The organism is Magnetococcales bacterium (assembly GCA_015228935.1).
Classification (GTDB): Bacteria; Pseudomonadota; Magnetococcia; order Magnetococcales; family DC0425bin3; genus HA3dbin3.
Genome location: JADGCO010000001.1, coordinates 69,317 through 184,659, shown reverse-complemented (window position 1 = coordinate 184,659; position 115,343 = coordinate 69,317). Strand labels below are relative to the sequence as shown.

General features: G+C 54.2%; 108 protein-coding genes, 7 tRNA genes and 3 pseudogenes (1 of these 118 cut by a window edge). 76 read left to right on the top strand and 42 right to left on the bottom strand.

Annotated features, from left to right (window positions below):
* A protein-coding gene (locus tag HQL65_00905; GenBank protein MBF0134769.1) for a hypothetical protein crosses the window boundary here: on the top strand, nucleotides 1–154 show its final stretch. 785 nt of this gene lie to the left of the window's left edge; only the last 154 of its 939 coding nucleotides appear in the window; the start codon falls outside the window, past its left edge; its stop codon occupies nucleotides 152–154.
* A 70-nt stretch (nucleotides 155–224) separates the two neighbouring features.
* Here HQL65_00905 and HQL65_00900 read toward each other — a convergent pair whose 3' ends face one another.
* Nucleotides 225–1,142 carry a sulfite exporter TauE/SafE family protein gene (locus tag HQL65_00900; protein ID MBF0134768.1) on the bottom strand — a complete coding sequence of 306 codons (918 nt, stop codon included), beginning with the start codon at nucleotides 1,140–1,142 and terminating at the stop codon, nucleotides 225–227.
* 24 nt (nucleotides 1,143–1,166) lie between these two features.
* Nucleotides 1,167–1,805, bottom strand: a complete 639-nt coding sequence (locus HQL65_00895) for a hypothetical protein (GenBank protein ID MBF0134767.1) — start codon at nucleotides 1,803–1,805, stop codon at nucleotides 1,167–1,169.
* A 206-nt stretch (nucleotides 1,806–2,011) separates the two neighbouring features.
* Between HQL65_00895 and HQL65_00890 the strand changes: the two genes are divergently transcribed.
* Nucleotides 2,012–3,886 carry a bifunctional (p)ppGpp synthetase/guanosine-3',5'-bis(diphosphate) 3'-pyrophosphohydrolase gene (locus HQL65_00890; protein MBF0134766.1) on the top strand — a complete coding sequence of 625 codons (1,875 nt, stop codon included), beginning with the start codon at nucleotides 2,012–2,014 and terminating at the stop codon, nucleotides 3,884–3,886.
* Nucleotides 3,887–4,056: 170 nt separating this feature from the next.
* Here the strand turns inward: HQL65_00890 and HQL65_00885 are convergent, their stop codons facing one another.
* From HQL65_00885 to HQL65_00870, 4 genes are all read right to left on the bottom strand, one after another.
* Nucleotides 4,057–4,575, bottom strand: a complete 519-nt coding sequence (locus tag HQL65_00885) for a hypothetical protein (protein MBF0134765.1) — start codon at nucleotides 4,573–4,575, stop codon at nucleotides 4,057–4,059.
* Between the two features lie 16 nt (nucleotides 4,576–4,591).
* Nucleotides 4,592–5,131: a cob(I)yrinic acid a,c-diamide adenosyltransferase gene (gene cobO / locus HQL65_00880; protein ID MBF0134764.1), complete on the bottom strand. Its 540-nt coding sequence runs from the start codon at nucleotides 5,129–5,131 to the stop codon at nucleotides 4,592–4,594.
* A gap of 39 nt (nucleotides 5,132–5,170) precedes the next feature.
* On the bottom strand, nucleotides 5,171–5,758 hold the full coding sequence (locus tag HQL65_00875) for an alpha/beta hydrolase (protein ID MBF0134763.1): 588 nt from the start codon (nucleotides 5,756–5,758) through the stop codon (nucleotides 5,171–5,173).
* Nucleotides 5,759–5,859: 101 nt separating this feature from the next.
* Nucleotides 5,860–7,086 carry an aminopeptidase gene (locus HQL65_00870; protein MBF0134762.1) on the bottom strand — a complete coding sequence of 409 codons (1,227 nt, stop codon included), beginning with the start codon at nucleotides 7,084–7,086 and terminating at the stop codon, nucleotides 5,860–5,862.
* On the opposite strand from HQL65_00870, the gene HQL65_00865 reads away from it, so the two are divergent.
* Nucleotides 7,064–7,474, top strand: coding sequence for a hypothetical protein (locus HQL65_00865; protein ID MBF0134761.1), 411 nt, complete (start codon nucleotides 7,064–7,066; stop codon nucleotides 7,472–7,474). The genes HQL65_00870 and HQL65_00865 overlap by 23 nt on opposite strands.
* Nucleotides 7,475–7,571: 97 nt before the next feature.
* Here the strand turns inward: HQL65_00865 and HQL65_00860 are convergent, their stop codons facing one another.
* Both HQL65_00860 and HQL65_00855 read right to left on the bottom strand, forming a co-directional pair.
* Complete coding sequence (locus tag HQL65_00860) at nucleotides 7,572–9,272, bottom strand: EAL domain-containing protein (protein MBF0134760.1); 1,701 nt, start codon at nucleotides 9,270–9,272, stop codon at nucleotides 7,572–7,574.
* 57 nt (nucleotides 9,273–9,329) lie between these two features.
* Nucleotides 9,330–10,940, bottom strand: a complete 1,611-nt coding sequence (locus tag HQL65_00855; protein ID MBF0134759.1) for a diguanylate cyclase — start codon at nucleotides 10,938–10,940, stop codon at nucleotides 9,330–9,332.
* Nucleotides 10,941–11,478: 538 nt separating this feature from the next.
* On the opposite strand from HQL65_00855, the gene HQL65_00850 reads away from it, so the two are divergent.
* From HQL65_00850 to HQL65_00840, 3 genes are read left to right on the top strand one after another with little or no spacing between them, the layout of a single operon-like run.
* Nucleotides 11,479–12,321 (top strand): hypothetical protein, encoded by an 843-nt coding sequence (locus HQL65_00850; GenBank protein MBF0134758.1) that lies wholly within the window; start codon nucleotides 11,479–11,481, stop codon nucleotides 12,319–12,321.
* A gap of 38 nt (nucleotides 12,322–12,359) precedes the next feature.
* Nucleotides 12,360–12,911, top strand: coding sequence for a hypothetical protein (locus HQL65_00845; GenBank protein ID MBF0134757.1), 552 nt, complete (start codon nucleotides 12,360–12,362; stop codon nucleotides 12,909–12,911).
* Between the two features lie 17 nt (nucleotides 12,912–12,928).
* The gene (locus HQL65_00840; GenBank protein ID MBF0134756.1) at nucleotides 12,929–17,374 is read left to right on the top strand and encodes an SUMF1/EgtB/PvdO family nonheme iron enzyme; all 4,446 of its coding nucleotides are present in this window, start codon (nucleotides 12,929–12,931) and stop codon (nucleotides 17,372–17,374) included.
* A 226-nt stretch (nucleotides 17,375–17,600) separates the two neighbouring features.
* Here HQL65_00840 and HQL65_00835 read toward each other — a convergent pair whose 3' ends face one another.
* The gene (locus HQL65_00835) at nucleotides 17,601–18,179 is read right to left on the bottom strand and encodes a superoxide dismutase [Fe] (protein ID MBF0134755.1); all 579 of its coding nucleotides are present in this window, start codon (nucleotides 18,177–18,179) and stop codon (nucleotides 17,601–17,603) included.
* 37 nt (nucleotides 18,180–18,216) lie between these two features.
* Complete coding sequence (locus HQL65_00830) at nucleotides 18,217–18,813, bottom strand: peroxiredoxin (GenBank protein MBF0134754.1); 597 nt, start codon at nucleotides 18,811–18,813, stop codon at nucleotides 18,217–18,219.
* 478 nt (nucleotides 18,814–19,291) lie between these two features.
* On the opposite strand from HQL65_00830, the gene HQL65_00825 reads away from it, so the two are divergent.
* The 48 genes from HQL65_00825 to HQL65_00590 all read left to right on the top strand — a co-directional run bounded on the left by HQL65_00825 (nucleotide 19,292) and on the right by HQL65_00590 (nucleotide 52,062).
* The gene (locus HQL65_00825; protein MBF0134753.1) at nucleotides 19,292–19,861 is read left to right on the top strand and encodes a helix-turn-helix transcriptional regulator; all 570 of its coding nucleotides are present in this window, start codon (nucleotides 19,292–19,294) and stop codon (nucleotides 19,859–19,861) included.
* Between the two features lie 41 nt (nucleotides 19,862–19,902).
* Nucleotides 19,903–19,987 (top strand) — tRNA-Tyr (locus HQL65_00820).
* A gap of 59 nt (nucleotides 19,988–20,046) precedes the next feature.
* Nucleotides 20,047–20,120: transfer RNA gene (locus tag HQL65_00815), tRNA-Gly, on the top strand.
* 45 nt (nucleotides 20,121–20,165) lie between these two features.
* Nucleotides 20,166–20,240 (top strand) — tRNA-Thr (locus HQL65_00810).
* A 71-nt stretch (nucleotides 20,241–20,311) separates the two neighbouring features.
* Nucleotides 20,312–21,502: an elongation factor Tu gene (gene tuf, locus HQL65_00805; protein MBF0134752.1), complete on the top strand. Its 1,191-nt coding sequence runs from the start codon at nucleotides 20,312–20,314 to the stop codon at nucleotides 21,500–21,502.
* A 124-nt stretch (nucleotides 21,503–21,626) separates the two neighbouring features.
* Nucleotides 21,627–21,782, top strand: coding sequence for a 50S ribosomal protein L33 (gene rpmG, locus HQL65_00800; protein MBF0134751.1), 156 nt, complete (start codon nucleotides 21,627–21,629; stop codon nucleotides 21,780–21,782).
* A gap of 47 nt (nucleotides 21,783–21,829) precedes the next feature.
* Nucleotides 21,830–21,905 (top strand) — tRNA-Trp (locus HQL65_00795).
* Between the two features lie 83 nt (nucleotides 21,906–21,988).
* Nucleotides 21,989–22,180, top strand: a complete 192-nt coding sequence (gene secE, locus HQL65_00790) for a preprotein translocase subunit SecE (GenBank protein ID MBF0134750.1) — start codon at nucleotides 21,989–21,991, stop codon at nucleotides 22,178–22,180.
* Nucleotides 22,181–22,222: 42 nt separating this feature from the next.
* The gene (nusG, locus tag HQL65_00785) at nucleotides 22,223–22,753 is read left to right on the top strand and encodes a transcription termination/antitermination protein NusG (GenBank protein MBF0134749.1); all 531 of its coding nucleotides are present in this window, start codon (nucleotides 22,223–22,225) and stop codon (nucleotides 22,751–22,753) included.
* 9 nt (nucleotides 22,754–22,762) lie between these two features.
* A complete protein-coding gene (gene rplK, locus HQL65_00780) occupies nucleotides 22,763–23,194 on the top strand; it encodes a 50S ribosomal protein L11 (GenBank protein ID MBF0134748.1) in 432 nt (143 codons plus the stop codon).
* 10 nt (nucleotides 23,195–23,204) lie between these two features.
* Entirely contained in the window at nucleotides 23,205–23,900 is a 696-nt protein-coding gene (locus tag HQL65_00775; protein ID MBF0134747.1) for a 50S ribosomal protein L1, read from the top strand.
* Between the two features lie 160 nt (nucleotides 23,901–24,060).
* Nucleotides 24,061–24,582, top strand: coding sequence for a 50S ribosomal protein L10 (locus HQL65_00770; protein MBF0134746.1), 522 nt, complete (start codon nucleotides 24,061–24,063; stop codon nucleotides 24,580–24,582).
* Between the two features lie 67 nt (nucleotides 24,583–24,649).
* Nucleotides 24,650–25,033 carry a 50S ribosomal protein L7/L12 gene (gene rplL / locus HQL65_00765; GenBank protein ID MBF0134745.1) on the top strand — a complete coding sequence of 128 codons (384 nt, stop codon included), beginning with the start codon at nucleotides 24,650–24,652 and terminating at the stop codon, nucleotides 25,031–25,033.
* 221 nt (nucleotides 25,034–25,254) lie between these two features.
* Nucleotides 25,255–29,343, top strand: a complete 4,089-nt coding sequence (gene rpoB, locus HQL65_00760) for a DNA-directed RNA polymerase subunit beta (GenBank protein ID MBF0134744.1) — start codon at nucleotides 25,255–25,257, stop codon at nucleotides 29,341–29,343.
* Between the two features lie 91 nt (nucleotides 29,344–29,434).
* Nucleotides 29,435–33,580 carry a DNA-directed RNA polymerase subunit beta' gene (rpoC, locus tag HQL65_00755; protein ID MBF0134743.1) on the top strand — a complete coding sequence of 1,382 codons (4,146 nt, stop codon included), beginning with the start codon at nucleotides 29,435–29,437 and terminating at the stop codon, nucleotides 33,578–33,580.
* Nucleotides 33,581–33,703: 123 nt separating this feature from the next.
* The gene (locus HQL65_00750; protein ID MBF0134742.1) at nucleotides 33,704–34,075 is read left to right on the top strand and encodes a 30S ribosomal protein S12; all 372 of its coding nucleotides are present in this window, start codon (nucleotides 33,704–33,706) and stop codon (nucleotides 34,073–34,075) included.
* 164 nt (nucleotides 34,076–34,239) lie between these two features.
* On the top strand, nucleotides 34,240–34,710 hold the full coding sequence (gene rpsG / locus HQL65_00745) for a 30S ribosomal protein S7 (GenBank protein ID MBF0134741.1): 471 nt from the start codon (nucleotides 34,240–34,242) through the stop codon (nucleotides 34,708–34,710).
* 66 nt (nucleotides 34,711–34,776) lie between these two features.
* Nucleotides 34,777–36,855, top strand: coding sequence for an elongation factor G (fusA, locus tag HQL65_00740; GenBank protein MBF0134740.1), 2,079 nt, complete (start codon nucleotides 34,777–34,779; stop codon nucleotides 36,853–36,855).
* A gap of 244 nt (nucleotides 36,856–37,099) precedes the next feature.
* Nucleotides 37,100–37,408 (top strand): 30S ribosomal protein S10, encoded by a 309-nt coding sequence (gene rpsJ / locus HQL65_00735; protein ID MBF0134739.1) that lies wholly within the window; start codon nucleotides 37,100–37,102, stop codon nucleotides 37,406–37,408.
* A 73-nt stretch (nucleotides 37,409–37,481) separates the two neighbouring features.
* Nucleotides 37,482–38,126 carry a 50S ribosomal protein L3 gene (gene rplC / locus HQL65_00730; GenBank protein MBF0134738.1) on the top strand — a complete coding sequence of 215 codons (645 nt, stop codon included), beginning with the start codon at nucleotides 37,482–37,484 and terminating at the stop codon, nucleotides 38,124–38,126.
* Between the two features lie 11 nt (nucleotides 38,127–38,137).
* Nucleotides 38,138–38,761: a 50S ribosomal protein L4 gene (rplD, locus tag HQL65_00725; protein ID MBF0134737.1), complete on the top strand. Its 624-nt coding sequence runs from the start codon at nucleotides 38,138–38,140 to the stop codon at nucleotides 38,759–38,761.
* Nucleotides 38,758–39,057 (top strand): 50S ribosomal protein L23, encoded by a 300-nt coding sequence (gene rplW, locus HQL65_00720; protein ID MBF0134736.1) that lies wholly within the window; start codon nucleotides 38,758–38,760, stop codon nucleotides 39,055–39,057. Before rplD ends, rplW begins: the two co-directional genes overlap by 4 nt.
* Before the next feature lie 21 nt (nucleotides 39,058–39,078).
* The gene (gene rplB, locus HQL65_00715) at nucleotides 39,079–39,909 is read left to right on the top strand and encodes a 50S ribosomal protein L2 (protein ID MBF0134735.1); all 831 of its coding nucleotides are present in this window, start codon (nucleotides 39,079–39,081) and stop codon (nucleotides 39,907–39,909) included.
* Nucleotides 39,910–39,941: 32 nt separating this feature from the next.
* Entirely contained in the window at nucleotides 39,942–40,217 is a 276-nt protein-coding gene (gene rpsS, locus HQL65_00710) for a 30S ribosomal protein S19 (protein ID MBF0134734.1), read from the top strand.
* 15 nt (nucleotides 40,218–40,232) lie between these two features.
* Nucleotides 40,233–40,574: a 50S ribosomal protein L22 gene (gene rplV / locus HQL65_00705; GenBank protein ID MBF0134733.1), complete on the top strand. Its 342-nt coding sequence runs from the start codon at nucleotides 40,233–40,235 to the stop codon at nucleotides 40,572–40,574.
* 42 nt (nucleotides 40,575–40,616) lie between these two features.
* A complete protein-coding gene (rpsC, locus tag HQL65_00700) occupies nucleotides 40,617–41,255 on the top strand; it encodes a 30S ribosomal protein S3 (GenBank protein MBF0134732.1) in 639 nt (212 codons plus the stop codon).
* A gap of 22 nt (nucleotides 41,256–41,277) precedes the next feature.
* The gene (gene rplP / locus HQL65_00695) at nucleotides 41,278–41,694 is read left to right on the top strand and encodes a 50S ribosomal protein L16 (protein ID MBF0134731.1); all 417 of its coding nucleotides are present in this window, start codon (nucleotides 41,278–41,280) and stop codon (nucleotides 41,692–41,694) included.
* On the top strand, nucleotides 41,694–41,906 hold the full coding sequence (gene rpmC, locus HQL65_00690; GenBank protein MBF0134730.1) for a 50S ribosomal protein L29: 213 nt from the start codon (nucleotides 41,694–41,696) through the stop codon (nucleotides 41,904–41,906). Before rplP ends, rpmC begins: the two co-directional genes overlap by 1 nt.
* A 4-nt stretch (nucleotides 41,907–41,910) precedes the next feature.
* A complete protein-coding gene (gene rpsQ, locus HQL65_00685; GenBank protein MBF0134729.1) occupies nucleotides 41,911–42,186 on the top strand; it encodes a 30S ribosomal protein S17 in 276 nt (91 codons plus the stop codon).
* A complete protein-coding gene (gene rplN, locus HQL65_00680) occupies nucleotides 42,183–42,551 on the top strand; it encodes a 50S ribosomal protein L14 (protein ID MBF0134728.1) in 369 nt (122 codons plus the stop codon). Before rpsQ ends, rplN begins: the two co-directional genes overlap by 4 nt.
* Nucleotides 42,552–42,560: 9 nt before the next feature.
* The gene (rplX, locus tag HQL65_00675; protein ID MBF0134727.1) at nucleotides 42,561–42,893 is read left to right on the top strand and encodes a 50S ribosomal protein L24; all 333 of its coding nucleotides are present in this window, start codon (nucleotides 42,561–42,563) and stop codon (nucleotides 42,891–42,893) included.
* Nucleotides 42,894–42,913: 20 nt separating this feature from the next.
* Nucleotides 42,914–43,456: a 50S ribosomal protein L5 gene (gene rplE, locus HQL65_00670; GenBank protein ID MBF0134726.1), complete on the top strand. Its 543-nt coding sequence runs from the start codon at nucleotides 42,914–42,916 to the stop codon at nucleotides 43,454–43,456.
* A gap of 18 nt (nucleotides 43,457–43,474) precedes the next feature.
* Complete coding sequence (locus HQL65_00665; GenBank protein MBF0134725.1) at nucleotides 43,475–43,660, top strand: type Z 30S ribosomal protein S14; 186 nt, start codon at nucleotides 43,475–43,477, stop codon at nucleotides 43,658–43,660.
* 32 nt (nucleotides 43,661–43,692) lie between these two features.
* Complete coding sequence (gene rpsH, locus HQL65_00660) at nucleotides 43,693–44,085, top strand: 30S ribosomal protein S8 (GenBank protein MBF0134724.1); 393 nt, start codon at nucleotides 43,693–43,695, stop codon at nucleotides 44,083–44,085.
* A 12-nt stretch (nucleotides 44,086–44,097) separates the two neighbouring features.
* Complete coding sequence (gene rplF, locus HQL65_00655) at nucleotides 44,098–44,631, top strand: 50S ribosomal protein L6 (GenBank protein MBF0134723.1); 534 nt, start codon at nucleotides 44,098–44,100, stop codon at nucleotides 44,629–44,631.
* A 14-nt stretch (nucleotides 44,632–44,645) separates the two neighbouring features.
* Entirely contained in the window at nucleotides 44,646–45,011 is a 366-nt protein-coding gene (gene rplR / locus HQL65_00650; GenBank protein MBF0134722.1) for a 50S ribosomal protein L18, read from the top strand.
* A gap of 56 nt (nucleotides 45,012–45,067) precedes the next feature.
* Nucleotides 45,068–45,586, top strand: coding sequence for a 30S ribosomal protein S5 (rpsE, locus tag HQL65_00645; GenBank protein MBF0134721.1), 519 nt, complete (start codon nucleotides 45,068–45,070; stop codon nucleotides 45,584–45,586).
* Between the two features lie 191 nt (nucleotides 45,587–45,777).
* Complete coding sequence (rpmD, locus tag HQL65_00640) at nucleotides 45,778–45,957, top strand: 50S ribosomal protein L30 (protein MBF0134720.1); 180 nt, start codon at nucleotides 45,778–45,780, stop codon at nucleotides 45,955–45,957.
* An 11-nt stretch (nucleotides 45,958–45,968) separates the two neighbouring features.
* On the top strand, nucleotides 45,969–46,463 hold the full coding sequence (rplO, locus tag HQL65_00635; protein MBF0134719.1) for a 50S ribosomal protein L15: 495 nt from the start codon (nucleotides 45,969–45,971) through the stop codon (nucleotides 46,461–46,463).
* Nucleotides 46,464–46,466: 3 nt separating this feature from the next.
* Entirely contained in the window at nucleotides 46,467–47,798 is a 1,332-nt protein-coding gene (gene secY, locus HQL65_00630; protein MBF0134718.1) for a preprotein translocase subunit SecY, read from the top strand.
* A 181-nt stretch (nucleotides 47,799–47,979) separates the two neighbouring features.
* The gene (rpmJ, locus tag HQL65_00625) at nucleotides 47,980–48,096 is read left to right on the top strand and encodes a 50S ribosomal protein L36 (GenBank protein ID MBF0134717.1); all 117 of its coding nucleotides are present in this window, start codon (nucleotides 47,980–47,982) and stop codon (nucleotides 48,094–48,096) included.
* A gap of 32 nt (nucleotides 48,097–48,128) precedes the next feature.
* Nucleotides 48,129–48,500, top strand: coding sequence for a 30S ribosomal protein S13 (gene rpsM / locus HQL65_00620; GenBank protein MBF0134716.1), 372 nt, complete (start codon nucleotides 48,129–48,131; stop codon nucleotides 48,498–48,500).
* Between the two features lie 2 nt (nucleotides 48,501–48,502).
* Entirely contained in the window at nucleotides 48,503–48,898 is a 396-nt protein-coding gene (gene rpsK / locus HQL65_00615) for a 30S ribosomal protein S11 (protein MBF0134715.1), read from the top strand.
* A gap of 32 nt (nucleotides 48,899–48,930) precedes the next feature.
* Nucleotides 48,931–49,557 (top strand): 30S ribosomal protein S4, encoded by a 627-nt coding sequence (rpsD, locus tag HQL65_00610; protein ID MBF0134714.1) that lies wholly within the window; start codon nucleotides 48,931–48,933, stop codon nucleotides 49,555–49,557.
* Nucleotides 49,558–49,582: 25 nt separating this feature from the next.
* Nucleotides 49,583–50,602 carry a DNA-directed RNA polymerase subunit alpha gene (locus tag HQL65_00605; GenBank protein ID MBF0134713.1) on the top strand — a complete coding sequence of 340 codons (1,020 nt, stop codon included), beginning with the start codon at nucleotides 49,583–49,585 and terminating at the stop codon, nucleotides 50,600–50,602.
* 13 nt (nucleotides 50,603–50,615) lie between these two features.
* Entirely contained in the window at nucleotides 50,616–51,017 is a 402-nt protein-coding gene (gene rplQ, locus HQL65_00600) for a 50S ribosomal protein L17 (GenBank protein MBF0134712.1), read from the top strand.
* Between the two features lie 84 nt (nucleotides 51,018–51,101).
* On the top strand, nucleotides 51,102–51,884 hold the full coding sequence (locus HQL65_00595) for an SAM-dependent chlorinase/fluorinase (GenBank protein ID MBF0134711.1): 783 nt from the start codon (nucleotides 51,102–51,104) through the stop codon (nucleotides 51,882–51,884).
* A gap of 102 nt (nucleotides 51,885–51,986) precedes the next feature.
* Nucleotides 51,987–52,062 (top strand) — tRNA-Asn (locus HQL65_00590).
* A gap of 145 nt (nucleotides 52,063–52,207) precedes the next feature.
* Here the strand turns inward: HQL65_00590 and HQL65_00585 are convergent.
* Nucleotides 52,208–53,148: pseudogene (locus tag HQL65_00585) on the bottom strand (IS1595 family transposase).
* Between the two features lie 140 nt (nucleotides 53,149–53,288).
* Here HQL65_00585 and HQL65_00580 point away from each other — a divergent pair.
* Nucleotides 53,289–53,723: pseudogene (locus tag HQL65_00580) on the top strand (site-specific DNA-methyltransferase).
* Nucleotides 53,724–53,785: 62 nt separating this feature from the next.
* Here the strand turns inward: HQL65_00580 and HQL65_00575 are convergent.
* The 11 genes from HQL65_00575 to HQL65_00525 all read right to left on the bottom strand — a co-directional run bounded on the left by HQL65_00575 (nucleotide 53,786) and on the right by HQL65_00525 (nucleotide 66,570).
* Nucleotides 53,786–54,292, bottom strand: a complete 507-nt coding sequence (locus tag HQL65_00575) for an Abi family protein (protein ID MBF0134710.1) — start codon at nucleotides 54,290–54,292, stop codon at nucleotides 53,786–53,788.
* Between the two features lie 304 nt (nucleotides 54,293–54,596).
* Nucleotides 54,597–55,169, bottom strand: a complete 573-nt coding sequence (gene ampD / locus HQL65_00570) for a 1,6-anhydro-N-acetylmuramyl-L-alanine amidase AmpD (protein MBF0134709.1) — start codon at nucleotides 55,167–55,169, stop codon at nucleotides 54,597–54,599.
* Nucleotides 55,170–55,306: 137 nt separating this feature from the next.
* Nucleotides 55,307–55,531 (bottom strand): NifU family protein, encoded by a 225-nt coding sequence (locus HQL65_00565; protein MBF0134708.1) that lies wholly within the window; start codon nucleotides 55,529–55,531, stop codon nucleotides 55,307–55,309.
* A 180-nt stretch (nucleotides 55,532–55,711) separates the two neighbouring features.
* Nucleotides 55,712–57,013, bottom strand: coding sequence for a TolC family outer membrane protein (locus HQL65_00560; GenBank protein MBF0134707.1), 1,302 nt, complete (start codon nucleotides 57,011–57,013; stop codon nucleotides 55,712–55,714).
* A gap of 180 nt (nucleotides 57,014–57,193) precedes the next feature.
* On the bottom strand, nucleotides 57,194–59,122 hold the full coding sequence (gene parE, locus HQL65_00555) for a DNA topoisomerase IV subunit B (protein MBF0134706.1): 1,929 nt from the start codon (nucleotides 59,120–59,122) through the stop codon (nucleotides 57,194–57,196).
* A gap of 26 nt (nucleotides 59,123–59,148) precedes the next feature.
* Entirely contained in the window at nucleotides 59,149–59,367 is a 219-nt protein-coding gene (gene infA, locus HQL65_00550) for a translation initiation factor IF-1 (GenBank protein MBF0134705.1), read from the bottom strand.
* A 230-nt stretch (nucleotides 59,368–59,597) separates the two neighbouring features.
* Nucleotides 59,598–60,623, bottom strand: coding sequence for a radical SAM protein (locus tag HQL65_00545; GenBank protein ID MBF0134704.1), 1,026 nt, complete (start codon nucleotides 60,621–60,623; stop codon nucleotides 59,598–59,600).
* Between the two features lie 18 nt (nucleotides 60,624–60,641).
* Nucleotides 60,642–62,228, bottom strand: a complete 1,587-nt coding sequence (locus tag HQL65_00540) for a hypothetical protein (GenBank protein MBF0134703.1) — start codon at nucleotides 62,226–62,228, stop codon at nucleotides 60,642–60,644.
* Nucleotides 62,225–64,195, bottom strand: a complete 1,971-nt coding sequence (locus HQL65_00535) for an SDR family oxidoreductase (GenBank protein MBF0134702.1) — start codon at nucleotides 64,193–64,195, stop codon at nucleotides 62,225–62,227. The genes HQL65_00540 and HQL65_00535 overlap by 4 nt, the downstream gene beginning before the upstream one ends.
* Before the next feature lie 19 nt (nucleotides 64,196–64,214).
* Nucleotides 64,215–65,318 carry a radical SAM protein gene (locus tag HQL65_00530; GenBank protein MBF0134701.1) on the bottom strand — a complete coding sequence of 368 codons (1,104 nt, stop codon included), beginning with the start codon at nucleotides 65,316–65,318 and terminating at the stop codon, nucleotides 64,215–64,217.
* Between the two features lie 166 nt (nucleotides 65,319–65,484).
* Nucleotides 65,485–66,570: a radical SAM protein gene (locus HQL65_00525; GenBank protein ID MBF0134700.1), complete on the bottom strand. Its 1,086-nt coding sequence runs from the start codon at nucleotides 66,568–66,570 to the stop codon at nucleotides 65,485–65,487.
* 330 nt (nucleotides 66,571–66,900) lie between these two features.
* On the opposite strand from HQL65_00525, the gene HQL65_00520 reads away from it, so the two are divergent.
* Entirely contained in the window at nucleotides 66,901–69,051 is a 2,151-nt protein-coding gene (locus HQL65_00520; GenBank protein MBF0134699.1) for a YfhO family protein, read from the top strand.
* A gap of 94 nt (nucleotides 69,052–69,145) precedes the next feature.
* Here HQL65_00520 and HQL65_00515 read toward each other — a convergent pair whose 3' ends face one another.
* From HQL65_00515 to HQL65_00475, 9 genes are all read right to left on the bottom strand, one after another.
* Nucleotides 69,146–70,099: a class I SAM-dependent methyltransferase gene (locus HQL65_00515; protein ID MBF0134698.1), complete on the bottom strand. Its 954-nt coding sequence runs from the start codon at nucleotides 70,097–70,099 to the stop codon at nucleotides 69,146–69,148.
* Nucleotides 70,096–71,010 (bottom strand): class I SAM-dependent methyltransferase, encoded by a 915-nt coding sequence (locus HQL65_00510; protein ID MBF0134697.1) that lies wholly within the window; start codon nucleotides 71,008–71,010, stop codon nucleotides 70,096–70,098. The genes HQL65_00515 and HQL65_00510 overlap by 4 nt, the downstream gene beginning before the upstream one ends.
* On the bottom strand, nucleotides 70,983–72,212 hold the full coding sequence (locus HQL65_00505; protein MBF0134696.1) for a glycosyltransferase family 9 protein: 1,230 nt from the start codon (nucleotides 72,210–72,212) through the stop codon (nucleotides 70,983–70,985). The genes HQL65_00510 and HQL65_00505 overlap by 28 nt, the downstream gene beginning before the upstream one ends.
* Before the next feature lie 183 nt (nucleotides 72,213–72,395).
* Nucleotides 72,396–73,517: a radical SAM protein gene (locus HQL65_00500; protein ID MBF0134695.1), complete on the bottom strand. Its 1,122-nt coding sequence runs from the start codon at nucleotides 73,515–73,517 to the stop codon at nucleotides 72,396–72,398.
* A gap of 50 nt (nucleotides 73,518–73,567) precedes the next feature.
* Complete coding sequence (locus tag HQL65_00495; protein MBF0134694.1) at nucleotides 73,568–75,085, bottom strand: B12-binding domain-containing radical SAM protein; 1,518 nt, start codon at nucleotides 75,083–75,085, stop codon at nucleotides 73,568–73,570.
* A gap of 4 nt (nucleotides 75,086–75,089) precedes the next feature.
* Nucleotides 75,090–76,166, bottom strand: a complete 1,077-nt coding sequence (locus tag HQL65_00490) for a radical SAM protein (protein ID MBF0134693.1) — start codon at nucleotides 76,164–76,166, stop codon at nucleotides 75,090–75,092.
* 413 nt (nucleotides 76,167–76,579) lie between these two features.
* Nucleotides 76,580–80,803: a translocation/assembly module TamB domain-containing protein gene (locus HQL65_00485; protein MBF0134692.1), complete on the bottom strand. Its 4,224-nt coding sequence runs from the start codon at nucleotides 80,801–80,803 to the stop codon at nucleotides 76,580–76,582.
* Complete coding sequence (locus HQL65_00480) at nucleotides 80,800–82,665, bottom strand: outer membrane protein assembly factor (GenBank protein MBF0134691.1); 1,866 nt, start codon at nucleotides 82,663–82,665, stop codon at nucleotides 80,800–80,802. Before HQL65_00480 ends, HQL65_00485 begins: the two co-directional genes overlap by 4 nt.
* A 73-nt stretch (nucleotides 82,666–82,738) precedes the next feature.
* Nucleotides 82,739–84,391, bottom strand: coding sequence for a response regulator (locus HQL65_00475; GenBank protein ID MBF0134690.1), 1,653 nt, complete (start codon nucleotides 84,389–84,391; stop codon nucleotides 82,739–82,741).
* A gap of 95 nt (nucleotides 84,392–84,486) precedes the next feature.
* On the opposite strand from HQL65_00475, the gene HQL65_00470 reads away from it, so the two are divergent.
* The 4 genes from HQL65_00470 (at nucleotide 84,487) to HQL65_00455 (ending at nucleotide 87,194) form a co-directional block, all read left to right on the top strand.
* Nucleotides 84,487–85,734 (top strand): DUF4147 domain-containing protein, encoded by a 1,248-nt coding sequence (locus tag HQL65_00470; protein ID MBF0134689.1) that lies wholly within the window; start codon nucleotides 84,487–84,489, stop codon nucleotides 85,732–85,734.
* 317 nt (nucleotides 85,735–86,051) lie between these two features.
* Entirely contained in the window at nucleotides 86,052–86,654 is a 603-nt protein-coding gene (locus HQL65_00465) for a hypothetical protein (protein MBF0134688.1), read from the top strand.
* Nucleotides 86,596–87,072, top strand: coding sequence for a nucleoside deaminase (locus HQL65_00460; GenBank protein ID MBF0134687.1), 477 nt, complete (start codon nucleotides 86,596–86,598; stop codon nucleotides 87,070–87,072). The genes HQL65_00465 and HQL65_00460 overlap by 59 nt, the downstream gene beginning before the upstream one ends.
* 31 nt (nucleotides 87,073–87,103) lie before the next feature.
* Nucleotides 87,104–87,194: transfer RNA gene (locus tag HQL65_00455), tRNA-Ser, on the top strand.
* 1,115 nt (nucleotides 87,195–88,309) lie between these two features.
* Here HQL65_00455 and HQL65_00450 read toward each other — a convergent pair.
* The 5 genes and pseudogenes from HQL65_00450 to HQL65_00430 all read right to left on the bottom strand — a co-directional run bounded on the left by HQL65_00450 (nucleotide 88,310) and on the right by HQL65_00430 (nucleotide 92,985).
* Nucleotides 88,310–89,006 (bottom strand): annotated as a pseudogene (locus tag HQL65_00450) (IS6 family transposase).
* Between the two features lie 129 nt (nucleotides 89,007–89,135).
* Nucleotides 89,136–89,222, bottom strand: a tRNA-Leu gene (locus HQL65_00445).
* 205 nt (nucleotides 89,223–89,427) lie between these two features.
* Nucleotides 89,428–90,603, bottom strand: coding sequence for an acyltransferase (locus tag HQL65_00440; GenBank protein MBF0134686.1), 1,176 nt, complete (start codon nucleotides 90,601–90,603; stop codon nucleotides 89,428–89,430).
* A complete protein-coding gene (locus HQL65_00435; protein MBF0134685.1) occupies nucleotides 90,596–92,038 on the bottom strand; it encodes a cobyrinate a,c-diamide synthase in 1,443 nt (480 codons plus the stop codon). Before HQL65_00435 ends, HQL65_00440 begins: the two co-directional genes overlap by 8 nt.
* On the bottom strand, nucleotides 91,978–92,985 hold the full coding sequence (locus HQL65_00430) for a cytosolic protein (GenBank protein ID MBF0134684.1): 1,008 nt from the start codon (nucleotides 92,983–92,985) through the stop codon (nucleotides 91,978–91,980). The genes HQL65_00435 and HQL65_00430 overlap by 61 nt, the downstream gene beginning before the upstream one ends.
* Nucleotides 92,986–93,259: 274 nt before the next feature.
* On the opposite strand from HQL65_00430, the gene HQL65_00425 reads away from it, so the two are divergent.
* The 8 genes from HQL65_00425 to HQL65_00390 all read left to right on the top strand — a co-directional run bounded on the left by HQL65_00425 (nucleotide 93,260) and on the right by HQL65_00390 (nucleotide 103,692).
* Complete coding sequence (locus tag HQL65_00425) at nucleotides 93,260–94,186, top strand: cobalamin biosynthesis protein (protein MBF0134683.1); 927 nt, start codon at nucleotides 93,260–93,262, stop codon at nucleotides 94,184–94,186.
* Complete coding sequence (locus HQL65_00420) at nucleotides 94,179–95,180, top strand: threonine-phosphate decarboxylase (protein MBF0134682.1); 1,002 nt, start codon at nucleotides 94,179–94,181, stop codon at nucleotides 95,178–95,180. The genes HQL65_00425 and HQL65_00420 overlap by 8 nt, the downstream gene beginning before the upstream one ends.
* 258 nt (nucleotides 95,181–95,438) lie before the next feature.
* On the top strand, nucleotides 95,439–97,286 hold the full coding sequence (locus HQL65_00415) for a HAMP domain-containing protein (GenBank protein ID MBF0134681.1): 1,848 nt from the start codon (nucleotides 95,439–95,441) through the stop codon (nucleotides 97,284–97,286).
* Between the two features lie 305 nt (nucleotides 97,287–97,591).
* Nucleotides 97,592–98,380, top strand: a complete 789-nt coding sequence (locus HQL65_00410) for a hypothetical protein (GenBank protein ID MBF0134680.1) — start codon at nucleotides 97,592–97,594, stop codon at nucleotides 98,378–98,380.
* A 596-nt stretch (nucleotides 98,381–98,976) separates the two neighbouring features.
* Nucleotides 98,977–100,164: an LbtU family siderophore porin gene (locus HQL65_00405; GenBank protein ID MBF0134679.1), complete on the top strand. Its 1,188-nt coding sequence runs from the start codon at nucleotides 98,977–98,979 to the stop codon at nucleotides 100,162–100,164.
* Between the two features lie 335 nt (nucleotides 100,165–100,499).
* Nucleotides 100,500–101,648, top strand: a complete 1,149-nt coding sequence (locus HQL65_00400) for a DUF262 domain-containing protein (protein ID MBF0134678.1) — start codon at nucleotides 100,500–100,502, stop codon at nucleotides 101,646–101,648.
* Between the two features lie 500 nt (nucleotides 101,649–102,148).
* Nucleotides 102,149–102,769: a DUF3696 domain-containing protein gene (locus tag HQL65_00395; GenBank protein MBF0134677.1), complete on the top strand. Its 621-nt coding sequence runs from the start codon at nucleotides 102,149–102,151 to the stop codon at nucleotides 102,767–102,769.
* A complete protein-coding gene (locus tag HQL65_00390) occupies nucleotides 102,766–103,692 on the top strand; it encodes a hypothetical protein (GenBank protein ID MBF0134676.1) in 927 nt (308 codons plus the stop codon). The genes HQL65_00395 and HQL65_00390 overlap by 4 nt, the downstream gene beginning before the upstream one ends.
* Before the next feature lie 69 nt (nucleotides 103,693–103,761).
* Here the strand turns inward: HQL65_00390 and HQL65_00385 are convergent, their stop codons facing one another.
* From HQL65_00385 to tsaE, 4 genes are all read right to left on the bottom strand, one after another.
* Entirely contained in the window at nucleotides 103,762–104,661 is a 900-nt protein-coding gene (locus tag HQL65_00385) for a serine/threonine protein kinase (protein ID MBF0134675.1), read from the bottom strand.
* Nucleotides 104,662–104,690: 29 nt separating this feature from the next.
* On the bottom strand, nucleotides 104,691–105,362 hold the full coding sequence (locus HQL65_00380; GenBank protein MBF0134674.1) for a nucleotidyltransferase family protein: 672 nt from the start codon (nucleotides 105,360–105,362) through the stop codon (nucleotides 104,691–104,693).
* 64 nt (nucleotides 105,363–105,426) lie between these two features.
* On the bottom strand, nucleotides 105,427–106,452 hold the full coding sequence (locus HQL65_00375) for a phosphotransferase (GenBank protein MBF0134673.1): 1,026 nt from the start codon (nucleotides 106,450–106,452) through the stop codon (nucleotides 105,427–105,429).
* Nucleotides 106,397–106,957: a tRNA (adenosine(37)-N6)-threonylcarbamoyltransferase complex ATPase subunit type 1 TsaE gene (tsaE, locus tag HQL65_00370; protein ID MBF0134672.1), complete on the bottom strand. Its 561-nt coding sequence runs from the start codon at nucleotides 106,955–106,957 to the stop codon at nucleotides 106,397–106,399. Before tsaE ends, HQL65_00375 begins: the two co-directional genes overlap by 56 nt.
* A 43-nt stretch (nucleotides 106,958–107,000) precedes the next feature.
* Between tsaE and HQL65_00365 the strand changes: the two genes are divergently transcribed.
* The 8 genes from HQL65_00365 to HQL65_00330 all read left to right on the top strand — a co-directional run bounded on the left by HQL65_00365 (nucleotide 107,001) and on the right by HQL65_00330 (nucleotide 111,764).
* The gene (locus tag HQL65_00365) at nucleotides 107,001–107,402 is read left to right on the top strand and encodes a hypothetical protein (protein ID MBF0134671.1); all 402 of its coding nucleotides are present in this window, start codon (nucleotides 107,001–107,003) and stop codon (nucleotides 107,400–107,402) included.
* Nucleotides 107,399–108,223, top strand: coding sequence for a hypothetical protein (locus HQL65_00360; GenBank protein ID MBF0134670.1), 825 nt, complete (start codon nucleotides 107,399–107,401; stop codon nucleotides 108,221–108,223). Before HQL65_00365 ends, HQL65_00360 begins: the two co-directional genes overlap by 4 nt.
* Nucleotides 108,224–108,250: 27 nt before the next feature.
* Entirely contained in the window at nucleotides 108,251–108,850 is a 600-nt protein-coding gene (locus HQL65_00355; protein ID MBF0134669.1) for an H-type lectin domain-containing protein, read from the top strand.
* A 175-nt stretch (nucleotides 108,851–109,025) separates the two neighbouring features.
* Nucleotides 109,026–109,268 carry a hypothetical protein gene (locus HQL65_00350; GenBank protein ID MBF0134668.1) on the top strand — a complete coding sequence of 81 codons (243 nt, stop codon included), beginning with the start codon at nucleotides 109,026–109,028 and terminating at the stop codon, nucleotides 109,266–109,268.
* Nucleotides 109,246–109,698 (top strand): PIN domain-containing protein, encoded by a 453-nt coding sequence (locus tag HQL65_00345; protein MBF0134667.1) that lies wholly within the window; start codon nucleotides 109,246–109,248, stop codon nucleotides 109,696–109,698. The genes HQL65_00350 and HQL65_00345 overlap by 23 nt, the downstream gene beginning before the upstream one ends.
* Nucleotides 109,699–109,703: 5 nt before the next feature.
* Complete coding sequence (locus HQL65_00340; protein MBF0134666.1) at nucleotides 109,704–110,021, top strand: H-type lectin domain-containing protein; 318 nt, start codon at nucleotides 109,704–109,706, stop codon at nucleotides 110,019–110,021.
* A gap of 26 nt (nucleotides 110,022–110,047) precedes the next feature.
* Nucleotides 110,048–110,983: a HipA domain-containing protein gene (locus tag HQL65_00335; GenBank protein ID MBF0134665.1), complete on the top strand. Its 936-nt coding sequence runs from the start codon at nucleotides 110,048–110,050 to the stop codon at nucleotides 110,981–110,983.
* A 4-nt stretch (nucleotides 110,984–110,987) separates the two neighbouring features.
* Complete coding sequence (locus HQL65_00330; protein MBF0134664.1) at nucleotides 110,988–111,764, top strand: HIRAN domain-containing protein; 777 nt, start codon at nucleotides 110,988–110,990, stop codon at nucleotides 111,762–111,764.
* Nucleotides 111,765–111,836: 72 nt separating this feature from the next.
* Here the strand turns inward: HQL65_00330 and HQL65_00325 are convergent, their stop codons facing one another.
* Together HQL65_00325 and HQL65_00320 are read right to left on the bottom strand one after the other, a co-directional pair.
* Complete coding sequence (locus HQL65_00325; GenBank protein MBF0134663.1) at nucleotides 111,837–113,426, bottom strand: toll/interleukin-1 receptor domain-containing protein; 1,590 nt, start codon at nucleotides 113,424–113,426, stop codon at nucleotides 111,837–111,839.
* A 293-nt stretch (nucleotides 113,427–113,719) separates the two neighbouring features.
* Nucleotides 113,720–115,216, bottom strand: coding sequence for a c-type cytochrome (locus tag HQL65_00320; GenBank protein MBF0134662.1), 1,497 nt, complete (start codon nucleotides 115,214–115,216; stop codon nucleotides 113,720–113,722).
* Nucleotides 115,217–115,343: the final 127 nt, after the last annotated feature.

Sequence of the window (115,343 nt, the reverse complement as noted above, 5' to 3'; positions counted from 1 at the left end):
GGAACTTTCCCGCAAATTGAACACTGGTCATGGCGACGATGTAAATCTGACCGCGCTCCGGGAGATTCGGGGAGCCATCGCCGTCTTCAATAAAGGGTTTGCCGAACACAAGAGTGTCTCCGGTACCCTGCTGTTCCGCTTTCCCTCGCGTTGAGGTCAGGATCCATACGGCCTGCCCCTGTTGAGGTCAGGATCCATACGGCCTGCCCCACAGGTACCGCATTTCACCAAAACCCTTGCAACCAGTAAAATCCCGCCAAAAACAGCAGAGAAACACCCAGAATATTTTGCAGCATGTTCTGGGAAAAATATTTTTGGGCGGAAGCTCCGGCATACATGCCGATGGCCCCACCCAGTCCGAACAGGATGCCCAGGAGCCAATCGGGACGAACTGATGCGGTGGATCCGGTTGGCATCAAACTGTAAAATGCCACGCCAAAACAGGAGGTCGCCAAGGTTCCGGCCAGGGCGGCTCCGGCCACCAGACGGATGGGCAGGCGAAACCAGGTGACACAAAAAGGGGCGATGATGGCCCCGCCGCCAATGCCATAGGTGCCGCCCAATGTTCCGACGACCAAAGCCAGAAAAAACAAGGCCGGCGTAGAGACCTGGTATCCGGTTCCCTGACTGGTGAACGCCAGGTGACGCCAGGTGAATACGCTGTGGATGACCGACGTGCCGGGTTGAGATGTTCCCGGTTTATTTTCAGCCGGAAGCCGACTGTTGCCAGAGTTTTTGTTCTCACCGAGCAGACGCCAGGCAAGATAGAACAACACCCCTCCGGCAAAAAGTTTGAAACGGGCGGGATCGGGCAGATAATGGACCCGCAGGAGATATCCCAAAAATATTCCCGGCAAGGTACCAGCCGTGATCACGCCGACCAGAGGCAACAACAGTCGCCCCTCCCGGGCATAACGCCAGATGCCGCTGGGGGTGGCGATCAGGTTGAAAACCAGATTGGTGGCGCTCACGCCCGGGGTCGTGTAGTGCAAAACGCTCATCTGAAAGGGAAGCAACAACACCGCCCCGGAAATTCCCACCATGGACGTGAAAAACGAAATGCCAAAAGCCACCAGTGGAGGCAACCACAATCCGACCTGTACCCCGGAAACCGGGAAACAATAATTTGCAAAACCCTCCATGGAGATGGATCCCTCCGATGTTGATCAGGGAGGTGTGTCACACATGTTGCTTTGATACTGCCTGGCCAGGGAGCGGTAGTAGGAACGACAGGCGCGTCCATTGCCGGAGCGGGTGCAATGGTTTATTCCCTGTTCGATCATTTGATAGGTCTGTTGCAAACGTTCCAGACACCCCGCCTGCCATTTACAGGCAAAATAGTGATCCGTAGCCGGACCAACGCGCAAGGGGGCCGGACCGCAGTTCGGAATATGGATGACCGGCAGGGGAGTGCTTTCCTGGTCTGCATCCTCTGCCCCGGAGGGTGGTGAGACAGGGAGATCTGCGGGAGCCATTTCCGCCGGAATGCCCTGCTCCTCGTTCTTCCTTGGCTCCGTGGTCAATGCTGGAGTATGGTCAGTGGGAGTGTGGGGTGTTTTGGAAACCGGCAAGGGAACCGGCAATGATCCGGCATACAGCAACGAGCTGCCGGGGAGCATCTCCGCCTGAGTTGCACGCAAGGAAAAAAAGTTCGCGGGAGGCCATTCCCAGACACTTGGCAAAAAAGGAGCCGTCATGGTTTCCATGGCATTGGGTACCAGAAGGAGAGCAAATATCACTCCCAACACGATACCCAGCCCGTAAGGTACCAGCATGCCCGCGATGCGTTTGAGCCATCTGCCCATATCTGGCCCCGATTTTTTATGTGGGATTCCGATACGTATACCGGGTCGATTCTCTCCGGTAAAATGCTTTATACCTGTAATTGAGTCTTTTTGGAACAAATTATGGTCTTGAAAATGCAACGGCTGTGGCACAAGGATATCCGGCAACGGATGTGCCGGGGTAATTGTCAGGGATTTTGACAGAAAGATTGTTGAAAAGAAAGCCGATGCGCCAGGTTGAAGAACAGATTGCGGAATTGGTTGCACAGTGCCGGGAACGGATTGGTGATCCGGGAAGCCAACGGGTGGCCATGGCAGCCACGATGGCCTGTGAGTTTCATGCTGGTCAAATTCGCAAGCTGGATGGCATCCCTTACGTGACCCATGTCATCAGTGTGGCAAATCATTGTCTGGAATGGGGCTTGACGGATGTGACGGCCATTTGTGCCGCCCTGTTGCACGATGCCATCGAAGATGCCCCCCCCGTCATGGAAGCCGAAACCCGCATTGCCGGTTTTTGCGAAGACGTGGCGACCATGGTGCGCTCCCTCTCCAAGATTCGCAATCTGCAAACCGGGGCCGGCGATATGGCCGCCACCTATCGGCGCATCATGGCGGCCGCCTCCAAGGATTTGCGGGTCCTGGTGGTCAAGACCTTCGACTGGCTGCACAATTCGGAAACCTTGCATGTTCACGGTCCTGCCAAGGCCAAAATCAAGGCCAGCCTGGGACTGATTTATGTGGGGGTGGCCCGGCGCCTGGGCATGATTGCCTTGGCAGATCTTTTGATCGAACGGCTGTTGCCCCATCTGATGCCCATCCAGACCCAACGGGCCAAACGTACCCTGCTCACCCTCCAGAAAAGAGGGGCCGAGAGCATGGAACGCCTGAAACGTCAATTGCCTGCCGTCATGGGCGATGACTTGGCCATGGATTTCATCCTGGAACAAAAAAAAATCGGTGACTACTTTCACCTGGCCGAAAAGCCCGGAACGGGTCAGTTGGTCCGTGTTGGCTGGCCGGTGTATCGTCTGAAACTCCTGGTTCCCGACGATGATACGGCCTGGCGGGTTCTGGGACGGGTCCACAGTTTTTTTGGTCCTCTGCCGCGACACATTCGCGATTATCTCAATGCCCCGCGCATCAATGGTTTCCGTGCCCTGACCACCCGGGTGGTCTGGGAAGGGCATCCCCTCAAGGTCCATATCGTCAATCCCCGTGACGAAGAGTCCAACCGGATGGGAATTTTGGCCAATTGGGGAAAAAGCGGGCCGGACACCACCCGCTATATGAATCTTCTCGCCACCCTGGGAGACAGCGATCTGCGCATGTCCGAGGTGCATGCCCATGTGCTGCCGGACTTGTTGGACGTCTACTCTCCCAAGGGAGATCGACTGACCTTTCCGGTGGGATCGGTGGTGATTGATTTTGCTTATCTGGTCCACACGGAACTGGGCCAACATTGTATCGGTGCCCGGGTCAACGGCATCCAGTGTCCACCTGAACATCCCCTGGCCGATGGGGATGTGGTCCATGTTTTGACAGCCAAGGGGGCACGTCCCCAACGTGCCTGGATTGATGTCGTCAAAACCGCCCGTGCCCGCACCATGATCAAGCAGGCCCTGAAAGACCAGAAAATTCCGGTCAGGGGCGTGGAGCGGAGTCCGGATGGACGATTTTTGTTGACCTCCCTGAGTGGTCCGGATTTGCGATGGTCGGCCTGTTGTATTGCGGTGCCCGGTAATGACGTTGTGGGACGCATCTCGGCGGATGGGCAATGGATCGTGCATCGCGCCGATTGCCCCAAGGCCCAGGGTCCCTTGTGGGAAAAGGGGGGGTGGAATCTGGTTCCGGCCTCCGAAACCCTCAATGTGACCTTTACCCTGGACCATCAGACAGGAGCCTTGCTGCCGGTTCTCGAACTCATGGTGAGTTACGGCATCAACGGCCACTCCATTCAAAGCAAGGGGCGGTCAGGATCCGTCTATACCATCGCCATCGAGATGGGCGGCAAGGATCCCTACACCCTCGGGCGGGTCTTGAACGCCCTGACGCGCATCCCCTCCGTGAAAGAGATTCGGAGCTACTACTGGAAAAGTTGATCCAGCCAAAGGTCGGGCATCCCTGCATCCGTGGGTCGTCGATTTTTATTGCCATCCATCCGGAAATTGGGTAGCTTCGTCAACAGAAGGTGGGAGCGCGAAGCCGGCTGGGTCTGGACCCGATAGCCGGTGGGGGACGCCGGGACAGTATCCAGATGCTGTTGACTGGCCTAACCTCCCACCTTTTCTTTTGTGTAAATCAATGTTCCAACACGCCGGCTGTCCATGTATCTGGATCTTGCACGGATCAAGTTCCAAAACAAGTTCTTTTCCTGGGTCACCTGGACGATAGCCAGCATGTCGCGGTGTCCTTGGAACAGACCAATATACTGAGTGCGGTATCCATCTTGATACCGTGTCAGCCATACCTCATAGGGATCGGTCAACGTCGGAAGCAAAAAATTACCAAATTGCTCCCGGGCATCTGTTCTTTTTACTGCCACATGTTCCAATAGTTTTCGTTGCAGGATTACTTTCTCGACCGGAGTTTCCACGATGCGCATCAAATTTGTCGGGGAAATTCCGACTGCGTTTGTCAAAATTTGCAAAGCCTCGTCCAATGATCTACCGGCAATAAGTATTGCAGGTTGTCGAATCCGAAAATGATCGGGAACTTCCGCAAGGTTTGGCCTGCCGTATTCTTGCCAGCTTTTTTGTCCTGGCAAGATACGAATGCTGTTTTTCTTCATTTTTCATTGACCTGCATCAAAACTCGATGCCGCGAGTGGCTTTGATACCGGCCTTGAAGGCGTGTTTGATTTCGCGCATTTCAGTCACCGTATCGGCAACCTCGATGAGTTCCGGAGCCGCATTGCGTCCGGTCAGGATCAGATGCAGATGGGGAGGTTTTTCGGCACGGATGAAATCAGCCACCTCCGTGCCGGTCAGCCAACCCATGCCCACGGCAAAGTTGATTTCATCCCACACCACCATGTCAAACGCATTGGAACGAACCTGCTCCTGACAAAAATTCCAGATATGGCGCGTGGTGGCACGGTCCTGAGATGGGTCATTGGTGTTCCAGGTAAAACCATCCCCCATGGCATGCCAGGTAATATCCTTGAGGGTGGAGGCTGCGCGTTCCTCGCCGGTTTTCCACTTTCCTTTGACGAATTGGATGACGCACACCCGCATGCCCCAACCCGCAGCCCGCAACACCATGCCAAAGGCACTGGAAGATTTTCCCTTGCCATCACCGGTCAATACCACCACCAATCCCCGTTTTTCCGCTGCGGATGTCGTCATGTTCGCGTTCTCCAGTGGTTGTTTTTCTGCTTTTGTTGTTTAAAACTTTCCGGTTTTCAAAAAGCGGATCACATCATCGGCCACCGTCCGGGAAAATACCAATCCCAGATGATTGCAGTACCGTTGGATCCGGGCATGAACTCCATCCAAACGGGTTTCCGCCACTTCCACCACCCCATCATGAGGGAGGTGCAGTAGCACGATCCGCATGGCCAAGCCGGCGGCACGATCCCCCACCACGCTGGCAAATATTTTTTGTGGTGGGACATCATGGACACCCTGTCCATCCAGGCCTTCGAACATGCTGCGACCGAGGAGCCATCGGGTTGGGGCGAACCGGTATAATTGCCGGGCGGCCTGACTGCCCCGGAAGGGTGACCCCAATGCCAGACATCGTTGCACGGGCCACTCTGGATAATCGTGCAGAAAACGCAGAATGACCAGGCCACCCAGACTGTGCCCCACCAGATGGACGCGACCATCGGCCACATGATGCAACAGAAACTCTTTCAATCTTGAAGCATTTTCGGCCACCGTGGCCCGCCGGGACGGGTAACTGAAGCGCAAGGTTCGAAAACCGGCCTCGTGCAATCGAAAACGTAATACCCCCATTTCCCATCCGTTCATCCACAATCCATGCACCAGGATCACCCACGGTCGCTGCCGGGGATTGGGGTTCGGTTCATGGGTGGAGTTGGGCAATGCGTGAGGCAGGCTGTCGTCGCTGTTCATGGCGTTGGTTGGGGGGGAGATTTCCCGGCAAGTTGCTGTAACTGGTCAAGGCGTTCGTTCGGTGGCAGGTTGCCCAGCTTGCGGGCAGCCTGGTGAAATTGCGGCATGGACCCACCTTCCCGGGCCAAGAGGGAGAGGAAGGCAGGAACCCAGCGATTGTAGGTGGTCAGGGCAACCAATTGGGCATTGTTCAACTCTGGCGTGAACCATGCCGCACACTCCCCGGAACCACCCCATGCAGCAGCGAGACGCTGCCAGGATGCCCGGGATGCAGCCAAAATCCGGGATTTGACAGCCTGCATCTCGGATGGGGTGCGTTGCGAAGCATAGACCACCCCCAGCAAGGTGCGGGTTTTTTGAATCAAATGCAGACACTGGGACCGGCGTTGCAAATGGCGGTGATATTTTTCCAAAACGGAATGTTTTCCGGCCTGCTGCAACCAACGCTCGATTCCAATCTGACCGACAGCCTCGGCATAGGACTCATTAAAGGTGGTATCGTCGGAAATGTACAGGGTGGCATGGGCCATTTCGTGAAAAATCAGCCCGACCAGCCAAGGTTCCGGCCAATCGAGAAAGGTGTTGAGCAGGGGGTCATCAAACCATCCCAGCGTGGAGTAGGCCGGGGCACCGGTGATATACACGTCTTTTTCCTGTTCGGCCAACTCCTGGCCGGAACGCCGGGCATCGGTTTCGGAAAAAAATCCCCGGTAGGTCATGCATCCTACGATGGGAAAGCACCAGGTGACCGGTTGCAGGGAAAAAACCGGCGTGGCATAAACGCCCCAGACCACATAGGGTCGGCCCAAATCCGCATAGGATCGAAAAGATCCGGTCGGTTGCAGGGCAAGGTCGTTGACCGCAAAATCGGTGGCCTTTTTGGCCAGAAGCAACCGTTCTCGCAGATGGGCAGGCGTGTTCGGATCTTCCAGCAATTCCGCCACGGATTGGCGGCGGGCCAGAAGATCGATTTCGCCGCCTATCGCCTGTAGATAATAATGCACCGTGCTGCAACCGGACATCAGCAGACCCACCACAGCCATCAGCACAATGCGCCGGGCGGTTCGGCAACCAGACTGGAAAATCACCCACCGACCAGAAATTTTTTCAGGCCACCTGGCAACGATTGACGCCACCCCCCGGGACAGGGTGTAATCACCCAGGCAGACTCTTTCCGCCACGCTCACGAAAGGCGATGACATGTCGAACCAGATTTTTTCCATGTTCCTGCGTCTCTCCCAGGCAGCCGGTGCCCGGCTGCCTGCCAAACTGCGTCCGATCCTGTTTCCCCGAGACCAGCACAGGGAAAATTCGGAACCCTTGCCTCAACGCTCACCCGAAGAGATTTTGCAGGACATCCTGGCCTGGAACAAGCAGGATGCGGAGCAGTTGTGTCAATGGCTCAATGCGTATGACCATCTCGTGCTTTCCGGTGCCTCGGCTCCTGCCCTGGATTTGCGGCGGGTGCCCAGTGAGGATCCAAAAGCCCATTTTCGTTTTGGACCACCGGTGCAGTTTGTGGCGTTGGATCAGCGGGCGCGATGCGTGGTTCGTTCCGGTAAACCCGGACGATTTCGTTATGCCGTGCAGGGGGTGACAGAGCTTGTTTGATGGATTGCCGGGCAATCAACAAATAACCTCGATTGCTTCGTCGCGGAGTGGATATTTTGGGTTGGCTTGGTTGTGGCCAGGTCCGACAATCGGAATTTCAATCTTTTTCGGAAACCTGACGCAGGCGGGTCACCAGTGCGGCGAACTCTTCCGGTGGCAATGGTCGGCTGAAATAATATCCTTGGTATTCATCACAACCCAGTTCGGTCAGGATCTGGAGCTGTTCCACAGTTTCCACCCCTTCGGCGACACTGGCCAGATTGAGGCTCTGGGCCATGGAGAGGATGGCGCGGACAATCGGTGTATCGCCAGATTCCGAGGTCAGGGTGGAGACGAAGGAGCGGTCGATCTTGATGGTGTTGATCGGAAACTGGCGCAGATAGGAAAGGGAAGAGTAGCCGGTACCAAAATCGTCCACGGCAATACTCAGTCCCATGTCACTCAATTCCCGCAAGGTGATGATGGATTCCTTGATGTCGGCCATCATGAGGCTTTCGGTAATTTCGAGTTCCAGGTCAGTTGGGGAAAGACCTGTCGTATCCAGGACTTTTTTGATCGTATTGTTCAGTTTTCCAACCTGAAACTGACGAGCGGAAAGGTTGATTGCCACCCGGAGCGGGCCCAACCCGGCATCGATCCAGGATTTGCTCTGGCGGCAGGATGTTTCCAGAACCCATTGTCCCATGGGCACGATCAGCCCACTTTCTTCGGCTATGGCGATAAAATCCCCCGGTGGCACCATCCCCATGCCGGGTTGGTTCCAGCGAATCAAGGCCTCCATGCCGGTCACCAGACCGGTAGCGACATGGACCTTGGGTTGATAATAAACAATAAATTCACCGTTATCCAAGGCTTTGCGCAGACTGTTTTCCAGGATCATTCTCTTGGTGGCCTGGGCTGCCATGGAGGAGGTGAAAAACATGAAGGTATTTCTGCCAGCCTGTTTGGCCCGGGCCAACGCCAGATTGGCATGACGAATCAACGTCTCGGCATCTTCGCCATCCATGGGAAAAACGGCCAATCCCACACTGGCGGTTACCGCAAGCTCATGGTTTGACACCATGAGGGGTTCGGCCAGCGATGCCTGCACCTTCTGGGCAATGGTGATGGCACTCTCCGTGTGGCGGGCATTGCGAAAAATGATGGCAAATTCATCTCCACTCAAACGTCCCAGGGTGTCTTCCCTGCGAATGATCTGGCGCAGGCGACCCGCCACCTGTTTCAGAACCAGATCCCCTGTCTGGTGCCCCAGGCTTTCATTGATTTTTTTGAAAGAGTCCAGGGCAAAAAACAACAAAACCACATTTTCCCGGGAACGTTGTGCATGAACCAGGATTTGTTCCAGACGGTCGGTGAAGAGCAGCCTGTTGGGCAGGTCGGTAAGATGGTCATGGTTGGAGCGCAGACGCAACTCGGCAGCGTTCAGTCCGGTCAGGGACATGTCCAGGCAGACGGCAACAAAATGTGTTGTTTCACCTTTGGAATCGTGGATGGCCGTGACAACCATGGACTCCTGATAAGACTCGCCATTGCCACGCCGATTCCAGATGACGCCATGCCAGTGTCCCCTTTCCCGGGCCTCATCCAGGATGGATTGGGGTGAACGATCCAGTTTGTCCGGGTCCCGAAACAAAATGGCCGGATTGCCCAACAAGGCCTCACGTGACTCTCCGGTAATGTTTGTATAGCCGGAATTCACGGACACAACCTTGCCACTCGCGTCCATGACCAGCATTCCTTCCACGGTATGCTCGAAAAGCTGGATGGCAATGGCAAGAGGGGTATGGGATTGATTCATGCGTTATGCCCGGAAAATTGACTTTTACGTATTGAACCTTTTACCGTGTTTACAGTCTCATCTGTCCGCAATTTCCATGCTGGTATCGAAAATCTTGAAATTGTTTCTTCCCTCCCGCTTGACGGCATACATGGCGGTATCGGCCTTATGGAGCAGAGATTCCGGGGTATCATCGGGCCAATCGTTGTAGCTGACGCCGATGCTGGAGCCAATATGACACTCTTTATCTGGAAAATAAAAAGGTTTTTCAAGGGCAGCAATGATTTTTTTGGCGACGATGACAGCTCCCTCCGGTTTGGGAAGGACAGTCAGAATGACGGTAAATTCGTCGCCGCCCAGACGGGCAATGGTGTCGGATTCGCGCAGGCAGCTTTTCAGACGCCTGGCCACTTCGATGAGAAGTTGATCGCCCACTTCGTGTCCCATGGTGTCGTTCACTTCCTTGAACTTATCCAGATCCAGAAACATGACTGCCAGGAGCGATTCCATGCGTTTGGCACGGGCCATGTCATGATCAAGCCGTTCGAGAAAGAGCTTGCGATTTGGTAGGCCGGTCAAGGTATCGTGATGGGCCAGGTGTGACAGAAGGTTTTCGGCTTTCTTGCGCTCAATGACACCGGCCAAGGTATTGGCAATGGCCCAGAGAAAGTCGGTCTCTTCCGGATCCTGGATGTGATTATGGGTCAGGTACATGTTGACCACACCCAACAGACGATTCTGGGAAAGGATTGGAACACAGTAATGACCATGGGGTCGAATCCCGTCAAAGGTGACATCGTGCCGATGGTCCAGATCATTGGAGTATACGATTTCCCTGCTCTGGGCGGCCCGACCGCAAAGACAATATCCCAGAGGCAAACGGGCGCAGGCGGTCAGCAATGGTTTTGAAAGATTGTGTTCGACGATCAACTCCAGTTCCTGGCTCTCTTCATCAAACAGAAAAATGGATCCCTTGGACTCGATGGTCAGCCATGGAACGGAGAGAATGACGTTCATGGCTTGTTGCAGTTGTTCTTTCAAGGTAATGGGTTCGAGGGCGATGCGCAGAAGTTCGCTGATGGCCACCCGGGATTGCTGGATGCGCTCGGAAGAGGCTTCGTGATGTTTGCGTTGGGATATATCCCGGATGACGGCGACAAAAAATTGTTCTCCCTCGGTGCGCCAGCCGGCGAGGGACATTTCAATGTCAATTTCCTGGCCATCTTTGCGCAAAGCCGTCAGATCGAGAATCTTCCCCCCGGTCATGGAATTTGGGTTGGTTTTGACTTGCTTGAATTTTTGCCGGTACGTTTCCCGAGACCGTTCCGGCATCAGGATTTCCACGGAGCGTCCCATGGCCTCCGGCTCGGCGTGGTGAAACAGGGCGGTCGCTCCTTGATTCCAAAAATTAATCATGCCACGCTCATCGCAGGCGACGATGGCATCCCGAACGCTCAGGGTGAGTGACCGGGTTGCCTGCAATCGCGCCTCCAGACGCATATAGGCCGCAGTCAGATCATCACAAAACCTGTTGATTTCCTGGTGGGACAGAGTGTTCTTTTCCTGGAGAAACAAGCCAATCAGAAGGAAAATGGCCCCCCCTGTCAGTCCGATGATGTCCAGGTAGTGAAGATAAGAGAACGCCGGAAAATTGTTGCTGACCATGGCCAGAGCAACCAGTAAGGCCATCGCCAGCAGACCAAAACCGCACCATATCCAGATTTTTGCGTATCTATTCATCTAGGTTTGAGTGTCTATTCATGATCTGAAATATCCTGACCAAGCCAGCCAGGGCTGATGGATATTCCCCCCTGATCATAATATTCACTCACTCTCCACACTGGTGGCTACACAGTTCGTAAAATGAACTCTCTTCACTATCTTAGATGAGACCCAGCAAACATTCAACCCGATCAGACCCGATGCCATGGTTCAAGCAAGTAATATGCCATTTAATTGGAGCGAGTGCTGTCTGCCTTTTGGAGATTCCACCCAACTTCCCCACACCAGGACACTGCATAAAGTTTAATCAGCGGGCTGGCATTCAAATATGCTTCCGTCGCGATTGGATTCTGGAAATAGGACACAAACGAAAATTAAAATCTTGACGGACGATCAATTCATGATAAAATAACCGCCGTCCGCATGAGTGAAATCAAAATTTCAGACAGGCTGACCATGGATTTCATCCCTTCGGAATCGTGACTCCAATCAGGGATGCAAGCAGGTGTCCCTCTCCTCAAAACTCGATATTTTTGCCTTGGCGCAACAAAATGACCCAGACCTGGAAAGTCGTTATCAGACCCTTCTGACCACTCCCGGAGTCGATGCGACACTCTTGAGTCGTTTCCGGAATCATGTCCAGAATACAGCCCGGGTTTCCATCAATATGCATCTCTATGTGCTGAATGATTTTTTGTTCAGCAAGAAGTATAAAAATATTCATGATTGGGCAAACCAGATCGCAATCCGTGGCAGAAGAACTCCGGAAAGATTGATGGAGGAAAAGCTGCGTGAGTGGTATCTTCCAAGAAAGAATTTTGAGTCAATTTTTGTCGATGGGGAAAAATTTTATTATGGTTTATTGAATATCGGAGGTGAGGGAACCAGAAAATACGGAGATTACTGCGTCGTGGTGCAGGAAAAATATTGGGAAAAAATATTGTCAATCTATCTTGCCGAAGACAGTTTGGTTGGGTATATGGATGCGAAGTCTACTCTGATATTTGATAAATTTAAACAGGAACTGGCCAGCATGGAACAGCGACACACTCTTGCTGCCCTTAAACATCACGAAGAAATTGCAAAAATTGATCAAAAAGATTGGCCGGAACTGGTTTGTAAAGAAACGAAATATATAGAGGTGATATTTGTTGGTTCCCTGACTCCTGAGCAAATTGAAGAGGTTCGCATTGAGAAAAATCTGCTTGAAAGTCTTTTAAACTCAGCGTTTGATGACATAAACGCGAATACGATGGGTGATAAAAGCAGAAGAATGGAAGTTGCACTGTTCACTACTGTTGTTGAGCAGTTGGACATTCATAATATTCCCTGGGGCAAAACACTATGATTGAATTATTGGCATGTTCAGTGGAAGATGGGTGGGCCGTGGTGCGTATGGAACAAAAATTACGGCTCCTGCGACCACCATACAGTAAGGAACGATGCCCCTGGATCAGTGACTCAGACATGAATCAATTGCTTGCCAACGGCAATTTTCAACCAGTGTCTGCCATGCCTCCCTTCCCGGATTGGCAAGCTTTGATCGTCTATTTGCGAAACGCTTTCGTGGAGGCGGCAAAAAAGTTTTTGCAGGACCAACCCGAACAAAATCAAGATGCATCCATCCGGCTTTTGCAACGTGCGCCTGCCGACAAGATTGAGGATTTTCTTCAGCGCATTCAAAATGAATTGTTGCCCAAGAAACGTTTTCTTCAAGCCCAGGCGATCATGATCGCTATGCTGCACTCTCCGGCGATGGGAAAAAATCGTCAAATGTATCTGGAAACGTTAAAAATTTTAACATTATGCAATGAAGAACTCCAGAAGCAAAAAAATGAACGGCAGAATGTGTTGCCGGGAATGAAGCATAGGACATCTCAGGAAAAAGATGTTCTTCATTCCAAAGCCGGCAAGGGTCAGGTGTTTTCTCCCGCTTGAAAGTGTCCAGGTGAACCATGCACACCATCGTTTTTTATTCATATAAAGGGGGAGTGGGGCGCAGTATGGCCCTTGCCAATCTGGCCCGATACCTGGCCCGGGAAGGAAAAAAAGTCTTTATCATGGACTTTGACCTGGAAGCCCCAGGATTGTACTACAAATTTAAAAATCAGCTTCAGCAGCCATTGACCGGGGGCGTGGTGGACCTGCTGCATGGGTTTTTAATCAATCAGGAACTTCTGTGGGAAAAAATTCCAGCCCTGGTCCTGGAACCTCGCCTGGCCGATGCAACGATTGGGACAGAAACCCATGCCGGTCGCATCCACATGCTGGCCGCCGGAAATTCTGAAAAAACAGATTATTGGAAACATTTGGCCATGTTGAGTTGGCACGACATGTTTTATGGGGAAGATCCCTGGGGTATCGGTTTCTTCCTCGAACTGAAAGAAAAAATTGCCGAACAATTTCAACCGGATTATTTGTTGATTGATGCCCGCACCGGGATTACCGAAGTGGGAGGTGTGGCCATTTCCATTTTGGCTGACACGGTGGTGTGCCTGTTTGCCCACAATAATGAAAATTTGCTGGGCACACGGGCGGTCATGCGTGGGATCAAGATGGTAGAACGTCCTGTTGATACACTACCCATTGCCATGATTCCCGTGGTGACTCGTATTCCGCAAAAGGCCATTTTAGAGGAGGATAGATGGACTGAAAATATGCGGGAATTTTTCAATGAACCAGCCGACATGTTGGAGGCCACCCTGAATGTGCAACAGGTGCATGTTCTTCACTCCCTGCCCGCGTTGGAGGTGGATGAATCCCTTTTGGTCAGTAGCAAAGGGATGGATGACACCGCCCTGTTTGCCGACTATCAAACCTTGTTCAAAACCTTGCTGAAAATCAGCAGCAAAACGGTTCTCCGGGTGGAGAGTTCTGCCGGTCATGCGCCATTGCGCTGGTTGCACCTTTCGGATTTGCACCTGGGGGCACCCGAGCGTTCCTTGTGGTGGCAGGTTCATCAGGAATTCAAGTCCAGCCTGTTGGAGAGAGTCAGGATTGCGGGTGTACCGGATTTGATCCTCCTGACGGGTGACCTGACCTGGCGTGGGCAACCGGAAGAGTTTCAGTTTGTGGACGGCTTTCTGAAAGAGCTTTTGGGTTGGTTGCGGGGGAGTGGCCGGATGGACCAGGATCCACTGGTAATTCCAGTTCCCGGCAACCATGACCTGGTTCGTCCCCAGGGCTTGGCCGCTTTTCCCTACGCCATCTTGAACAATTTTGGCAAGGGACGGGATGATTCCTATATTGCGCAACTCCTTGATACCCTTTGGGAAAAACGCGATGCCGCGTTTTTTAATCCGCTTTTTGTCAATTATCAAAACTGGTTGGAACGTTCCATCCTGCCCGGATTGGCACAACGGAAGGGGTGTGTTTATTGGCGTTCGCATTTTCCTGGTGACTTGCTGGTCAAGATTGTCCTGCCGGGTCGTATGCCGCTGGTCGTTGTCGGGCTGAATTCGGCCTGGATGGCGTGTCTGGAGGGGGATTCCCATGGGCGTTTGGAAGTGGCTGCCGAGCAGTTGCAGGCCTTGCTGTTGGCTGGAACGACCGGTCGCTCCACATCCTTGCGGATTCTGGAAGAACATCCTGCCTTGTTGATGATGCACCATCCACTGGATTGGCTCTCCAGGGATGCCCAGAGTCGTTTCAAGGAATCCGTCTATACCCCGGAACGCTTCCTGGCGCTCCTGTGTGGTCATCGGCACGCCCACCACACCTGGAGTATTGCAGAATCTGGCGGCAAACCCCGTTTTTACCTTCAGGCCAGTTCGTTGTTCGGATTGGAACATTTTGGCACAGCCAGAGAGTCGCGCAGCATGGGGTATACCTGGGGCGAGGTGCATCCCGATGGTCAAATACGCATCTGGCCCTTGCAGAGGGTTGTCACCGGAGGGGGGAATGCCTTTTTTATGCACGATACCTCCTTTGGCCCGGAGCAGGCAGAAGGGATTCGGATTCGTTCCCCTGAAAAAGTGTCGGAAAGCAATAATGGCGCAACAAGAGCGACTGTGGATCTTCGACCGTGGCTGCAATCCTTGCTGGAGCGCACGAGCAGGATTGAAATTCGTGGCATTGGTTCCGGGGCTGGGCGGAGTCAGGATGCGGGATGGTACAATGTTGAGCAATTGTACACCCCGTTGCGCAGTCGGGGTGAAGTGAGGGAAGGTCAATTCCTGGAGCAGGGAGACTCGGCTTCCCTGGCGTCACTACTGCCGCAATCCAGGCGACTGCTCATTGAAGGACAACCAGGTGCCGGCAAGACCACTTTTTTGCGTCTGGTGGCCGCCATGCTGGCCAAGGATTTGCTTGGAATTTCCCATCCGGCGGGAGGGAGTTGGCGGGGTCGATATTTGGGAATGGACGAGAAAGAGGAACCGCGTTATCCCCTGTTTCTTAGACTCTCGGAACTGGCCGTACTCCTGACCAAGGATGACACGGTCAGTCAATTAAGGCATGGATGCGACCGGTTGTTGGATTTGTTGGATCTGACGTTCACTGCCAAAAAGGATGCGGATTGGCGTCACCATTGGACAACCCTGCTGGAAGAAGGAAAAGTTTTTCTGCTCCTGGATGGCCTGGATGAAGTGGCCGATGAAGAGATTCGAAAACGGGTGATCGCCATTGTTCAGGATGCTGTTCAACAATGGAAAGAGTGTCCCATGGTTGTCTCCAGTCGTCCCTTTGGGGTGAAGCAGATGCGGGGATTGGGATTTTCGCATGCTGTGATTGAACCTTTCAGTCAGACGGAGATCCGTGAATTCATTACTCGCTGGTCGGCAGCATTGCATGAACGGTCTGCTGGCAGACCAGAACAATCAGTGGCCCAGGATCATCACACAATCCTGCTCCAGACCATTCTGGAAAAACCAGCCATTCGACGCTTGGCAGCCAATCCGGTCATGTTGACCTGTTTGTGCGTGGTTCATTGGAACGAAGGAAAGTTGCCGGAAGGCCGGGCACGGGTTTACCAGGCCGTCATGCGCTGGTTGATTGCTGCCCGAACAATCATGCGCAAGAATGCAGGTTACCAGGATCGTTTTGCCCTGGAAGCATTTTCCGATCTGGCTCTGGCCATGATGAAGGGTGGCAAGGGTGGCAAACAGGCGGTGTTTGATTTCCAGGAAGGAGCCGAGGTAGTGGAACCTCGGGTGCAGAGGCATTTTCCGCAATTAACAAGCAAGTCAGAGCGTTTACAATTTGGTCGGTCATGGTTGGGGTTTGAGTGCCTGGGGAGCGGTATTGTCGAAGAGGTGGGACCGCAAAAGCTGAAATTCTGGCATTTGACCTTCCAGGAATACCTGGCAGCCCAGGCCCTGGCATGGATGGGAGATGGTGAAAACTCTCCAGATGACTATTGGCCGATCATCAAAGACCGCCTGGACAATCCCCAATGGCGGGAAACGGTCGAATTGTTTTCCGGTGCCCTTTTCGATGAGGGGGGGGCAAGACGAGTGGATCAGTTGTTACAAAGGGTGTTGTTGTCTCGGAGCAAAGACAGCACGTTGGCAGAAAATGCCCGCATGGCCGGAATCATGGGCCGGCTTCTGCAACCCATGACTGCCTACGAGTACAAAACACCGGTGGAGATTGAAGACGTTTATCGCAAGGTGCTTGAGCGTTCCATGGAAATTTTTACCTTGGAAGGAGCAAAAAAAGTTTCCATCGAAGCTCGTATGGAAGCAGCAAAAGCTTTAGGGCAAGGAGGAGACCCCCGTCTGAAGCAAGACAATCTGCTGCCGGTTCCCGGGACAGGATGGAAATTGGGAAAATATCCGGTGACCGTGGCTGAGTATCAGCTTTTTATGGAACAGGGAGAGGGGTATCGGCAAGAAAAATGGTGGGACAAAAAGGGCTGGAAGCTGCGCCTGGAATATATGTGGGAAGAACCAGGTGCGTGGGAACATCATGTTCAGTATCCCAATCGCCCGGTCATTGATGTTACCTGGTTTGAAGCCATGGCCTACTGCCGGTGGTTAAGTGATTTGACAGAAAAAAATATCTGTTTACCCGATGAGAAGGTTTGGGAAATAGCGGCGACACGACGTGATGGGGGAATTTATCCTTGGGGAGATGCTAAACCAACTCCAGAACATGCTAATTTTGGTGGGAATATCAATGTACCAACGCCGGTGGGCCTTTATCCATTGGGAGAGGGACCATACGGTCACAGTGATTTGGTAGGAAATGTTTGGGAATGGAGTCGGAGTTTTTATTATCATGAAAGAAATGTATACGGATTACTGCTCGATCCAATTGTCCACGAGGGAGATAAAATGGTTTTGCGGGGAGGCTCCTGGGTTGATCCATCTGATTGCCTGCGGTCTGACTTTCGTGGCTGTGACCCTGCGACAAAAAGAATCGGCAATGTCGGTTTCCGTATTGCTGCCAAAGAGAGCTGAGTCTTGATTATTGGTGGATCCGGGACAAAGCCAAGGTCACAGCCAGGTTCATTTACCCCGGCCAGTAAACCTGACCAAGACCCCGGTGATGAAGTGGTGTGACCGGATGCCGGGGGGGCAGTTCCATAAAACCTGGCCAAGATCCAGGGTGATGAAGTGGGTATGACCAAATGCCGGGGGGTGCAGCACCATGGCTGTCACCCCCGGTATTGTTACAGGCGGAAGCTCAGGCAAAATTTCCGGCCACAAAATCCCAATTGACCAGATTCCAGAACGCTTCCACATATTTGGGACGCGCATTGCGATAGTCGATGTAGTAGGCATGTTCCCAGACATCGCAGGTGAGGAGGGCTTTCTTGTTCTGGGTCATGGGGGTGGCGGCATTGCTCGTGCTGAGAAGGTCGAGTGAGCCATCCGGATTTTTGACCAGCCAGGCCCAGCCGGAACCAAAAGTGGTGACGGCACACTTGGCAAAGGCTTCCTTGAATGCGGCAAAGGATCCCCATTTGGCGTTGATGGCCTTGGCCAACTCTCCCTTTGGTTCACCGCCACCCTTGGGCGACAGGCAATTCCAATAGAAGGTATGGTTCCAAACCTGGGCGGCGTTGTTGAAGATGCCGCCCGAAGAGCGCATGACAATCTCTTCCAGGGATTTGCCGGCAAACTCAGTGCCTGGCAGCAGGTTGTTCAGGTTGGTGACGTAGGTCTGGTGGTGCTTGCCGTGGTGGAATTCCAGGGTCTCCCTGGAAATATGGGGTGCCAGGGCATTGAGATCATAGGGGAGGGGGGGAAGGGTAATCGACATGGGGAGACTCCTTGAATTCAGGGAATGAAGCAGCGACTCAAAGCTTGCTGGCATGCTGGGCCAGATATTCGGCCACGCCGGCGGTGGAGCCTTTCATGCCGGGTTTACCTTTCTGCCAGCCAGCCGGGCAGACCTCGCCATGTTCCTCGAAAAATTGCAGGGCATCGACCATGCGCAGCATTTCGTCGATGTTACGGCCCAGGGGGAGGTCGTTGACCACCTGATGCCGGACCACACCGGCCTTGTCGATCAGGAAGGAGCCGCGCAGGGAGATGCCGGGACCGGTTTCCAGATCATAGGCGCGGGTAATGGCCTTGCTGATGTCGGCCACCAATGGATATTGCACATTGCCAATGCCGCCTTTGTTGACCTCGGTGTTTTTCCAGGCCAGGTGGACAAAGTGGGAGTCGATGGAGACCCCCAGCACCTGGACCTTGCGTTGTTTGAATTCGTTCAGCCGATGATCGAAGGCGATGATTTCCGAGGGGCAGACAAAGGTGAAATCCAGGGGGTAAAAGTACAGAACGACATATTGCCCCTTGTAATCGGACAGGGAAATTTCCTGGAAACTGTTGTCGGGCATGACAGCGGTGGCCTTGAAATCCGGGGCCGGTTTGGTAACCAATACACTCATGGGATTCTCTCCTTGACAGTCTTGATTTTAGAGGTGTTGTCAGCAGGTGGTCCCTGGCAGTTGGACCGGTTCTCTCCTGAACGTATCGTCGATGCGTCAGGCATTCTATTCATGTTGATGTGTCGAAGTGACGCAAAAAATACTCAGTCATCGCAATGAAATCGAATCTTGACTCTGGTGATGTGTCACGCTCGTGCCGGGGTTGCGACGGTGATCGTGACCTGGGCACCACCAATGAGAAAGGATTGTGGTGCATTTGCCAACTGTACGTCAAGAAAAAAAAATGGTATACCATCAAAAATGTCGTAATTTTGTCAATGATGCGCCTGGAACAGGCTGATATGGTGAGGTCCATGGTGACCAATCTGGAGAAGTAAAGGGAACCGGGTGATGAACAGACCGGGAGGATGTGGCCCATGGTGACCAATCAGGTGGAGAAAGGGAACCGGGTGATGAACAGACCGGGAGGAGGTGGCCCATGGTGACCAATCTGGTAGGGACGCGGATCCGTGCCATTCGGAGTCTGCGGAAATGGACTCAGCAGCATTTGGCGGATTTGGCGGGAATTCCGCGGGCAACATTGGCAACCGCCGAGCGGGATGACGGCAACCCATCCCTGGCGGTGGTATTCCGGATTGCTGCGGCGCTGGGGACATCGATTGATGATCTGGTGGAGTCGGACTGCAAGCGGATCCAGGTGTATCGCCAGGACCAGATGCGGCGGGTGATTTCCGGTGATGAGGTCTACCAGGCCGTGAATGTCTCCCCCCCCAATGTATTCCATTTTTTTCAACAGGCCTTTCACTTGCGTCCCGAGTCGGTATATGATGGTAAACCTCATGCGCCGGGGAGCGAGGAGTACCTCTATGTTCTGCGCGGCGAAGTTGTTCTGGATGTGGCGGGAGAGGTGGTTACCTTGAGTGCCGGAGACAGTGCCCGGTTCCGGGGTAATGTTGTTCACTCCTACCGCAACCCCATCCAGGAAGAGGCCTGGGGGATTGTCACCATCCTGGAAGGTGTTGCAGAAAAAAATGAGATATCCCCTTGACCCTGTTGTGACGTTCTGTTATTTCTTTTTGGCTATTCTTTGGAGGGGTTCCCGAGTGGCCAAAGGGAGCAGACTGTAAATCTGCCGGCTCCGCCTTCGAAGGTTCGAATCCTTCCCCCTCCACCACCGTCTGTCTGATCGTGCGAGCCGTTGAAATCAGCAGAGGGTGAAGGGGAACTGAACAGGCGGGTGTAGTTCAATGGTAGAACGTCAGCCTTCCAAGCTGATCACGGGGGTTCGATTCCCCCCACCCGCTCCAGCTTGGAAAGACCCTGGTTGGCAGGACCCCACGGCATTCAGGTGTGCCCATGTAGCTCAGTGGTAGAGCACTTCCTTGGTAAGGAAGAGGTCATCGGTTCAATCCCGATCATGGGCTCCAGTATCAAGCTTCGCGGGACCGGACACCTGTAGAACATATCACCGCCTTACTTCAAGCTGGGAGAAATTGGCATGTCCAAAGCGAAATTCGAGCGAACAAAGCCGCATGTGAACATCGGTACCATCGGCCACGTGGACCATGGCAAGACGACGCTGACGGCGGCCATCACCAAGGTCCTGGCGGAAAAAGGCATGGCCGAGTTCATGGCTTACGACAAGATCGATGCCGCTCCGGAAGAGCGTGAACGCGGCATCACCATCTCGACGGCCCACGTGGAATACCAGACGGTCAAACGCCACTATGCACACGTGGACTGCCCTGGCCATGCCGACTACATCAAGAACATGATCACAGGTGCCGCCCAGATGGATGGTGCCATCCTCGTCGTCTCCGCTGCCGACGGTCCCATGCCGCAAACCCGGGAACACATTCTGCTGGCCCGCCAGGTCGGCGTGCCGGCCCTGGTGGTGTTCATGAACAAGGCCGACCAGGTGGACGATCCGGAACTGCTGGAACTCGTCGAGCTGGAAGTCCGGGAACTCCTCTCCCAGTACGAATTCCCCGGCGATGACATTCCCATCGTGGTAGGCTCCGCCCTGAAAGCCATGGAAGGGGATGCCGGAGAGATGGGCAAGGGAGCCATCGAAAAGTTGATGGATGCCGTCGATGCCTATATTCCCCTTCCGGAACGCCCCCTCGATGGGGCCTTCCTGATGCCCATCGAAGACGTGTTCACCATCTCCGGGCGCGGAACCGTGGTGACCGGGCGCGTGGAGCGGGGTATCGTCAAAGTGGGTGAAACCGTCGAGATCGTCGGCTTCCAGCCCACAACCTCGACCATCTGCACCGGCGTCGAAATGTTCCGGAAACTCCTGGATCAAGGTCAGGCCGGCGACAACATCGGCGTTCTGCTGCGGGGCACCAAACGCGATGAAGTGGAACGCGGCCAGGTCCTCGCCAAACCCGGTTCCATCACCCCCCACAAAAAATTCAAGGCCGAGTGCTACATCCTGACCAAGGAAGAAGGCGGACGCCACACCCCGTTCTTCTCCAACTATCGGCCCCAGTTCTACTTCCGGACCACCGACGTGACCGGCATTCTGAAACTGCCCGATGGCGTCGAAATGGTGATGCCCGGTGACAATATTGCGCTGGAAGTGGAGCTGATCTCTCCCATCGCCATGGAGCAAGGCCTCCGTTTCGCCATCCGTGAAGGTGGCCGGACGGTGGGTGCCGGAGTCGTCTCCACGGTCATCGAATAAAGCTGCCATCCAAGTCAGGCCGAACCGGCGGGATCTTTGAACAGGATCCCGCTGGTTTCGTCTTTGCAACCCCACACGAGGGTAACGGGACAAAATAGTTCCAGATGGTCCCGGAGGAATCTGTATGCGTGATCTGATCAGCCTGAGTTGCGAAGAGTGCAAACGGCGCAACTATACAACGGACAAAAACAAGCGCACCAAACCGGAAAAATTGGCTCTGCGCAAATATTGTCCGTTTTGCCGCAAGCATACCCTTCACAAGGAAGGAAAAATCAAGTAGGCTGTCCTGTTCCAGAGGCGCAACCGGGGAATGGTGATTGTTTGCGAAGGACAGTAGCTCAAGTGGTAGAGCATCGGTCTCCAAAACCGGCGGTTGGGGGTTCGAGTCCCTCCTGTCCTGCCAGCAATACGTTCCCTGCATCACCCTGACAGGGTGTGGAGACCGGCGGAGCCCTGCCAGATTTCCAAAGGAAAAGTCGATCCGACATGATTCAGGTATCCGAGGTCAAACAATATCTTACCGATGTCCGCAGCGAGCTGCGCAAGGTGGTCTGGCCCACCCGGAAAGATACGAGCAATACGACCATTCTTGTGTTGGCCATGGTCTTCCTGGTGTCGCTGTTTTTGTGGCTGATAGACAGCATATTGGCATTTTTTGTCTCGCTGGTCGTTGGTTGATTGATCCAGAGTCATCGATTTCAGAATAGTCAAGAGTCATCCATGGCCAAGAAGTGGTACGTCATCCATGCCTATTCCGGGTTTGAAAAGAAGGTGAAACAGGCCCTGGAAGAGCGCATTCGTCTGACCGGACGGGCACACATGTTCGAAGAGATCCTGGTGCCCTCCGAGGATGTGGTTGAACTGCGCAAAGGGAAGAAGGTGACTTCCGAGCGGAAGTTCTATCCGGGCTATGTCCTGGTGCGCATGGAGCTGAATGACGAGACGTGGCACATGGTCAACGAAATTCCGAAAGTGACGGGATTTCTGGGTGGAGGGGGCCGTCCGCAACCCTTGAGCGACCGCGAGGTTGATAAAATCCTGCGCCAGGTCGAAGACGGCATGGAAAAACCCAAACCGAAAGTGCAGTTTTCGGTGGGCGAAAGTGTGCGTGTGGTGGATGGTCCGTTTGTCTCCTTCAACGGGGTCGTCGAAGAAGTGGATGAAGACAAAACCCGCTTGAAGGTTTCTGTCAGCATCTTCGGTCGCGCCACCCCGGTGGAATTGGAATTTGTCCAGGTCGAGAAACTGTAGGGAAATATCATGGGAAAAAAAATCACGGCCTACATCAAATTGGAGGTTCCCGCCGGGGCCGCCAAGCCGAGTCCGCCAGTAGGTCCGGCCCTGGGCCAACACGGGCTGAACATCATGGAGTTTTGCAAGGCCTTCAATGCCAAGACTCAAGGGATGGAACCGAACACCCCGATTCCGGTGGTGATTACGGTTTTCCAGGATCGGACGTTCATCTTTGACCTGCGGACCCCGCCGGCTTCCTATTTTCTCAAAAAGGCTGCCGGAATGGAAAAAGGTTCGGCCACTCCAGGCCGTCCCCCCCTGGCCGGCAAGGTGACCTGGAAGCAGATCGAGGAGATTGCCAAGTCCAAAATGCCGGATATGAACGCCAAGGATCTGGAAGGTGCCAAGCGAACCATCGCCGGCTCCGCCCGTTCCATGGGTCTCCAGATCGTTGAATGAGGAAACAGCAATGGCGCGACGTGGCAAACGATTGCAGAAAATTCATGAAAAACTGGATCGGTCCAGAGCCTATCCCCTGTCCGAAGTCGTGGGACTCCTGAAAGAGGGTGCCACAGCCAAGTTTGACGAGACCGTGGAGATTGCCCTCAATCTGGGCGTGGACCCCCGCCATGCCGATCAAATGATCCGTGGCACGGCCATCCTCCCCAACGGTACCGGCAAAACGGTGCGCGTCCTGGTCTTCGCCAAGGGGGACAAGGTGGCTGAAGCCCTGGCCGCCGGCGCGGATTATGCCGGCTCCGACGATCTGGTGGAAAAAATCCAGGGTGGCTGGACAGACTTTGACCGGACTGTCGCCTGTCCCGATGTGATGGGTGTGGTTGGTCGCCTCGGCAAGGTGCTGGGTCCCCGCGGCCTGATGCCCAACCCCAAACTGGGCACCGTCACCTTCGATGTGGCCAAGGTGATCCGTGAAATCAAGGGAGGCCAAGTGGCCTTCCGGGTCGAAAAAGCCGGTATCCTCCATGCAGGCATCGGCAAGGCCTCTTTTACCCCGGATCAGTTGTCGGCCAACATCAAGAACATGGTGGAAACCATCCAAAAGTTGCGTCCCTCCTCCATCAAGGGGACCTTCATCAAGAAAATTTCCGTCAGTACGACCATGGGTGTGGGCATCAAGGTCGATCCCCACTCCCTCGCGTCATGAAATTCGTTTGATTTTCAGTCCATGACAGCAGGTGAGGCCTCCACCGTGGAGCCTGTAACCGGGTGATCGACCTGCCGAGACAAAAGGGACCTTAAGGCCCCGGGCGACTTTTGCGTTGGACAGATGCAACCCGTAGGGGAGCCAAAAGGAGGAACCCAGCGTGAAGCGGGAGGAAAAAAGTCAGGTCATCGATGAGGTGCGCGCCAGTCTGGAACGTTCCAGAGTGGCCGTCGTCGCCCACTATCGAGGAATGACCGTCAGTGAGATGACAGCCCTGCGCCGGAAATTTCGGGAGTCGGGCAGTGAATTCAGGGTGGTCAAAAACACCCTGGCCAAACGGGCCGCCCAAGGGACCCCGTTCGAGCCGATCGGCCCCCTGCTGAAAGGCCCCACCAGTCTGGCCACATCCATGGACCCGGTGGCCCCGGCCAAGGTTCTGGATGATTTCACCAAGGAACATCCCAATCTGCAAATCGTCGGTGGCATCCTGGATGGCAAGATGGTCGATGCCAAAGGGATTATTGCTCTGGCCAAACTGCCGTCGCGGGAAGTCCTGCTGGCCCGGATGCTCGGTTCCTTGAATTCGCCCATCCAGGGTTTTGTCGGGGTGCTGGCCGCCGTTCCCGGCAGCCTGGTGCGCGTCCTGGCCCAAATCCAGAAACAGAAAGAACAGGCGGCTTGAGGGTGCCTTGGCACCGCCTCGACCCCTCCAATGACATAGACATTCAAGATCAAATCAGGAGTAGATCATGGCCCTGTCCCGTGAAGAATTGATTGCAGAAATTGAAAAAATGACGGTCCTCGAACTGGCCGAGCTGGTCAAGGCCATGGAGACCAAATTTGGCGTCTCCGCAGCCCCAGCCGCCGTGGCCGTCGCCGCCGTGGGTGGCGGAGCCGCTGCCGCAGCCCCGGCTGAAGAAAAAACCGCCTTCGATGTGATCCTGACCGATGCCGGTGACAAGAAGATCCATGTCATCAAAGCCGTGCGGGCCATCACCGGCCTGGGCCTCAAGGAGGCCAAGGACCTCGTGGAAGGTGCCCCCAAGGTGGTGAAGGAAGGGGTCAGCAAGGAAGATGCTGAAAAACATAAGAAGGAACTCGAAGAGTCCGGTGCCAAGGTTGAACTCAAGTAGGTTCCCGGGCTTACCTTGTTCGGTCGATCCGGCGTCCGGGCAGGGGCTTCGTGCCCCTGCCCGGTGTGCAGGGTTGCCACGCTTCGACAAGGGCGGCTTACGCAGCAAGCGGCTATGACGCATGGATCATGAGCGGCGACCGACCGGAGCAACATGAGGCATCCGGTTCCACGCTGTGTTGCGGGCCTGGCCATTTTTTTTAAGGCGGCAGAGGAAATCCGATGTCACTGAGCTTTACCGAAAAACAGCGTCTGCGCAAAAATTTCGGACGGATTCCAACCATTATCGAAATTCCTGACCTGATCGCGATCCAAAAGGAATCCTTTGCACGTTTTCTGCAGGCAAGTGCCTCCCCGGATACCCGGGAAGATGCGGGACTCCACGCAGTTTTTCAGTCGGTTTTTCCCATTCACGATTATGCAGGTGCCGTGACCCTGGAGTACGTCACCTTTTCCCTCGGTGAACCCAAATATGACGAGGATGAGTGTCTGGCCCGCGGGATGACCTTCTCGGCACCCCTGAAAGTGGTCCTGCGCCTGGTCCTGTGGGAGGAAAACGAGGATACCGGTGCCAAGTCGATCAAGGAAATCAAGGAACAGGATGTTTACCTGGGCGAAATTCCCCTGATGACGGATACCGGTACCTTCATCGTCAACGGCACGGAACGGGTCATCGTGTCGCAGATGCACCGCTCGCCGGGGGTGTTTTTCGACCACGACCGGGGCAAGACGCACAGCTCGGGTAAACTGCTCTTTTCCTCCCGCATCATTCCCTATCGGGGGTCCTGGCTCGATTTTGAGTTTGATCCCAAGGATTTGCTGTACGCAAGAATCGACCGCCGCCGCAAGATGCCGGTCACCACCCTGCTGCGCGCCCTGGGCATGAACCCGGAAGAAATGTTGAGCCGGTTCTACGATACGGAGCCGTTCCGGAAAAAAGGGGTCTTGTGGGAAAAACGCCTCAACCCAGACCAACTGCTGGGCAGCCGTCTCAATTATGCCATCGTCCACCCCCAGACCGGGGAAGAGATCGTCCGGGCGAAACGGAAAATATCAGCCCGGGCCATCAAAAAGCTCCAATCCGAAGGGTTGGACTGGATTCAGGTCCCGGCTGAGGATCTGGTGGGCCGGTTCCTGGCCCACAACATGCCCAACGTCGGCGGAGAACTCATCGCCGAAGCCGGGGCCGAAATCACGGAAGCCATGCTCAGCATTTTCGAGGATAATGGCATCGAAGAGATTGAAACCCTCTTCATCGACTATGTGAACGTTGGTCCCTACCTGCGCAATACCCTTGATCTCGACAAAAATCAAAGCCAGGACGAGGCCCTGATCGACATCTACCGCATGATGCGCCCCGGGGAACCCCCCACCATCGATGCGGCCAAAAATTTGTTCAGCAACCTGTTTTTCAAGGCCGACCGCTACGATCTTTCCACGGTTGGGCGGCTGAAGATGAACAAACGCCTCAATCTGGAGTGCGACTTGAATGTCCGCATTCTCCGCAAGGAAGATATCCTGGGTGTGGTGGACATTCTTCTGAAGCTGAAGGATGGCCACGGCAAGGTGGATGACATTGACCACCTGGGCAATCGCCGCGTCCGTTCGGTGGGCGAACTGCTGGAAAATCAGGTGCGCATTGGCTTGGTCCGCATGGAGCGGGCCATCCGGGAACGGCTCTCTTCAACGGAGCCGGAAACCCTCATGCCGCACGATGTCCTCAATTCCAAACCTTTTTCGGCGGTCATTCGGGAATTTTTCGGTTCCAGTCAGCTCTCCCAGTTCATGGACCAGACCAATCCCTTGTCGGAAATTACCCACAAGCGCCGGTTGTCGGCCCTGGGACCGGGAGGCATGACGCGGGAACGGGCCGGTTTCGAGGTCCGGGACGTGCATCCGACCCATTATGGACGCATCTGCCCCATCGAAACCCCGGAAGGTCCGAACATCGGTCTGATCAACAGTCTTTCGACCTTCGCCCGGATCAACGCTTTCGGATTCATCGAAAGCCCCTATCGGCGGGTCGTGGAGGGCCGGGTTACGGATGAAGTCGATTATCTGTCGGCCATCGAGGAAGAAAACTACGTCATCGCCCAGGCCAACGCCGTTCTCGATCACGAAAAGCGCTACGTCAGCGATGTCGTACAGTGCCGCCATAAACTGGAATTTACCATCGCCACCCCGGATCGCATCCAGTACATGGACGTGTCGCCCAAGCAGATCGTTTCGGTGGCGGCAGCCCTGATTCCCTTTCTGGAAAACGACGACGCCAACCGCGCCTTGATGGGGTCGAACATGCAGCGGCAGGCCGTGCCGCTCATCAAGACCGATGCCCCCCTGGTGGGGACCGGCATGGAACCGGTCGTGGCCCGGGATTCGGGGGTGACCATCGTCAGCCGCCGCCATGGCGTGGTGGAAGAGGTGGATGCCTCGCGGATTGTCATCAAGGCCGACGAAGAACCCGGTTCCAGCGAACCCGGCGTCGATATCTACAATCTGACCAAGTTTGAACGCTCCAACCAGAATACCTGCATCAATCAGGTGCCCCTGGTGCGGGCCGGCGACCGGGTCAGAAGCGGGGATATCGTGGCGGATGGACCCAGCACCCAATGGGGTGAACTTGCTTTGGGGCGCAACGTCCTGGTCGCCTTCATGCCCTGGAATGGCTACAACTTCGAAGACTCGATCCTCATCTCCGAACGTCTTGTCCAGGATGATGTCTTCACCTCGATCCATATCGACGAGTTCGAGGTGATGGCCCGGGATACCAAACTCGGGCCGGAAGAGATCACCCGGGACATGCCCAACGTCGGCGAAGAGGCCCTGAGCAATCTGGACGACTCCGGCATCATCTATGTCGGGGCCGACGTCAAGGCCGGCGACATTCTGGTCGGCAAGGTGACCCCCAAAGGGGAGACCCAGTTGACGCCAGAAGAAAAACTTTTGCGGGCCATCTTCGGAGAAAAAGCCTCCGATGTCCGGGATACTTCCCTGCGCCTGCCGCCGGGCATTTCGGGAACGGTCGTCAATGTGCGGGTCTTTTCCCGGCGCGGCCTGGAAAAGGATGATCGGGCCAAGTTGATCGATCAGGAAGAGATTGCCGCCCTGCGCAAGGATATGGTCGCTGAACGCCGCATCATTGAAAATGATGCCGATGACCGCATCCGGCGCCTGATGCTGCATCGCGTGGTCCGTTCTGCGCCACGCCTGGGTTCCGGCGACAAGATTGAAGAGCATTGGGTGCGCACCGCCACCAATCGCGATCTTCAGGACGTGGTTCTCGATGACGATGTAGTGACGCAGCAGATCGAGGGCATCCGGGCACAGGTGTTGAAAACCGGCCAGCGACTGCAAAAACGCTTTGAAAGCAAGGTGGAAAAGCTGGAACGGGGCGATGATCTGCCCCCCGGCGTGCTGAAAATGGTCAAGGTGTATATTGCCGTCAAGCGCAAGCTGCAACCAGGCGATAAAATGGCCGGACGGCACGGCAACAAGGGTGTCATCTCCAAGATCAATCCCGTGGAGGATATGCCCTACCTGGAAGATGGTCAGCCGGTGGATATCGTTCTCAATCCCCTCGGTGTGCCGTCGCGCATGAATGTCGGGCAGATTCTGGAGACCCATCTGGGCTGGGCCGCCAAGGGGCTGGGAAAGAAAATCGGCAAGCTCCTGGAACAGTGCCAAAAAGGGGAACCTGTCGCCAATCTGCGGAATTTTCTCCTGGAGGTCTATGATCACCAGGATCAGGCCGATGACCTGCGGGAGTTGACCGACGCCGAAACCCTGAATCTGGCCGGCAACCTCAAGGATGGTGTCCCGGCAGCCACGCCCGTGTTTGACGGGGCGCGGGAAGAGGAAATCGTCGGCTGGCTGGAACAGGCCGGTCTGCCCAAATCGGGTCAGGTGCGTCTCATCGACGGTCGCACGGGTGACTATTTCGACCGGGCGGTGACCGTCGGCTACATTTACATTCTCAAACTCCACCATCTGGTGGACGACAAGATTCACGCCCGTTCCATTGGTCCCTACTCTCTGGTGACCCAGCAGCCGTTGGGTGGCAAGGCCCAGTTTGGCGGGCAGCGGTTTGGCGAAATGGAGGTCTGGGCCTTGGAGGCCTATGGTGCGTCCTATACGTTGCAGGAAATGTTGACGGTCAAGTCCGATGACGTGGCCGGACGAACCAAGATCTACGAATCCATCGTCAAGGGCGACGATACGTTTGAGGCGGGAATCCCCGAATCCTTCAACGTCCTGGTCAAGGAGCTGCAATCCCTGGCCCTGGATGTATCGCTGGTAAGGACCCCGGAATGACCATGGCCCGGAGCCGGATCCGAAATAAAGCGACCCGGCCCCCCATGGCAACCTCGCACAGATCGACCGGAGGCGTCAGTTGAATCAAAACCTGTTCAAACTTTTTTCCCGACCGGTGTTGGGCCAGAGTTTCGATGGCATCAAGATATCCATCGCTTCCCCGGAAAAAATCCGCTCCTGGTCGTTCGGTGAGGTCAAAAAACCCGAAACGATCAACTACCGGACCTTCAAACCGGAACGGGACGGCCTTTTCTGTGCCAAAATATTTGGTCCGGTCAAGGACTACGAATGTCTCTGCGGCAAATACAAGCGCCTCAAACACCGGGGCGTGGTGTGCGAAAAGTGCGGCGTCGAGGTGATTCAATCCAAGGTGCGTCGCGAGCGGATGGGCCATATCGAGCTGGCCTCGCCGGTGGCGCACATCTGGTTTTTGAAATCCCTGCCCAGTCGAATCGGTCTGCTTCTGGACATGACCCTGAAAGATCTGGAACGGGTCCTCTATTTTGAAAATTTTGTGGTCCTGGAACCCGGCATGACCCCCCTGAAAAAGGGAGATCTGCTGACCGAGGACCGTTTCAACCAGATGCAGGATGAATACGGCGACGAATTTACCGCCGGCATCGGGGCCGAAGCCATCCGCGACATGCTCTCCCGACTGAAGATTGAGGAAGACATCGTCCGCCTGCGGGATGAGCTGGTGGCCACGAATTCCGAGGCCCGCCGGAAAAAAATCGTCAAACGTCTGCACACCCTGGAGTCTTTCCAGGAGTCCGGCAACCGCCCGGAGTGGATGATCCTGGAAACCATCCCGGTGATTCCACCGGAATTGCGGCCCCTGGTCCCCCTGGACGGAGGCCGGTTTGCCACATCCGATCTGAACGATCTCTATCGCCGGGTGATCAACCGCAACAACCGTCTCAAGCGCCTGTTTGAACTGAAGGCCCCCGACATCATCATCCGCAACGAAAAACGCATGTTGCAGGAGTCGGTGGATGCCCTGTTCGACAATGGCCGGCGGGGCCGGGTGATCACGGGGACGAACAAACGCCCCCTGAAATCCCTCTCGGAAATGTTGAAAGGCAAACAGGGCCGTTTCCGGCTCAATCTGCTCGGCAAGCGGGTGGACTATTCGGGTCGGTCGGTGATCGTGGTGGGACCGGATCTCAAGCTGCACGAGTGCGGCCTGCCCAAAAAAATGGCCCTGGAACTGTTCAAACCCTTCATCTACAACCGCCTGGAAGAGCGCGGTCTGGCCACCACCATCAAGGCGGCCAAACGGATGGTGGAGAAGGAAAAGAGCGAGGTGTGGGACATCCTGGAGGAGGTGATCCGGGAACACCCGGTCATGCTCAACCGGGCACCCACCCTGCATCGTCTGGGTATCCAGGCCTTCGAGCCGAAGTTGATCGAAGGCAAGGCCATCCAGTTGCATCCCCTGGTCTGTACGGCGTTCAATGCCGACTTTGACGGCGACCAGATGGCCGTCCATGTGCCGCTCTCCATCGAGGCCCAGATTGAGGCGCGGGTGTTGATGATGTCCACCAACAACATTCTCTCGCCCGCCAACGGCAAGCCCATCATCGTGCCGACCCAGGATATCATTCTGGGCCTGTACTACATGACCTCGGAGCGCCTGAACGTGCTGGGAGAGGGGATGATCTTCTCCTCGCCCCTGGAGGTCCGCCAAGCCTATGATTCCAGCGCAATCGGACTGCATGCCTCCATCATGTGTCGGTATCGCGGCGTGCGACAGAAGACCACGGTCGGACGCATCCTGTTGACCGAAATTCTGCCCGATCAGATTCCCTTCGACCTGGTCAACCGTCTGCTCACCAAAAAAGAGGTGGCCAAGCTCATCGACGTGGTCTACCGCAACTGCGGTACCAAGGAGACCGTCATTTTTGCCGACCGGATCATGACCGTTGGTTTCGGTTTTGCGGCCCGGGCCGGCATTTCGTTCGGCAAGGATGACATGGTGATCCCGAAGAGCAAACGGGCGCTCGTGGAAGATTCACAGGAAAAAGTCAAGGAGATCGAGCGCCAGTATATTGAAGGTCTCATCACCGAGGGTGAAAAATACAACAAGGTGATCGACATCTGGTCGCACTGCACGGAACGGGTGGCCGACGAAATGATGAAGGGAATTTCGTCGGAGACTATCGACGTGGGCCGTGAACAGCTTTCGTTCAACTCCATTTTCATGATGGCCAACTCCGGGGCCAGAGGTTCGGCGGCGCAGATTCGCCAGTTGGCGGGCATGCGCGGCTTGATGGCCAAACCATCCGGTGAAATCATCGAAGCCCCCATCACGGCCAACTTTCGTGAAGGGCTGACAGTGTTGCAATACTTCATCTCCACCCATGGTGCCCGGAAAGGATTGGCGGATACGGCCCTGAAGACGGCCAACTCCGGATACCTGACCCGGCGTCTGGTGGACGTGGCCCAGGATTGTATCGTCCGGGAAGAGGATTGCGGCACGTCCGAAGGGCTGACCGCCACGGCCCTTCTGGAAGGGAATGATGTGGTCGAATCCCTGGCGGATCGCGTGCTGGGACGTACCCCCCTGGAAGATATCGTGGATCCCATCACGGATGAAAGAATTGCCGAGTGCGGCAAAATTCTTGACGAAGACGATGTGGAGCGGATTGAAAATTCCAATGTGGAGAGCATCAAGATCCGCTCTCCCCTGACCTGTGCGACCGAGCGCGGGGTGTGCGTCAAGTGTTATGGGCGCGATCTGGCCCGCGGGACCAAGGTGACGATTGGCGAGGCGGTCGGCGTAATTGCCGCACAGAGCATCGGTGAACCGGGTACCCAGTTGACCATGCGGACCTTCCATATCGGTGGAACGGCATCCCGGAAAGTGGAACAATCCTCCCTCGATTCCCTGCATGGTGGCATCGCCCGTTTCCATAACCTCACCACGGTGCAGGATCGCAATGGACGTTATGTGGTCCTGTCCCGGAACGGCGAGGTTTCCATTCACGAAGTGCGTGCCGTGGAAGGGTCCGAAAACAGCGGTGACGTGATTCCCGAGCTGGAACTGGGACGCGAACGGGAACGCCACAGGGTTCCCTATGGTTGCCGCCTGATGGTGGGCGATGGCCAGCGGGTGGAGAAGGGGCAGACTTTTGCCGAATGGGATCCCTTCTCCTCGCCGATCATTACGGAAATGGAAGGTATCATCAAATACGGTGATCTGGTTGAAAACCACACCCTGCGCGAAACCATCGACGAAACCACAGGCCTGAGTTCCCGGGAAGTGACCGACTGGAAGAGTCAGGGACGCAAGACCGACATGCGACCCCGGCTGACCCTGAAACACCCTGACAGCGGCGAAACCCTGGTCATGCCATCCGGCGCGGAAGTGCGTTACTTCCTTCCCGTCGGGGCCGTGATCATGGTCATGGAAGGGGATCATGTCCTGGCCGGGGATATCATTGCCAAAGTTCCCCGGCAAACGTCCAAAACCCGCGACATCACAGGCGGTCTGCCCCGGGTGGTGGAGCTGTTCGAGGCCCGCAAGCCCAAGGAGTATGCCATCATTTCCGAAAACGAAGGGGTGGTCTCCTTCGGCAAGGATTTGAAAGGCAAGCGACGGGTCATCGTGACGGCGGAAGTGGGTGAACCCCGGGAGTATATGCTTCCCAAGGGGAAACAGCTCGCCGTCAATGAGGGTGACTATGTCCGGCGCGGTGAACCCCTCATGGAAGGCTCTCCGGTGCCGCAGGACATTCTCAAAATTCTGGGCCTGGAGGATTTGTGCCGCTTCATGGTGAACGAAATCCAGGAAGTCTACCGGCTCCAGGGCGTGCGGATCAACGACAAGCACATTGAAGTGATTGTGCGGCAAATGTTGCAGAAGGTGGCCATCCTGGATCCTGGCGACACGACCTTCGTTGCCGGCGAGTCGGTCGAGAAGAGCGAGTTTGACCGGGAAAATGCCAAGGCTGCCCTTCGTTCCGGGCGGCAGGCGACCTCCTTCCCGCTTTTGCTGGGAATCACCAAGGCGTCCCTCTCCACGCCGTCCTTCATTTCGGCGGCATCGTTCCAGGAGACGACCCGGGTCCTGACCGAGGCGTCCATCTCCGGGCGTGCAGATACGTTGAATGGCCTGAAAGAGAATGTCATCGTCGGTCGGCTGATCCCGGCAGGGACCGGTCGGGCTGCCGGGCTGATGAAAACCTTGTTGCGCAAGAAGGAAAAAGAGGGTGAATCTCCAGCCAGTAAAGGCTGACCGAAAAAGTTTTTCTTTTTTTGAAAAAAGAGGGTTGACTTCTTCGGTGAAAAGCTTAATTTAATGGGTTTCCCTGGCTCGGGGATTTGTGGTCTGAAACAAAGGTGGGAGTGACCTAGAGATATGCCAACCGTCAATCAACTGCTGCGTAACGGTCGCCGGCCGCAGGGCAGGAAAAACAACGTCCCTGCCATGCAAAGCTGCCCGCAGAAACGTGGCGTTTGCACCCGGGTCTACACGACGACCCCCAAGAAGCCCAACTCTGCCCTGCGCAAAGTGGCGCGGGTACGTCTGACCAATGGCCATGAAGTCACGGCCTATATTCCGGGAGAGAGCCATAACCTCCAGGAGCATGCCGTGGTTTTGATACGCGGCGGACGGGTCAAGGATTTGCCGGGCGTGCGCTACCACATCCTGCGTGGCACGCTGGATACGCAGGGCGTGAAAGATCGGAAACAGGGTCGCTCGAAATATGGAGCCAAAAAGCCCAAGTAGGAACATGACGTGACACACTGAAGTCGGGTCATGTCCAGAGCGGGTTGCTTACGAGACAGACGGAAAAAAAACGGTTTTTTTGAATCAGGTGCGTGCAGGCAGCAGGCAACTGATGATAGAATGATAAAGAACCGGATCAGGCCAACAGCAGGGGAGTCAACTGGATGTCCAGGCGTCGTGAAGTTCCAAAAAGGGAAATCGTACCAGACCCTGTTTATGGGGATAAGCTGGTGACCAAGTTCATGAACTGTCTCATGCGAGATGGGAAGAAGTCCCTTGCGGAGCGTCTTTTCTACGGTGCCTTGGCCATTGTCGGCGACCGGGCCAAAGAAGATCCCTTGAAAATTTTCAAGGATGCAGTAGACAATGCCCGCCCGGCCGTTGAAGTTCGGTCAAGGCGGGTGGGCGGTGCCACCTATCAGGTGCCGGTGGAAGTGCGTCCCAGCCGTCGTCAAACCCTGGCCATCCGCTGGCTGGTCAGCTTTGCCCGGAAACGGGGTGAAAAGACCATGCGGGAACGCTTGGCCGCCGAATTGATCGAAGCGGCTGCCGGCCGCGGTGCCACAGTAAAAAAACGGGATGATACCCATCGCATGGCGGAAGCGAACAAAGTGTTCGCCCACTATCGCTGGTGATAACGGTATATCTGGAGAGGGATGCCTGACGCATCCTCAAATTTTGTTCTTTGACAGGGGTAGGCAGTGGCGAGGGAAATACCACTTGCGCGGGTGCGAAATATCGGCATCATGGCTCATATCGATGCCGGTAAGACGACAGTGACGGAACGTATCCTCTATTATACTGGACGCTCCCATAAGCTGGGTGAGGTGCATGAAGGCACCGCAACCATGGACTGGATGGAGCAGGAACAGGAAAGAGGCATCACGATCACCTCGGCTGCGACCACCTGCTTTTGGAAAGACAATCGTATCAATATCATCGATACGCCCGGGCATGTGGATTTCACAATTGAAGTGGAACGCTCCCTGCGGGTCCTGGATGGTGCCGTGGCTGTCTTTTGCGCCGTCGGCGGCGTTCAGCCCCAATCCGAAACCGTCTGGAGACAAGCCAACCGGTACAAGGTTCCCCGGGTTGCCTTCATCAACAAAATGGACCGCATGGGTGCCGACTTCAAACGGGTCGTGCAAATGATCCGGGATCGCCTCGGCGCGGTCGCCCTTCCCCTGCAACTCCCCATCGGCGTCGAAGAAAATTTCCGGGGCATGGTGGATCTGGTCAGCCGCGAAGCCATGCTGTTCGATGATGAGTCCCTCGGAGCCAAGTTTGTCGTCGGGGAAATTCCCGCAGACATGGCCGATGAGGTGGAAGAGGCCCGGCTCCAGTTGCTGGAAACAGCCCTGGAACAGGATGATGCCCTCATGGAGAAATATCTTGAGGGTGAAGAGATTGCCCAGGAAGACTTGGTCGCATGCATCCGGAAAGGGGTCATCGCCAACAGCTTTGTGCCCATCCTTTGTGGTGCTGCCTTCAAGAATAAAGGTGTTCAACCTTTGTTGGACTCCGTGGTCAATTACTTTCCGTCGCCCATTGACACCGTCGAAGTCAAAGGGCAGAAAATGGACTCCGAAGATGTCATCGTCCGCAAACCCGATGATGCGGAACCGTTTTCAGCCCTGGCCTTCAAGATCATGTCTGACCCGTTCGTGGGGACGCTGACCTTTTTCCGGGTCTACTCGGGAACCCTGGGTTCCGGCTCCTACGTCCTCAACTCCGTCAAGGACAAAAAGGAACGGATCGGGCGGATTCTCCTCATGCACGCCAACAAACGCGAAGATATCAGCGAAGTGCGTGCGGGAGACATTGCAGCCGCCGTTGGTTTGAAGTATACCACAACGGGTGATACACTTTGTGACAGCAACAAACCGGTGGTCCTGGAACGGATGGTCTTCCCGGAGCCGGTGATCTCCATTGCCATCGAGCCGAAAACCAAGGCTGACCAGGAAAAGATGGGCATTGCCCTGGGACGCCTCGCGCAGGAAGATCCGTCCTTCAAAGTGGAAGTGGACCACGAAACGAACCAGACGATCATCTCCGGGATGGGCGAGCTCCACCTGGAAATTCTGGTGGATCGCATGCAGCGCGAGTTCAAGGTGGATGCCAATGTCGGCAAGCCGCAGGTGGCTTACCGGGAAACCTTGACCAAAACCGTCGAAAGCGAAGGGCGGTTCATCCGTCAGAGCGGTGGTCGTGGCCAGTTCGGCCATGTCTGGCTGCGGCTGGAACCCAATGAACCGGGTGCCGGTTTCGAATTTATCGATGAAATCCGGGGTGGCGTGGTCCCCAGAGAGTACATCTCTGCGGTCCAGAAAGGAATCGAAGAAGCCATGCGCAGTGGTGTCCTGGCCGGTTATCCTGTGGTGGACCTTCGTGTGGCCCTGTATGATGGGTCGTACCACGAAGTGGACTCTTCGGAAATGGCCTTCAAGGTGGCGGCATCCATGGGCTTCAAGTCCGGGTGCGAGAAAGCCAAGCCCGTTCTTCTGGAGCCGGTGATGTCTGTTGAGGTTGAAATGCCGGAAGAGTACATGGGCGACATCATCGGCGACCTCAATTCACGGCGCGGGCAGATCCAGGGTATGGATTCCGTCGGTGGTGCGCAGATTGTCAAGGCCATGGCACCTCTGGCGGGCATGTTTGGTTATGCGACCGACATTCGCTCCATGTCCCAGGGGCGCGCCACCTTCACCATGCAGTTTGATCATTATGAACAGGTACCGGAAAACGTCGCACAAGAGATTATTGCCAAAGTGAAGGGTTGACAGCGAATCAGCAGGTGCGGAAGCCTGGATATGCGGCGGTCCGACTCCGGGTCAGGGGGTCGGCAAGGCCGGTGTGTTCGGGAGTATGAGACAGAAATAATTGTGGTTTATGATGCGCTTACCGGTCTGGCAACAGGCAGCGCGGCGTGTCTTGGCGACAGCGAAGAAGCAATAAACGTTCGGTTGGTCCACGGCGGGAAGCCACAAGGCCAAACCACGGGGCTGCCAGGCGGAGTGAATTTGGATGGAAAACCAGAAGATCCGTATTCGGTTGAAAGCATTCGATCATCGTATACTTGACCAGTCTACCGGTGAAATCGTACAAACAGCCCGGCGTACCGGGGCCGAGATTCGTGGGCCAATACCCCTGCCCACCAAAATCAACCGGTATACCGTGCTGCGGTCGCCGCATGTGGACAAAAAGTCCCGGGAGCAGTTTGAGATCCGGACGCATAAGAGATTGATCGATATCGTCAATCCGACGCCTCAGACCGTCGATGCCCTGATGAAGCTCGATCTGGCCGCCGGCGTGAATGTGGAAATCAAGCTCTGATGTGCCTGGATGGGCTTTTGAGTCACGGGCCGTATTGGGATTGAAAGAAGGTTTTTGAAGGAAGGATTTGGGGATGCGCGCAGGACTGATCGGCCGGAAGCTGGGAATGACCCAGACCTTTTCCGAACAAGGTGAACGGCTACCCGTGACCGTGTTGCAGTTGGGGCCGTGTCCGGTGGTGGCCAAACGGAGCCAGGACAAGGATGGTTACAGTGCCATTCAGGTCGGCTTCGAAGAGAAAAAACCCAGCCGGGTGAACAAGCCGGAAAAAGGCTACTTCGCCAAAGTGAACATTCCCCCGCAACGGGTGCTGAAAGAGTTTCGGGTAGACAATCCGGATCAGTACGAGGTCGGACAGAAGCTCTCGGTCGAGCTGTTCAAGGTCGGACAGTTGGTGGATGTGACCGGACGCAGCATCGGCAAGGGTTATGCCGGCGTGATGAAACGCTGGGGTTTCAAAGGCGGCAAGGCATCACACGGCGCACACAAGGTGCATCGCTCTCCCGGTTCCATCGGCCAACGCCAAACCCCCGGGCGTGTCCCGCCGGGCAAGAAAATGGCCGGCCACATGGGAGACAGAAATGTGACAGCCCAAAGCCTGCGCGTGACGGCTGTGGATGCCGAGAAAAATCTGCTGATTGTTTTTGGCAGTGTTCCCGGCGCGGAAGGTTCGGTGGTCCTGGTCCGGGACGCCGTCAAAAAAGGTGACCAGAGCTGAAGGACCTAGCCATGATTGAACATCCGCTCAAAGATGCCAACAACCAGGATTTGCGCCAAATCGCCTTGAAGGATGAAACCTTCGGCAGGCCGGTGCGTGAAGACCTCCTGGCGCGTATGGTGCAATATCAACTCGCCAAACGGCGCTCGGGTTGTGCATCGACCAAGACCCGCTCCGATGTCCGGGGGGGCGGCAGAAAACCCTACCGGCAAAAAGGGACCGGGAATGCCCGCCAGGGGACCATTCGTGCCCCCCAGTTTCGGACAGGAGGCGTGGTCTTCGGACCGCATCCGCGGAGCTACGCAACCAGTTTGCCCAAGAAAGTCCGGCGGCTGGCCTTGCAGACAGCTCTTTCCGTCAAACGGATCGATGGCGACCTGATCCTGTTGGACAAGTTGGAAATGGCCGAAATCAAGACAAAGGCCATGCGCACCATTCTGAGCAACCTAGGTGCGGAACGCTCGGCCCTGATCGTCATTCCTGCCGAAGATGTGCAGGTGCAGGTATCGGCGCGCAATCTGCCCGGGATATCGGTCATCCGGGTGGAGGGAGTCAACGTCTACGATCTGTTGCGGCATGAAAAAGTGATCATCACCGAAGCCGCGCTGGACAAGCTTGAGGAGAGGCTGGCATGAGCGACGCATTGACCTTGTTTGGGGTCTTGCAGGCTCCCGTGGTGACTGAAAAATCGACGATGGTCATGGCAAGAGGCAACCAGGTGGTGTTCAAAGTCGCAACCTGGGCCAACAAGCCGCAGATCAAAGCCGCCGTCGAGACGCTGTTCAAGGTGAAAGTCCTTGAAGTTCAGACTTTGAACATGGGTGGAAAAGAGAAGCGCTTCGGCAAGACCGTGGGTCGCCGGAAAGATTGGAAAAAGGCTGTCGTCCGTCTGGTCGAGGGCCAGTCCATCGATTTCTTTGAAAAGGGATAACCCGAATTCGGGAGGCCGCGCATGGCACTCAGGAATTACAAGCCCACCTCCCCCGGGCGACGCCAGTTAATCACCGTCGATTATTCCGGGCTGTCGAAGGAGGGACCAGAAAAAAGCCTTCTGAGACCCCTGCCGAGTCGGGGTGGAAGAAACAATTACGGTCGCTTGACCGTGCGGCACCAGGGGGGCGGGCATAAACGACGCTATCGGATTGTTGACTTCAAACGGGACAAGCATGGGATTCCTGCCAAGGTTGCCCGGATTGAGTATGATCCGAATCGGACAGCGTTCATTGCTCTTCTGACGTATGCGGATGGAGAAAAAAGGTATATCCTGGCCCCGCAAAGGCTGGAAGTCGGCGATACCATCCTGTCGGATGTCAAACCCGGCGTCGTGGATATCAAACCAGGGAATGCCATGCCCTTGCGGATCATGCCGATTGGGACGATCCTGCATAACGTGGAGATGAAACCCTTCAAAGGCGGACAAATGGCCCGGTCGGCAGGCAGCTCCGTCCAGATGATGGGCAAAGAAGGAAAGTATGCACAGTTGAAGTTGCCATCCGGTGAGATGCGGTTGGTCCTCCTGGATTGCATGGGTACGGTTGGCATGGTCTCCAATGCGGACCATGGCAACATCAAGATTGGCAAGGCAGGCAGGAAACGTTGGATGGGTATTCGACCCTCGGTTCGTGGCGTGGCCATGAATCCTGTTGACCATCCGCATGGCGGTGGCGAGGGAAAGACATCCGGTGGGCGTCACCCGGTAAGTCCGTGGGGCCTTCCGACCAAAGGTAAGAAGACCCGGAAGAAAGGTAAACCGTCCGACCGCATGATCATGCGGCGCCGGTAAACCGGGAAAACACGTAAGGTAAGAGGTGGCTTGTGGGACGGTCAATCAAGAAAGGCCCCTTCTTTGATGCCTTTCTCCTGAAGAAAGTGGAGAAACTCCGTGGCGATGGGCGCAAAGAACTGATAAAAACCTGGTCGCGGCGTTCGACCATCATACCCGAGTTTGTGGGGTATACCTTTGGGGTTCACAACGGCCGGAAGTTTATTCCCGTTCTGGTGACGGAGAACATGGTGGGGCACAAGCTCGGGGAGTTTTCCCCCACGCGCACCTACCACGGTCACGGTGGCGAAAAGACCAGCCGCCGATAAGACGAGGACAGAAGCATGGGAAGCGAAGCCGTAGCACTGACCCGTAATATTCGGGTATCCCCCACCAAGGTTCGCCTGGTCATCGACCAGATACGCGGCCTCGGTGTGGACAAGGCGCTTGAATTGCTGACTTTTTCCAAGAAGCGCGTGGCCAGGACGATCAAGACGACCCTGGGTTCCGCCATCGCCAATGCCGAGAACAATTTTGGCCTGGATGTGGACACACTGTACGTACTGCGTGCCTTCGTGGATGAAGGAACCAAGATGAAAAGATTTCGGCCACGTGCCCGAGGCCGGGCGTGCCGGATTCTCAAACGGACATCCCACATCACCATCGCGGTGGGGTCCAAGGAATGACCGTGGCTTGACGCAAGGCGCAAGACGAGAGAGGACGATTAAATGGGGCAAAAGGTACATCCGACCGGGTTTAGGCTGGGCAATACCAAAACCTGGGATACCCGGTGGTATGCGGATAAAGAGTATGCCGCACTGCTCATCGAAGACGTCAAGCTGCGGGCTTGGTTGAAAAAGCGCTTGGAACACGCCAGTGTCTCCAAGATCGTGATTGAAAGACCAGCCAAAAAAGCGCGCATCAATATCCACTCGGCCCGTCCCGGCATCATCATCGGGAAAAAAGGCACCGATATTGAAAAGTTGAAGGAAGACATCCGCAAGGTTGCCAGCACCGATGTGCAGCTCAACATTGTGGAAGTGCGCAAACCGGAGATGGATGCCCAACTGATTGCGGAAAATGTCGCCCAGCAACTGGTACGGCGCGTCGCGTTTCGCCGTGGCATGAAACGGGCGGTCACCTCGGCCATGCGCCTCGGTGCCCAGGGAATCCGCATCAATTGTGCCGGCAGACTCGGCGGCGGCGAAATCGCCCGCACCGAATGGTATCGTGAAGGTCGCGTCCCCCTGCATACCTTGCGGGCAGACATTGATTTCGGCTTCTCCGAAGCCTTGACTACCTACGGGATCATCGGGGTCAAGGTGTGGGTGTTCAAAGGCGAGATCATCGACAAGGACCAGAAATAGTGGTTGAGGGCCGAAACCCATGCTGTTGCAACCCAAAAAACGGAAATTCCGCAAGGCCTTCAAAGGTCGGATACACGGCTTGGCCTATCGAGGCGCGGAGTTGGCATTCGGACAGTACGGTCTGAAAGCCATGACCGCCGGACGCATCACAGCCCGGCAGATCGAGGCCGGACGCCGGGCGATGACCCGCAAGATCCGCCGTGGTGGACGCATCTGGATTCGCATTTTTCCGGATATACCAGTCTCCAAAAAACCGCCCGAAGTGCGGCAAGGCAAAGGCAAAGGCAACCCGGAGTTCTGGATTGCCCGCGTCAAGGCCGGGCGCATCCTGTATGAAATGGAAGGTGTGACCGAGGATCTGGCCCGTGAAGCCATGGGACTGGCCGGTGCCAAACTGGCGATACCAACCAAGTTCGTCATGCGTGGCGGAGGTGTGTGATGACAGCAACAACAGCAGCCGATTTGCGCGGCCTGTCGGACGCAGCCCTGGAAGAAAAACTCCGTACCTTGAGCCAGGAGTCGTTCAACCTCCGCTTCCAGAAAGCCACAATGCGGCTCGAAAAAACGTCACGGATCGGCCAGGTCCGCAAAGAGATCGCCCGCATCAAGACCGTTCTTGGTGCGCGGGTCCGCAAGGAACAGGAGTCATAGAGTCATGGCCAGGCGGGTGATGCAGGGAAAAGTAGTCAGCGACAAAATGCAACAAACCGTTGTGGTCCAGGTGGAACGGAAAATCCGGCATCCGCTCTATGGAAAAATTGTCCGACGCAACAAGAAATATCACGCCCACGATGCCGAAAATGCTTGTAAAATCGGCGATGTGGTGCGCATCGAAGAGTGTCGTCCGATCAGCAAGACCAAGTGCTGGAAAGTGATCGAGCAGGTTGCCGGAGCCAAAGTCACCCCGGACGATGCGGCAGGTGTCCCATGATACAAGTACAAACCATTATGGATGTGGCCGACAATTCCGGTGCCAAGAAAGTGCAGTGCATCAAGGTACTCGGCGGTTCCAGACGGCGCTATGCCCGCATCGGCGACGTGATCATCGTCTCGATCAAGTCCGCCATGCCCCGTGGCAAAGTGCAAAAAGGGGAAGTGGCCCGCGCCGTGGTCGTGCGGACCCGGAAAGAGATGGGTCGCCCCGATGGCTCCTATATCCGGTTCGATTCCAATGCCGCCGTGCTGATCAATGCCCAGGGCGAGCCGATCGGGACCCGTATATTCGGACCGGTGACCCGTGAGTTGCGGAGTCGCAACTTCATGAAAATTGTCTCCCTGGCTCCAGAAGTGTTGTAGGTGCAGGCCATGAAAAAAGGAAATTTCCGGACCAACCTGAAGAAAGGCGACCAGGTGGTCGTCATCGCCGGGAAGGAAAGTGGCAAGCGTGGTGAAATCCTGCAAATGCTGCCCGATTCTCACGCTGTCCTGGTAACCAAACTCAACATGGTCAAGCGCCATACCAAACCCGCCGCCGGCAAAGAGGGTGGCATCATCGAAAAAGAGGCCCCCATCCATATCTCCAACGTCATGATCGTGGATCCGGATACGGGTAAAGGGGTGCGCATCGGTAAAAAAATCCTGGAAGATGGCCGGAAAGTTCGTATCGCCTGCCGCTCCGGGGATGTACTCGATAGCTGATGAGGGATGAGGAACAGAAGATGTCCAGCAGGTTGAAAGATATATATGTGTCGGAGATCGTTCCCGCCCTGATGCAGGAGTTTAAATACACCAACATCATGCAGGTCCCGCGTCTGGAAAAAATCGTCCTGAACATGGGGGTAGGGGAGGCCGCAGTCGATAAAAGCCACCTTCAGGGAGCAATCGACGACATGACCGCCGTCTCCGGACAAAAAGCCGTCATGACCAAGGCCAGAAAATCCATCGCCGGATTCAAGATTCGCGAAGGAATGCCCATCGGCTGCCGGGTCACCCTGCGTCGGGATCGCATGTACGAGTTTCTCGACAGGTTGGTCAATGCCGCCTTGCCCCGTGTCCGCGACTTTCGCGGCGTTTCCGGAACCTCCTTCGATGGCCGCGGCAACTATGCCCTGGGCATCAAGGAACAGATCATTTTTCCGGAAATCAACTATGACAAGGTGGATGCCGTGCGCGGCATGGATATCATCATCGTCACCACCGCCAGGACCGATCAGGAAGCAAAGGCCCTGTTGCGTGGCTTCAGAATGCCCTTCAGGAATTGATCGTCAGGGAATCTGTTCATGGCCAAAAAATCGTTGATCGCGAAAGCGAAGCGCAAGCCCAAATTCAAAGTGCGGACCTATAACCGGTGTCAGCGTTGCTCACGTCCACGCGGCTACTTGCGCAAGTTCACGATGTGCCGGATCTGCGTGCGCCAGTTGGCGCTCCGCGGAGAAATTCCCGGTATCATCAAGGCATCCTGGTAACATTTGGAGCATTTCGGAGTTGTTTCATGGGAATGACCGATCCAATCAGCGATATGCTGACCCGCATTCGCAACGCCCAGGCCATACGCAAAGGGATGGTGGAACTCCCCTTTTCCAAGATCAAGGAACGCATTTGCCAGATCCTGGTCACGGAAGGGTATGTGGCCAGTGTCGAAAGATTCGACGGGGCCGATGGTTGGCCAGCCCTGCGCATCAAGCTGAAATATCACAACAGCCGACCGGTGATTGAAAAAATTCGCCGTTGCTCGACGCCAGGGCGGCGTCTCTACTTCGGCAAGGATGACATTCCCCGGGTCAACCGTGGACTGGGCATCTCCATTCTCTCGACAAGCAAAGGCGTGGTCTCAACCCGCCAGGCACGGGAAATGGGCGTGGGTGGCGAATTGATCTGTACCGTTTTTTAACGGGGAAAAACGATGTCGAGAATTGGCAAAAAACCCATTCCCGTACCCTCTGGAGTGGATGTGAAGGTGGATCACCAGACCGTGTCGATCAAAGGAAAACGTGGTACATTGACCCGAACCTTTCATCAGGACGTGGAAATTCATGTCGAGAGTGGTACAATCAGGGTTTCGCCCCGCCGGGATGATCGTGAAGGAAAAGCCCTGTGGGGCTTGACCAGAAGCCTGCTGAACAATATGGTGCATGGCGTCTCGGAAGGGTTCACCCGCAAGATGGAAATCGTCGGTGTCGGTTACCGGGCTGCCGTCAGCGGACGGGTCCTCAAGCTGACCCTGGGATACTCACATCCCATCGATTATGCCCTGCCAGAAGGGGTCAACGTCGAAGTCGAAAAAAATACCCTGTTGACCCTGACAGGAGCAGACCGGGAGAGACTCGGTCAAACCTGTGCCGAAATCCGGGACTACCGGCCGCCAGAACCATATAAGGGTAAAGGTATCCGTTATCTGGAAGAGACGGTCTTGCGCAAAGAAGGTAAGAAGAAGTAAGAGAGGAACGGTCCATGGCAAAGGATCGGCAAAAAACAAAACATACCCGCGCAAACCGGGTGCGCTACAAAATCCGGCAAGTCACCGGTGACAGGCTGCGCCTCTCGGTTTTCCGGAGTACAAAACAGATCTACGCCCAGATTATCGACGACAGCAAGGGAGAGACCGTCGTGTCGGCCTCAACCCTGGAACGCGAAGTCCGGGAGCAGATCAAATATGGCGGCAATATCAACGCCGCTGCCCATGTCGGGCGTCGATTGGCCGAAAAAGCCAAGGAAGCCAATATCACCCGGGTGGTCTTTGACCGGGGTGGCTTCCGCTACCATGGCCGGACCAAAGCTCTGGCTGATGCGGCCCGGGAAGGTGGTCTGGAGTTCTAGTCGGACACCGATGCGAGTAAGCCTGGAGGACCGGTTTTGAAGAAGTGGATGCTGTCATGACAAATGCGCGCCGAAACGCGGAAAATTGGCAAAACGAAGACCTCATCGAAAAATTGGTTGTCATCAAACGGACGGCCAAGGTCGTCAAGGGTGGGAGCCGATTCAATTTTTCCGCCATTGTCGTGGTGGGTAATGGACACGGCATGGTGGGCTACGGACTCGGCAAGGCCAAAGAGGTCCCCGAGAGTATCCGTAAAGCCACCGAACAGGCCAAAAAGTCCATGGTCACCATCCCCATACGCGATGGACGCACCCTGCACCACGAAATGGTCGGCAAGTTTGGCTCAGGCTCGGTCGTCCTGCGACCGGCAGCCGACGGTACAGGCATCATCGCCGGTGGCTCCATGCGTCCCATCTTCGAAGCCCTGGGTATTCGTGATATTCTGGCCAAATCAACCGGAACGTCCAATCCCCATAACCTGATCAAGGCCACCTTCCGCGCCTTGCAGGATATTCGTGCCCCCGAAGAAGTGGCCGCCAAACGGGGAATGGCCGTCAAACAGGTATGGGTCTGACCCGGACGGTTTTGGCCGGTTGCCCTGTGCCCCCTGTCTGGAACAACTCCGGCCAGGAAAGCAGGCAGCCCGATGGACAGGCAGCATCCGCATCCGGAAATTGCCGGCAGCCATGGCCAGAGTTGAGCAGGCGTCACTGAAGCAGGCGTCACAAAGTGTCGCGAAATTGTCGCGCAAAAAGAGACAATACAATGTCCAAAACCTTGAAAATCAAATTGGTGCGCTCCCACATCGGGCGTCCTGAAAAACATCGGCGGATCCTGAAAAGCCTGGGAATGACCCGGATGCACCGTGTCCGTGAACTTCCGGATAATGCCTCCGTGCGCGGCATGATATTCCTGGTCAGCCACATGGTGCAGATCGTCGATTGAGGACTTGAACGATGAAATTGAACGAATTGCCGGGCATTCCGGGAAACAGTCAGGAAGGAAAGCGCAAGGGGCGCGGTCCGGGAAGTGGTAATGGCAAAACCGGTGGCCGTGGCATCAAAGGCCAGAGAGCGCGGTCTGGAGGATACCACAAGGTCGGCTTTGAGGGCGGCCAGATGCCCCTGCAACGCCGGCTCCCCAAACGCGGATTCACCAATCCCTTCCGCAAAGAGTACAACGTCCTGAACCTGGATGACCTCGATCGCTTCGAAGCCCATACCGAAGTGACTGCCGCCCTGTTGCAGGCCAATAATCTGTGCAAACGCCACAAGGATGGCATCAAGCTCCTCGGAGATGGTGCAATCAACAAGCCTTTGAAGATTCATGTGGACAAAGCCTCGCGGGTGGCCGTGGAAAAAGTTGTTGCCGCCGGCGGGGAAGTGATTCTTCCACCCGTTGCCGCAGCAGATCCGGCTGACTCGGAGACCTCTGCGGCGTCGGCTGAGTAACCCATGGCCATCAGCACCCAGCAATCGCCTTTGGCCGGTTTCGGCAACCTTGGGAAGATTCCTGAGCTGCGCAGGAGGCTTTTTTTTACTCTCGGTATGCTGATCGTCTACCGGATTGGTGCCCATGTGCCAATCCCGGGCATCGATCCGGCGGCACTGGCAGAGTTTTTCAAGCAGCAACAGGGGACCCTGCTGGGCATGTTCAACATGTTTTCCGGTGGTGCCTTGTCGCGCCTGACCGTGTTCGCCCTGGGAATCATGCCGTACATCTCCTCGTCCATCATTCTGCAATTGATGACGACCGTCGTTCCCAAGCTGGAATCCCTGAAGAAAGAGGGGGAGTCGGGACGCCGCAAGATCAACCAGTATACCCGTTATGGAACCATTGCCCTCTCCATATTCCAGGGCTTTGGCATTGCCTACGGCATGGAGAGCATGCAGGCAGGTGGCATGAATGTCGTGGTGCAGCCCGGCTGGCATTTCCGGCTCATTACGGTGGTGACCCTGACTGCCGGGACCGCATTCATCATGTGGGTCGGCGAACAAATCACCAGTCGCGGCATTGGCAACGGCATCTCCCTGATCATCTTTGCCGGCATCGTGGCCAATCTGCCCGTGGCCATGGTCAACACCCTGCAACTGACCCGTACTGGCGATTTGCAACCCTTGTTCGTGCTGTTCCTGGTGATCATGTCCATCCTGGTGACCAGCTTCATCATTTTCATGGAACGAGCGCAACGACGCATATCCGTCCAATACGCCAAACGCCAGGTGAGCGGGCGGCGCATGGTTGGCGGTGAACAGACACATCTGCCCCTCAAGGTGAATACCGCCGGGGTGATTCCGCCCATTTTTGCCAGCGCCATCATCCTCTTTCCGGTTACCATCGCCAACTTTGCCCCCTGGGAATGGCTGAAGGACCTGTCAACCATGCTCTCACCCGGGCACCTGATGTATATGGTGTTCTACTCGGCGGCAATTATCTTTTTTTGTTTTTTTTACACGGCCATCGTCTTCAACCCGGAAGAGACGGCGGACAATCTGCGCAAGTATGGGGGGTTTGTTCCCGGGATTCGTCCCGGCCAACGCACCGCCGAACACTTTGACAAAATCCTGACCCGGCTGACCCTCATCGGTGCCATGTATGTCGTTGCGGTCTGTCTGTTGCCAGAGATCCTGATTACCAACTATCATGTTCCGTTCTACTTCGGAGGGACGTCCATGCTGATCGTGGTGGGGGTCACCATGGATACCGTGGCACAGATCCAATCCTTCCTGATCAGTCGTCAGTACGAAGGACTCATGAAGAAGGCCAAAATCAAAGGGCGCAATTGATCCATATTCTCGGTTGGCCCCTTGTAATCGATAATTCAATTGATCCATCACGGTCAGATGGTGTAAACGAACAGGACCCTTCGCCAAGAGTGCAAATGAACAAAAATTCAGACGGAGGCCTGGATGGAATGGCTGGGAGTGGCAATCGCCAGTTCCGGAAAGACAATGCAGGAGTGGTAACATGAAAGTCCGCGCATCGGTCAAAGTCATGTGCAAGGATTGCAAGGTGATCCGCAGGAAAGGTGTGGTGCGGGTCATATGCAGCAAGCATCCCAAGCACAAACAAAAGCAAGGCTGATTGATTAAGGTCCGTACCCCGGAGGTTGAGAAGTGGCCCGAATTGCTGGAGTCAATATTCCCGTCAACAAGCGACTAGAGATTGCCCTGACCTACATTTATGGGGTCGGGCGTCATTTATCACGACAAATCATTGAAGAAGCCGGAATCTCGCCAGATACGAGAGTCCATCAGCTCTCGGATGGCGATGTCGCCAAGCTCCGGAACATCATCGACAGCAAACACTCGGTCGAAGGGGACCTGCGTCGCCAGGTCGCCATGAATACCAAACGCTTGATGGATCTGGGAACCTACCGGGGTTTGCGTCATCGCCGTGGCTTGCCCGTGCGCGGTCAAAGAACCCATACCAACGCCCGGACCCGGAAAGGCCCGCGTAAGCCCATCGCCGGGAAGAAAGGAGCCTGACCATGAACAAGGTCCAAAAAGGCGTGCGCGTCCGGCGACGTGAACGAAAAAATATCGCCAGCGGCGTCGTCCACATCCAATCCACCTTCAACAATACCCTGATCACCATCACCGATCCCTCCGGGAACGTGCTGGCCTGGGGTTCCGCCGGCGCACAAGGGTTCAAAGGCTCACGCAAGTCAACCCCCTTCGCCGCACAAATGGCCGCCGAAGCCGCCGGCAAAAAAGCCATGGAACATGGCATGCGCAACCTCGAAGTCCGCCTCAAAGGCCCAGGCTCCGGACGCGAATCCGCCCTGCGTGCCCTGGCCGCCATCGGCTTCAATATCGGCACAGTACAAGATGTGACGCCGATCCCCCACAACGGGTGCCGCCCGCCCAAGCGTCGGCGCGTCTGAACTGACACTGTTTTCGGGAGTACGACTGACAAATGGCTCGTTACCTTGGATCCAAATGCCGAATCTGTCGGCGAGAAGCCACCAAGCTTTTCCTGAAAGGTGATAAATGCTTCTCCGACAAATGCGCCATCGAGCGCCGCAGTTACATCCCCGGACAGCATGGTCAGAGACGGCGAAAAGTTTCTGACTACGGCATCCACCTGCGCGAAAAACAAAAAATCAAACGTACCTACGGCTTGCTGGAACGGCAGTTTCACAACCTGTTCAAAAAAGCCGCCAACATGCGGGGTGTCACCGGTAACAATCTGCTGACCCTCCTGGAACGCCGCCTGGATAACGTGGTCTTTCGCCTCGGATTCTCCATCTCCCGCAGTGAAGCCAGGCAAATCGTGCGGCATCGACAGGTCCTCGTCAACGACCGCAAAGTCGATATCCCCTCCCTGCTGGTGAAACCAGGCGATAAAATAACCATCGCTCCCAAGTGCCAGGAACATCTGCGAATCAAGGCGGCTATGGAAAAAGCCTCCTCCCGGGGTGTTCCCTCCTGGCTGGAACTGGATCCAGCAAAATTGTCCGGTGTCTTCCGGTCAGTTCCAGACCGCAGCGACCTCCCTGCTGATATCAACGAAAATCTGATCGTTGAGTTGTACTCCAAATAATTGAATAAGGTTCAGGGGAGCTTAGATGCATAGGAATTGGACAGAACTGATAAAACCCCGGACCATCGAACTCCTTGGAGATGGTGATATCACCCGGCGGGCCACGTTGATCGCCGAACCTCTGGAAAGAGGCTTCGGAACAACCCTGGGAAACGCCCTGCGGCGCGTCCTCCTGTCATCGCTGCAAGGTGCCGCCGTCACCACAGTCCGGATCGAAGGCGTGCTGCACGAATTTTCCAGCATCTCGGGAGTCCTGGAAGATGTAACTGAAATCATTCTCAATATCAAAGGTCTGGCAATCAGCATGTCAGGGACCGGTCCCAAAACCATGTCCCTGAAATCGGAAACCGAAGGCGTGGTCACCGCCGCCAACATCCAGTGCGGCTCCGATATCACCATCCTGAACCCGGGTCACCACATTGCCACCCTGAATAAAAGTGGCAAACTCGATATTGAAATGACCGTCAATACCGGCAAAGGATATGTCCGCGCCACCCAGGGTCGGGACGACGAACCAACCGCCATCGGCGAAATACCCGTCGATGCCAGCTTCAACCCGGTCAAACGGGTGGCCTACCGGGTCGAAAATGCCCGCGTCGGGCACCAGACCGACCATGACAAACTCGTCATGGAAATCGAAACCAATGGCGTCGTCTCCCCGGAAGATGCCCTGGCCCTGGCTGCGAAAATCCTGCAAAACCAGTTGAACCCCTTCATCAATTTTGAAGAGGTACCCATCAAGGAAAGCAAGGAAGATGATAAAGGCCCGCGCTGGAACCCCAATCTCTTCCGCAAGGTGGATGAACTCGAATTGTCGGTTCGGTCAGCCAACTGCCTGAAAAATGACGACATCGTCTACATCGGCGACCTGGTGCAAAAAACCGAAGCGGAAATGTTGAAAACACCCAACTTTGGCCGTAAATCCTTGAATGAAATAAAGGAAGTCCTGGAAGAAATGGACCTCCACCTGGGGATGACCCTGGAAAACTGGCCGCCAGAGAATATCGAAGACCTCTCCCGGCAATTCGAGGAAGATAACTTCTAGGAAGGTTCCACACATGAGACATCGCAAATGTGTCCGGAAATTGAATCGGGATTCCGCTCATCGCAAATCCCTGATCTCAAATATGCTGGGTAGCCTTTTCATCCATGAAAAAATCGAGACCACCGATACCAAGGCCAAGGTCCTCAAAAGGTTCGCTGATCGCATGATCACCCTCGGCAAACGCGGTGACCTCCACGCCCGGCGCGTCGCCCTGAGTACGATCAAAAATCAGGAAGCGGTCCACAAACTTTTCGCAGATATCGCCGACCGGAATCGCAACCGGCCAGGTGGATATACGCGGGTTCTCAAAACCCGCTATCGCTACGGTGACTGTGCTTCCATGTCCCTCATCGAACTTGTTGAACGGACCAGCGTCCCACCAGAGAGTCAGAAGTCCGTCACAGCCGAAAAATAAGATTGGACCAGTCAATATTCTGAAAACGATGCAACAGACAGGGGTGGGGCAATAGCCCCGCCCCTTTTTTCATGGAGAACTGAGATGGCAGGTCCAGCACCGGTTGTCCTGATGACAGATTTCGGCAGTACCGATCCCTACGTTGGTCAAATCAAGGGTGTCTTGTATCGAAACTGTCCCAATCTGCGTTGCATCGACCTCTACCATGATGTCCCCCCGTTTGCCATTCGGGTGGGCGCATGGTTGATCGGGCGGACCATGCGCTTCATGCCCTATCCGGCCATCTGGCTCTGTGTCGTGGATCCCGGTGTGGGAGGGCAGCGCCGGATTCTCCTGGTGCATTCCGGCGGCATGATCGCTGTCGGTCCGGACAATGGCCTCCTGGAGCCATTCCTGCTGCGCGAGGACTCCCTGGTTTATGCCGTCGATCTTTCTGTTTTCTCCGGGGCCAGCGCCACCTTCCAGGGGCGCGATATCATGGCCCCCGTGGTCGGCCAACTCCTCAATGGCCGTGAACCCCGGCATTTGGGGCAACTCATCAGCGATCCGGTGCGTCTGGTCGGGCGGGATTGGGAGCAGACTGCCCAGAATCAGTGGGAAACCCGCGTCATGCTCGTGGATCGCTATGGCAACCTCGTGACCGGGTTGCCCGCCAGCGAAATTGCCGGCATCCCGGTTGTGGGGTGGCTCGATGGCCAGCCCTGTGGCGAACAGGTCGCCACCTTCTCCGACCTGAAAGTGGGGGAGGTGGGTTTGCTGGCCGGTGGCTTCGGCACCATGGAGGTCGTCGTCAACCAGGGCAGTGCCGCCGCCCGCTTCCAAACCGGGATCGGTACCAAGGTCACCCTCAAGCTCAGCGTTGCATAAAAAAAAGGCCAGCCAGGTTTTTTTGTGTTTCGTTTGACCAGAGACTTGACCCGGTTCGAAAAAGACGGTACCTTGCCCACCATCGCAAGGCGCAAGACGTGTTCCCCGGTAGCTCAGTTGGCAGAGCAAGTGGCTGTTAACCACTGGGTCGCTGGTTCGAGTCCGGCCCGGGGAGCCAAAAATCAGATTTGAAAAAAGAGTGTCGGGGTTGTTCCCGGATAGTTTTGTGCAATTTTTGATAATTTATGTTGTAATGCTGGAAAAAAGCATGCTTTGAAAATAAGTTGCCCAAAAAAATAAGGCTCAATATGGATTCCGGGGTCTTACCGAACCAAGAGTTCCAGCAAGGAGTGCAGTAGCTTCTTTCCACGCATTCTCACGTTGTGAATAAATTCGAAAAATCCCAAATATATTGGCAACTTCTCTTGCGAAATACCTCGATGTGGCCTGAGCCAGGATCGCAGTAAAGACCAAAAACCTTCCATGGTGTTGACATGTACCTCATGAAATCCATCTCCGTCTTCATCACGGGCAAATTCTCCCAGGCTATGGTTAACCGTTTTGTGTCCATATCCCCATTCTGTCAATCGATCATAAATAGAATATTCGTCAGTAAAAACAATGCTTCCAAGGGAAAACGTGGACTGTATCAATGGCGCAATGGTCTTTGTTGCACATTTGCCAACATTCTGATGACCACTTCACCAGAACGTTGGATCATTCCGAAAATAGGCGGCTTCTCCTTTTCCAACGTGCCGCGTCCACGCGCTCCTTTCAGCCGATTGCGACGCCCTTTACGTCCTGTTTCCAGAACCTTGTCGGGACGACCTTTGTGACCTGCGATAACGTAAACTTCATCGCACTCCACCTGACCGGACAATTTCACAGGCTTTTTTTTCTCAACACCTTCTCTGAGTTGCGTCGTCATCTGCTGGACATCGTCTTGGTTAAGGTCCAACTCTTTGGAAATTTGCAGGTTAGATAAGTTCAATCCCATGAAATATAAACATAAAATCCAAATTTTAAGAGGTTGATGATGCCCAGAAAATATTGTCTCCGTCAGATCATCGAACCGTTTCTGGCAAGTTTTGCACTCGTACCTGCACCGCGCCGTGTGAATCTCATCCCTTCCCCTCTTGATGATCGTCGCAGACCCGCACCAAGGACATCGTGTTCCATCTGGCCATCTCAAATTTCGAACAGTCTCGTAACATTGCTCGTCACTGACCAAGTTTTGGATTTTGACGACTGGTTGAGGAATCATCCTTGATCGCCCGTCCGGTAGAGGTTAACTGTCACCGCAAATGTTACCTCAATTCAGCTCTATGGGCCACGCCCCCGGAATCCATGTTGAGCCTTTCTGGTTTGCCAAGGCATAATGCCTCCATGCCCAGTGCTGGAAGCATGAATGCTGACCTGCACATGGCTAATGACCTCAAAAACACCGGCAAGGGCAACCTATTCGTCATCTTCGGCGAGCCGGACATCGAGATCCAAAAGGTCGGCAACGGCCAACTCCGGGTAAAAATCAACGGCGTGGATCTCTTCAAACCCCAGACTGGAGAGGTGGAATCCAGTGGCCCGGATGACATCGCCTGCTGGTTTATCGACACCGATTACAATGAAGAAAGTTTTTTCGTCCGCCATGCCTATTTTCTGGGAGCCAACGATCCCTACAGGGCATTGCAGACCACCCTCAAGGCGGAGATTGACCGGGAGGCCTGGGAATCCCTCCGCAGCGACATCTCCCGCCCCTTCGACAAGCCCAAATCAGGCCGCATTGCCGTCAAAGTCATCAACCACCTGGGCGACGAGGTGATGAAGGTGTTCGGGGTGTGACCGTGGACCGTCTGAGCGGGCGACCACTTTGGAACCTGGTTTCGGGGGTGGCAGTCATGACATCACCTCCAAAGCGGATGTTCTTCCCAGCCTTCCGGCATGCCCATGGCATCGCGCCAGTGTTCGTGAACTGCAATCGGCGCAATGAGATTCGTACAGTGTTGTTGCCATAGCGTCCCGGTTCCCATAGCAGACAGGAGTTGACGGAGAATAAGCAACACAAAAAACAGCCGGTCGTGCCGTGGAGTCATCGGAGGTTGCCACGATGCGTTGCTGCTGCGGTGGGGCTTGATGGCGAACCCACGATTCCATAATCGACCGTGATGGGCGCATATATTGCGGACGTATGTCAGTGCGTGTAGTTCATCTCCAAACCGCATGTGATGGGTATTGAAATGCCGGGAGACGGCTTTACGATCCGTATTGCACATCCACTCGAAGAGGAGAGAAATCCTCCCCATGCTCATGATTTCGGTGGCCATCCAGATTGGCAGGGAGGGAAAGCCTTGATAGGTGTTTCGATAATGTTGAATGAATTGATCTTTGGATTTAACTGATTCATTTTCAATGCTTTCAAGCTACTCTTTATGATAAAATCCGGACTTGAAATTGGTCAGATCAGTGTGCGCAAAGGTTCCGTAGGCAGCGGTGAGCTTGTCGATTTGTTCGTCGAAGGAAAGGGGCTGTTTGAGGTAGGGCTTAAGCATTTTGCCATCTTGGCTGGAGGACAAAAAAAAAGCCACCGTGGTAACGCATCGTCGAGAGGCGTGGTGGCTATGTTGGCTTGAGCATAAGGGATCGAAAATGGAATTTCCAGGAAAATATTGCGGGCGAAATCATTGGGGACGATCTCTTGCGCACATTTTTTGTTATTCATTCCCAGACCGGTTGCCAGGATGGATGCGGACCGGTTCGATACAGCACATCGGCAAACCGGTCCCACTCGAAGCCCGAACCCGGATCCCATTTTCTGTCCGGGGCAATTTCCTGGTGGCCAGCGACGTTTTCATCACACAGGAAGGGCAGGCGCTGTTGCAGGGTGCGCAAAATGATCGCCAGGCGCAAATATTGGAGTGGTTCGAACGGCACGCCTTCCGCCCCTTCCAGTTCCACGCCGATTGAGTTGTTGTTGCACGCTTTGCGGTTGCGCCATTGACTGACCCCAGCATGCCAGGCGCGTTTCATCACCGGGACATACTGGGTTACCACGCCCTTGCGGTCTATGAAAAAGTGCGCCGAGACCCGCAAGCCCGCAAGGCTCTCAAAATACGGATGTTTCCAGGTATCCAAACGCCCCAGAAACAGGTCGTCCACGGAGGACCCACCAAACTGACCCGGCGGGAGACTGATGGCGTGAACGACGAGCAGGTCGATTTCGGTGCCCGGTGGCCGTTGATCGACGTGTGGCGACGGCAGATAGCGCCCGAAAGCCCAGGGAACATCCATGAACGGTATAAACCTGGATGTGGATCCAGTGACGACTGGCAGGGAATCTTCCCGGCGATCCTCCTCCGTGGCGGGTTTTCCCTCGGAAGGCACAGGAACATCCCCGAAACCGGTTGTGGGAGCGGAATGCGTATCGCTCAGGGCACGCTCTCGACGGAGACCACTTCCGGGATGCGCTGTTTCATGATCCGTTCGATGCCACCTTTCAAGGTCATTATGGCACCGGGGCAGGTTCCGCACGCCCCGCGCAGACGCACTTTGACCACTTTGTTGGGAGTCACTTCCACCAGCTCCACGTCCCCCCCGTCGCGTTGCAGCATGGGACGGACTTCGTTCAGGACTGCCTGCACTTTTTCCAGCATGGGTTTTACTCCCTTTTACCTTGTTTTTTTTATTGGTTTTCTTTTTGATTTTGGCCTTGACGGTGATGCCGGCTCCGGGCTTTGCCTTGGTATTGACCTTGATCTGGACCTGGACGCCGGTTTTGTTTTTTTCCTGCGCAGCCGGAACATCTGCCGTCAGGATACCTTCCGCCACGCCGGTCAGGAAGAGGGTTTTTTCGTCAGCTCCAGTTTTTTCAGATCCAGATGTCCCACGGCCCGCAGCAACTGGAACCGGGCCAGGATCAAATCGAAACGACTCCGGGCCAGATCGGTTTGCGAGGTGAACAAGACGTTCTGGGCCACCAGAAGGTCCAATGCGGTCCGCGAACCCACCCGGTATTCCTGCTCGATCCCGGTTTTGGCTTCCATGGCGGCCTTCTCCGCTGCCTGGTAGGCGCGCACCATGGCCTGGGCGTTCTTGTAATCGAGTTGGGCCTGTTCCACTTCCCGGGCGATCTGCCGCAGCAGACGTTCCTCCTCGATCTCCTGCCCCTGTTGTTCGGACTTCGCCTGGGCGATGCGCGAGACGGTCTCCCCACCCGAGTAGAGGGGGACGTTCATCGCCAGAGTCAAGGACATCTGATCCACTGGATCCATCCGTCCCGCCACTTCCTGTCGCCAGGAGCGATTGACGGAGGATGTCAGGGCCATGGTGGGGAAAAAGCCCGAGCGTTCCTGATCCACGTTGAGGGCTGCCACCTGCAACCGGTGGCGCACGGCCTGAAGATCCGGGCGTTGCTGGGCCTCCCGGACCAGGACCTCCAGGGACTCCCCCAGAATCGGCACCTCCAGCGCCGGCACGAACAACTCCGGGGGGGGTGGCGTTCCCACAACCTCCTCGTATCTGGCTTTGCCCACGGCGACGGCATTTTCGGCCCGCAACACTTCGGCCTCGGCGGAGGCCAGACGGGAACTGGCCTGACTGACATCGGTCTGGGTGATTTCACCGACCCGGAAGCGTGCCCGGGTGGTTTCAAGATTGCTTTCCGTCAACTGGCGATTGTTGCGTGCCAGTTCTGAGACTTCCCGGGCCTTGAGATAATTCAGAGCCACATCGGCCACCTGCAAAAACACCCCCTGTTTTTCCGCTTCCAGGGATTGTTCGAAGGCGGCCACATAGGGCGTTGCCTGCCGGACTGCCACGAGTGCCCGTTTGTCGAACACGGGTTGGGAGAGGTTGATGCCGACCATCTGCGGATCCATGCTGTTGTGACCGCTGTTCCAATCCGTCCGATTGTGTGTCTGGGAGAGTCCCAGCGAGAGATCGGGCAGCAGGCCGCTGCGGGCCTGATTCAGGCGTTCACGGGCCGCATCCAGGGTGGCCTGGGCAGAGCGGATTCGGGGGTTTTCCGTCATGGTCTGTTGGACAAGCGACCAGAAGGCATCCCCGCCATCCGCCCGCGACTCTCCTGACAGGAGACACCCCGCAACGACCAGCACCATCTTCCATGATTTTTTCATCGTTTCCGTCTCTCACAATTTGGCGATACTGACCCGTCAACCTGAAAACCGGCCTCCAGCCTCCGCAGCCTTCGGCATTCAAAGTTTCCAACTTCCCTGGCGATACCGACCCGTCAACCTGAAAACCGGCCTCCAGCCTCCGCAGCCTTCGGCATCCAAAGTTTCCAACCTCCAGCCTCGTCAAATATCCAGGGCATTGCGGGCAAAGGGTGCCCGTTCGCTGATGAACAAAAACCGTTCCAGGGGGCGTTTTCCCATCAGGCGGTCGAAGGTATTGTCCGTCAGGGCTTCATCGTCCACCATGATTTTCAGCAGATGCCGGGTATCCGGGTTCATGGTGGTTTCCCGCAACTGGGCCGGCATCATTTCGCCCAGACCTTTGAAGCGGGAAATGTCAATCTTGGTCGCAGATTTTTTTCGGGACAGTTGTTGGATTATGGTCTCTTTTTCGGCCTCGTCCAGGGCATAGAAACTGTCGGCTCCCCGGGTGATCCGGAACAGGGGCGGTTGGGCCAGGTACAGATGACCCCGGGTGATCAGGGCGGGCATGAACCGGTAGAAAAAGGTCAGGAGCAGACTGGCAATGTGGGCACCATCGACATCGGCATCGGTCATGATGATGACGCGACCATACCGCAACCCGGCCAGATCGAAATGGCGACCACAACCGGTGCCGATGGCGGTGATCAGGCTTTGAACTTCGGCATTTTTTTCAAATTTTTCCAGATTGGCCTGTTCGACGTTCAAGATTTTGCCGCGCAGGGGGAGGACTGCCTGGGTATGGCGGTTGCGGGCCTGTTTGGCGGAGCCGCCGGCGGAGTCTCCCTCGACGATGAACAGTTCCGACAGGGCTGGATTTGTAGTGACACAATCGGTCAGTTTGCCTGGCAAGGTCAGGCGGGTGGTGGCACTTTTGCGTTTGATGCGGGCATCGTTGCCTTTGCGGTTGATGCGTTCCCTGGCCCGTTCGACGACTGATTCCAGCAACGGGGTTGCCTGGTCCGGATTGCCGTGCAGCCAGTGGTCCAGATGATCCTTGAGGGTGGCTTCAACCTGACGATCCAGACCGGTGTTGGTCAATCTTTCCTTGGTTTGACCGGCAAACTGGGGATGGGTCATGAACAGGGACATGACCATCACCCCCCCGCCGAGGACATCTTCCGTGGTGATGGTGATTCCTCTGGGGAGCAGATTGCGTGACTCGGCATATTCCCGAAAACCCTTGACCAGGGCCGAGCGCATGCCGGTTTCGTGGGTTCCGCCCTGCGGGGTGGGGACGGTATTGCAATAGGTCAGGATGTGGGCATCGTCTTCCGTGGTCCAGGCCATGGCCCATTCCAGGCGACCCCGTTCATTGTCGCCGAACTTTTCGATGCGGCCGGCGAACGGTTCCGGGACCACCAGGTCCTTGCCTGTCACCCGGTCGCGCACATAATCCGCCACGCCATTGGGAAAGTGGAATTCGTGTTCTTCGCCGGTCGTTTCGATCTGGACCCGGATGGCCACGCCGCGATTGAGGTAGGCGCGGGCGCGACACATTTCCACGAGTATTCCCGGCTGGAAGTGCGGGTCGGGAAACACTTCGGGATCGGGGAGGAAAGCGACCTGGGTACCGCGCCGGCGGGTGGGTCCCATTTGCTCCAGGGGACCTTCCGTCAGACCGCGCACATACCGTTGCCGCCACAGGAAGCCATCGCGTTCCACCCGGACTTCGGTCCAGAGGGAGAGGGCATTGACCACCGAGACGCCGACCCCGTGCAGACCCCCGGCGGTGGCGTAGACATTGTTGTTGAATTTGCCGCCCGAATGGAGGGTGGTCATGACCACTTCCAGGGCTGATTTATCGGGATAGCGTGGATGGGGATCGACGGGAATGCCGCGTCCGTTGTCACGGAGGGTGATGGAGCCATCCGTCCCCAGCTTCATCTGGATTTTATCGGCAAAGCCGGCGACGGCCTCATCCATGGCGTTGTCGAGGAGTTCGACCACCAGGTGATGCAGGGCGCGGGAGTCCGTGCCGCCGATATACATTCCTGGCCGCCGGCGGACCCCTTCCAGACCTTCAAGTACCTCGATATCGGCTGCGTTATATTCCATGGACCCGGTCATTCAGCATCCTGCCAGGGCCGAGAGGGCTACTTATGGCGGTAGGAAATGCGTCCCTTGGTCAGATCATAAGGGGTCAGTTGCACGGTAACCTTGTCTCCGGGCAGGATTCGGATGTAGTGCTTGCGCATCCGCCCCGAGATATGACACAACAGCTTGTGTTCATTTTCCAGTTCCACCCGGAACATGGCATTTGGAAGGTTTTCCAGGACTGTTCCTTCCATTTCAATCACATCTTCTTTACTCAACGTTTTCCCTCCAGGGGTCCAGATCCGTCTGTTGCGGACGACCCGAAAGGGTACGTCCAATCCTCCATGATTTTCACCAAGGCGTCACCCTACCAAAAATGAACGTCCTGGTCAATATCTCCTGGTTCCGTTTGGCAAGGCTCTTGCGGTTCATATCTTGTTGACACCGACAGGCGGGCAAGTGGGCCTGTACGGCTCTCTCATGCCAGGATTTTCCAGAAGTTTACCTGTCAATCGGAAGGGACACCCTTCATCCGCTGAAAGGGCAGCATGATCAACCTTTCGTACAGAGGTACCAGTTTGCGCAACCAGGCTGATCCCACCAGCAGCGAGCCGGGAATAGTCAGGTTGTTAAAATATCCCTGCTCGGGGATGTTGCAGCTTCGGCAAAGTGGCATGGTATCGTAGTTGATCAGTTGGTGGGCACGGCGTATGGCCCGCAAAGGTTCGGCATGCCATATGTCGTGTATGGTCTGTTCCGTTACTCTGCCCAGCCGGACGGCACCATCGGCATCGGTGCAACAAAGGGGTACGGTTCCATCCCAGTAGATGGACATCATGTTCCACAGCCAGAAACAAGGCCGGGTATGCCGGATATCCTGTCGTTCGAGTAAATAAGTTTTATGTAACGGCTTGAAACGGAACTGATGCAGCAGGGCATGTTCCTCCTTCGTGAACAACGCTTTGAACAAGGCAATCTCGTGCAGATTTTCCGGCATGCAGATCATTTGCAGGGTGATGCGCGTGGTGGATCCGGTTTCTTTTTTGACCCGCAGCAGGGTGTGAATGTTCTGCACCAGCAAGGCAAAGTCGCCCTTGACCCGAATCCGTTCGTAGGTCTCCCTGATCCCCCCGTCCAAGGCTACCGTCAGAAAATCAAGACCGCAGGTCAACAGGTTAAGGGCCATGGTTTCGTTCATGATCATGCCGTTGGTGGATATGCAGGTGGCTATTCCCCGGGCATGGGCATAGTGGGTCAATTCCGGAAACTGTTTGTGCAGCAGCGTTTCGCCGGTTCCATACAAATAGACAAGGTCGGTGTGACCGGCAATCTCGTCGATTATTTTCTGGAACAACCCTGCCGACATTCGTCCTTTGGGCCGTTGCATGGTCTGGTGCGGACACATGATGCAAGCCAGGTTGCAATGGTTGGTCAGCTCGATCACCACCTCCTGGGGGTAGGCGGGGCGATCTGTGGCGGTGTAATAGTTACGCATGATTTTGAAGCGATTATGCAAAGTATTGAATGCTGCCATCCGAAATCCTCATTCCGGTCAGTGCCGGCAGAATCCCCGGTAACGCTCGTCCAGATACACCATGCCGACACTCTGGTCACGCAGAAAGGTGCGAACGACATCGAAGCGCATGCCACCACTCGGAACCACCCCATGCCGGCAACCGGCCCGGGTCAAAATCTCCGGGCCATCGGTAAAGGGAAAGAAGGCATCTGCTGCGAAGACCATGCCCGTGGCATCCAGGGCGTGGATGTCGGCGGTGTTTTCCGCGATGTTCAGATTGGCAACGGCTCGCCGCGCCCGCAGGACGGCCAATTCTGCCGCCTCAACTGTTGCGGGGCCTCCGCCAACGGCCAGCAGGGCACCGGGACACGCCAGGGCCACCTCATTGCCGCCCTGATTGGAGGAGAAGGCGGCTGCCCAGGCGATCACCATTGCCTCCTGGGTCGGAGTATCGGGCCAGGAGCCATCCACTTCCGCCGTGGCGAGGTCAAGAACATAGTCCGCTGGGGGTTGCCGCAATAATCCCCCCCGCACCAGTCGCCCCTGCCAGGAGGGATGTGGCACCTTGTCCGGGTCTGCCAGACGGTCATTCAGAAACAGTTTGGTCAGGCGGCGTTGCCCCAACTGGTTGCAGGCTCCTGCGTCGGCATCCGGGGCCAGGACAACATCCAGCATCCAACGTTCCGAGCCAAATGATTTCGCTCGCCGAGGATCGGCAAACAGGGCTTCGGCACAGGCGGTGTCCAGGGGAAAATTGACAGCCACTTCACCTCCCCAGATAGCACCCGGGTTGGCCCACAAGGCGCGTCGGATGGCTGTCAGGGGATCCTTCCGGTGCCAACCGATCCCACAGGGATTACCATGCTTGGCAGCAATGGCCAGAAAGGGGACTCCATCCTGCAGGCACCGAAAGCCGGCGCTCAACCGTACCAGAGTGGAGATGAGAGAATCCGCGTCCGCCAGATTTGTCAGGCAGGGAGGGTTGCCCAGCACCTGCCGACAGGCGACCAGACCGAGCGGGTCGCCGCTGCCGTCGTCCAGCAACACCGCCGGTACCTGGTAAGGATTTTCGCCATTCAGCAGGGTTCGGGGTGTATGTGCCACAATGACCTGATGATCAGGCCCGTTCGGCACCAGGGAGGCATAATGGCGCATCACACGCAGGTTGGCGGCATCAATCAGGGCTTGGCGGAGGTCGGCGGGCACGGTACCGGTTGTCCCCAGCGCCCGTGCCACCTGCTCCATATCCGTCACCGTGGCTACCGGCAGCCGATTTCCTTTGGCAGCCAGTCCCAACAATGTGTGGCCGCCCACATCGTTGCCCAGGGCCGGGCCATAGGGAATGTCGTAGACCAGTTCCAGCCGTATGTCAGCCGAGGCGTCGGTCAATGCCCACTCGATTTTCGGGTGCAAGGTGGGTGGGAACGGGTAGCGGGAAGCATCCACACCGACAAAATCCGCCACATCCACCGCAGGGATACCGGCTGCGCGCAAGGTTGACAACGGCGGTTCACTGGCCACGATAGTCCAGCCGACCTGCATGCAGGCATGGGCAAATTCCACAATCCGATGTGTCTCGGCAACGGAGAACAGGGCATAACCCTGCCGGGATCGGGAAATCATGCTGCCACCTGCCAGGTTGCCTGGCACCCCTCCCGGGGACAGGCCACAGTGATCGGTTCCGGCAATAAATCCGCCACTCCGGCGGCAAGATAGAGGGCATTGAAAGCGTGCAGACACCCCCGGGTCCGTTCCAGATCCAAAGGCAACTGCCACCGGTCACCGGCAACAAATCCCCGAGCGCAGGCGGTGCCATTGATGGCCAAAACGACGAGTGTCACCATGCCCGTTTCCCGGTGGCGAACGATTTCTGCAGCCACCCGGGAACGCACGCTGGGACATTGAAACATGGCAGCATCAAAGGTTGTGCTGTAGAAGGCCAACTCTCCACCCATGCTCAGCGTCAGATAATAGCCCAGAGCGGTTTGCAGGAGGGTCGGACAGGGCACACCGAGTTGCGTGGCCAATTCCTCCAGGGTCATGGTTGAACCTCTGCCATCCTTCTCCGGTACTGGTTGCCTGTGGCAGGGGTTTCCTGCTTTGAGTACGGCCTGCGCTCCCCAATGGCATACAGGATCGGCACCGGGCAGGGGTACGGACGCAAGGGTATTATTCCCGGCTGCAAATGTCAGATTTTTCAGGTGATCGGGACAACACCCGCTCCAGGTCCCACCGTCTTTGGCTTCCAGTTGGCTGCGCAGTTGCACGGGAAAAAAAGCACGAAAGGCTGCCGGACACACCGTCCCGCCTTCGCCCAGGTCGAAAGCATATGGATGTCCAGCCACGCGCAGTTCGACACCGTGCCAGCTACGACCAAGAGGGCGCACGGGCACCAACAGGGTTTTGATGACATTTTTCACCGCAGCCACGGCACCAACCGGCCTGTGGACCATGGGTATCCAGCCGGCATTTGGCAGCCAGGGATGCCGGAAACGCTGCCGGGAAGGGGATGTGCGGGTGTATACGGTGGCCAGAAGGTAAGGATAAAGCGTGTAAAACAGCAGAGGATCGAGTCCAGGGGTCAGTACCTGGTGCCCGGTCAGGGGACCTTTTTGCCGATGGTAACCGCAGAAACGATCTGCATGTGCCAGGGTAACCCCGGTCAGCGCCGGCATGACCGGCGGCGGTTGCGCACCGGGGAACGTGACCTCTGGCGAGAATGGGGAGCTGGTTCCCGGATCCAATGGTGCGTCCGAGTCATACCAGACATCCAGGCGGAACAAGGAGATGAACAGGTTGCGCAGCCACCGTGGTGCCAAAAAGCGCAACAAAAGCAACATCTGTGCCGGGCGTCCGATCACCTTCTCCGCAGATGGGCCGGCAGTCAATCCGAGAATCGTGTCGGCCACCATTTCCGGATCGAGCCTGTTGCCACGGGTCACCCATGCTGGCGAGCCTCCCGGTTGCAACTGGCTGGTGTGAAAACCGGTATCCGTATTACCCGGATGCACCGTCAACACGCGAATGCCTGCCGGGGCCAGTTCAGATTCCAGAGCCTGTGACCAGGCCGTGAGTGCGGCCTTGGCCGCCGCATAATGGGCAACCGTCGGCATGCCCAGCCGGGCCACGACCGAAGCAACGTTGACGATGACACCCGCACGTGCCTGGATCATCATGGGCGCGATGGTTTCGGTCAGATTCACCGCGCCGTAAAAATTGACGGCCATGGCGCGTTCGCTCCACTCGCGGCGGGTGGCGAGGGCGCTGGCTGTCAAGCCCACGCCGGCATTGTTGATGAGCAGGTCCACCCGACCCAGTGCTGCCACTGCCGCGCCGACCTGGCGGCGCACCGCCTCAGCATCCGCCACGTCACAGGCCACTGGGATAAAACGGCCACTCCCATGTGTCGTTCCATCCCGCCGGGAAGCTGCATGCGCACAGACCAGGCTGTCAAGGGCAGCACCGTCCCGGGCCACTCCAATGACCACGGCACCCCGGGCCAGCAGGCGTTTCGCCAGACAGCGGCCCACGCCCCGGGATGCCCCGGTGAGTACCACCACCTGATCCTGCATGCCATTCCGTCCATTCATGGGTTTCGCTGCCTGGTTTTCATGATGATGTGCGCACTGCTTTTGCCTTTTGCCGTCCGGAACGCTTGAACAAATAGTTCCACACCATCCTCAAGTTGCCCAGACTGGCAAATTCCAGCAACATGGCCCGATCGATGTCCCCAATGCTGCGGCAGGAAACGCAATGGAGCAGATTCCGGCCCACATGATCGATGCAGGCCTGCATGCCATGTTCGCGCCATTTGAGGCCGTTTTTCCAGGTCAGGCAACATTTGTAGACACTGCCATCCACATCGAGGAAGGCATTGTAACGGCCATAGTTGCAGGGCATGACCCAACGCTTTTCTTCCGGGGTCAATGAGTCCGCCTCAAAAATTGTATAGGAGCCTTTCTTGGGCCATTTGGCGACATATTTCAGACATCTCTCCGAGGTGAAGACCGGGAATCCGTCCATGCGCAACTGCCGATACTCGGCAATGATCTCCTGGATCTCCTCTTCGGTGAAATGGATGGAATCATCCCGCAGTTCAGGCCGCAGCATGGCCATGGAAAAATTGAAAGCAAATCCGTATCTGGCTGCCAATTCGGCGATGTAGCGCATGCTGCCGCTGTGCAGATTTTCCCGGGTGATGATGGCATGAATCCGGGTTTTGATTCCCTTTGCGTGGAGAAAATCCATGGCTTTGACCACAGTGTCGTGGCATCCCTTGCCGCGCACGACATCGTTGCTTTCCCGAAGGCCATCCAGGCTGACGCAGACCGAATCACATGCCTGCAAATCCTCCAGATGTTGCGCGACATAATAGCCGTTGGTGACGATCTCGCAACGCATCCACCTGTTTTTGATATGGCGAATGATGGTACCGATATCCTTTCGGATCAGGGGTTCTCCTCCCATCAGGATGATGTGTCGGCAACCATGGCGATACAGTTCGTCAATGGTTTCCATCATTTCCGATGTGTCGGGATCCTTGACTGTGGCCAGGGATTCCAGGTCGGCAAAACAGTAGGAACACGCCAGATTGCAGTGTTTGGTCACCTGGAGATTTACCGACACTGGCCGCGCCCGCCGAGTAATCTTGACTCGCAACACCTGGATGATGATGCGTATCAGAACGATCAGGTCCCGTATGGTGCGCGCCATGTTCATCTGGATTACCATCTTTTCCTGGAATGTTCCATCATGCCCATGCCGGATCGGAAATCCACGTTGTGGTCCGCTGCGTTTGCTCTGCGTGGCAGAGGACTCACACCGTTCCGGTGTTTCCGGTGCGCGATTGACGTAAGGTCATTCGGAGCGGAAACAGAGGTCATATGCCGGATCCCGGCTGCGAACGTTCGAACATCTGCCTGAGTGTCATACGGATCCCCTTGAACAGCCAGGGGAGGGTCGTGAACTCGTTCCACTCCACCAGATTGGCCAGCCAGCAATATTTACAGGTCAGGCCTGCATGAGCCTGCATGATGGCATCCCGCACTCCCTGACGCAACACGTTGCCCGGCTGATAGGTTGGTTCGTTCCACATGTTGTGGCAACTGTACACGTTGCCATTGCTGGTCACAAAAAACTGCAACCGTCCGTAGGGACAGGTCCGTGTGTAGTAGTTGCGATGGAGGCCGGTTTCATCACGTCCCACAATGGTGCCGAAAGGAACCGGATAATGGATGTAATAATCGAGGGCGGCATCGGAATTCATGATGCGCGTCGAGCGAGCCTTGGCAGCCTTGATGCGTTGAAAAATATTTTTGGCTTCCTGGTCGTCGGGGGTCAGGGCTGCCGTGCTTGCCAGAGTTCCGGTATGGGCGCGCACCAGAGGGGTGAAGGTGAGAAACAGGTTGTAACGTTCTGAAAAATCAATTAAAAAATCGATTTTGTCCGCATTGTGTCGTGTCACCGTGCAATTGATGCGTACCGGGATACCGGCTTGCCGGGCCAGACGAATGCCATGCACCGTCTTGTTGAACGTGCCTGCACCGCGATTCAAATCGTGGGCTTGTTCGTCACCATCGAGGCTGGTGAACAGTTGCGTGGCGTGTGTGCGCAACAGATCCAGGTGCTTTTCGATCAGGAAACAGTTTGTATTGACATCACAAACAATGTTCCTGGCGCGAATGTGTCGCAGAATTTCAGGAAAATCATCCCGCAACAAGGGTTCGCCGCCCATCAGGTTGATGATGCGTGTGCCCATTCCGACCAACCCGTCCACGGTATCGCAGATTTGGCGGGTGGTCATCTCATCGCGTTTGGCAATACCCTTGTCGGTGTAGCAATAGTTGCAGTGGGCATTACAACGGGTGGTAATGAAGAAGGCCGTCACCACAGGCTGTACCAGACCGAGCCTGTCGGCCATGACGATCCGGGTGTAAAGCCGCGCCCTTTGGCGAAAGAGTCCCATGGTGAATCCGTTTCTCCCGAACACTTCGCAAGCAATGGGTGGCAACCACCCTTGACCGACCGATTTGATTCAGCGGAGAATACCAATTTTCCAGGTAGTCTGCGAGGTCATATCTGCATGTCTCACACGCGCATGTGTCAAGCCCAGGAAAGTTGTTCCCGGAATTCCTCCTGGCCTGCCCCGCCACCCCAGGATGCGAACAGTTCTTCTCCCCCACCTGCTTCCTCTTCTTCTGTTTTTTCATCGCTCTGGCCGCTCCTCTTTTTCATTCTCTGGGCGCTTTTGCGATCCTTCCCGCGCTGGGCCTTCGGTGAGCATGCATACATACCGATGGGTGACCATGCAGATTCATTCTTTTCCAACTATGCAGCCACTGCCGCCCAGGGATTGTCTGCCCATCTGTGGTCTCCCTTGCAATTATCAGGGACAGATTACGCCTCGTCGTACATTCACAACATCGACCAGTACCTGTTTTTTGTCATGCCAGCATGGCTGGTCAACGGATTGTTTCATTTTATCCAGTTGTTTCTGTCCGGGTATTTCACGTATCGCCTGCTTGTGGATGATTTTTCCGTCAAGCGTTTCAGTGCCCTGCTGGGGGGAATCATTTGCACATTGGTCAACGACCCGCCCTATCCCCAACTTGGGCTTGCTCTGGAACTGTTTCCCTGGATGGCCTGGACAGCCATACGCCTGACCAACTGGCCGAAACGCACCTTTGCCGTGCTGACCGGCTTTGTTTGTGGTGTGGTTTATGCGCTCAATGCCCCGTTTTTCATCAGTATCACGACGGCTCCTCTCCTTGGGGTGTTTTTCTGGGTACACCCGCAACGCTGGAACCGATCCTTCATTCAGGTCGCGATGGGCATGTTGGCAGGCATGGTTTTGCCCGAAATTCCCCACCTTCTGTCCGAATTGCTGAACGCCCCCCTCTCGCATCGGGCCAACTCGGCGGACATGTCGGGGGAGATCCGGTTTGATCCGGACATGTTTCTGTACGTGTTTCCCAAAATGGTCATTCCCTGGCTGCTCAGCATTCTTGGCATCATGCTGGCCGATGCAAACTGGAAAAGAACCAGGATTGGCACCTATCTTGTCATCTCGATCCTGACTTTCTCCGGGTTATATCTCTTTCCCATGCTGCTTGTCATCGTCACCCATTTGACCACCGCAAAACCTTGGATTCTCTTCAAATTCGGATGGTGGCGCTGGGTATTTTACACATTCTTTTTCGCTGCCATCACCAGTGCGCTGGCCATTCATCATCTTGCGGAACGTTGGGAAAGCTGCAAGGGTCAATCCCTGCCCCGGCTGGCAGGTCGGGTTGCCCTGGCCATTCTTGTGGTATTGTTGACCTATCTCCTGGCGAGAAAAACACGCAACGAAATCTCTGCCATCGTGTTCGAAGAAAACCATTTTGCCGCCTATTATAAGCACCCGCAACTTTTGGCGTGGGCAAAAGATGTGCCCGTTGCGATCAAAAAGCGTTACCGTGCCGTCATGGTAAGCGATGGGGCATCGAATCTTCATACGGCCATTCTGGGGAGCTACGGGTTTGAAACCGCAGACGGGTACATGAACGTCTACCCGAAACGTTATCATGATTTCTGGTCACTCATCCTGGACCCGGCCATGCACGATTCACGCTATTCCGAGTTTATCCGGGATTACTTTTTGAAATGGGGGCATCGCGCCTATTTATATACCCCTGCCAACATGCGGCAGAATGCTCCATCCCGCAAGCCAACATTTCGGGATAATCTGGCAGAGTCTTCCCTGCCCCTGAACGTGGGATCACTTTATGATATGAATCTTCTTTCCCTGGCCAATGTTCGATATATCGTTTCCCGGCAGCCCCTGGACGATTTCCGCTTGCATCCTGTTCCAACCCAGGCACATTTTCCCCGGCTGACCAACCCGGCTCAAACCTGGTGCGATCCTGCCATAACGACAGACACTTTATTTACGGCACTTTACCGACTGTTTGCTTGTCTGGGGCAGCAATCCTATCCCGGTCCATTGCCGGTACACATTTATGAAAACAGCCAGGTATTGCCCCGGGCTTTCCTGACGGAACGCACGCAAATCCTTCCCACCAAGGAAGATGTCATGGCCGCCATGGGCAAGGCCGGAATCGAACAACTCCGTTCCACGGCGTACATGACAGCGGCAGATGCCGGAACATACACCCCTCCCTCCGGCATACAATCCCGGCTTGAAGGGGTCGTGGATTCGGTCTCGATTCAGGCAACCGGACCTGATCACTATGCCTTTGTGACCGAATCCACAGGAGATGCCATGCTGGTCGTTACCAACAGCTACAGCAGTTACTGGCAGGCAACCATCGATAATCAGCCCGCACATCTCTTTCCGGTCGATCTTGCCTTTCAGGGAGTTCCGCTGCCCCCAGGCCGGCATGAGGTCCGCCTGACCTACCTCCCGCCATACGCTGTCTGGAGACTCTTCAGGTTCATTTTGTGACGAAGTGACAGAGTGCCGGAGTGCCGGATCGATGGGACGTTTATGTCTGTGGCTGGGAATGTTCGGTCAGAGGGGATCTGAACCGATGGGACGTTTATGTCTGTGGCTGGGAATGTTCGAGTCCGAGGGGGGCTGACGCCCGTTTGGCCACGACGAGCATTTCGCCAAGGCTGACCGCAACATGCCTGTTGCCCAAAAAGTCGGGCAGCGACGAAAAAAACCGCCCCGTCATTCTGGCCAGGGGGAATTGACCATATTGTTTCAGAACCTGCCCGCAATATATGGGCGTCAGGGTCTTGACGGCGCGCTGACAGACCAGGAGCTGGAAGGAGTCCTGCAACCACGCACGGATCGTCCCGCGTTGAAAATAAAACAGGTGTTCAGGTTTGTAATGTGGCCAGCGGGTGCCCATGAGACGGCAACTGAGGCTGCCGGCGTCGGGCGTGACGACAAGCAGCATGCCCCGGGGCTGCATCAGGCGCAGAATGTGCCGACGCAATCCCTTCAGATCGGAAATGTGTTCCAGAACATCGCTCAGGATGATGATGTCGAAAAGATGGTCGGCAAAGGCCGTGTCATCCAGGGAACCGGCATGGATGTGTGCGGAACCAAACAACATCCGGCTGCGGCGGATTCCCTCCGGCGAGATTTCCACGCCATGAACAGCAAATCCCCTTTGTCGAGCGGCCAACAGGAAATCGCCTGTCGCGCAACCGATATCCAGGAGCGATCCCCCTTTGGTCCCGTAGTGTTCCAATATATCCAGGTAGCCATGAAAGGTCTGTTGCTTCATGGCAGACACCTGAGCCTGTACGGCAGGCTCGTCGAGTTTTCCCCACGCCTGATAGTAGTCCCGATAGATGGCGGCAAGCTCTGTCGGCGTCGGTTGGGGATGCAAAAACTGCAATCGGCATGCGACACAGACATGTAAAGGGTGGTGTTGCACCGAACCAATTCGCTGATGCCGTGCGTCACCACAAACAGGACAACCCCAGACAGAAGACGCAGAGTTGGCGATGGTTGATTCCGCCGACGTTGGACACATCATGGACGTTTCCTGAAAATGGCTTCGCCGTAAAGAGTCAGATGCCGGGAAAGGTTGCTGGCGGAAGGCTCGGCCAGTCGTGTGGTCAAAGGGCGGAGCAGGAGTCGATCCAGCCCATGCAACAACTCCACGGCGGCAAGATAGACTGGCCATTTCGCCAGTTTACGAACAAAAACAGGATTGTAGGGCGGATTTCTGAAACGCCACCTGACCAGTTCCAGACCGATGGAAGTGGCTGCTTCGACCAAACGGGAAAAATCCACGGCAGCTTCCTGGTCGAAATATACATCCTGCGCCAGGCATGTGCTGTAGACCACCTTGCGCAGGTAAAAATCGGCATTGGGTTCACATACCAGGAGCAGGCCACCCGGACGGAGCGCACGGGCTATTTCCGTCATGGCCTGGGTCTGCTCCTGAACACACAGATGATGCAGTGATACCCAGAAGGCAGCCGCGTCCAGGGTATCGGGAGCAAATACCGGTCGGGTGACATCACACCAGATCCGGCACAGTTGGTGCGGGGCACGGGCCAGGGAGGAACGACTCAAATCGCACACACAACTTTGCAGTCCCGGCCAGAGGTCGTGCAGATGCCTGGCCAGATGACCCTCTCCGCCCCCAAGTTCGGCGAAGGTTCGGGGCGGGGTTTCCGCGTGGAGAAGAAGGGAACGGGCGGCGTCGATGAAGAACGCAGGTCGAAAATAGGGAAGTCCGGCAAGCGGCAGGGTATCGAAGGCTTCCTGTGTATGACGTTGATGCGCAACCAGCTCCGCAGAAACGAGAAGTTCGGCTATGCCGTCCCGTATGAAGAAAGATTCGTCTCCATCCGTGGCGACAAGTTTTTCCCCGACCCGTTCCACCAGTCTGGAGCGCGTCAGCGGACTGATCAGGGGTGGGAAGGCTGTGTCGGACATGCAAGAAATCTTTCTTCAATCATGTTCAGAACCATGTCAGGATCGATGGCCTGAAGGCAAAGGGGATTCTCGCAAGGATGGTAATGGACACTTTTTTTGGCGTCATACACATTCAGACAGGGCGAGCAGTAGAGGTGGCTTGCGTGGAACACAATGGCATTGGTATTCACCGGTCCGTACACGACCGGTGTCTCCGGGCCGAAAAATGCAACAAGGTTGGTTTGGTAGAGGGCAGCAACATGCATGGGACCCGAGTCGCTTGTGATCACCAGGCTGGCGGACCCCAGCAAGCTGAAAAGCTCTGCCAGGGTGGTGACCCCTGCCAGATTGATGACCTTGTTTGCCGTTGCGTGCAGACCAGCGACGATGGAGTCCACATATTTTTTTTCGCTTCGCGTTCCCACCAGGACATATTGGTACCTCGGCCAGCGTTCGGCCATGCGTCCGATCAATTTCTGAAAATGACCGGCTGGCCAACGTCGCTGATAAACCAGTTCGGAGGTGTTGGGATTGACGACGATAATGGGCAGTTGGGCATCCAGTCCCAGGCGGTCACGCCATCGGGATTCTACCAGACTGGAGGGAGTGGGCAGCACATCCCGGAAAAATTCGGCGTTGGGAGTCAACCCCAGCTCCTGTCCAAAGGCAAAGTAAATGTACCGCAAGTGATGATAAGTATTATAATAAATTGGATGAGAAAGCAAGGCGGCGGGTCGGATATGCCGTAAAAAAAACCCCATGCGGACAGGGGCACCACTCAGCAGGGAAAACAACAAGGTAAACCGGGCAAAAAATTCAAGGTCAATGGAAATGTCCACCGGCAGTCTGCGCAAGCGCCACAGGGTACCGAAAAGTGCTGCAACAAAGGCTGTTGGAGAGTGCGTCGGCAGGGTGATGATTTCATCGGCGATGCTGCAAAGTCGGATCGTTTCCACCATGGGCTGGAAGGTGACAAAGACGATACGGGCATCAGGATAACGCCGACGCAGGGCACGAATCAGCGGTATGGCGTGCAGGATGCTGCCGATGCCAAAATATTTTTGCAACAGGATGGTTTTGACAGCCTTCTCTTTTTGTAATGTTGCTGCGGGTCTGTGCCACAATTTGCCAAGAACATGATGTCCTGTCAGAACAAGCCGCAAAACAAGGCACAAGGGTTGACCGACCCACTCATCGATCAAGCGCATGGTTTGTTGGCGCACAATCATACTCCACAAACGGCGGAAGAACCGAAAACCCGACCCGAACCAATAAATTCATGTCAATCCAGTGTACACCGAGGTTTGTCAGTGCTTTGTTGGCATTCTGTTCGGCGCACAACCATACCCCACACTCCACATACATCGAAAAACCCGGAAACCCGGTCCAGAGCCGAGCATACCACGTCACTCCCTGCGGACACGGGAAAAACAGCAAACATTGCAGGCGGCGGGCAGTGTCCTTTCAGCCTGGCGCATCTTTTCCAGAAACTGCCGGTAAGGTTGATTGTCACGCAGCAGCTCCACGATGTCGTAGTGATAATTCCCGAGATTTCCCAACCCCAGGGAAAGACAGGGAATGACCGTACCATCCGGCAACACGGACACCATCGCCCGCGCCAGGTAACAGGGTTGGTAGACACTCTCTCCGGACTGCTTCAAAAAGTACCGGATACGGTCTGGATGTGGCATCCAGGGATAAAGGGTGACGCGACAAGGACTGGAACGGTTGTCATGCAGCAGGCGTTCAAGGAGCATGGCCACTTTTTCCGGGTTGCTGTAGGGATACAAGCTGGCAGGTTTTTCCTGGATCACCCGGCGGGCATCTTCGTGGTGCATGAGAGTAAACTGGGCGTGATTTCCCGTTTTGGCCAGGGAAATGTTGAGGGTCTCAGCGTGCAGGGTCGTGGCGCAATACTGCCGGAATGCGAGCATCTGTTCCACATTGGCATCGGTCAGAACGCTTTTGATGGTCAGATGAACCCCGGAACGACCCTGTCGCAGGCGGTTGTATGTTTCTATAGTCTGTACAATGCGCTGAAACAAGCCAGGAATGCGGCGACCGCTATCGTGTACCTCGGCAAAACCATCCAAAGAGATGGAGAGATTGCGCAAAGATCCGGCAAGCATTTGTTCCAACTGTCGTGGGCGCAGGGCGGCCGCATTGGTGTTGACCGTTGTGGGGATGCCCCGCCGGGTTGCAGCGGCCATGATATCCGGAAAACTCTTCGCCAGGGTTGCTTCCCCACCTGAGAGGCCAAGAAAACAGGGGCGCGGCAGCTTCTCCACCGCAGCGACCCAGGCAGCGGGAGGAAGCTCCCGGGCAGCGGAATTCACCCAGCCACTCTTGCGATCCGCAACCTGTTCATCTTCCCGCTGCCAGCAATAGTTGCAATCGAGATTGCACCGGCCAGTAATGTAGAAAAAAAATCCCAGTGGCCGGGTCAACAAAGCAGGCATGGCAGACCTGGCACGGCCATAGTGGTGCAACAGGGAGTCGGAAAGACTTTTCAACGACCACAGGTGCATCGATATTCCAGATTGGGCGGTGACGAGGGAAACATGCAGGTCTTATTCGTTCAATAATGGGATGGCAAGAGCCGGTTGAGCAGACGGAACACCCAATCTTCCACCAGAAACTGGTGAATGCCGTAACGAAACCGCAGCATGGCGATGGGGCGATAGATTCGGGCGAGCAGACGCAGAATCTTGAAAAACAAAGTGTTACGCGGGTGCAGACGGTGAATTTTATTATCGATGAAATACATGGCCAGAAACATCATACGGATACAGCGGTTATGGCTGGCAGAAAGCCATTCCGGATTGTAATCCGATGATTCCACATCGTAACTGCCCCACTCCAGCAACGTCTGTGGGGGTCGGTAGCCATGATTGAGGGCAAGCTCATAAAGGCGGGTGCGTGGCAGGGGTCGGGGTTTGTTGAGCGGAATGATGAAACAGGAGGGGTTGTCGGCCATGAGACGCAGCACAAGGTCACGGGTCTGGCGGGTCTCCTCAAAGGTTTCCGTGGGGTAGCCGACGATGAAATTGTAAAAGATCCGCAGTTGCGGATGCCGTGCCAGTTTGCGATTGATCTCAAGGATATCCGCCACCGTGATATGCTTTCCCATGAGGTTCAGAATGCGATCTGAGCCGCATTCGACCCCCACATGCATGGTACTCGTACCCGCATTCACGAGCATTTCCAGGAAATCGTCGCTCATGCGCTTGATTTCATTGACCCGGGCCCCCCTGAAACCCAGCTTGAGTTGCAAGCCAGCCTCCCGCACTCCCCGGACGATGGCTTCAACGTGGGCCAGGTTGACAAAGGAGTCCTCGTCGATGAAATAAATATAACTGGCCCCGAAACGCTCCTTTACCATACGAATGTGGTTGACAACATCCGTCGTAGCATAGGGAACCCATTTTTTCCGGAAGCCGGCCAGTTGGGCCGGGGTACTGCAAAAAGCGCATTTATAGGGACACCCCATGACACTGTAGAGCGGAAAGACCATCGCGTCGCCGTCGATATGCCGATAGACCGAAAAATCGGCAATGAGGTGGTAGGGAATTTCCTGGTAATCCATGAATTCAAATTGATCGCTTTCCGGATTCAGTCTGGTTTCTCCCCACTCGTTGCGCCAACCAAGCCCTTGAATATCTTCCTTTTGCGGTGCTTCGGGACGTTGCCAGACGTGGGCAACAAGATCGTGGAAAGCATCACGACCATAGCCACGAATGACGAAATCTATTGTGGGTTCGGCCAGGGTGTCTTCCGGACTGAAGGTCGGGTGCGGACCACCCCAGACGACGATAATTTCTTGATGGTGCTGTTTAATCCAGCGGGTGATCTTCAGGCTTTCGAGGATGGAAAAACCGCTCATCACGCTGAAGCCGACGATCCGGGTTTCTGGGGTCAGACACGTTTCCAGGTCCTGTTGCCAGCGATCCGGGTTGATGCGTGCATCGAGCAGAGCCACATCAAGCTGCAAATCGCGGATGACCCGGCTGGCGGCATAGAGGATTCCCAGCGGAATCATGCGGATGAACGATCCCGTCAGGGATGTGCTGGGCTGTACCATGACAATGTGTGCCATGGCATCAGGTCCTGGAATCCAGATCAGCCAACGAAATCGGGTAACTTGGATGCTGGTCGATCTGGACGGGAACACGTTGCCCGGAGATGGGTGCGATATAATTCCGGATATATTCAGGATGGGCACCGATCAGGCAGTTTGGCGAGCGTTCCTTGAAATAGGGAAACTGCTGCATGCGGTGCCAGATTTTCTCCAGAGGTTCCTCCCGGATATTGCCAAAAGAGATGAAGTTCATGCCACATCCCATGACATCGCCGTAGGGTGAAATATTGACCTTTTCTCGTCCTCCCGGACACTCCTGGCGCAGAGAAAAATTGATGGTCCAATCGGAACGAATGTGGGGATTGGCACGCATGAAGGCTTGCACTTCCTGCCACTCCTCGCCGGTCAACAGGACCCCATCCCGCTGGTCCCAATTGCCGGAAATGCAGGCCAGGGAAAAAACCACGCCCACCTTGCGTTTGCGGGCAAATTCCACCATGGCGCGCATTTTGTCCAACCCTTCGTGATGGACGACGGTGGAGAGAAACACATGCAATCCTGCCGATTGGGCATCTTCGATGGCATTCATAACCATGTCAAAGTGGCCTTTCATGCCCCGGATTCGGTCATTGGTGGCTGGGTCCAAACCATCGAGGCTCAAATGCAGGGTATTCAGTCCAGCCTGTTGGAGGGCTTGCAGGAAGTCCGGAGTAAGCCGAGAGGCGTTGGTGGTCATGCCGATAATGGTGTTTTTCGGATCCAAAACGGCCATGATATCCAAAATGTCGCGGCGTAACGTGGGTTCGCCGCCGGAGAGCAGCACAGAAAAAGTTCCGAGCTTTCTGGCTTGTTGCCAGAGATCGGCATACTCCGCGACCGTCAGATAGGTTTTTTCCGGTTGCTTGACCTTGGCCGCGTAGCACATGTCGCACTTGGAGTTGCATTCGGTCAGGAGGGCCAGTTCCATGGTGCGCAACACAGTCTGGCCCAGCAACAAGGTTCTGGCGTACCCGGTCAGAATGCGGATCACCAATTTTGGCCGTGGTTTGATTATGCGGGCATGACCAACAAAATAGCCAAGACGATCCAGGATGGTCATATCGCTTTCCAGAAAATAATCTTGCTGTGATCATTCATGAAATCATGTCTCTTCTCTGCTGCATTCCGCTCCCGGTCACCCTGGGGGAGTATGCCACATTCCCCGTTCCTGTAAAGGCCGTATTTGCTCGGTCCGTGCCAAGGTCCAAGTGGACAGATGGGGTACCGACATGAACCGGCAGTTCCCTTCCACATCCACCCTGGTACGGACAGAGTTCATGGCTGCCTTTTCCTGACTTTGTCCATGACGGGACAGTTGCGCTTTTTTCCAGCATTCCTGGTGTTTTTTTGCAATTCAGGATTGTCCGATACTTGACCCGCGCAGTCCATCAAAATCCGCAAAGGTGACTCCACCAGAATGTTCGGAGTTTGGCCGGCTTGATTCTTTGATCTGTTTGTCTTGTCATGGGCTTTTCAGTATTGATGTTTCCAGTTGACGCCGATTTCCTGGGATTTTTCCTCGTGCATGTCGGTTTTCAGGGAGAGACTGGGGGTCATGTCCATTTCCACCGAGACACCGCCGGTGCCGGGCGCGAGGCCGCGTTCCACTTGGAGAAATATTTTGTCGTTCAAATATTTGCCTACCTTGACCACGCCGGTTTCCGGGCGTTCTCCGGGGGTGAAGTCCAGATTGTTGATGCCGATGGCCTCCTGGAACCGGCTGAGAAAACCACGCCCACTGCCATCTTTCAGGGTGCGCAGGGCCAGGGCCAGACTGGCGGCCTGGGTGGGATTGATCGCGGCCGTATTGCGCCCGAATAAAATGTGCGAAATGACATCATCCTGGGAGAGCGGTGGGTCGCTGGCAAAAGAGAGGGTCGGCGAACGAAGCGGTCCCTGAATGTGCAGGGTGGCCTGAAGATCCTTGCGTTGCAGGGTGGCTTCAATGTCGGCATGGGGATTGGGGGGTTGCACGCCGGTAAAATTCAGGGTACCGCGTACCACCTGAAAACGCTGCCCCAACAAATCGACCTGACCACGCCGCATCTCCAGCAAGCCACGCAGTTCAGGATTGGCGGCTTCGCCAGTCACCTTGATTTCGCCTGACCACTCCACATCGATTCCCCGGCCACGGGTGAAAAGACGACCTGGAGAAAAAATGGTTAAATCCAGGGTCGGTGTTGGGGCATCCCGCTCTGCCGCAACCCTGGTTTGTTCCAGGGGTACCCCCTGCATCTGTTCCTCGACGGCAATACTGTCAAGCTCTTCTGGTTCCGGATTGGCCAGAAATATTTCTGTTTGACCCAGAGTGACGGCACCGGCAATCCGGGGGGCGAGGAGGGGACCCCGCAGCCGGATTTGTCCATCGGCCAGGGTGTGGACAATCCGATTGTTGACCGGTCTGATTTGGGTCAGCTCCAGATCCAGGTGCAGGGGAAAATGTGTCTCCGGGGCTAGACCCAGATGGCCCGTGCCGCGTATGTGGCCTTCGGGGCCGCTGGTGGCTGCCAGATGGGTGATGGTCAGGGTTTGCTGGTCGGCCTGGGCTTCCAGTTGCACGTTTTTCAACTCCGTGCCGTTTTCCAGATGCAGATAACGGCCTTCGCTCACCTGGACTGTGCCGGTGAGACGCGGCTGCCAGAAAGCACCGCCAAGTTGCAAATTCCCTTGCAGACGACCTGCCAGTTCCTGTTGCGGCATGTCCAGGAAGGTGGCCAGATGTTCCAGACGAAAATCGGTCCGCAAGGCAGCCGTCAATTCCGCCTGCGGGGCAATTTCCCAGCGAAACGGCAGCAGTTGCAGATGCACGGGCAGGGTTCCGTTCGCCGACAGGGATCCATGGGACAATGAGGTCGTGGTTGCCGTCATCGTCAGGAGTTGTTCGGCCAGACCCAGGGTGATTTGGCCATCCAGGGGGGGGATCCGGGTCCAGGCCGGATGGGTGGCCCGCAATTTTTGCAGGTTGATGGTGCCGCGCAGGTGAGGTTCCTGTGGAGAACCTGCCAGATGGAAGGTACCCTCGGCAACCCCTGTCCAGGGTTTGTCCAGATGGCGGGTTGCCATGGCCAGGGGGGTCTGAACGTGCATCTCGCCAGCCACAGCCTGAGAGTCCATGTGGAGATGGGCCTTCAGCCGGGCACTGCCCAGGGAGAGAGAGACGGGAGAAAGGTCGAATGTTTCCTTGCCTTGCACCATGTGCAGGGGGGTCGCCAGCCGCAGTGCCTCCTCGCCAAGTTGTCCCGAAAGTTGATGGATGGTCATGGCCAGAGAGGCAGGGGTTTTTCTGGATGCCGGGGTCAGGGAAACGGCCCCGGAGCCAAGCAGGGTGAAGGGTTGCAGGAAGTCGCCCCGTGCGGTGAGATTCAGGGCCAGATGTTGCAGGCTTCCCTCGGCACTGACCTGAAAATGCTCCAGACGATGCGCCCCCCGCCGCCCCTCCGTGGTGGTCAGGGTGCCCTGCAAGCGGGGTTTGCCCCAAAGATCCTCACCCCGGCCATCCAGGGTCACCTGCCGGGCAGATCCCCAGGGAATGGCCAAATGTTGGCCATCCAGGCGGGTTGTCAGGTGTTGTTCGCCCCGCGCGTGTTGCAGATCGACCTGTAACGTTCCCTTGCCGGTCAGGGGAACGCCCAGGAGTGGTGTGAGAGAGGCCAGGTTGGTGATTGCGCCGTACAACTTTCCTTGTGTCAGGCCGTTTGTCAGATTGGCGAGCAGGTTTCCCTGCAAGGTCCCCGCCGGTGCGGCAACCGTCAGATGGGACACATCGAGCCGGTTTTCCTGCACCTGAAAAACAGCCGCAACCTGGCTTTCTCCACCGGGAGAGAGGGCTGTCAAGTGGATGTCGCCTGCGGGCTTGTGCAGCAGATGCCGTCCCTGGATTTTTCCCTGAAGCCGGGCAATGGGTTGGCGATTCCAGAGCAGTTTTTCGCCGTTGATGTCGAGTTGGACGGCAGGATTGTCCAGGTGGCCATCCAGGGTGGCATGCACGCGCATCCGTCCGGCCACGGCATGACCCTGCACACGGGCCAGGGGACGCAGATCCGGCAACTCCCCTTGCCAATCCATCGTGAATTGGCGGGTCGGCAGATGCAGGTCTCCGTTGCCCGTGATCGCCAGGGCCGCACCGTCCACCCGTGCCTCTGACAGACGCAGGGTGCCTGGCTGGGGTCCTTCTCCGGTCAGACGGGCGGCCACGACGGGTGTTGGACCCGTCAGTGCCGTGATGGCGGCAGGCCAATCATGCAACTCCCGCAGGGAGAGACGGGCATGGATATCAAACTTCTGCAACTCCGCAGCCAGGGAAAAATCAACCCGGAGTTGACCCCTGCCACCCGGAGTTTTTTCCTTGGTGGAACTGGTTGTCCTGGTGCCGGGATTGGGTGCGATGTTTTTGGAACCGGTTGTTCCCTTGGCGGAAACGACAGTTTCCTTGCCGGAATCGGTTGTCTCCTTGCTGGAACCGGCTGTTTCTTTGCCGGAACCGGTTGTTTCCTTGCCGGAACCGGTTGTTTTCCTGTGCGATGGGGTGGTGATGACCAGCCAATCGGTCACTTCGGTCAGGTCGGCCACCAGGGAGCCGGATCCGACTCCGGTTGCCGGGTCCAATTGGCCATGACCTGTCAATTGGAGAGGGGATCCCTGGAGGGTCAGGTTTTGCACCTGAAGGGGGGCACCAACCGGCAGATGCAGGCGCAGGGCAAAGGTCAGGGGATCGTTCGGCAAGCCCGGAGCAGCCGCCCAATGCCAGGGTCCTGTGGTGCCTTGCAAATCGAGTGTGACGGGCAGCACGGTCTCCCTGGTCAGGGAAATGTTGCTGCTCAGACGGGTTTGCACGCTTTCTGCTTGCCAGTTGGCCAGGTGCAGGGCGTGCGTATCCAGGGTGGCCTCGACCTGGGTCTGTTGCCAGAGGCCTTTGCTGTCCAGAACCAGCCGGGCAGTACCGGCCAGCGGGGTCTGCACAAGGGAACTCCAGGGGGTGAGATCGGGCAGATCAATTTCGAATGTGGAGGTCTGGGCCAGCCAATCCGAACTCAATGTGCCGTGAGCGGTAACGGTAAAAAGCCGGTCCTGGTGCGCGGTCAGACGCCAGCTTGGACCGGGCAGGGGGGAAGAGGTATCCGCCGCAGGTAACGGCAGATGCAAGGCACCCTGTACCGAAAACATGTTGGGTTGGTTCGGGGAAGCGACGGTCGGCAGACCCGGGATGGGTTGAAGCAGGTGTACCTGGTCGATGGCCCATTGCTTGATGATCAGAGCGGCAAACGGTCCCATGCCGGGATCATCTTTCCGGGTGTTGGTCGTGTTCTGCGGGGGAGTTCGGGGGTCTGGCGGTTCCGGGCGCGGTTGCCGATACCAGAACAACTCCGCAATTCTGGCCTGGTCGATTTGCACGACGCCCCGCCACAGGGGCATGCCGGACCAGTGCAGTTCCAGATTGTGGGCGGCGAGCCAGACTCCTTGTGAATCGGTGAGTTCCAGACGGTCCAGGCGTATCTGGAAAGGAACAGGACCCTGCAAGCCTTGCAGGGTAATGGGAATGTTGTGGCGGGTCAGGAGCTGGTTGAGCTGCTGTTCCAGCCAGGTCATGCCTGCCGGCGAGCGCAGGAGGTGCAACAGTGATCCGGAGAGCCAAAACAACAGGATCAGGAACAACAGTCCCGCCAGATGGCGCACGGAAAAGGGATGGAAGCGTCTCAAAATGCCTGACCGATGCTGGCGGAAAGCTGGACACTTTTGTCAATGTTGGGTCGCTGATCCAGGGGAAAGGCGACATCCAGACGCAAGGGTCCAATGGGTGTCAAATAGCGAATGCCACTGCCCAGCCCGAAATAGGGACGCTCGGAAAAATTGGGGACGGGACTTTTCATGACCGCTCCTTCATCCAGGAAGAGAACCATCTCCAGGGACTCCCGCACCTGCACCCGGGCTTCGAGAGATGATTCCAGGAGGGAACGTCCTCCCAGGGGTTTGTCGCTGCTGTCCAGAGGTCCGACAAGTTGATAGGCGTATCCCCGGAGTGACCCGCTGCCACCTGCATAATAGCGTTCGTCAACGGGGACTTCGCTGCGATTGGAGCCGGTCAGGATGCCGGCCTTGATGCGTCCGGCGACCACCAGGCGCGGGGCATCCGTGACCGGTCGGTAACCGGTGATTTGCAGGTGAAGTTTTGTAAAGGAGTGACCGTTTTCCAGGGTGTCCAGGAGGGGAGAAAAAAAGGCATTGAGCCGCCAGCCCCGGGTCGGGTTCAGGAGATCATCGCTGTGATCCAGGGTGGCCCGGAATGGCAGGGAGACGAGTCCAAAGGTGCCGGTTCCATCCGGCGTATGAGAATCCCCCGTGAACAGCTCCGCCAACCGGTATGAGGCACCCAATGACAGACGCCATCCCTGCTCGTAGGTGCGCTCCAGACCGCTTTGCAGGGTGACGGATTGTTTTTGATAGGCTTCGACATTTTCGTTTTCGGTGATGAGTTCCATGAGGAGGGTTTGATCCCGGCGTCCGAAATGCGGTTTGCCGAAATTGCTTTTGAAGCGCTTTCTCACCTGGCCATATTCGACCTGGGTTGCCAGATGTTCTCCCCCGCCTTGCAGATTGCGATGTTCCCACCCGAGGTTGATTTTTGGCCCCTCGTCCGAACTGACTCCGGCTCCCAGGGAGAGGGTGCGTTGCAGGCGTTCCTGTACGGTGATGGTTACGGGAAGTGAGCCATCGGTTTCCAGGGCGGCGGCGGGTTGCAGATCGACCATGGCAAACAAACCGGTGGCCAGCAAGGCGTTGCGGGTACGCTCCAACAGAGCGGGTTGATAGAGATCACCCGCCTTCCAGAGGAGTTGTTGCTGCACGAATTCCGGTTTGACGGTTTGCAACCCTTGCCAGGATACTGTTCCCATGCGGGCGCGAGGTCCTGGACGCAGATGCAGTGTGACCTGCATGGTATGGGTGGCATGGTCAACGATCACGCGCCGGGGCAACAGGGTCGCAAAAGGATGGCCCTGGGCCTGGGCATGCTGCAACAAGGCCTTGTCGCTCTGCCTGACCTGATTGCTGCGGGCTGGTCCTCCCTGAATCAGCCCCAGTTTTTCGGGTGGCGGAGGAACATGGGTGGATTCCTGTTCCTGCCCTTGCCCCTGTTCCTGGTTTTGGAGGGGAGTGTTGGATGCAGAATTGGCTGCGTGGATCTGGATTGAGGGATTATGCAACGTATACAAAGGACCGGAATCGACCTCAAACAGGAGATGGATCGGTTCGTCGGGGAGTTTGGCCTCTGCAAACCGGACATTGACCACGGCGGCAAAATATCCCTCGGAGCGCAACGCTTTCAACAACCGTTTGCGGTCAGCCGTGGTCTGGCCGCGCAGCAAGACCAGGGACGGGGAGGGGGATTCCATCTCTTTGTAGGTGAGGGAGACCCGTTCCAGCAGGGAATGCACGGCAGGGTCCCCGGTCACAACAAAGGAGACCCGGTAGGCGACCGGTTCATTTTCCGCTGCCGGGACGGATTCGGCAACGGCGGATCCCGCCACTTCCGGGACGGATTCGGCAATGGCGGATCCCGCCACCAACAAGCTGCAACAAAACAGGATGGATGACCATGCCGGAAGAAGGGAACCTGCCAGGCGGCAACACCTCATCCTATTGGTTTGGAAAAGATCCCAGGTTGGCCGTAAAATGGAACGTAGAGCCATGGTTCACGCGACTTTCCACCCAGATTTTTCCGCCCATACAGGGGATGAATCGTTTGCAGATGGTCAATCCCAGGCCGATTCCCTCATGTTTGCGCGTGTGGTACTCTTCCAACTGGGTGAAGTCCTGAAAAATGGCCTGCTGTTTGTTGGCAGGAATTCCGGGACCGGTATCTTCAACCCAGAAATGCAGCAGGGTGCGATTGTTGGGATTGACACTGGGTTTGACGCCCAGACGCACAGAGCCGGAATCCGTGAATTTAATGGCATTGCGTACCAGATGCAACAAGACCTGTCGCAAGCGTTTCGGATCGCCATGGACCTGCTGCGGACAGGCCTTGAGTTCTTCACGGGCAAGACCCAGGGCCAATTTTTTCTCCTGGGCGAGCGGTCTGACCGTATCAACAATGTCATCAAGCAGTTCCGGCAGATCAAAGGGTATGTTCTGAAACCGGTATTCTCCTGAATCGACTTCCACCAGTTCAAGAGTTTCATTGATCAGTTCCAGCAGAAGTTGTCCGGATTTCGAGATCATCTGGAGCCAGGATTTTTCTTCTTCCCCGCCGATGCTTTGTATCAACAGGTCGGAGAAGCCGATGATGGAGTTCAAGGGGGTACGCATTTCGTGACTGATGATGGCCAAAAATTCATCCTTGGCGCGAATCCCGGCCTCGGCGGACTCTTTTGCCAGATTGAGTTCGGCAGTTCTTTCGGCCACCAGGGTGCCCAGATTTTCCAGGTGTTGTTTCAGCAGGGTTTCGTTTTTCCTGACTTCGAGGAGAATCCGCAACCTTTGCTTCAGGACAGTCCAGTGGATGGGTTTATGGATAAAATCGTGGGCACCGACTTCAAAGGCTTTTTCGATGGAAGCCTTGTCGTCCAGAATGGTGACCATGACGACCGGGACATCCTTGCCTTTAGGGGTGTTTTTGATGCGGATACAGGCTTCGAAGCCGTTCATGACAGGCATTTCGGCATCAAGCAGGACCAGATCGACAGGGAGTTCCAAAAATTTTTCCACGGCCTGTTTGCCGTTTTCAGCCTTGATGATCTGGTAGCCGCATTCGTCCAGGAACCAGGCGATCATCTCTCGCAACATGGGATCATCGTCGCCGATCAGGATGATCGGCTTTTTGGCGGTCAGGGTTTTGGTATCCGGGAGCGGAAGGTTGCCAGAAATGAATTTTTCATCCAAAGGATTGATGGTATCTGGAGTGGACATGCCAGCAATCCTGGGGGTTGTCATGCTGGGTTGGCCATTCTGATAGACGCGGTCCATTTCATCCTTGAGTTGCTGAAATCCCCTGCGAATATCGTCTGGCGAAGGACCGTTGGTATCGGGTTGGGTCAGAAGCGTATCGACCAGATTTTCCAGTTGTCTGGCCCGGGTCGTGATTTCCTGAAAGCCGCAGGTGGCGGCTGTATTGCTGATTTGATGCAGCAGGTGGGGCAGGTTTTCCAATTGGCGGAGACCATGGGCACCGGAGAGAGGACCGTCCATGGATTGTTGCAGAGCCGCAACCTTTTCAGGCAACATGTGCCGAAATTTTTCTGCCATGATCAGCCAATTTTTTTTGCTGGATTCCTGATCGGTTCGGTTCATGCTGTCCTATCTCCCATCCTGGGGCAGAGTGCTTCATGAAATCGATTCGCATGCAAACGACGGGCACCGATGTCAACACGGACGGTTCTGACCCAATGGATCGATGGCTTCCATCCGCACATCTATTGGATATATTCCACGCTGCCTTGACAAGGGTTGACGGCCAGAAAGTGGTGCGGCATGCCCTGGCGACTCTTTCATGCACCTGGAAACTGGTCCATCTGGTGGCCATTGGCAAGGCCGCCGTGGCCATGACGCGAGGTGCCCTGGATGTATTGGGGAACCGGATTGCGGCTGGTCTGGTCATCACCAAGGTCGGGTACAGTGGATCCCTGGACAATAATCTGCCTGTTCGTGTTCTGGAAGCCGCACATCCAATTCCCGATGCCTCCTCACTGCGCGCTGGAAATTTCCTGCTGGATTTCATGCAATCAAGGTCAGACAACAATGCAAGGAAAAAGTTCCTCTTCCTGATTTCCGGGGGTACGTCCTCCCTGGTGGAATCCTTGCCGGAGTTTGTCACCCTGGAAGAATTGCGCCGGGTCAATGCCTGGTTATTGGGCAGTGGTCTGGATATTCATCAGGTCAATCGGATTCGCAAACGATTGTCGCGGATCAAGGGGGGGCGTTTGGCAGCCTGTTTGGGACAGCATTCCGCGAGTGTTTTGCTTCTTTCCGATGTCCCAGGGGATGATCCGGCCAGTATTGGTTCTGGATTGTTGGTTCCGGATGAGGGAGATGTTGACCTGGATATGGTGCCGGAGTGGCTCAGGGCATTGTTGGTCCAAACCCCACCTTTGCCGTCACCCGGGGATCCCATGTTTGCCAACCTGGATGTGCGTGTGGTCGGCTGTTTGACGGATGCCCTGCGGGGTGCGGCAGCACGGGCGCGTTCCCGGGGATATCCTGTGCGTTTGACTTCCGGTATCCTGACAGGAGATGCGGCAGAACAAGGTCGTACTTTGGCGACCGCATTGGCGCTTGGGGAGCCGGGCGTATATCTCTGGGGAGGTGAGACCACGGTGGTCTTGCCGCCCGCACCTGGAAAGGGCGGCCGGAATCAACATTTGGCTCTGGCGGCGGCCCGGGAGATTCAGGGACGGGAGGATCTTTTTCTTCTCGCGGCAGGCACCGATGGTTCGGATGGTCCTGGTTCCTGGGCTGGTGCCCTGGTGGATGGGGGGACCATTGCCAGAGGTCGGGCCGCCGGTCTGGATCCAGATCTTTCTCTGGCCCAGGCCGATGCACAAACCTTTTTGGCTGCCAGCGGGGATTTGTTGCACACCGGGCCAACCGGCACCAATGTCATGGATCTGGTGATTGGGTTGAAAAGATTACCATGAATAAAATATGTAACTATTCAGCGCTTTTTCAAGAAAAGCTTGGATATGAAAGTCTTTATCAGGGCTTCGCTCTGAACCCTGCCAGGACTTTGTCCTGGACCTGTCCGGTCGCCAGCCCCCTGGACCCCGATTCGTTCCGGGTGATGAATTGTTACAAAAATATAATCAAATAATCACTGGTCAGAGCCACCCTGTTCAGGAAACAATTGCCAGGGTGAGTGGAAGTGCATGAGGGGAGTATCCAGATGTCTTTGTCAGTCACGACAGGTTGGCGGGAATGGATTGTGGGTCTCACAACGGGTTGGCAGGAATGGGTCATGGGTCTCCGTAAAAATGCCGGAAAAATATCGTGGATATTCGGATGCGGATGTCTTGCCTTTGGTTTGACGGGATGTTTTTCCGAACCGGAAACTTCGGATACCTTTGTGGTGCTTGAAGCCCAGAAGCAGGAGCGTTTGCCGCTTGCCCCCCATGTATTGACCTTGAAGGCACGTCCTACCGTTGCCATGGCGCGGAACAGCACTGGATTGCCGATGGCCTTTTCCCTGCTGGACAAACGCACCCTGGTGGTGAAACGCCTGGAAATCCGGGTCGGGGATCGTTTGGGGGGTCCCTGGGGAGGCTGGTTGGAAGTCGTGGCCTATATGCCCGATCTTCTGCTGCATGAGGGGGTGGTGGTGCGTGGGCCGGAAGGGCATGTCAATCCGGCTGTCTGGGTGGCGGTCACCGATCCGAAAGACCAGGTCATGCACGAAGGGTGGTTTTTTTCGCGGGATCCTGCCCAAACTGCCTGGGATCACCAGCGTTTTGATTTGACTTTTCTGGGTCCGGTGGTTGCAGCAGGCAATACGGAAGAGGACAATGACAGCAAAAAATCCACCACGCCCAGCGGCAAAAAATCCTCAGTACCTGGAACCTGATGCAGCCTCTTTGTTGCTCTCCATGATCGAAGCCACCCAGTCGGCGCTGCTGGATGAGGTGCCGGTTGGAGCTGTGGTTCGGGATGTTCATGGTCGTTATCTGGCACAGAGTGGCAACAGACCGGTGGCCAATATGGATCCCGCCGGACATGCGGAGATGCAGGCCATGCGTCTGGCCGCCAACCGGGTCGGCAATTATCGGCTGGTTGGTGCCCAATTGACGGTTACCCTGGAACCCTGTGCCATGTGTCTGGAAACCAGTCGCCAGGCCCGCTTCGGCAAAATCGTCTATGGCATGACCAGAACCAAAACCACAACGTCAACGTTACCAACACGTTCCATGGTTGAAGAGACCACCTGTAGCGCGGAAATCATCCAGATGCTCAAATTTTTCTTTGAATCAAAACGAAGCATCTGATCTAATCATGAATGGTGGTTCCTGCACATGCGGAGAGATGGCCGAGCGGTCGAAGGTGCACGCCTGGAAAGCGTGTGTACTCCAAAAGGGTACCGAGGGTTCGAACCCCTCTCTCTCCGCCACCCTTTTTCCAAAAGGCGTTCTCACGCTTCCCAAGAAATCGCTTATCCCCTCCCGATCCTGAAAAAATCTCGAATAATTCGAAATGTTGCGAAGTGGTTTGGGTCTTGGTTCACTCGTTTGACTGAACCTTCCGCCATCCTGGAAGTGGCCTTTTCTTTCTCTCTTTGCCCCCATTCTCCATTTCAACTATACCGTGGGCCAAAAGGTATTGTCCCTTCCGATTGATTTATTCAGATTGATTCCGGGTATTTGTGGAAGGGCATCCTTACGGATTTTTATGGACTGGGGATGTAAAATCCTGGACAATCCGGGCATGGAGAAGCCGTCTCTGGATGGCCCAGTGCCGCATCAGCGGATTTTGGGCATGGGTCACCGAAACCATCTTTTCCAATGGCTCTTTGAAAGAAAACTGAAACGGGTGCGAATTCAGGCTGCTTTCCGCAAGTACTGGTGGTTCAGGCTGTCAAGGTCCAACCCTTGAGGACGTTTTTGATGACCGATCACGACAAACAGAGCCAACCGACCGAGTACGACTCCCCGTGGAAGGAGATCCTGAAGGCGTACTTCAAGGATTTCTTGGCATTTTTTCTTCCAGAGGCACATGAAAGTATCGATTGGCAGCGTGGCCCTGAATTCCTCGATAAAGAATTGGATCGGATCACGCGGGAGGCAAAGTCCAGCAATCGCCGTGTGGATCTCCTCTGGTCAAGGTCTGGCTTCTTGATGGAGCAGAACTCTGGGTTCTGGTCCATGTCGAAATCCAAGGAGACAGGGATCCGGAATTTGCGGAGCGGATGTACACCTGTCAGCATCGGGCACATGATCTCCACCGTAAGCCTGTTGTTGGCTTGGCAATTCTCGCGGATGAGGAACCAGGCTGGCGGGTTTCAGAATACCGTCAGGTGCAGTGGGGATCTGAATTGGTTTACCGGTTCAACACGGTCAAGTTATTGGATTATCTCGATAAACTATCTGAACTGGAGTCGTCCAATAACCCGTTTGCCATCGTCACCCTCGTACACTTGACGGGGAAACAGACCAAAAGCCAACCGGCGGAGCGATTTCAGCAAAAAAAGCGCATCACACGCATGCTGTACGAGCGTGGTTTCAATCGTCAACAGATCGTTGATCTCTTTCGCTTTATCGACTGGGTGCTGAGCCTGCCAGAAGAATTGGACAACCAATTCTGGGTAAATTTATCCCACTTCGAGGAGAACAAAAAAATGCCTTACATTACAAGCTGTGAATTCCGTTACCCCGGTTCGACCATACCTCGCATCAGCCGCTCTTGCTGTCGCGTTAGCTGGCGTGAGTTCTCTGTCCGATTATTTTTGAATTTTCCGGTTTCATGCTCTGCCGTCAGTCCCAATTCCCGGACCGCAGATCCATGGCTTTTGAGCTGATCGGTCACGATGTACGTCGGAGAGTATCCCAATCCTTTGAGCAGCTTTCGGAAAAGGCGATTCGCTGCCTTGGTGTTCCGGCATTTCCGAACAAGAATGTCCAGGACAACGCCTTCCTGATCTACTGCTTGCCATGGGTAGTGCTGTTTTCCGTTGATCTTGATGAAAACCTTATCAAGATGCCAAGTGTCGCGGACCGCCCCAACCTTGCCCGGACCCGCTTGGCAAAGTCCTTACCGAATGTCAGACACCATTGGCGGACCGTTTCGAAGGTGACATCAATGCCCCAGAGCGCAGAACTTCCTCCATATTCCTGCAATTCAAGGCGAAGCGGCCATAAAGCCAAACCGCATGGCTGATCGCATGGCCGATGCTTTCGCCAGGGACGCGGTAGCCGTGACAGCGCAGGAGTCGTGTTCATACCGCAGTCAACCATGGGCCAAGAACCCTCGCCAACTTGACTGCGCCGACTGGCAGATGAAGCCCAAAACGTATTTCTTGAGAAGAAAATAATAAAGAAACTTCAGCTTGAATGAATGGTGCCCAGAAGAAGACTCGAACTTCCACGACCTTGCGGTCACTAGACCCTGAATCTAGCGCGTCTACCAATTCCGCCATCTGGGCATGCGTATCGTCTCAAACCGCAGACCAACGCCTCACTCTGGGCAAGATAATGGCAATCCTTCTTTTTGTCCAGAGATGACGTGAAAAAAATTCCTGAACCTGAAAAAAGTCAGGAAAATCTGGACCAGAGTCCAGAGAGGGGAGAGTGGCCCAGAAAGTGGATGACCCTGTTTTGGTTGCCACCCGTGGTTACTGTTGATAAAGCTTACGATCTGTGCATTCCCAGAATATTTCCGACCCAGCGACGTGCAAGGCTATTGAACGGTTTGTCAATTAATTTTTCAAAATAATACGATATAATCAATATGGCAACCATTGTTAACGTAATGTAAATAAAAAATGCGGTATTGTGTCTGAAATTATTATGATGCAAAAATGAAAATATATAATATCCAAATGTAAATACGACAGGTATATGGATCAAATAGAGACAAAATGATATTTTTCCAAGAAACAAAGATATTTTTGATTTAAATATTTTTTCTAAATTATTGGAAAACAATACACCAGAAACAACAAGACACCCACCCAGGGCGTAGACACCATCAAAGCCAACGCCGCGTGTAATTTTTTGCATTATTGATTGATATTGTGAAGGATCTACAATTTCAATGGGCATGGACCCAAGAAATAAGCCAAATATGGCGATTGAAATATAAAATATTTCAAACAAAAAAGGCTTGGGCGGAGTTTTTGCTTTTGGAAAATTAACATAAATATCTGCCAGTATGACGCCAAACATAAAGCATTTATAATAAATTACATAATATCCGACTAATTTTCCCAAAAAAATCATAAAAAACAAATAAAAAGCAATTCTTAATTTTGATGTTCCAAATAGAATGATTGTTAAAAAAACAATGTAAGATCCAATCAATTCATATTGCATTGTCCACAGGACAAGATTCATGACTGTGCTTCTCTCTGTAAAAACTTTCACAAAAGATTCCTGAAAAATATTGTAGCTATTGAAGGTGAAATTGTATTTTTGCAATCCGTCAGTCAACATACCAATTTTTACCATTTCGTTTTCATGAAATAAATTAAAATAGATGCAGAATAAAATAAACAAATTGGCGGAGAAAATGGGTATGGCAAGCCTGAAATATCTTCTCAGCATGGCAGAGATGATATTGATTCTTGCCTTGTTTTTAAAAAATTGCACACTCAGGACGAAGCCGCTCAACACGAAAAAAATAAAAACGGCAAACGCGCCATTCAACAGGGCATAGAGGGGAGATTTGGCAATCAATGCATCCACAAATCCCCTGGCCAAATCCTGTTTTTGGGTTGCAATGACAGGGTAGAACAAAGGGATGCTGTGGTAAAAAAAGACAACCAGGGCTGCCCAGCCTCGTACACCGTTCATGGAATCAAGCATTGTTCAAGGACCGTTCCTGCGCGAAGCAAACCGACGGCACCCGGTTGAACCAGGCGGCGACGGCCATGGGTGCCGAGGGAAAATACCAGTGTATGTAGGAGGCACGCACGTTCAACCAACGCACACCGCCATCTCCCTTGTCCACGATAAAGGCCGGATCCAGTTGAGTGGCATCCTGTAGCACGGAGTGGTGAAACTCGTGACCACGCACTCCTGTTTTGTCTTGGCGATAACCCAGGCCGGCAAGGCGTCCTGTCATGCGGGTATCGATGGGCAGAATCTGGGCCATGGGCCAGATTCTGCCGTCTGGGTCACTCAGGGAACGTCCCATGGCCATCATGCCTCCGCATTCGGCCAGGACCGGGCCGCCCTGGGCCACGAAGCGTCGCAGATCGGGCCAGGTTGCCGAATCGGCGAGGGCAGCCCCATGCAATTCGGGATAACCACCGGGTAACCAGACGGCGGTCGTGGTGGCCGGGAGCGAATCACCAGCCAGGGGAGAAAAAAAGAGCGTTTTGGCCCCCATGGCTGTCAACCAGGCCAGATTGGCTTCGTAGAGGAAACAAAAGGCCTGGTCCCGGGCCACGGCCACCACCTGATTGGCCAGGAGGGGTTGGGCGGGGAATTTGTTTATCTCGTTTGCCTCATCAGTTTTATTGTGAGCCATAACCGGGGTTACCCGAGCCACGGCATCCAGAAGACGCTCAGGGTCGAAACGCAGGGCAGAGGCCAGACGATCTGGATGATTGGGGTCTGCCAGGGGTTGATCGGCGGGCAGGATCAGGCCCAGATGACGTTCTGCCAGGGCAATTTCAGGATCCCGTGGCAACCATCCCAGAAGGGGAGGCAAAGCGGCATTTTCCAAAATTTCGGCCAAAAGCCGGGCATGGTGTTCACTGCCGACGCCATTGGCGATGACACCGGCCAAGTGGAAACCGTGCGCCGCAGCACCGAACCCGGCCACCAGTGGTGCCAGTGAGCCGGCCATGCCACGGGCTTCCACGACCAGAATCACCGGCAATTCCAGAACAGCGGCCAGATCAGCCGTGGAGCCGGGTCCGCCGACGCCACTTTTGCCGTCGAACAATCCCATGACGCCTTCGACAATACCGAGCCGATTGTGGCGTTGTTCATGAAACAGGGAGCGACAGGTCTGGCGTCCCATCATGAATGTGTCCAGGTTCCAGGATGGGGTTCCGCAAACGGTACGATGCCAAGCCGGATCGATGTAATCCGGTCCTGCCTTGAATGGGGCCACGGCCTTGCCAAGACGCCGAAAGGCTGCCATCAGGGCCATGGTGACTGTTGTCTTGCCGCTTTGCGAGCGAACAGCGGCCACAATAAATCCGGGCGGTTCAGGAATAGACACTGGAATCACGCATTGTCTGAGAATACTCCATCCAGTGACTTGGCATCCAGTATGCGGAAACTCCATTTTTCCAGGGAAGGAGGGTCCGCCTTGGCAACTCTTTCACAGGCCCAGTCAGGTACAGTACCGAAGCGGTGCTGCAACAGGTGTGTCAGCATTTCTGCTTTCCCTTTCTGGATTCCTTTTTCTATTCCTTTTTCTATTCCTTTTTCTATTCCTTTTTCTATTCCTTTTTCTATTCCTTTTTCTATTCCAAACCGTTCCACACTTGATATGTAAGGCATTTTCTGGATCTCCTCAAAGTCAGATATTTCTTTCCATAATCGCCTGTCGTCTTCTTCTGGAAGGTGAAATACCCAGTCGATAAAACGAAAAAGATCAATGATCTGCTGACGGTTGAAACCACTTTGGTACAAATTACGAATCATGCGCATCTTGATTTGATAGCGATTTTCCGTTTGACCCTTGGTCTTTTTGGCGTACAAGTGCGCCAGTGTGACAATGGCAAACGGGTTTTTTGACTTTTCCAGATCAGATTCAGAATAGTCCAATAATTTCACGGATGTGAATTTGAAGTAAATCTGCGTTCCCCATAATTCATGATCATACTCCGATGGCCGCCAACCGCGATCTTCATCAGCTAAAATTGCCAAACTGACCACTGGTACCTGGTAGAGATCGTGGGAGCGGTATTGATAGGTATACATTCGCGATGTAAAATCCGGCTTTCTGTTTCCCTGCACCTCGATGTGGATCAGCACCCACCGTTCAACACCATCACGTTGCCATACCTTGACTAATTCATCCATGCGCCGATCACCGGTCTCTGCCTCACGGGTGATACGGGCCAACTCCTTGTCCAGAAATTCATATCCACGTTCCCAGTCGATGCCGCTGTGTGCCTGGGGCAGAAAAAAATTCAGAAAGTCCTTGAAATATAATCTGAGAATTTCCTTCCAAGGAGTGTCGAATTCATCTTTTTCGAGTTGATTGTTGCTTTCCTGTGTGATCATTTCCTGAACTCTTCATCCTTTCTGAACTCTCTGATCCGTAGGGGTTTCAAGAAAACATCCACACCTCCTGGAAGAGAAGTTTGAAGGCGATCCTGTCAGTCTGCAAGGATCCATACCAGATTCGAGGTATGTTGCCATCTGCTGCAAAAAAGCGCACATGGATCCTGACGCCAGGTTGACTGGAACGTGGGATACCCAACGACAGCGAATCATGGTTTTCCTGTGCGTACAGACTTGACGTGATCGTGGAAAAACACGATCTTGCTTGCACGCCATGGATCTTCAGTCAACATATTCTGCCGCACTCCTTCTTCTTCCAGCGCTGGTGCTGGATCGCTGGTTGGGGGAGCTGCGGTGTCACCATCCCCTGGTGGGGTTTGGTCTTTTGGCCCATTGGCTTGAAGCCCGACTCAATCGACCAGATTCCGGGCGTTGGCATGGCGTGGTGGCGGTTGGTGTGCTGGTCATGCCGCCGGTGGCTGGGCTCTCATCGTTACCTCTGGATACCCTTTTTGGTACCCTGGTCGCTGTGGGCACACTCTATTTTACGCTGGGGTTGCGCAGTCTGGGAGAACATGGTCGAGCCGTGTGGGCTGCCTGGCAGAGGGATGGCTTGCCGGGGGCACGGGGGCGGGTTCGACTTTTGGTCAGCCGTGATACGGCCAACCTGGATCCCCAGGGTGTGGCCCTGGCCGGTGTGGAATCCATGCTGGAAAACGGCTGTGATGCGGTATTCGGTGCCCTGTTCTGGTTTTTGCTGGCCGGCCCGGCGGGGGCCTTGGCCTATCGTCTGGTCAATACCCTGGATGCCATGTGGGGTTATCGTACCGACCGTTTTCTCCAGTTTGGCTGGGCTGCGGCCCGCCTGGATGATGTGATGAACGGGATTCCAGCGTATTTGACCGCCATCACCTATGGAGTGGTTGGCCAGACACGCCCGGCCTTGCAGGCCTGGCGCAATCGTCCGGCATGGAAAAGTCCCAACGCCGGGACGGTCATGGCCAGCGGAGCCGGTGCCCTGGGATTGCGCCTTGGAGGTGCGGCACCTTACCATGGCCAAATTCAGGTGCGTCCCCAACTCGGTTTGGGAAGCCAGCCGCAAATGGAGGATATTCTGCGTGCCTTGATACTGGTCGAACGAGGGGCTTGGGGGTGGGGCGTTTTGGCGGCTTTGGTGTGGGGGGTGTTACATTTTGCTTGAACATGGTGGTCAACTGCGCCGGATGGCACACGCCTATGGCATTCCCCCGGACAATTGGTTGGATCTTTCCACCGGCATCAATCCCGAGCCATGGCCGGTTCCCTCCATCCCTATCCGTTTCTGGAACCGCCTGCCGGAAAATGCCGATGGTCTGGAGGAGGCTGCACAGGCCTATTTTCAAACGCCCCACCTGCTGCCCACGGCTGGATCGCAGGCCATCATTCAGATTTTACCGCGCTTGTTTCCTGCACGGAAAATCGGCATTCTGGCTCCTACCTATGCCGAGTATGCCCAGGCCTGGAGCGGTGCCGGGCGGGAGGTGATTTTCCTGCCTCATGATACGTTGTCTTTGCCACCGGATCACGTTGATCTCCTGGTGGTGGTCAACCCCAACAATCCCACCGGGTTTCGCCGTACACCAGAAATGTTGCTCTCCTGGGCCAAGCATCTGGCCCGGAACGAACGTTGGCTTGTGGTGGATGAGGCCTTCATGGACACCACCCCGGAACAGACGCTCTCCTTGCGGGCCGGGGTTCCCGGGTTGATCATTTTGCGGTCATTGGGCAAATTCTTTGGTTTGGCCGGGGCTCGGTGTGGTTTCCTGTTGGCTCCGCCCGAACTCCTTGTCCAGGCAGTCGGATTACTTGGGCCGTGGTCCATCCCCGGTCCAAGCCGGTTTGTGGCGACGCTGGCCTTGCAGGATCACGCCTGGCAAAAATCTGCCCGTCTGCATTTGGCCGCCTGCTCCCGGCGTCTGGCCAGTCTGTTGGCGAGACACAATCTGCCTCCATCCGGCAGCACCGATCTGTTTCAGTGGGTCGTGACGCCCCATGCGCGGCACCTTCAGGACCATTTGGCCAAAAATGCCATCCTGGTCAGGGCTTTTGATCATCCTCCCAGTTTGCGTTTCGGGTTGCCTGGTAATGAATCTGCTTGGGAACGTTTGGAAAAAATACTTTCTTGCCAAGTTGTCCAACCAGGAAATTCATATTGACATCTTTGTGTAAAACCCCATACTGGATACGTATCTGTGTCTGGATTGGAAATTAATTTACTTGAAATTAAAAAATGTCTGACCCACCAAGGAGAAAAAACAAGCATGTCCGGCTTTCGTGATTGGAAAATAGGCATCAAACTGGCGATGGCATTTATTTTGGTGACATCGGTTCTGGTGATTGTCGGCCTGCTTGCCATGGGCAATATTGCATCCATGGCTGGATCGAATGCCGCAATTCTGCAAGCAAATCCGATCATGGAAGCGGCCATGGAACTGAACCTGGCTGTGGCCAGAGATCAACAAACAGCAACCGAACTGCTGGTGGCCGACAATCCCGAAGATCTGCAAAAAATTTGGCTGAAACATCAGGAGTTTGTTGCAACGTTCGATGCTTTCATCAAGGCCATTCTGGAAGGCAACAAGATTGGAGAGCAATCCTTCGTTGCGACCAAAAATCCTGCCATACGCGACATCGTGACCAAGGCAGACAGTTATCACAATGATCAGTTTCAGCCAGCCATGAAAAAAACCTACGATTTGAGTGGGAATCTTTTTCAAATTCAGGCAGAGATGCAGCGGGCCGTGACCGTCGCGGATTCGGCATTTGAACAGATCATTAAAAAGAGTGAAGAGTTTGAGGGGAAGGTCAAGGAAGAAATTGAACGCCAGATTGCAGCCGGAACATCAGCCCAGGTGATCCTTTCCACCCAGAATACCTGGGCGGACATGGCCATGGAGATCAAGACCACCATCACCAAAAGTGGCCTGTATGTGCATGCTTTTGCTGGTACCCGGGACAAGAATAAACAGGAAGAGATTCTCAAGGAATATAAAGCCACGCTTGAAGAGTTTGATGGCTGGATCAATGCCCTGCTGAAAGGGTCCGATACCAGCGAAGGAAAAATTGCCCAGGTCAGTGGTGCCCCGTTGCGCACGGCTGTTGAGGATTTGGACCGGCTTCACAACGATGTGTTTCAGAAGAGCATGGATAAATTTCTGACCAGCATCAACAGATTGATTCATACCCTTGCCTTGCGCGAGCAAAACGACCAGGACACGGACAAGATAGCCACGGAAATGATGCATCTGGTTACCGGCATCAAGACCAATATCACAGATGAAAATCAAAAAATTGCCAAAACTTCCGAGGCCGTGGCCAACAGGGCCAACACCCAGATGCTCGTGGGTCTGTTTGTGGGAGTGGCGTTGGCCATTGCGTTAAGCATATTCATCACCCGTGTGATCAACGGCAGCGTCCAGACAGCCTCGCAAATTGCCAATACTCTGGCCGAGGGAGATTTGCGCATTTGTTGTCAGGTTCAGTCCCGGGATGAGCTTGGCCAGATGATGCTGGCGATGCAAAACATGGCCACCAGACAGGCCGCTATTGTGAGAGAGATCAAGAGTGCCTCAGAGGCCGTGACGGCAGGAAGCTCCGAATTGTCGGATACGGCCAGGGATTTGTCGGAAAGGTCCGTGACGCAGGCCGCTTCGATTGAGGAAACCTCTGCTGCCATGGAACAGTTGGTTTCCAATATTCATCAAAATTCAGAAAATGCCCAAACAACTCAGGGGATTTCCCGGCAGGCTGCGGAGCAAGCCTCCCAAACCGGTATGGCAGTCCAGGATGCCGTGCAACGCATGCGCGAAATTGCCGGAAAAATTTCCATTGTTGAGGAAATTGCCCGCCAAACCAATCTATTGGCCTTGAATGCTGCCATTGAGGCGGCGCGGGCCGGCGAACATGGCAAGGGGTTTGCCGTGGTGGCTGCCGAGGTTCGCAAACTGGCCGAACGCAGCCAATCTGCCGCCGGGGAAATTACCACCTTGGCCAGCAGCAGCGTGGATGTTGCCACTCGCGCAGGTGCGCAACTGGAACAGTTGGTGCCGGATATCAAAAAAACGGCGGAACTGATTCAGGAAATTTCCACGTCCAGCCAGGAACAAAATCAGGGTACAGACCAGATCAATCAGGCCATTCAGCAACTCGACCAGGTGATTCAGCAAAATGCCGGCTCCTCTGAAGAAATGTCAGCCACGGCTGAAGAACTTGCCAACCAGGCGAGCCTTTTGCAAAAAAGCATAAGCTTTTTCAGGCTGTAAGAGAGCGTTGCCACCTGTTCGTGTCCAATTGAGCAGCATCGACTGTTTCCGGATGCCTGGAGAAGCAGCACTGTTGCTTAATTTTACGGCATGATTGATCAAATTGTTTGTTTGTCAAAAAAGTTCAGAGATGCCTCTTGCGAAATAAAAGTCAACCATCATAAAGAGTTGCATGGCTTGATGTGAGTTTTTTAATTCTGTTCCGGCTGAATGGTGTAGATGTTGCTCTGTACCAGGGTGGTTGTTACTGCCAATGGTTGGCGACTCAAGGGACATTCATGACCATTCTGGAAAGGAACGGAATCATGCAAAATTCAGCGAAGATCCTACTGAATTTGGCGGCATCTTTACTGGTGACGGTGACGGCCACATCTGTCAATGCCGAAACCAAAATCGGGGATGTGACGATAAATGCCAATGTATCCCTGGCAAGTGATTATGTCTGGAGGGGGTTGTCACAAACCGATGGGGATCCTGCCATCCAGGGTGGATTCAAAGTGTCTCATGCCTTGGGTTTTTATGCGGGGGTTTGGGGCAGTAATGTTGATTTTGATGGTGGTGGAACGGCTGTGGATGGCGGATTGCCACACATGGAAGCGGATCTTTCTGCAGGGTTTGCAAAGGAATTTCCAAATAACCTGAGTATGGATCTGGGTGCCATCCATTACGGATATCCGGGATCGGCAGCTCGGGTTGGGAGCGATTTTCAGGAGATTTACCTGGGGTTTGGTTACAAGTTCATGGGATCCACCCTGAGTGCCAAATATTCTTATTCTCCCGATTTTTCCGGGGCAACCGATGCAGCCGGTAATTTGAACCGCAGTCAGTCAGCATCTTACATTGAAGGCCAGGTGGATTATGAATTTCCTGCAAGCATCAAAGGCTCGGCCCACTATGGTTACTCGTTTGGCAGCTATTTTGATATGCCGGGTGTTGCTGATGGATACGGCGACTATCGTCTCGGTGTTGCCAAGGAGTTGGCCGGGTTGAACTTTGGCATCAATTGGTACGGAACAGATCATGATGGAAAAAGATATGCGATTCCCCGCCTGGCACAGGATCGTCTGGTTTTGAGTATCAGCAAGGATTTCTAAAACTCCAAGTGGTTGGACGTTCGTATCAGCAAGGATGGCCGAATTCTCGGGCGATAAAAAAATTCGGATGGTGTCTACGGTCTGCTGGGTTCCTGGAAAACTCCCACTTTGTTCTGGTGGGAGTTTTTTTTGTTTTTGTGCCTTGTTTTCATCATCTCCATGTTTCAGAGGCTGTCTAATAACTTGTTAATTTCAAAAAAAATGAATGAAAAACTGGGAAAAAGTTCCAGGAGGAAGGGGTGTGCCCTTCCTCTTGGCGGGGTTTGGGGCTTAAGCCCCAATAAAATCTTTCTTTCCAATTATTTTATCCGAGGGTTGATGGACAGCCTCTCAGATGAAATATGGAAAAGGTAAATTTATGGCAAGATTGATTCATTATGGCCTTCATGTTGCATATTGACCCGTGGAACTCTGATCAGGATGAAACGTACTCCTGATCGGAAGATGCCAGGGAACGGGCTTTGAGTCTCCCAGGGAAGGGGGGTTGCCAGCGCAGCAGGCAAGAACCCGGTTTGATGACCAACTTTGCAGTGAAGTGACAGCAAGGTATGTGTCAGAAAGCCGACATATCGTGTCCAAATGGGAGGGAAAACAGAATGAAGATGAGAACACTGGCCATGGCTTTGCCTCTGGCCATGGGGGCCTCGACCGTGGCATTTGCCGCCGACTTGCCGACCCGCGAGGAAATGTGGCAGATCATTCAAAAACAACAGCGCGAGCTGGATGCCCTGAAAACCCAGATCGGCCAGGGACAAAAAGAGGCACCGGCTGCTGCATCTCAGGAGTCGGGAAAAGGGGACAAGAATTGGTCAGAAAGGGTCAAGATAGGCGGACTGGTCAAGGTGGATGCAACCGCCGGTAAAACCTTCGCCGGGGCAAAATACAGTGACATCACGGTCACGGAGGCCAATCTGGTTGCTGATGCGACCATCAGTGATTGGAGTACGGGCCACGTCAAGATCATCTACGAGGAGGCCCCGGTGGATGGCATACCCGCCGACCGGAATCCCCTGCGTCTGGAAGAGGCCAGCATCACTCTTGGAAATCCTGAAAAATTGCCTGTATACCTGACTGTTGGTCGTCTGGTGACTCCCTTGACCACCTATACGACCAACTTGATTGAAGACCCACTTACCTTGACCCTGGCCCGGTCCAAGGAGACCGTTGCCCAGGTTGGCTTTGAAAGCAACGGTGTCTATGGTTCCGGATGGGTCTTCAATGGCGATGTCAACCGCACAGGCCAAAATGATACGGCAGGACAGGGTGGTATCAATCTGGGCTACAAAGTGGATAACAAGACTCTCAAGCTGGATGTGGGTGGCGGTCTGACCAACAGTTTCGAGGATGCCAATACCATTTCCAATGTCGCAACCGTGATGCCGGGTGTCCAGGATCGTATCTCCGGCTTGGCTGCCCATGCCACCATCGGCTGGAATAATTTCACCCTGATTGGCGAATTTGCTTCCGCCACAGGCGGGTTCCAATTGATCGAGTTGCCCTTCAACGGCAGAGGTGCCAAACCCAGTGCCTGGAATACCGAATTGGGGTATACCCTCAATCTGATGAACAAGGAAACGACCCTCTCGGCCGCATTCCAGGGCAGTCGGGAATCCGTGGCCCTGGCCCTGCCTGAAAGACGTTATCTGGCTGGTGTGGCGGTTGGTATCTATGACCATACCAACCTTAAACTCCAGTTTTATCGGGACAAAGATTACGGTTTGGCTGACGGCGGTACCGACAGATCCGTCAGTGTCGGCAAGACCGAGCTGGTGGTCGATTTCTAAAATCACTGGTCGTCGATTTCCAGGAGCTGCTGAAACTCCTGACCTGACTTTTTCACACCCGTTTCCTGATATGATTCAGGATTCGGGTGTGGATGGTTTTTTGGCGGGCTGGGTATGGCATGCATGATGTTCTCTTCCAGTTTATCCCGGCATTTTCCATATATTTTTGAGTTTCAATGTTGGCTTGTGTTTTCCTGCCAACTGCTAATCGCAAAAACGACTGGTTGCCAAACTGGCATCACAGGTGATTCGCAGTTGCTTGATTGCTTGACATGGGTCAGATTTCTGATTACCCTTCGCGGTAATTCGGGTTTGACTGAGATCGGAGGCAGATCATGACGTTCGACAATAAAATTGTTGAAGAGCATGAAGAAAATCAACCCACAGGAGTTGAATCTGAGGATCAGGACTCTTCAGACCGCGACATTTCTCGTCCCTATGATCCACGCAAAATCCGGGTAGACAGCAAGCCCTATTCAATTGCACAGGTCATTGGATTGATTGGGGATGGTGATCTGGATATTGCTCCGGATTTTCAAAGACGCCGTGTCTGGAAAAATGACCAAAAATCCCTGCTCATTGAATCCATTCTTCTGCGCATTCCACTGCCGGTATTCTATTTTGCTGCGGACGAGGATGGCCGTATGCAGGTTGTGGATGGCGTACAACGTCTCTCCACAATTCAGGGTTTTATGCACAATGAATTTTCCTTGAGTAAGTTGGAATACCTTCAGAAAGAACTGTTAAACAAAAAATACGAAAATATTGTTAATTCTATTTGGTCGCGCAGATTTCTTCAGACAGCCATCATAGTTTATGTCATTGATCCGCAAACCCCTGACGATGTTAAATTTGATATTTTTCGGCGTCTCAATACCGGTGGTACACCTTTGAATTCACAAGAAATTCGACATTGCATCAGTAAAAAAAGAACTCGGGATTTCCTGGGTAAACTGAGTGGTATGGATGAATTTCATAATGTTGTTGGAGACAAAATCAAAAACCATGTGCGCATGGTTGATCTTGAGCTTGCATTGCGTTACTGTGCGTTTAAATTGCTTGGAGATTTGGATAAATATTCAGAAATGGATGGAATGGATGATTTTCTGACCAAGACCGTGCGTAAATTGGATGATCCAACCGTGGTTTCTGATAAACAGCTTGATAGCTTGGAGGCTGGTTTTAAGTGTGCAATGGATAATGCCTGGGTGTTGTTCCGTGAGCATTCTTTTCGGAAGTGGCGTCGTAATGAAGATCGCATTTATCCTGTCAATCGATCCTTGTTCGACGTTTGGTCTGTCTCATTGTCTGAAATGTCAAGTGAATTCATCTCGATCCATCGAGAAAAAATTGTTAAAAAATTTCAAAAACTTATTGGAGACGATAAATTTATTGATGCCATTACATCCGGCACAAGCAAACCTGCCATGGTAAAATTTCGATTTAATGCTATCAAAGATTTATTGGGAAGTACAATGAAATGATTACTAATTTTAGTTGCAGCGGCTTTAAAGGTCTTGATGGCCATGGATTCAAGTTCCACCCCCTGACAGTATTGACCGGAACCAATTGTTCAGGAAAAAGCAGCATCATTCAGGCAATCCTGTTGGCACGTTTGGCATCGTTGGCTGTTGTGAATTGTCACGGCGGCTCTGTCACAATACCCCTGAACGGTCCATTTGATCTACGTTTGGGAAGCGTCGAAGATATATTAAACTTCTTTGATGACAAAAGAATTATTCATGTCAACATTCAATCTGAAAAAGTGAAATCAATTTGGGAGTTCGTTCCTGGTTTGCTTACGGACCGGTTTCTGACATGCCGGAAAATGCCATACAACTCCGACTCGGCATTCAGTGTGACTCCAGAGGGTGGCTTTTCCTATCTCTCTGCCATGCGAGAAGGACAATTGGATTTTTTGTCCATTCAATCCATGCCCAAGACAAAGTTGGAAATAGGATGCCGGGGAGAGAACGTCGCGAACATGTTACAGGTTTTTGATCAACATGTCGTTGACCCATTCTTGCGTCATCCACTTGCAGGGCAGCTTCCATTACCCAAACAGGTTGAAGCCTGGATGGGAGAGTTTGTTCCGGGTATTGCCTTGCGGGTGGAGCTTTCGCAAACCCTGGGAGTCTTGGGTTTGCGCTATCTTCAAGGTGGAAACATGACCGAATGGGTCAAGCCATTCAATACCGGTTTTGGCCTCAGTTATTGCTTGCCAATCGTGGTGGCCGGTTTGTTGGGAAAACCTGGATCCCTGTTGATCATCGATAGCCCCGAAGCTCATTTGCACCCCGCAGCACAATCTGCCATGGGTCAATTTCTTGCCCGTTTGGCAGCCCATGGCATCCAAACAATCATCGAAACCCACAGTGACCACATCATCAATGGCATCCGTCTGGCAGCCATCGAACCAAAGCATCCATTTCAACAAAAAGATGTTTTGTTTCACTTTTTGCATCGCAACACCGAGGGAATCTTAAAACACCAATCCATTGAAATCACTAAATCCGGGCAGCTTTCTGATCACCCAGAATTTTTCTTCGATCAAACCGAAAAGGATTTGCAACGCATCGTCGAAACCAGGAGGAGTCTCAAGTGATCGAAATCAATCTGGCTATCGATGAGGAAGGAATGGCCGTTCCGTTCAGTGGTGTTGAGAATGTTGAAAGTTACTTCTCTGACCTTACAATGCTACTGAAAAAAGCCAAGCAAGATAAATGCCGTCTGTGGATAAAGTCAACAGCGTTGTATGGTATTAATTTAATTAATAATGACACGATTGACAAACAATCCGCAGCAATTACAGATCAGATTATGTTTACTGATTTGATCTTCGATATAAACAATCATGTACTCGAAAAAGACACAAAAAGGTTGTTATTGAAGCAAATAGAACAGTGTAAGGAGATTGATTGCGAAGTTGACAATCCGGCTCCAACGACCGCTGATCAGGTCAGGGTTTGGAAAGATAATGGCCAGGCCGCAGCGTGTATTGTGTTGCGCTCCGGGAAGACCCGGACACCACCAGCCATCTACGATGAAAAATCACTGCTGGAGTTTTACCGGGAAGTTCCAGCAATGGTCAACTGCACGGAAACTGAATATATCGCCCATGCAGCGATTTCTTTTCCCAGGCTGCACTTCAAGAAAGGAATTGATACAGAATTTCGCCGTTTTCAGGAACCCTATCCATCAATCCGGAACAAAATGAGTCAAGCCTTGACAGTCCTTAACGACCAGTTGGAAGATATTCGAGGTGCATGTGGTCAGGAGTGGGCAAAAATTGCCAGGATGCTCACAATTAAAATCGGTTTTGAAACCAGCCCCGAATCACCCAATACACATGGCAACAGAGTGGCTATGAGAGAACGTCATGCAGAATTTTCCGGACATGATGTTTGTTGCGATTGGCACGTCAAATTTCAACCTACAACAGACAGAATGCACTTTCATTTCGGCAAACCGGAAATTGCCAACGGTCGAATATTGATTTGCCATTTTGTTGATCATTTCACAACATAAACGATGCGATATCGATGCACCATTCTGATCTGCGCCAATGTTCAAGTAAATGTTTAATGTGAAGGTTTCTTAAATATTGATTTGTTCAACCATGGATTTGACTGCCGATGCTGTTTGCAAGCGTTTGTCCGGCTTCTGCCTGAGCAGCTTTTGTACCACATGATAAAATTGGCCATCTGAGGGATCGTCTGACTCGTCAATGATACCCCTGGGAATTTCTTTTGTCAGAAGATACCAAATGACCAGCCCGAGCTGGAACAAATCGGATCGATGATCGACGGGGTGAAGCTTATTTTGCGAGTAGGTTGAAAGTTCAGGTGAAAGCCACAGGAGTGGACCGACAAATTCATTGGCCATGGTGATATCGTCCCTGGGGAAGCGGGTTTCCCCGAAGTCGGTTGCTGTTTTGGCAATGCCGAAGTCTCCCAATATCGCGCTGTTTTGCCAGGATATAAATATGTTTGATGGTTTTATGTCACGATGCACCACCCCCTGATCATGTATATACTGCAATGCATCACATAAATCGAGAACATAATGCTTGACATCCGATGGGTGTAACGGTCCCTGATTTGTAACCTGAAACTGGATATTGTCCTTGAACAGATCTGTGATAATAAACGGTACCTGCACAGAATTCAAGGTTGTCGTGATTTCTCCGGCATCACGACAATGAAGAATGTTTGGATGTCTAAGATCAGAAAGCACAAGTTCTTCAAATTCAAAGCGAGACCTTCTGTAATTGTCAATTTTATGCAAAAATTTAACAGCTTGATTTTGTTGTTGTGTTGCCTGATTTTTCCGAAAACACTGGAACAGCGTGCCGTTACTCCCTTTATTTAAATAACGACCAAGCTGGTAAATATTGCCGCTGGCACTGGTAAAAGTTTCCTCGGGAAACCATGCTTTATCATAACGCCACTGCCCGTTGTCTGTACGATAGCTGATATCGATATGTTTCGGAGACATAAAATATCCTTTGATTGGGTGCGACCAGACTATTGCCAATTTTTCTCGGCATGCGCCAGGCGCTCGGGCGTGCCGATATCGGCCCATTTTCCCGCCAAATGTATCCCATAAAGACGACCAGTTGCCAGGCTCGCATCGAACAGGCGATTCAGGGAAAAAGGTTCGGGAGGGTAGGGGAGCAGGGCACGGGGGTGGCATATTTGGATGCCGGCATAGGTCAAGGCGGCGGGACCTCCCCGGTCCCGGAGCAGACGACCATCCCTGAGCAGGGAAAAATCACCTCCCCCAGGAGCAGGAGTGTCCACCAGAACCAACAGGGCATCCATCCGGTCGGGGTCGAAGGTGGTCAACAGGGGTGTCAGATCGAGATTCCAAAGAATGTCGCCGTTGATGATCAGGAAAGGATCCTCGCCCAGCAGGGGCAGGGCCAGCCGCACCCCACCACCGGTTTCCATGAGAATTGTTTCCCGCGACCATGTGACCTGGAGACCCCAGGGTGCGCCATCTCCGATGTGCGCGATCAACATGTCTGCCAAGTGCCAAGCATTGATGACCACCTCGCGCAATCCCATGGCGGCCAAGCGGAGGAGGGTATATTCGATGACCGGGCGTCCCTGGACTGGGACCAGGGGCTTGGGCATCCGCTCTGTGTAGATTCGCAACCGTTCCCCGCGCCCGGCGGCCAGAATCATGGCTTTCATGCCTGGGTCTCCTGATCGGTGCCGGGTGCCTGGATCCTGGGAAGAGTGGTCGAATGAATGGCTTTCATGCCTGGGTCTCCTGACCGGTGTCCGGGGCATAGGTTTCAATCAGGTCGGACAACTCCTTGAGTTCTGGATAGCGGGCCAGGGTTTCCCGGACATAACCCAAGGTTCGGGGAACATCCTGCAAATAGCCATGCTTTCCATCCCGCAGGGAGAGGCGACCAAAAATACCCACGGCCTTGAGATTGCGTTGCACGGCCATCCAGTCGAAATCTTTTTCAAGCTGCTCCCGGGAAGGGGCGTAGCCGAGACGCCGTGCGGCTCCTTCCTGCCAGATTGTCATGATCTTTTGGCGAAAGGGGGCATCCCAGGCCACATAACAATCCCGCAGCAGGCTGGCGAGATCATAGGTGATCGGCCCCATGACCGCATCCTGAAAATCCAGGACCCCCACCCGGTCGTCTTCCATCCACATGAGATTGCGGCTGTGGTAGTCGCGATGGACAAAAACAGTGGGTTGTTTGAGAATGGGGTCGAGAAGCTGCTCGAAAGCCTGGTCGAAACGGTGCCGGTCCGTGGGGTGGATTTTGGTGCCGCGAATGCCTTCGATGTACCAATCCGTCAACAGGGACAATTCAAAGCGGAGCAGTTTATGATCATAGGGACGGTGGTGGGCGATGCAGGTGCCATCTGCGGGTGTGGCCTGGATTTCCAGAAGGGTGGTCACGGCAGCCCGATAGAGACGCTCGGCGATGCCACGTCCCTGGGCATCCAGGGCGCGGAGAAAGGTCAGGTCGCCGTAATCGTCCAACAGATAGAGACCCAATGTGGCATCCCCAGCGCCGACCCGGGGCACGGCAATCCCAAACCGGTTTAAAAATCGGGAAATATCGACAAAGGGCGAGGAGTCTTCCTTGTCGGGTGGGGCCACCATGAGAATCCGGGTCTGCCCGGGCGTGGTGATCCGATGGTAGCTCCGAAACGAGGCATCGCCGGCCACTTTTTGGCTTTGCCAGGTTGTTCCCAGGCGTTCAGAGAGAAAGGCCTGAATGGGCGGGGTCAGTTCCAAACTGTTCGATGAAGGCATGCAACACCCTTTCGCTGATCATACCGGTGGCGGATACTTCGATGTGACGTCCGGGTTCGGCGACCCCGGCATAATCGATCTGCACCGTCAAATGGTCTGCGGGAAGCCAATCGCCGCCTTTTTCGGGCCATTCGATCACGGTGACACCCTGGCTGTCGAGATACTCTTCGGCTCCGATCAAGTCCAACTCTTCCGGGGTGGCCAGCCGGTACAGATCAAAGTGGTACACCGGCAAACGTCCTGCCGGATAGGGATTCAACAACGTAAATGTCGGGCTGGTCACGATCAAATCGTCATCCAGGGTATTCAGGGCACGAACCAGCCCGCGCACAAAGACCGTCTTGCCTGCGCCCAGGTCTCCGAACAGCAGGATCACCACCCCTGGTTCCATGACCTGTGCCCAGGCCGCACCAAATTGTTCGGTCCGGTGTTCGGAATCACTGGTCAAGCGGAGCCGGGGTGAATTCTCAATCCCCTTTTTCAGTGGCAAATGGTGGGGGGGCATGTTACCGTTATGGTTCAATTCACGGATCTTTCAGAATAAAATCATGTTTTTGAAAATCATCTTCACCGGTTTGGCCATTTTCAGCGTTTATCTGCTGGGACGCTATCACGTTGTGCGGCGTCTGCCCACCCTGCCGCAGCCCCAGGTCAATCCGCCTGCCAACCGGCCTGCATCTGCCGCATCCCGTTCCAGTACCCTGTTCCAGTCGCGTTTGCCGTTTGTGGTGGCGGCAATTGTCATCCTTCTGACAGCCATCTTATTGTATCGCTCCTGGCAGGATCAGACCAAGGTGTTGAAAATTCGGGTGGTCAATGCGGGCAATGGCCAGACGACATTCTACGAAGCCCGCAAAAAACAGGTCCATGCCCGCACCTTCCAGACCCTGGATGGCCGCTCGGTCACCCTGGCCGATGTGGAACGCATGGAAGTCATTGAACCCGAATGAAACTCGTGCCCGGCTCCATAACCCAGAGTGATCTGGTTGTTCTGCATCAAAGTTCCTGGGCGGGAGATACCCTGGAGGTGGTGGACGATGGTCCGTTGCGGATCCTCCATTTCGGTACCTACCTCAAGCAAAGCTGCATTTTTCGGGCCAATCCGCAACGTCTCGTGCTGCCCTACACCCGGCACATGCTGGCTTTGCTGGCTTATCATGCGCAGCCGCGCCGGGTACTCATGGTGGGGTTGGGGGGGGGGACCATGGCCCGTTTTTTGTTGGAGCATTTTCCGGCGTGCGAGATGGATGTCGTCGAAATTATTCCACACATGGTTGGGATTGCCCGGCGCTTTTTTGGTTTGCCTCTCTCTTCCCGTTTGCGTCACCATGTGGACGATGGTGCCCAATTTTTGAATACCCTGGCCACCCAAACGCCGCCGCCGTGTTTTGATCTGCTCTTGATCGACGCCTACAATGCGGTTGGTATGGCCAAAACCGTGTATGCGGAAACCTTTTTTCGCCATTGTCACACCTTATTGGGGCCGGATGGTGTCATGGCTGTCAATCTTTCCCGCAGCAAGGCCGAGGCGTATGCCCGGGCGATGGCAGCCATCGATGCCATTTTTCCTGGTTCCACCCGGCAATTCCGCCCCGCTGGATCGAACAATGTCATACTTTTTGCCGCGCCCCGACCGGAGCAACTGGGACTGACCAAGGTTACCCGTTGGATGGCTACCCGCGATACCCGGATGGAACTGGCGTTGACCGATCTGCTCACCATGCCCCGGATGCAGCAATTTCCCTGGTGGAAATATATTATTGATTTTTGAGTATACCCCCATTCGGGAGTGTTCCTTATGGTTAACATTCATAAAATCCTGCTGGTCATTCTCGTGCTTCTTGTTCTTGGTGCAGGAGGGTCGCTCCTCATGCGTCAGGAACCGGGGCAACTCCTGGCCATTTTTTTTCCGCAGAGTGCCTCGCCTTCCCGCACCTTGCAGATGGAACAACGTCTGACGGAGTTGCAGGCCAGGAGCGATTCGTTGCAACAAAAGGTTGCCCAGTTTGAACAACAGGTTTTGCCTCTCCTGTCCCGGATCGGCGAGCGTCTGGCCGCCGCCGAGGAGACCCTGACCATCTTGAAAAAAAGCCCGGATGGTCCTCAGCGTCTGGAGGGGGGAAGTGTTCTGACCTCCATTCAAAACATGGAGTGGCGTCTGGCGGATTTGATCTCAGGTCGGCGAGAGTTTCGCCGCGAGGTTGTGTTTGCCACTCCTTTTGCCTCGCCGCCGCGTATTGTTCTTGGTATCACCCGTCTCGAAGTGACCGAAGGACAACCCCGTTTTGGGGTCACGGCCCAACAGGTTGAAGAGGGAAAATTTGTCCTGGTCTTCGAAACCCGCGCCGAAACCCGCATCCGCGAAGCCCAGGTGGATTGGCTGGCGTTTGGGAAGTAAAATTGGCTCCTGACAATCATGGTGCCAGTATTGTGCGCTGTTTTAGGGGTGATTCAGATTGACTTTGACAACGGGAGATGATTTTGGATAACATGGACGCGAGTGAGATAGGCTTGGTCTGTATGGAAGTTTTCCAAGTGCGGATAGGTGAGGTGACTTTGGAGGGTATGACAACATGAGAGAGATAACAATTTCACTCAACGATGAGGTTTATCAGCAGGCCTGCATCAAGGCTGCTGCCATGGGTGTCTCCGTTTCCGTACTTGTGGAACGGTTTCTTTTTCATATTTCATTCGAAGAAAGTGCATTTGAGAAATGTAAACGTGAAGAACGGATTTTGCGTGATTCGATTCGAACTTTTTCAGCAACGAATCGTCTGAACCGTGAAGATGTGCATGACAGACATGCGCTTCGTTGACACCAATATACTTTTGTATTCTATCAGCCGCGATCCCCGAGAGAGATTTAAAAGGGAAAAATCCGTCCTCCTTCTGGATCAGGATGACTGGGCTCTTTCTGTACAGGTATTGCAGGAGTTTTACGTTCAGGCGACGCACGTTTCCCGCCCTGATCCGCTGTCTCATGAAGAGGCTTCCAAACTGATTCATTCCTGGTTGCGTTTTCGAGTGCAGGAAATTACGGTTATTGTATTGCGCAGGGCGTTGGAAATCAGGGAAAAATACGGTTTTTCATACTGGGATAGTGCCATCATCGCCGCTGCCCATGTTGCTGGATGTCAGGAGATATACTCCGAAGACATGAGCCACGGTCATAAAGTGGATGGCATCACTTTAATCAATTCGTTCCTCCAATCAGCCGGCGTTTGGCCGCCGCCGAGGAGTCCCTGACCATCTTGAAAAAAAGCCCGGATGGTCCTCAGCGTCTGGAGGGGGGAAGTGTACTGACCTCCATTCAAAACATGGAGTGGCGTCTGGCGGATTTGATTTCTGGTCGGCGAGAGTTTCGCCGCGAGGTTGTGTTTGCCACTCCTTTTGCCTCGCCGCCGCGTATTGTTCTTGGTATCACCCGTCTCGAAGTGACCGAAGGACAACCCCGTTTTGGGGTCACGGCCCAGCAGGTTGAAGAAAGTAAATTTGTCCTGGTCTTCGAAACCCGCGCCGAAACCCGCATCCGCGAAGCCCAGGTGGATTGGCTGGCGTTTGGGAAGTAAATTATTTCCACTCAAGGAAATGTGCCATGCCAGGACATGAACAACAGGCATCAGAGATTATCGATATTGAAGGGTGGCATTCCGATGATCAGTTTCCCATTTATCCCGAGGGAACCCGAGAAAAATCTCTTTGGATTGCCCCACGTTTTCCATCGATGCCATTTTTGACAGGAGGACACCATTATCTGTTCAAACATGCCTCACAACGCTATCCAACCCAGTTTTGGTGTGAAGTGATTGCCTTTCGTGTTGGGTGCATGATGGGCATACCAGTTCCTCCAGCTTATGCTGCGTGGCAATCGAGTAAAAAAAAGTCCGCTGCTTTGATTGAGTGGTTTTATCGAATGGATGAGAATGTGCGTTACGAAGCAGGAACTGTTCACATGAAAAGGGTGATACCTGACTTTGATGTAAAAAAAGGAAAGCAACATAACATTGAAACTGTACTGTTTATTCTTAATGAAATTGATTCAGGGCTGATTCAGGATATGGTGCGCACTCTTGTGTTTGATGCGCTGATTGGAAATACGGACCGCCATCAGGAAAACTGGGGAATTTTATGGAGAGGAGATCCTTTACGACCAGAGCTTGCACCTGCTTTTGATAATGGCACAAGCCTTGGGCATGAAATCATGGACAAAAATATTTCTAACTTTGCATCCGACCTGGAAAAAGTGAAACGTTATATCGAGAAGGGACGGCACCATATGCGATGGAGTCCAACCGGGAACAAGAGTGGCCATTTTGATTTAATAGCCTGGTTGCTCGACAAATATCCAGAATTCAGGCAAAATATTATCGGTTGCCTTGAATTTGATATGAATGTTTTGATAGCCTGGATGCGTTCATTACCAAATTTTGCCATTCCCGGTGCGCCAACGCCGGAGCGAATTCAGTGGATTGAATGTCTCCTTGTTTTAAGGAAGGAAAAATTACAATCTGTCTTGGCCAACAGGAATTGATGCTATGAAGCGCATGATTCGGCATATAATTGAACCAGAACGTTTATTTCTGGCCTGGCAGGCCCCGGATGGAACTTCACATGATCGGACTCGAAGGAAAGTTGCCGAAATTACACCTGACGACAGTGGCATCGTTACTTTACGCTATTTGAAGGATTCTGAAGATTTTGTGAAAGCCTGCCTTGCCGGTTTTACAGGCTATCCGGCTTTTCCACTGGGGCAGGATCAATATGCATCCGGTATTTTGGAAACGTTCATGCGTCGTCTTCCTCCGATAAAAAGACGGGATTACCACGATTTTATGCGGTTGTGGCGACTTGATCCGGCCATTCCAATCAGCTCCCTGGCCATGTTGGGCTACGTTGGCGCACAACTTCCAGGTGATGGTTTTTCCCTGGTTCATCCGTTTGACAATGGAAAACCGCCATTTGAATTGTTGGAGGAGGTTGCCGGATTCCGTTATCGCGAAAATTTTGGGCAGATTCTCGCCTTGTTGCATGAAGGGCAGGAAATTCAATTGCGTGCTGAGCCTGACAATCCCCACGATCCAAAAGCAATCCGTGTCGAGTTGCCAGACAATCGTCTCATTGGCTATATCAATAAATTACAAGCTCCGGGTTTGCACAAGTGGTTACCAAACCAAAATGTGCGTTGTACAGTTGACCGTATAAACGGAACGGAAACACGGCCTCTTGTATATGTGTTTCTTGAAGTTGGAGTGAACGACAAATGCACCGACCATAGTTGTAATTCTTGCGAATCTCCGCAAGACACTCCCTGAATTTTGTTAGGACAAATAAGTTTTTTTCATTGAACAGATCAATGGATTAACATTAGGATCTTTTTTATATTATCATTTTGTTATTTGTTCTTGCTTCTCTTTCAATGTAAAATTATGTAAATATATTGGTTTTCCCCCATTGATTTTTTGAAACTCTTTGTTCACTTCTGTGTATCCATAATTATAATATAATGTTTGAATTAAGCTTGCTAAGGCAAAAGGAGACCAATGTTGTTGTCTATTGATTAATTTTACAACAAGTTCCGGGTAGAAACGTTCAAAAATTATATTATCATTTTCAAATATTTGATCTTGACATCCAGTGCGTCTTATATTTACAATTTCATCCTTTTTTAAATCAATCTGAACAGTACCTGCGATATCAAATTGCGCGAGTTCAGTACTGTACATCAGGCCAAGAAACTCAACTTGGTTCTCATTAATTGATATGCATAACTCTTCTCTCGCTCCTCTTAAAGCAGTATTATATAATAAATTGCCTTTTTCTTTTGTTGTATCGTCCGGAAATTTTGTTCCTTCCGCAATAGAAACGTGCATTACTTTTGGAACTACCGCGTTTCTGTTGCTTCTCTTGCTTAAAATTACATATCCATCTGAAGTTATAGCAGTTAATGATACGCCAAAATAATTTACTAAATTTTTATTTGGAGTGCCCGTAAATTCATAATTATTAACATATTTATCCCATGCTGATATACTTGTCCCTTTTTCATCGGTGATTGTAATTTCTTTTAACTTTAAATGAGTAATAACAAAATCAAAATATTCTGCAGGCTCTACTAATATTATCAATTCTTTTTTTTCATCTTGATTGTTTTGTGTGACTAAATCCCAATTTTTCAATCGCAAAATATTCCCATTCCAAACATTAGATTTTCCATTCTGTAATTCATCTTGTTGTAACCTGATATATTCTTCCTTATAAGGAAGCAAATCTTTTGGTAAATTATAAGAAGATACGTGATTAATAAATGATCGAATTCTGAATGGTCTAAGATCATTTCCAGATCTTGCAGAAAATACCGTATGGACTGGAAGATGTAAATTACCGACGATCATGTTTTCGGTACTCTCTATATAATCTTTGTTTGATGTTAGTGTATAGAAAGATAAATAAATAAAATAAGCAATAAATATTATAGCAAATAAGACCAAAAGAGAAAATTTAGTTAACAGAAAAACTTTCTTAGTGCTTGTATCTTGCTGGTTATTTTCAGAAAATGAATTGATTTTTGCATAAATTTTCTCTGCAAAACTTTCTGGAGTCTCTTGTCTCAGATCAATATGAACAATATCATTGGAGATTCCAAAATCATCTAATATTGTGTCATCAAATTTAGCCAACAATAGATGATCAACATTCCTTTCAAGCATTCCTTCGAGAGAACTTCTTAACTCATACTTGGGCCACTTTTTTTCAACATATTTTTTCGAGACAAAAACAACAACAAAATCAGAGTCCGTTTTATATGTTTTATATATAATTTCCTGAAGTCGCCTTCCCCAATTCCTTACAGCTATCTTTTCAAAGACATCATAATATACTTTTAATCCCTTGCTGGAAAGATTGTTTGCTACCTTATCAACAAAATCACGATCTTCACTTGCATACGAGATGGCGACATCATACTTTTTCAACATTATTCTATCCGGTAGAGTATGATCTTTTAGAGAATATTATGACATTTATTCGACCAACTAACATATATCCACGTACCATGCCATGAAACTTGAGTCAAACGATTCCCGAGCTAGGTTTTCAGAGAACGGAAAAGATGTCAAGAGGAATATTCGGTTCTGGCAACAAAAAAAAATTCCAAGGGCAGTATATTTTTCTCCATTCATGGTAATGTTGCCGTGTCTGAGAAAAATTTCACCACATTGGCGATTGTGGGTCAATGTCGGTCACATCCAAATGTGGAGATGAATCCAGCTCAGTGACTGGTTCCCTCCGAACGGGTGATTTTGTTGTACACGTTGTATTTTCCCGAGGGCTTGCGCATGGGGAGACGCTTGATCTCTTGCAGGGTTTTGGCGTCGTAGATGATCAGGGCACCGTCATCTTCCCAGATCGAGAGCAGGGCCAGACGACCATCGCGGGTGAACTCCACATGGCCGGATGTCTTGCCGGGCACGGGTCGCAAGTCGGCGACGATTTCCAGGCTCTCCTTGTCCAGCACATGGACGATATCCTTGTTGGGGCCGGTAAAGACGTCCACCCAGGCATAGGAGGTGTTTTCATGACTGCGCATGAAAAACCCGGGACCTTGGGTGGGAATTTTTTTGATCACCTGCCAGGTGGACATGTCGATGACCGTGACCACGGCTTCGGTCAGATTGGGCGTGGCCAGGACCAGGGTATTGCCCCTGCGCCAGGTGATTCCGGAACCGAGGTGGGGCAGTCCCGGCAGATCGACCTTTTGAATGCGCCGCCCGACATCCAGATTGATTACCTGTCCGGATTGACCACCCCGGGTGGCTCCGATCAGGTTGCTGTAGGTGGTATCGAAAAAGAAATCATCCACGTAATCCTCGACCCGGATACGGCGAACCGGAAAAGGTTCTTTTTCCACCGGCAACGCCTCTCCGGAATCGACCCGGAAGTCATGCACCAGGGCATTGATGACCGGTTTGGCTTTGTTGTTGTAGGGAATTTCCCAGACTTCCGGCAGGTCTTTCAGGGCGGCGACAAACGTGTGGCGGGGGGGGGCTGCGTAGACGGCACTGACCCGTGAACTGCTCCCTTTTGCCGGATCCTGGACCGGGATGATCTTGAGCAGGGTGAGGTCAGCAGCGGACAGGGCGACCAGGGTATGGGGCAGATAGTTGGCCACCATGACGGTTTGACCATCGCCGGAGACGGCCAGATTGCGGGTGTTGATCCCGGCCCGGATCTCGGCCACCGTTTTCAGACTGTAAAGATCAAATTTACTGATCCAGCCATCCCGCGAGGCAAAGTAGACAAAGCGTCCGTCCGGGGAAAATTTGGGTCCGCCATGCAGGGCATAGCGGGAGGGAAAACGGTGGATGGGTTCCAGATGATCACCATCCAGAATGGTGACGTGATGATCCCCGAGTTCCACCACCACGAACAGATTCAGTGGATCGGCGGAAAATACCGGTTTGGCGGGCAGGTCTTGGCCTTGAACATTGACCACATGGCTTGCCCGGATGGCAGCCGCATCCCAGGTGAGGGATTTTTGTGCCGGCTGGTAAATGTATTTGATCAATTCCTCAATTTGTTGGGGATTGAGGGATTTTTCAAAGCCGGGCATCTGGGTTGCCGGGCGACCCTGGGCAATCACCTTGCTGGCCTGGGGCTTGGGCAGGCGTTGCAGATTATCTGGGAACAGTGCCGGTCCCTTGCCGCCCAACCGTTCGGGGTGATGGCACTCGGCACAGTGCTTCTGATACAGGGCGTTGGCGTCAATTGGGGGTGTCGTTGTTGTTGTTGTCGTCGTTGTTGTGGTGGTGGTGCTGGTGCTGGTGGCTGTATTGGCTGTATTGGCTGTATTGGCTGTATTGGCTGTATTGGCTGTATTGGCTGTATTGGCTGTA

What these genes read in the sequence shown, in the direction of transcription:
- HQL65_00490 (MBF0134693.1), bottom strand. Translation starts at nt 76,166, where the DNA reads ATGACCATCCTGGATCGTCTTGGCTATTTTGTTGGTCATGCCCGCATA.
- HQL65_00330 (MBF0134664.1), top strand. Translation starts at nt 110,988, where the DNA reads ATGAAGCGCATGATTCGGCATATAATTGAACCAGAACGTTTATTTCTG.
- HQL65_00890 (MBF0134766.1), top strand. Translation starts at nt 2,012, where the DNA reads ATGCGCCAGGTTGAAGAACAGATTGCGGAATTGGTTGCACAGTGCCGG.
- rpmC (MBF0134730.1), top strand. Translation starts at nt 41,694, where the DNA reads ATGACAGCAACAACAGCAGCCGATTTGCGCGGCCTGTCGGACGCAGCC.
- HQL65_00395 (MBF0134677.1), top strand. Translation starts at nt 102,149, where the DNA reads ATGTTACAGGTTTTTGATCAACATGTCGTTGACCCATTCTTGCGTCAT.
- HQL65_00885 (MBF0134765.1), bottom strand. Translation starts at nt 4,575, where the DNA reads ATGAAGAAAAACAGCATTCGTATCTTGCCAGGACAAAAAAGCTGGCAA.
- HQL65_00510 (MBF0134697.1), bottom strand. Translation starts at nt 71,010, where the DNA reads ATGTCCGACACAGCCTTCCCACCCCTGATCAGTCCGCTGACGCGCTCC.
- HQL65_00875 (MBF0134763.1), bottom strand. Translation starts at nt 5,758, where the DNA reads ATGAACGGATGGGAAATGGGGGTATTACGTTTTCGATTGCACGAGGCC.
- HQL65_00900 (MBF0134768.1), bottom strand. Translation starts at nt 1,142, where the DNA reads ATGGAGGGTTTTGCAAATTATTGTTTCCCGGTTTCCGGGGTACAGGTC.
- rplE (MBF0134726.1), top strand. Translation starts at nt 42,914, where the DNA reads ATGTCCAGCAGGTTGAAAGATATATATGTGTCGGAGATCGTTCCCGCC.
- HQL65_00475 (MBF0134690.1), bottom strand. Translation starts at nt 84,391, where the DNA reads ATGAACCGAACCGATCAGGAATCCAGCAAAAAAAATTGGCTGATCATG.
- rpsJ (MBF0134739.1), top strand. Translation starts at nt 37,100, where the DNA reads ATGGAAAACCAGAAGATCCGTATTCGGTTGAAAGCATTCGATCATCGT.
- rplR (MBF0134722.1), top strand. Translation starts at nt 44,646, where the DNA reads ATGGCAAAGGATCGGCAAAAAACAAAACATACCCGCGCAAACCGGGTG.
- rpmG (MBF0134751.1), top strand. Translation starts at nt 21,627, where the DNA reads ATGCGTGATCTGATCAGCCTGAGTTGCGAAGAGTGCAAACGGCGCAAC.
- HQL65_00855 (MBF0134759.1), bottom strand. Translation starts at nt 10,940, where the DNA reads ATGGCCTTACTGGTTGCTCTGGCCATGGTCAGCAACAATTTTCCGGCG.
- HQL65_00365 (MBF0134671.1), top strand. Translation starts at nt 107,001, where the DNA reads ATGTTTTTGAAAATCATCTTCACCGGTTTGGCCATTTTCAGCGTTTAT.
- rplN (MBF0134728.1), top strand. Translation starts at nt 42,183, where the DNA reads ATGATACAAGTACAAACCATTATGGATGTGGCCGACAATTCCGGTGCC.
- rpsH (MBF0134724.1), top strand. Translation starts at nt 43,693, where the DNA reads ATGACCGATCCAATCAGCGATATGCTGACCCGCATTCGCAACGCCCAG.
- HQL65_00430 (MBF0134684.1), bottom strand. Translation starts at nt 92,985, where the DNA reads ATGATCACACAGGAAAGCAACAATCAACTCGAAAAAGATGAATTCGAC.
- rpsQ (MBF0134729.1), top strand. Translation starts at nt 41,911, where the DNA reads ATGGCCAGGCGGGTGATGCAGGGAAAAGTAGTCAGCGACAAAATGCAA.
- HQL65_00665 (MBF0134725.1), top strand. Translation starts at nt 43,475, where the DNA reads ATGGCCAAAAAATCGTTGATCGCGAAAGCGAAGCGCAAGCCCAAATTC.
- cobO (MBF0134764.1), bottom strand. Translation starts at nt 5,131, where the DNA reads ATGACGACATCCGCAGCGGAAAAACGGGGATTGGTGGTGGTATTGACC.
- HQL65_00525 (MBF0134700.1), bottom strand. Translation starts at nt 66,570, where the DNA reads ATGGGACTCTTTCGCCAAAGGGCGCGGCTTTACACCCGGATCGTCATG.
- secE (MBF0134750.1), top strand. Translation starts at nt 21,989, where the DNA reads ATGATTCAGGTATCCGAGGTCAAACAATATCTTACCGATGTCCGCAGC.
- HQL65_00560 (MBF0134707.1), bottom strand. Translation starts at nt 57,013, where the DNA reads ATGAAAAAATCATGGAAGATGGTGCTGGTCGTTGCGGGGTGTCTCCTG.
- HQL65_00405 (MBF0134679.1), top strand. Translation starts at nt 98,977, where the DNA reads ATGAAGATGAGAACACTGGCCATGGCTTTGCCTCTGGCCATGGGGGCC.
- parE (MBF0134706.1), bottom strand. Translation starts at nt 59,122, where the DNA reads ATGACCGGGTCCATGGAATATAACGCAGCCGATATCGAGGTACTTGAA.
- secY (MBF0134718.1), top strand. Translation starts at nt 46,467, where the DNA reads ATGGCCATCAGCACCCAGCAATCGCCTTTGGCCGGTTTCGGCAACCTT.
- rplO (MBF0134719.1), top strand. Translation starts at nt 45,969, where the DNA reads ATGAAATTGAACGAATTGCCGGGCATTCCGGGAAACAGTCAGGAAGGA.
- HQL65_00350 (MBF0134668.1), top strand. Translation starts at nt 109,026, where the DNA reads ATGAGAGAGATAACAATTTCACTCAACGATGAGGTTTATCAGCAGGCC.
- HQL65_00515 (MBF0134698.1), bottom strand. Translation starts at nt 70,099, where the DNA reads ATGATGTGTCCAACGTCGGCGGAATCAACCATCGCCAACTCTGCGTCT.
- rpsE (MBF0134721.1), top strand. Translation starts at nt 45,068, where the DNA reads ATGACAAATGCGCGCCGAAACGCGGAAAATTGGCAAAACGAAGACCTC.
- HQL65_00415 (MBF0134681.1), top strand. Translation starts at nt 95,439, where the DNA reads ATGGAAGCGGCCATGGAACTGAACCTGGCTGTGGCCAGAGATCAACAA.
- HQL65_00605 (MBF0134713.1), top strand. Translation starts at nt 49,583, where the DNA reads ATGCATAGGAATTGGACAGAACTGATAAAACCCCGGACCATCGAACTC.
- rplC (MBF0134738.1), top strand. Translation starts at nt 37,482, where the DNA reads ATGCGCGCAGGACTGATCGGCCGGAAGCTGGGAATGACCCAGACCTTT.
- HQL65_00870 (MBF0134762.1), bottom strand. Translation starts at nt 7,086, where the DNA reads ATGGAAAAAATCTGGTTCGACATGTCATCGCCTTTCGTGAGCGTGGCG.
- HQL65_00355 (MBF0134669.1), top strand. Translation starts at nt 108,251, where the DNA reads ATGGTTAACATTCATAAAATCCTGCTGGTCATTCTCGTGCTTCTTGTT.
- HQL65_00465 (MBF0134688.1), top strand. Translation starts at nt 86,052, where the DNA reads ATGGGTCTCCGTAAAAATGCCGGAAAAATATCGTGGATATTCGGATGC.
- HQL65_00360 (MBF0134670.1), top strand. Translation starts at nt 107,399, where the DNA reads ATGAAACTCGTGCCCGGCTCCATAACCCAGAGTGATCTGGTTGTTCTG.
- nusG (MBF0134749.1), top strand. Translation starts at nt 22,223, where the DNA reads ATGGCCAAGAAGTGGTACGTCATCCATGCCTATTCCGGGTTTGAAAAG.
- rpsD (MBF0134714.1), top strand. Translation starts at nt 48,931, where the DNA reads ATGGCTCGTTACCTTGGATCCAAATGCCGAATCTGTCGGCGAGAAGCC.
- HQL65_00860 (MBF0134760.1), bottom strand. Translation starts at nt 9,272, where the DNA reads ATGAATCAATCCCATACCCCTCTTGCCATTGCCATCCAGCTTTTCGAG.
- HQL65_00495 (MBF0134694.1), bottom strand. Translation starts at nt 75,085, where the DNA reads ATGGCACACATTGTCATGGTACAGCCCAGCACATCCCTGACGGGATCG.
- HQL65_00595 (MBF0134711.1), top strand. Translation starts at nt 51,102, where the DNA reads ATGGCAGGTCCAGCACCGGTTGTCCTGATGACAGATTTCGGCAGTACC.
- HQL65_00500 (MBF0134695.1), bottom strand. Translation starts at nt 73,517, where the DNA reads ATGCACCTGTGGTCGTTGAAAAGTCTTTCCGACTCCCTGTTGCACCAC.
- HQL65_00835 (MBF0134755.1), bottom strand. Translation starts at nt 18,179, where the DNA reads ATGTCGATTACCCTTCCCCCCCTCCCCTATGATCTCAATGCCCTGGCA.
- HQL65_00750 (MBF0134742.1), top strand. Translation starts at nt 33,704, where the DNA reads ATGCCAACCGTCAATCAACTGCTGCGTAACGGTCGCCGGCCGCAGGGC.
- rplL (MBF0134745.1), top strand. Translation starts at nt 24,650, where the DNA reads ATGGCCCTGTCCCGTGAAGAATTGATTGCAGAAATTGAAAAAATGACG.
- HQL65_00460 (MBF0134687.1), top strand. Translation starts at nt 86,596, where the DNA reads ATGACAGCAAAAAATCCACCACGCCCAGCGGCAAAAAATCCTCAGTAC.
- rpoB (MBF0134744.1), top strand. Translation starts at nt 25,255, where the DNA reads ATGTCACTGAGCTTTACCGAAAAACAGCGTCTGCGCAAAAATTTCGGA.
- HQL65_00470 (MBF0134689.1), top strand. Translation starts at nt 84,487, where the DNA reads ATGGATCGATGGCTTCCATCCGCACATCTATTGGATATATTCCACGCT.
- rplD (MBF0134737.1), top strand. Translation starts at nt 38,138, where the DNA reads ATGATTGAACATCCGCTCAAAGATGCCAACAACCAGGATTTGCGCCAA.
- HQL65_00840 (MBF0134756.1), top strand. Translation starts at nt 12,929, where the DNA reads ATGCACACCATCGTTTTTTATTCATATAAAGGGGGAGTGGGGCGCAGT.
- HQL65_00345 (MBF0134667.1), top strand. Translation starts at nt 109,246, where the DNA reads ATGACAGACATGCGCTTCGTTGACACCAATATACTTTTGTATTCTATC.
- HQL65_00540 (MBF0134703.1), bottom strand. Translation starts at nt 62,228, where the DNA reads ATGATTTCCCGATCCCGGCAGGGTTATGCCCTGTTCTCCGTTGCCGAG.
- HQL65_00520 (MBF0134699.1), top strand. Translation starts at nt 66,901, where the DNA reads ATGGGTGACCATGCAGATTCATTCTTTTCCAACTATGCAGCCACTGCC.
- rpsK (MBF0134715.1), top strand. Translation starts at nt 48,503, where the DNA reads ATGAACAAGGTCCAAAAAGGCGTGCGCGTCCGGCGACGTGAACGAAAA.
- HQL65_00895 (MBF0134767.1), bottom strand. Translation starts at nt 1,805, where the DNA reads ATGGGCAGATGGCTCAAACGCATCGCGGGCATGCTGGTACCTTACGGG.
- HQL65_00565 (MBF0134708.1), bottom strand. Translation starts at nt 55,531, where the DNA reads ATGCTGGAAAAAGTGCAGGCAGTCCTGAACGAAGTCCGTCCCATGCTG.
- rplW (MBF0134736.1), top strand. Translation starts at nt 38,758, where the DNA reads ATGAGCGACGCATTGACCTTGTTTGGGGTCTTGCAGGCTCCCGTGGTG.
- rpsC (MBF0134732.1), top strand. Translation starts at nt 40,617, where the DNA reads ATGGGGCAAAAGGTACATCCGACCGGGTTTAGGCTGGGCAATACCAAA.
- HQL65_00380 (MBF0134674.1), bottom strand. Translation starts at nt 105,362, where the DNA reads ATGAAAGCCATGATTCTGGCCGCCGGGCGCGGGGAACGGTTGCGAATC.
- HQL65_00830 (MBF0134754.1), bottom strand. Translation starts at nt 18,813, where the DNA reads ATGAGTGTATTGGTTACCAAACCGGCCCCGGATTTCAAGGCCACCGCT.
- rplX (MBF0134727.1), top strand. Translation starts at nt 42,561, where the DNA reads ATGAAAAAAGGAAATTTCCGGACCAACCTGAAGAAAGGCGACCAGGTG.
- HQL65_00865 (MBF0134761.1), top strand. Translation starts at nt 7,064, where the DNA reads ATGTCGAACCAGATTTTTTCCATGTTCCTGCGTCTCTCCCAGGCAGCC.
- HQL65_00335 (MBF0134665.1), top strand. Translation starts at nt 110,048, where the DNA reads ATGCCAGGACATGAACAACAGGCATCAGAGATTATCGATATTGAAGGG.
- HQL65_00400 (MBF0134678.1), top strand. Translation starts at nt 100,500, where the DNA reads ATGACGTTCGACAATAAAATTGTTGAAGAGCATGAAGAAAATCAACCC.
- rpsG (MBF0134741.1), top strand. Translation starts at nt 34,240, where the DNA reads ATGTCCAGGCGTCGTGAAGTTCCAAAAAGGGAAATCGTACCAGACCCT.
- HQL65_00425 (MBF0134683.1), top strand. Translation starts at nt 93,260, where the DNA reads ATGGATCTTCAGTCAACATATTCTGCCGCACTCCTTCTTCTTCCAGCG.
- HQL65_00545 (MBF0134704.1), bottom strand. Translation starts at nt 60,623, where the DNA reads ATGGCAGCATTCAATACTTTGCATAATCGCTTCAAAATCATGCGTAAC.
- rplF (MBF0134723.1), top strand. Translation starts at nt 44,098, where the DNA reads ATGTCGAGAATTGGCAAAAAACCCATTCCCGTACCCTCTGGAGTGGAT.
- HQL65_00775 (MBF0134747.1), top strand. Translation starts at nt 23,205, where the DNA reads ATGGCGCGACGTGGCAAACGATTGCAGAAAATTCATGAAAAACTGGAT.
- rplQ (MBF0134712.1), top strand. Translation starts at nt 50,616, where the DNA reads ATGAGACATCGCAAATGTGTCCGGAAATTGAATCGGGATTCCGCTCAT.
- rplK (MBF0134748.1), top strand. Translation starts at nt 22,763, where the DNA reads ATGGGAAAAAAAATCACGGCCTACATCAAATTGGAGGTTCCCGCCGGG.
- HQL65_00325 (MBF0134663.1), bottom strand. Translation starts at nt 113,426, where the DNA reads ATGTTGAAAAAGTATGATGTCGCCATCTCGTATGCAAGTGAAGATCGT.
- rpmJ (MBF0134717.1), top strand. Translation starts at nt 47,980, where the DNA reads ATGAAAGTCCGCGCATCGGTCAAAGTCATGTGCAAGGATTGCAAGGTG.
- tsaE (MBF0134672.1), bottom strand. Translation starts at nt 106,957, where the DNA reads ATGCCCCCCCACCATTTGCCACTGAAAAAGGGGATTGAGAATTCACCC.
- tuf (MBF0134752.1), top strand. Translation starts at nt 20,312, where the DNA reads ATGTCCAAAGCGAAATTCGAGCGAACAAAGCCGCATGTGAACATCGGT.
- rplB (MBF0134735.1), top strand. Translation starts at nt 39,079, where the DNA reads ATGGCACTCAGGAATTACAAGCCCACCTCCCCCGGGCGACGCCAGTTA.
- HQL65_00825 (MBF0134753.1), top strand. Translation starts at nt 19,292, where the DNA reads ATGGTGACCAATCTGGTAGGGACGCGGATCCGTGCCATTCGGAGTCTG.
- HQL65_00535 (MBF0134702.1), bottom strand. Translation starts at nt 64,195, where the DNA reads ATGAATGGACGGAATGGCATGCAGGATCAGGTGGTGGTACTCACCGGG.
- HQL65_00440 (MBF0134686.1), bottom strand. Translation starts at nt 90,603, where the DNA reads ATGCTTGATTCCATGAACGGTGTACGAGGCTGGGCAGCCCTGGTTGTC.
- HQL65_00385 (MBF0134675.1), bottom strand. Translation starts at nt 104,661, where the DNA reads ATGTCTCCGAAACATATCGATATCAGCTATCGTACAGACAACGGGCAG.
- ampD (MBF0134709.1), bottom strand. Translation starts at nt 55,169, where the DNA reads ATGGATGTTCCCTGGGCTTTCGGGCGCTATCTGCCGTCGCCACACGTC.
- HQL65_00435 (MBF0134685.1), bottom strand. Translation starts at nt 92,038, where the DNA reads ATGGAGTTTCCGCATACTGGATGCCAAGTCACTGGATGGAGTATTCTC.
- HQL65_00410 (MBF0134680.1), top strand. Translation starts at nt 97,592, where the DNA reads ATGCAAAATTCAGCGAAGATCCTACTGAATTTGGCGGCATCTTTACTG.
- rpmD (MBF0134720.1), top strand. Translation starts at nt 45,778, where the DNA reads ATGTCCAAAACCTTGAAAATCAAATTGGTGCGCTCCCACATCGGGCGT.
- HQL65_00375 (MBF0134673.1), bottom strand. Translation starts at nt 106,452, where the DNA reads ATGCCTTCATCGAACAGTTTGGAACTGACCCCGCCCATTCAGGCCTTT.
- rplV (MBF0134733.1), top strand. Translation starts at nt 40,233, where the DNA reads ATGGGAAGCGAAGCCGTAGCACTGACCCGTAATATTCGGGTATCCCCC.
- HQL65_00530 (MBF0134701.1), bottom strand. Translation starts at nt 65,318, where the DNA reads ATGGCGCGCACCATACGGGACCTGATCGTTCTGATACGCATCATCATC.